The organism is Sutcliffiella cohnii (assembly GCF_002250055.1).
Classification (GTDB): Bacteria; Bacillota; Bacilli; order Bacillales; family Bacillaceae_I; genus Sutcliffiella; species Sutcliffiella cohnii.
On sequence record NZ_CP018866.1, the window covers coordinates 15,001 to 130,343 of the forward strand.

At 37.6% G+C, this 115,343-nt stretch carries 102 protein-coding genes, 2 rRNA genes, 1 pseudogene, 3 riboswitches and 1 other annotated feature (2 of these 109 only partly in view); of the genes and pseudogenes, 74 read left to right on the forward strand and 31 right to left on the reverse strand.

Going from position 1 to position 115,343, the window contains the following annotated elements:
• Together BC6307_RS00040 and rrf are read left to right on the forward strand one after the other, a co-directional pair.
• Positions 1-238 (forward strand): 23S ribosomal RNA (locus BC6307_RS00040) (it extends 2,697 nt beyond the left edge of the window).
• Between the two features lie 78 nt (positions 239-316).
• A 5S ribosomal RNA gene (rrf, locus tag BC6307_RS00045) occupies positions 317-433 on the forward strand.
• 795 nt (positions 434-1,228) lie between these two features.
• On the opposite strand, the gene BC6307_RS00050 is transcribed toward rrf, so the two are convergent.
• Both BC6307_RS00050 and BC6307_RS00055 read right to left on the reverse strand, forming a co-directional pair.
• Positions 1,229-1,717 carry a GNAT family N-acetyltransferase gene (locus BC6307_RS00050; protein ID WP_066417316.1) on the reverse strand — a complete coding sequence of 163 codons (489 nt, stop codon included), beginning with the start codon at positions 1,715-1,717 and terminating at the stop codon, positions 1,229-1,231.
• Positions 1,718-1,810: 93 nt separating this feature from the next.
• Positions 1,811-2,938 (reverse strand): alpha-hydroxy acid oxidase, encoded by a 1,128-nt coding sequence (locus BC6307_RS00055; protein WP_066417315.1) that lies wholly within the window; start codon positions 2,936-2,938, stop codon positions 1,811-1,813.
• 153 nt (positions 2,939-3,091) lie between these two features.
• Positions 3,092-3,338 (forward strand) — a binding site (T-box leader).
• A gap of 62 nt (positions 3,339-3,400) precedes the next feature.
• On the opposite strand from BC6307_RS00055, the gene BC6307_RS00060 reads away from it, so the two are divergent.
• Positions 3,401-4,645: an MFS transporter gene (locus BC6307_RS00060; RefSeq protein ID WP_066417312.1), complete on the forward strand. Its 1,245-nt coding sequence runs from the start codon at positions 3,401-3,403 to the stop codon at positions 4,643-4,645.
• Positions 4,646-4,674: 29 nt separating this feature from the next.
• On the opposite strand, the gene BC6307_RS00065 is transcribed toward BC6307_RS00060, so the two are convergent.
• The 7 genes from BC6307_RS00065 to BC6307_RS00095 form a co-directional block, all read right to left on the reverse strand.
• Positions 4,675-5,451, reverse strand: coding sequence for an ABC transporter permease (locus tag BC6307_RS00065; protein WP_066417309.1), 777 nt, complete (start codon positions 5,449-5,451; stop codon positions 4,675-4,677).
• Positions 5,448-6,338 carry an ABC transporter ATP-binding protein gene (locus BC6307_RS00070; RefSeq protein ID WP_066417302.1) on the reverse strand — a complete coding sequence of 297 codons (891 nt, stop codon included), beginning with the start codon at positions 6,336-6,338 and terminating at the stop codon, positions 5,448-5,450. Before BC6307_RS00070 ends, BC6307_RS00065 begins: the two co-directional genes overlap by 4 nt.
• Before the next feature lie 12 nt (positions 6,339-6,350).
• On the reverse strand, positions 6,351-6,551 hold the full coding sequence (locus tag BC6307_RS00075) for a PLD nuclease N-terminal domain-containing protein (RefSeq protein ID WP_066417294.1): 201 nt from the start codon (positions 6,549-6,551) through the stop codon (positions 6,351-6,353).
• A complete protein-coding gene (locus BC6307_RS00080) occupies positions 6,539-6,760 on the reverse strand; it encodes a transcriptional regulator (RefSeq protein WP_084380489.1) in 222 nt (73 codons plus the stop codon). Before BC6307_RS00080 ends, BC6307_RS00075 begins: the two co-directional genes overlap by 13 nt.
• Entirely contained in the window at positions 6,757-7,077 is a 321-nt protein-coding gene (locus BC6307_RS00085; RefSeq protein ID WP_066417285.1) for a DUF5345 family protein, read from the reverse strand. Before BC6307_RS00085 ends, BC6307_RS00080 begins: the two co-directional genes overlap by 4 nt.
• Positions 7,070-7,609 (reverse strand): RNA polymerase sigma factor SigY, encoded by a 540-nt coding sequence (gene sigY, locus BC6307_RS00090; protein ID WP_066417283.1) that lies wholly within the window; start codon positions 7,607-7,609, stop codon positions 7,070-7,072. Before sigY ends, BC6307_RS00085 begins: the two co-directional genes overlap by 8 nt.
• Before the next feature lie 121 nt (positions 7,610-7,730).
• The gene (locus BC6307_RS00095; protein ID WP_244905123.1) at positions 7,731-8,201 is read right to left on the reverse strand and encodes an Hsp20/alpha crystallin family protein; all 471 of its coding nucleotides are present in this window, start codon (positions 8,199-8,201) and stop codon (positions 7,731-7,733) included.
• A 399-nt stretch (positions 8,202-8,600) separates the two neighbouring features.
• On the opposite strand from BC6307_RS00095, the gene BC6307_RS00100 reads away from it, so the two are divergent.
• The 14 genes from BC6307_RS00100 (at position 8,601) to purD (ending at position 22,483) form a co-directional block, all read left to right on the forward strand.
• Positions 8,601-9,176 (forward strand): DUF2179 domain-containing protein, encoded by a 576-nt coding sequence (locus tag BC6307_RS00100; protein WP_066417280.1) that lies wholly within the window; start codon positions 8,601-8,603, stop codon positions 9,174-9,176.
• On the forward strand, positions 9,140-9,355 hold the full coding sequence (locus tag BC6307_RS00105) for an NETI motif-containing protein (protein ID WP_066417278.1): 216 nt from the start codon (positions 9,140-9,142) through the stop codon (positions 9,353-9,355). The genes BC6307_RS00100 and BC6307_RS00105 overlap by 37 nt, the downstream gene beginning before the upstream one ends.
• Before the next feature lie 97 nt (positions 9,356-9,452).
• Positions 9,453-9,554, forward strand: a riboswitch (purine riboswitch).
• Between the two features lie 151 nt (positions 9,555-9,705).
• Positions 9,706-10,194 (forward strand): 5-(carboxyamino)imidazole ribonucleotide mutase, encoded by a 489-nt coding sequence (gene purE / locus BC6307_RS00110; protein WP_066417275.1) that lies wholly within the window; start codon positions 9,706-9,708, stop codon positions 10,192-10,194.
• Positions 10,187-11,308, forward strand: a complete 1,122-nt coding sequence (gene purK, locus BC6307_RS00115) for a 5-(carboxyamino)imidazole ribonucleotide synthase (RefSeq protein ID WP_066417274.1) — start codon at positions 10,187-10,189, stop codon at positions 11,306-11,308. Before purE ends, purK begins: the two co-directional genes overlap by 8 nt.
• A gap of 18 nt (positions 11,309-11,326) precedes the next feature.
• On the forward strand, positions 11,327-12,619 hold the full coding sequence (gene purB, locus BC6307_RS00120; RefSeq protein ID WP_066417270.1) for an adenylosuccinate lyase: 1,293 nt from the start codon (positions 11,327-11,329) through the stop codon (positions 12,617-12,619).
• Between the two features lie 49 nt (positions 12,620-12,668).
• The gene (purC, locus tag BC6307_RS00125; protein WP_280522905.1) at positions 12,669-13,394 is read left to right on the forward strand and encodes a phosphoribosylaminoimidazolesuccinocarboxamide synthase; all 726 of its coding nucleotides are present in this window, start codon (positions 12,669-12,671) and stop codon (positions 13,392-13,394) included.
• Positions 13,387-13,641, forward strand: a complete 255-nt coding sequence (gene purS, locus BC6307_RS00130; RefSeq protein WP_066417269.1) for a phosphoribosylformylglycinamidine synthase subunit PurS — start codon at positions 13,387-13,389, stop codon at positions 13,639-13,641. Before purC ends, purS begins: the two co-directional genes overlap by 8 nt.
• Entirely contained in the window at positions 13,638-14,324 is a 687-nt protein-coding gene (gene purQ, locus BC6307_RS00135) for a phosphoribosylformylglycinamidine synthase subunit PurQ (protein ID WP_066417268.1), read from the forward strand. The genes purS and purQ overlap by 4 nt, the downstream gene beginning before the upstream one ends.
• Positions 14,308-16,533, forward strand: coding sequence for a phosphoribosylformylglycinamidine synthase subunit PurL (gene purL, locus BC6307_RS00140; RefSeq protein ID WP_066417267.1), 2,226 nt, complete (start codon positions 14,308-14,310; stop codon positions 16,531-16,533). Before purQ ends, purL begins: the two co-directional genes overlap by 17 nt.
• Entirely contained in the window at positions 16,509-17,921 is a 1,413-nt protein-coding gene (gene purF, locus BC6307_RS00145; protein ID WP_066417263.1) for an amidophosphoribosyltransferase, read from the forward strand. Before purL ends, purF begins: the two co-directional genes overlap by 25 nt.
• 115 nt (positions 17,922-18,036) lie before the next feature.
• Positions 18,037-19,077 carry a phosphoribosylformylglycinamidine cyclo-ligase gene (gene purM, locus BC6307_RS00150; protein WP_066417261.1) on the forward strand — a complete coding sequence of 347 codons (1,041 nt, stop codon included), beginning with the start codon at positions 18,037-18,039 and terminating at the stop codon, positions 19,075-19,077.
• Complete coding sequence (gene purN / locus BC6307_RS00155; RefSeq protein ID WP_066417259.1) at positions 19,074-19,661, forward strand: phosphoribosylglycinamide formyltransferase; 588 nt, start codon at positions 19,074-19,076, stop codon at positions 19,659-19,661. Before purM ends, purN begins: the two co-directional genes overlap by 4 nt.
• Positions 19,658-21,187: a bifunctional phosphoribosylaminoimidazolecarboxamide formyltransferase/IMP cyclohydrolase gene (gene purH, locus BC6307_RS00160; RefSeq protein WP_066417257.1), complete on the forward strand. Its 1,530-nt coding sequence runs from the start codon at positions 19,658-19,660 to the stop codon at positions 21,185-21,187. Before purN ends, purH begins: the two co-directional genes overlap by 4 nt.
• A gap of 33 nt (positions 21,188-21,220) precedes the next feature.
• Positions 21,221-22,483: a phosphoribosylamine--glycine ligase gene (gene purD, locus BC6307_RS00165; RefSeq protein WP_066417254.1), complete on the forward strand. Its 1,263-nt coding sequence runs from the start codon at positions 21,221-21,223 to the stop codon at positions 22,481-22,483.
• Here the strand turns inward: purD and BC6307_RS25620 are convergent.
• Both BC6307_RS25620 and BC6307_RS00170 read right to left on the reverse strand, forming a co-directional pair.
• Positions 22,461-22,562: an EYxxD motif small membrane protein gene (locus tag BC6307_RS25620; RefSeq protein ID WP_333482921.1), complete on the reverse strand. Its 102-nt coding sequence runs from the start codon at positions 22,560-22,562 to the stop codon at positions 22,461-22,463. The two genes, purD and BC6307_RS25620, sit on opposite strands and share 23 nt — an antisense overlap.
• Positions 22,563-22,622: 60 nt before the next feature.
• Positions 22,623-22,922, reverse strand: a complete 300-nt coding sequence (locus BC6307_RS00170) for a YgaP family membrane protein (protein WP_084380487.1) — start codon at positions 22,920-22,922, stop codon at positions 22,623-22,625.
• A 156-nt stretch (positions 22,923-23,078) separates the two neighbouring features.
• On the opposite strand from BC6307_RS00170, the gene BC6307_RS00175 reads away from it, so the two are divergent.
• The 3 genes from BC6307_RS00175 to BC6307_RS00185 are packed head-to-tail and all read left to right on the forward strand — an operon-like array spanning position 23,079 to position 26,208.
• On the forward strand, positions 23,079-24,824 hold the full coding sequence (locus BC6307_RS00175; protein ID WP_066417249.1) for an adenine deaminase C-terminal domain-containing protein: 1,746 nt from the start codon (positions 23,079-23,081) through the stop codon (positions 24,822-24,824).
• A gap of 40 nt (positions 24,825-24,864) precedes the next feature.
• On the forward strand, positions 24,865-25,887 hold the full coding sequence (locus BC6307_RS00180) for a DUF3048 domain-containing protein (RefSeq protein WP_066417319.1): 1,023 nt from the start codon (positions 24,865-24,867) through the stop codon (positions 25,885-25,887).
• 15 nt (positions 25,888-25,902) lie between these two features.
• Positions 25,903-26,208, forward strand: a complete 306-nt coding sequence (locus BC6307_RS00185) for a YerC/YecD family TrpR-related protein (protein ID WP_066417246.1) — start codon at positions 25,903-25,905, stop codon at positions 26,206-26,208.
• A 103-nt stretch (positions 26,209-26,311) separates the two neighbouring features.
• On the opposite strand, the gene BC6307_RS24605 is transcribed toward BC6307_RS00185, so the two are convergent.
• Positions 26,312-26,479, reverse strand: coding sequence for a hypothetical protein (locus BC6307_RS24605; protein ID WP_157076665.1), 168 nt, complete (start codon positions 26,477-26,479; stop codon positions 26,312-26,314).
• Positions 26,480-26,833: 354 nt separating this feature from the next.
• Here BC6307_RS24605 and pcrB point away from each other — a divergent pair, with 354 nt between their 5' ends.
• From pcrB to pruA, 5 genes are all read left to right on the forward strand, one after another.
• Entirely contained in the window at positions 26,834-27,520 is a 687-nt protein-coding gene (pcrB, locus tag BC6307_RS00190) for a heptaprenylglyceryl phosphate synthase (protein ID WP_066417240.1), read from the forward strand.
• A 66-nt stretch (positions 27,521-27,586) separates the two neighbouring features.
• Positions 27,587-29,839, forward strand: coding sequence for a DNA helicase PcrA (gene pcrA / locus BC6307_RS00195; RefSeq protein WP_066417239.1), 2,253 nt, complete (start codon positions 27,587-27,589; stop codon positions 29,837-29,839).
• Positions 29,840-29,857: 18 nt separating this feature from the next.
• Positions 29,858-31,861: an NAD-dependent DNA ligase LigA gene (gene ligA / locus BC6307_RS00200; RefSeq protein ID WP_066417238.1), complete on the forward strand. Its 2,004-nt coding sequence runs from the start codon at positions 29,858-29,860 to the stop codon at positions 31,859-31,861.
• Positions 31,862-31,876: 15 nt separating this feature from the next.
• Positions 31,877-33,046, forward strand: a complete 1,170-nt coding sequence (locus BC6307_RS00205; protein ID WP_066417233.1) for a CamS family sex pheromone protein — start codon at positions 31,877-31,879, stop codon at positions 33,044-33,046.
• A gap of 245 nt (positions 33,047-33,291) precedes the next feature.
• Entirely contained in the window at positions 33,292-34,839 is a 1,548-nt protein-coding gene (gene pruA / locus BC6307_RS00210; protein ID WP_066417230.1) for an L-glutamate gamma-semialdehyde dehydrogenase, read from the forward strand.
• A gap of 1,570 nt (positions 34,840-36,409) precedes the next feature.
• On the opposite strand, the gene putP (BC6307_RS00215) is transcribed toward pruA, so the two are convergent.
• Together putP (BC6307_RS00215) and putP (BC6307_RS00220) are read right to left on the reverse strand one after the other, a co-directional pair.
• The gene (putP, locus tag BC6307_RS00215; protein WP_066416090.1) at positions 36,410-37,897 is read right to left on the reverse strand and encodes a sodium/proline symporter PutP; all 1,488 of its coding nucleotides are present in this window, start codon (positions 37,895-37,897) and stop codon (positions 36,410-36,412) included.
• Positions 37,898-38,113: 216 nt separating this feature from the next.
• The gene (gene putP, locus BC6307_RS00220; RefSeq protein WP_066416092.1) at positions 38,114-39,613 is read right to left on the reverse strand and encodes a sodium/proline symporter PutP; all 1,500 of its coding nucleotides are present in this window, start codon (positions 39,611-39,613) and stop codon (positions 38,114-38,116) included.
• 517 nt (positions 39,614-40,130) lie between these two features.
• On the opposite strand from putP (BC6307_RS00220), the gene gatC reads away from it, so the two are divergent.
• The 3 genes from gatC to gatB are packed head-to-tail and all read left to right on the forward strand — an operon-like array spanning position 40,131 to position 43,339.
• Positions 40,131-40,421, forward strand: coding sequence for an Asp-tRNA(Asn)/Glu-tRNA(Gln) amidotransferase subunit GatC (gene gatC, locus BC6307_RS00225; RefSeq protein WP_066416096.1), 291 nt, complete (start codon positions 40,131-40,133; stop codon positions 40,419-40,421).
• 16 nt (positions 40,422-40,437) lie between these two features.
• Entirely contained in the window at positions 40,438-41,895 is a 1,458-nt protein-coding gene (gene gatA / locus BC6307_RS00230) for an Asp-tRNA(Asn)/Glu-tRNA(Gln) amidotransferase subunit GatA (RefSeq protein ID WP_066416100.1), read from the forward strand.
• A gap of 13 nt (positions 41,896-41,908) precedes the next feature.
• Entirely contained in the window at positions 41,909-43,339 is a 1,431-nt protein-coding gene (gatB, locus tag BC6307_RS00235; protein WP_066416103.1) for an Asp-tRNA(Asn)/Glu-tRNA(Gln) amidotransferase subunit GatB, read from the forward strand.
• Between the two features lie 40 nt (positions 43,340-43,379).
• Here the strand turns inward: gatB and ptsG are convergent, their stop codons facing one another.
• Entirely contained in the window at positions 43,380-45,437 is a 2,058-nt protein-coding gene (ptsG, locus tag BC6307_RS00240; protein WP_084380423.1) for a glucose-specific PTS transporter subunit IIBC, read from the reverse strand.
• Positions 45,438-45,641: 204 nt separating this feature from the next.
• Between ptsG and BC6307_RS00245 the strand changes: the two genes are divergently transcribed.
• From BC6307_RS00245 to rlmD (BC6307_RS00260), 5 genes are all read left to right on the forward strand, one after another.
• Entirely contained in the window at positions 45,642-46,190 is a 549-nt protein-coding gene (locus BC6307_RS00245; RefSeq protein ID WP_066416106.1) for an NfeD family membrane protein, read from the forward strand.
• Between the two features lie 16 nt (positions 46,191-46,206).
• Positions 46,207-47,739 carry a flotillin lipid rafts scaffold protein FloT gene (locus tag BC6307_RS00250; RefSeq protein WP_066416109.1) on the forward strand — a complete coding sequence of 511 codons (1,533 nt, stop codon included), beginning with the start codon at positions 46,207-46,209 and terminating at the stop codon, positions 47,737-47,739.
• 727 nt (positions 47,740-48,466) lie between these two features.
• Complete coding sequence (locus tag BC6307_RS00255) at positions 48,467-49,372, forward strand: diacylglycerol kinase (protein ID WP_066416112.1); 906 nt, start codon at positions 48,467-48,469, stop codon at positions 49,370-49,372.
• A 167-nt stretch (positions 49,373-49,539) separates the two neighbouring features.
• Positions 49,540-49,713: a PLDc N-terminal domain-containing protein gene (locus BC6307_RS24610; RefSeq protein ID WP_169714860.1), complete on the forward strand. Its 174-nt coding sequence runs from the start codon at positions 49,540-49,542 to the stop codon at positions 49,711-49,713.
• A 77-nt stretch (positions 49,714-49,790) separates the two neighbouring features.
• On the forward strand, positions 49,791-51,167 hold the full coding sequence (gene rlmD, locus BC6307_RS00260; protein ID WP_066416115.1) for a 23S rRNA (uracil(1939)-C(5))-methyltransferase RlmD: 1,377 nt from the start codon (positions 49,791-49,793) through the stop codon (positions 51,165-51,167).
• A 46-nt stretch (positions 51,168-51,213) separates the two neighbouring features.
• Here rlmD (BC6307_RS00260) and BC6307_RS00265 read toward each other — a convergent pair whose 3' ends face one another.
• From BC6307_RS00265 to BC6307_RS00280, 4 genes are all read right to left on the reverse strand, one after another.
• Positions 51,214-52,344, reverse strand: a complete 1,131-nt coding sequence (locus tag BC6307_RS00265) for an NADH-dependent flavin oxidoreductase (RefSeq protein ID WP_066416116.1) — start codon at positions 52,342-52,344, stop codon at positions 51,214-51,216.
• Between the two features lie 59 nt (positions 52,345-52,403).
• On the reverse strand, positions 52,404-52,946 hold the full coding sequence (locus tag BC6307_RS00270; protein ID WP_066416118.1) for an NADPH-dependent FMN reductase: 543 nt from the start codon (positions 52,944-52,946) through the stop codon (positions 52,404-52,406).
• Positions 52,947-53,109: 163 nt separating this feature from the next.
• A complete protein-coding gene (locus BC6307_RS00275) occupies positions 53,110-53,865 on the reverse strand; it encodes an IclR family transcriptional regulator (protein ID WP_066416120.1) in 756 nt (251 codons plus the stop codon).
• Positions 53,866-53,976: 111 nt separating this feature from the next.
• Positions 53,977-54,285, reverse strand: a complete 309-nt coding sequence (locus BC6307_RS00280; RefSeq protein WP_066416123.1) for a winged helix-turn-helix transcriptional regulator — start codon at positions 54,283-54,285, stop codon at positions 53,977-53,979.
• A gap of 228 nt (positions 54,286-54,513) precedes the next feature.
• Between BC6307_RS00280 and BC6307_RS00285 the strand changes: the two genes are divergently transcribed.
• Together BC6307_RS00285 and BC6307_RS00290 are read left to right on the forward strand one after the other, a co-directional pair.
• A complete protein-coding gene (locus tag BC6307_RS00285; protein WP_066416126.1) occupies positions 54,514-55,365 on the forward strand; it encodes a VOC family protein in 852 nt (283 codons plus the stop codon).
• 17 nt (positions 55,366-55,382) lie between these two features.
• On the forward strand, positions 55,383-56,441 hold the full coding sequence (locus BC6307_RS00290) for an LLM class flavin-dependent oxidoreductase (RefSeq protein ID WP_066416129.1): 1,059 nt from the start codon (positions 55,383-55,385) through the stop codon (positions 56,439-56,441).
• Positions 56,442-56,615: 174 nt separating this feature from the next.
• On the opposite strand, the gene BC6307_RS00295 is transcribed toward BC6307_RS00290, so the two are convergent.
• The 4 genes from BC6307_RS00295 to BC6307_RS00310 are packed head-to-tail and all read right to left on the reverse strand — an operon-like array spanning position 56,616 to position 60,936.
• Positions 56,616-58,013, reverse strand: coding sequence for an ABC transporter substrate-binding protein (locus BC6307_RS00295; RefSeq protein WP_066416132.1), 1,398 nt, complete (start codon positions 58,011-58,013; stop codon positions 56,616-56,618).
• A gap of 48 nt (positions 58,014-58,061) precedes the next feature.
• On the reverse strand, positions 58,062-58,871 hold the full coding sequence (locus tag BC6307_RS00300) for a carbohydrate ABC transporter permease (RefSeq protein ID WP_412766326.1): 810 nt from the start codon (positions 58,869-58,871) through the stop codon (positions 58,062-58,064).
• A 2-nt stretch (positions 58,872-58,873) separates the two neighbouring features.
• Positions 58,874-59,818 carry a carbohydrate ABC transporter permease gene (locus BC6307_RS00305; RefSeq protein ID WP_066416137.1) on the reverse strand — a complete coding sequence of 315 codons (945 nt, stop codon included), beginning with the start codon at positions 59,816-59,818 and terminating at the stop codon, positions 58,874-58,876.
• The gene (locus BC6307_RS00310) at positions 59,815-60,936 is read right to left on the reverse strand and encodes an ABC transporter ATP-binding protein (protein WP_066416138.1); all 1,122 of its coding nucleotides are present in this window, start codon (positions 60,934-60,936) and stop codon (positions 59,815-59,817) included. The genes BC6307_RS00305 and BC6307_RS00310 overlap by 4 nt, the downstream gene beginning before the upstream one ends.
• A gap of 389 nt (positions 60,937-61,325) precedes the next feature.
• On the opposite strand from BC6307_RS00310, the gene BC6307_RS00315 reads away from it, so the two are divergent.
• From BC6307_RS00315 to BC6307_RS00330, 4 genes are read left to right on the forward strand one after another with little or no spacing between them, the layout of a single operon-like run.
• Positions 61,326-62,465, forward strand: coding sequence for a M20 peptidase aminoacylase family protein (locus BC6307_RS00315; protein ID WP_066416144.1), 1,140 nt, complete (start codon positions 61,326-61,328; stop codon positions 62,463-62,465).
• Entirely contained in the window at positions 62,458-63,273 is an 816-nt protein-coding gene (locus BC6307_RS00320) for a GNAT family N-acetyltransferase (RefSeq protein WP_066416146.1), read from the forward strand. The genes BC6307_RS00315 and BC6307_RS00320 overlap by 8 nt, the downstream gene beginning before the upstream one ends.
• Complete coding sequence (gene menC / locus BC6307_RS00325; RefSeq protein WP_066416148.1) at positions 63,270-64,376, forward strand: o-succinylbenzoate synthase; 1,107 nt, start codon at positions 63,270-63,272, stop codon at positions 64,374-64,376. The genes BC6307_RS00320 and menC overlap by 4 nt, the downstream gene beginning before the upstream one ends.
• 14 nt (positions 64,377-64,390) lie before the next feature.
• Positions 64,391-65,455 (forward strand): YkvI family membrane protein, encoded by a 1,065-nt coding sequence (locus BC6307_RS00330; protein WP_066416150.1) that lies wholly within the window; start codon positions 64,391-64,393, stop codon positions 65,453-65,455.
• Between the two features lie 75 nt (positions 65,456-65,530).
• Here the strand turns inward: BC6307_RS00330 and katG are convergent, their stop codons facing one another.
• Complete coding sequence (katG, locus tag BC6307_RS00335) at positions 65,531-67,717, reverse strand: catalase/peroxidase HPI (RefSeq protein ID WP_066416151.1); 2,187 nt, start codon at positions 67,715-67,717, stop codon at positions 65,531-65,533.
• Positions 67,718-68,491: 774 nt separating this feature from the next.
• Here katG and rlmD (BC6307_RS00340) point away from each other — a divergent pair.
• The 5 genes from rlmD (BC6307_RS00340) to BC6307_RS00360 all read left to right on the forward strand — a co-directional run bounded on the left by rlmD (BC6307_RS00340) (position 68,492) and on the right by BC6307_RS00360 (position 73,772).
• The gene (rlmD, locus tag BC6307_RS00340; protein WP_066416154.1) at positions 68,492-69,880 is read left to right on the forward strand and encodes a 23S rRNA (uracil(1939)-C(5))-methyltransferase RlmD; all 1,389 of its coding nucleotides are present in this window, start codon (positions 68,492-68,494) and stop codon (positions 69,878-69,880) included.
• A gap of 132 nt (positions 69,881-70,012) precedes the next feature.
• Positions 70,013-70,507, forward strand: coding sequence for a YehS family protein (locus tag BC6307_RS00345; RefSeq protein ID WP_066416156.1), 495 nt, complete (start codon positions 70,013-70,015; stop codon positions 70,505-70,507).
• Positions 70,508-70,678: 171 nt separating this feature from the next.
• On the forward strand, positions 70,679-71,203 hold the full coding sequence (locus BC6307_RS00350) for a sigma-70 family RNA polymerase sigma factor (protein ID WP_066416158.1): 525 nt from the start codon (positions 70,679-70,681) through the stop codon (positions 71,201-71,203).
• On the forward strand, positions 71,196-72,572 hold the full coding sequence (locus BC6307_RS00355) for a DUF4179 domain-containing protein (protein WP_066416160.1): 1,377 nt from the start codon (positions 71,196-71,198) through the stop codon (positions 72,570-72,572). Before BC6307_RS00350 ends, BC6307_RS00355 begins: the two co-directional genes overlap by 8 nt.
• A gap of 129 nt (positions 72,573-72,701) precedes the next feature.
• Positions 72,702-73,772: a Gfo/Idh/MocA family protein gene (locus BC6307_RS00360; protein ID WP_066416162.1), complete on the forward strand. Its 1,071-nt coding sequence runs from the start codon at positions 72,702-72,704 to the stop codon at positions 73,770-73,772.
• A 35-nt stretch (positions 73,773-73,807) separates the two neighbouring features.
• Here the strand turns inward: BC6307_RS00360 and BC6307_RS00365 are convergent, their stop codons facing one another.
• Positions 73,808-75,058 carry an MFS transporter gene (locus BC6307_RS00365; RefSeq protein WP_066416164.1) on the reverse strand — a complete coding sequence of 417 codons (1,251 nt, stop codon included), beginning with the start codon at positions 75,056-75,058 and terminating at the stop codon, positions 73,808-73,810.
• Between the two features lie 262 nt (positions 75,059-75,320).
• Between BC6307_RS00365 and BC6307_RS00370 the strand changes: the two genes are divergently transcribed.
• From BC6307_RS00370 to BC6307_RS00385, 4 genes are all read left to right on the forward strand, one after another.
• A complete protein-coding gene (locus tag BC6307_RS00370; protein WP_066416166.1) occupies positions 75,321-75,875 on the forward strand; it encodes a hypothetical protein in 555 nt (184 codons plus the stop codon).
• Between the two features lie 69 nt (positions 75,876-75,944).
• Entirely contained in the window at positions 75,945-77,705 is a 1,761-nt protein-coding gene (locus BC6307_RS00375; protein ID WP_066416168.1) for a dihydroorotate dehydrogenase, read from the forward strand.
• 180 nt (positions 77,706-77,885) lie between these two features.
• The gene (locus BC6307_RS00380; RefSeq protein WP_066416170.1) at positions 77,886-79,340 is read left to right on the forward strand and encodes a protein adenylyltransferase SelO; all 1,455 of its coding nucleotides are present in this window, start codon (positions 77,886-77,888) and stop codon (positions 79,338-79,340) included.
• Positions 79,341-79,609: 269 nt separating this feature from the next.
• Complete coding sequence (locus BC6307_RS00385) at positions 79,610-79,915, forward strand: hypothetical protein (protein ID WP_066416171.1); 306 nt, start codon at positions 79,610-79,612, stop codon at positions 79,913-79,915.
• 85 nt (positions 79,916-80,000) lie between these two features.
• On the opposite strand, the gene BC6307_RS00390 is transcribed toward BC6307_RS00385, so the two are convergent.
• Positions 80,001-80,564 carry a hypothetical protein gene (locus BC6307_RS00390; RefSeq protein WP_066416180.1) on the reverse strand — a complete coding sequence of 188 codons (564 nt, stop codon included), beginning with the start codon at positions 80,562-80,564 and terminating at the stop codon, positions 80,001-80,003.
• A 65-nt stretch (positions 80,565-80,629) separates the two neighbouring features.
• Positions 80,630-81,055 carry a hypothetical protein gene (locus BC6307_RS00395; RefSeq protein ID WP_066416194.1) on the reverse strand — a complete coding sequence of 142 codons (426 nt, stop codon included), beginning with the start codon at positions 81,053-81,055 and terminating at the stop codon, positions 80,630-80,632.
• A 534-nt stretch (positions 81,056-81,589) separates the two neighbouring features.
• Here BC6307_RS00395 and BC6307_RS00400 point away from each other — a divergent pair.
• The 6 genes and pseudogenes from BC6307_RS00400 to BC6307_RS00425 all read left to right on the forward strand — a co-directional run bounded on the left by BC6307_RS00400 (position 81,590) and on the right by BC6307_RS00425 (position 86,434).
• Positions 81,590-81,772 (forward strand): hypothetical protein, encoded by a 183-nt coding sequence (locus tag BC6307_RS00400; RefSeq protein WP_066420339.1) that lies wholly within the window; start codon positions 81,590-81,592, stop codon positions 81,770-81,772.
• Between the two features lie 145 nt (positions 81,773-81,917).
• Positions 81,918-82,565: an MOSC domain-containing protein gene (locus BC6307_RS00405; protein WP_066420340.1), complete on the forward strand. Its 648-nt coding sequence runs from the start codon at positions 81,918-81,920 to the stop codon at positions 82,563-82,565.
• Between the two features lie 70 nt (positions 82,566-82,635).
• A riboswitch (M-box (ykoK) riboswitch) is annotated at positions 82,636-82,802 on the forward strand.
• Between the two features lie 243 nt (positions 82,803-83,045).
• The gene (gene mgtE / locus BC6307_RS00410) at positions 83,046-84,413 is read left to right on the forward strand and encodes a magnesium transporter (RefSeq protein WP_066420342.1); all 1,368 of its coding nucleotides are present in this window, start codon (positions 83,046-83,048) and stop codon (positions 84,411-84,413) included.
• 113 nt (positions 84,414-84,526) lie between these two features.
• A pseudogene (locus tag BC6307_RS00415) lies at positions 84,527-85,062 on the forward strand (sigma-70 family RNA polymerase sigma factor).
• A 5-nt stretch (positions 85,063-85,067) separates the two neighbouring features.
• Positions 85,068-86,039 carry a DUF4179 domain-containing protein gene (locus BC6307_RS00420; RefSeq protein ID WP_066420344.1) on the forward strand — a complete coding sequence of 324 codons (972 nt, stop codon included), beginning with the start codon at positions 85,068-85,070 and terminating at the stop codon, positions 86,037-86,039.
• Between the two features lie 95 nt (positions 86,040-86,134).
• Positions 86,135-86,434, forward strand: coding sequence for a hypothetical protein (locus BC6307_RS00425; RefSeq protein WP_066420346.1), 300 nt, complete (start codon positions 86,135-86,137; stop codon positions 86,432-86,434).
• Between the two features lie 418 nt (positions 86,435-86,852).
• Here BC6307_RS00425 and BC6307_RS00430 read toward each other — a convergent pair whose 3' ends face one another.
• Positions 86,853-87,206, reverse strand: a complete 354-nt coding sequence (locus BC6307_RS00430; protein WP_066420347.1) for a hypothetical protein — start codon at positions 87,204-87,206, stop codon at positions 86,853-86,855.
• A gap of 521 nt (positions 87,207-87,727) precedes the next feature.
• Here BC6307_RS00430 and BC6307_RS00435 point away from each other — a divergent pair.
• Positions 87,728-87,910 (forward strand): hypothetical protein, encoded by a 183-nt coding sequence (locus BC6307_RS00435; protein WP_066420348.1) that lies wholly within the window; start codon positions 87,728-87,730, stop codon positions 87,908-87,910.
• Positions 87,911-88,075: 165 nt separating this feature from the next.
• On the opposite strand, the gene BC6307_RS00440 is transcribed toward BC6307_RS00435, so the two are convergent.
• Together BC6307_RS00440 and trhA are read right to left on the reverse strand one after the other, a co-directional pair.
• Entirely contained in the window at positions 88,076-90,019 is a 1,944-nt protein-coding gene (locus tag BC6307_RS00440) for an endonuclease MutS2 (protein ID WP_066420349.1), read from the reverse strand.
• A 391-nt stretch (positions 90,020-90,410) separates the two neighbouring features.
• Positions 90,411-91,058, reverse strand: coding sequence for a PAQR family membrane homeostasis protein TrhA (gene trhA / locus BC6307_RS00445; protein ID WP_066420350.1), 648 nt, complete (start codon positions 91,056-91,058; stop codon positions 90,411-90,413).
• 144 nt (positions 91,059-91,202) lie between these two features.
• On the opposite strand from trhA, the gene BC6307_RS00450 reads away from it, so the two are divergent.
• The 8 genes from BC6307_RS00450 (at position 91,203) to BC6307_RS00485 (ending at position 99,650) form a co-directional block, all read left to right on the forward strand.
• Positions 91,203-91,757 (forward strand): DUF1836 domain-containing protein, encoded by a 555-nt coding sequence (locus BC6307_RS00450; RefSeq protein ID WP_066420352.1) that lies wholly within the window; start codon positions 91,203-91,205, stop codon positions 91,755-91,757.
• Positions 91,758-91,929: 172 nt separating this feature from the next.
• Entirely contained in the window at positions 91,930-92,727 is a 798-nt protein-coding gene (locus tag BC6307_RS00455; RefSeq protein ID WP_235858276.1) for a VOC family protein, read from the forward strand.
• A gap of 20 nt (positions 92,728-92,747) precedes the next feature.
• Complete coding sequence (locus tag BC6307_RS00460; protein WP_066420356.1) at positions 92,748-93,503, forward strand: MerR family transcriptional regulator; 756 nt, start codon at positions 92,748-92,750, stop codon at positions 93,501-93,503.
• A gap of 507 nt (positions 93,504-94,010) precedes the next feature.
• Complete coding sequence (locus BC6307_RS00465) at positions 94,011-95,354, forward strand: GH1 family beta-glucosidase (protein WP_066420357.1); 1,344 nt, start codon at positions 94,011-94,013, stop codon at positions 95,352-95,354.
• Positions 95,355-95,642: 288 nt separating this feature from the next.
• On the forward strand, positions 95,643-96,935 hold the full coding sequence (locus BC6307_RS00470) for an ABC transporter substrate-binding protein (protein WP_066420361.1): 1,293 nt from the start codon (positions 95,643-95,645) through the stop codon (positions 96,933-96,935).
• Between the two features lie 199 nt (positions 96,936-97,134).
• Positions 97,135-98,052: a carbohydrate ABC transporter permease gene (locus tag BC6307_RS00475; protein ID WP_066420365.1), complete on the forward strand. Its 918-nt coding sequence runs from the start codon at positions 97,135-97,137 to the stop codon at positions 98,050-98,052.
• Positions 98,053-98,063: 11 nt separating this feature from the next.
• Entirely contained in the window at positions 98,064-98,912 is an 849-nt protein-coding gene (locus tag BC6307_RS00480; RefSeq protein ID WP_066420371.1) for a carbohydrate ABC transporter permease, read from the forward strand.
• 135 nt (positions 98,913-99,047) lie between these two features.
• The gene (locus BC6307_RS00485) at positions 99,048-99,650 is read left to right on the forward strand and encodes a YesL family protein (RefSeq protein WP_066420372.1); all 603 of its coding nucleotides are present in this window, start codon (positions 99,048-99,050) and stop codon (positions 99,648-99,650) included.
• 273 nt (positions 99,651-99,923) lie between these two features.
• Here BC6307_RS00485 and BC6307_RS00490 read toward each other — a convergent pair whose 3' ends face one another.
• Positions 99,924-101,357, reverse strand: a complete 1,434-nt coding sequence (locus tag BC6307_RS00490; protein ID WP_094366009.1) for a DDE-type integrase/transposase/recombinase — start codon at positions 101,355-101,357, stop codon at positions 99,924-99,926.
• A gap of 164 nt (positions 101,358-101,521) precedes the next feature.
• On the opposite strand from BC6307_RS00490, the gene BC6307_RS00495 reads away from it, so the two are divergent.
• From BC6307_RS00495 to BC6307_RS00545, 11 genes are all read left to right on the forward strand, one after another.
• Positions 101,522-102,529: a LacI family DNA-binding transcriptional regulator gene (locus tag BC6307_RS00495; protein WP_066420705.1), complete on the forward strand. Its 1,008-nt coding sequence runs from the start codon at positions 101,522-101,524 to the stop codon at positions 102,527-102,529.
• A gap of 118 nt (positions 102,530-102,647) precedes the next feature.
• Positions 102,648-105,833, forward strand: a complete 3,186-nt coding sequence (locus BC6307_RS00500; RefSeq protein WP_066420707.1) for a hypothetical protein — start codon at positions 102,648-102,650, stop codon at positions 105,831-105,833.
• 11 nt (positions 105,834-105,844) lie between these two features.
• Complete coding sequence (locus BC6307_RS00505; protein WP_066420709.1) at positions 105,845-106,594, forward strand: SDR family NAD(P)-dependent oxidoreductase; 750 nt, start codon at positions 105,845-105,847, stop codon at positions 106,592-106,594.
• Positions 106,595-106,801: 207 nt separating this feature from the next.
• Complete coding sequence (locus BC6307_RS00510; RefSeq protein ID WP_333482922.1) at positions 106,802-107,353, forward strand: RNA polymerase sigma factor; 552 nt, start codon at positions 106,802-106,804, stop codon at positions 107,351-107,353.
• Positions 107,346-107,657, forward strand: coding sequence for a hypothetical protein (locus BC6307_RS00515; RefSeq protein ID WP_066420713.1), 312 nt, complete (start codon positions 107,346-107,348; stop codon positions 107,655-107,657). Before BC6307_RS00510 ends, BC6307_RS00515 begins: the two co-directional genes overlap by 8 nt.
• Positions 107,647-109,863, forward strand: a complete 2,217-nt coding sequence (locus tag BC6307_RS00520; protein ID WP_066420715.1) for a carboxypeptidase-like regulatory domain-containing protein — start codon at positions 107,647-107,649, stop codon at positions 109,861-109,863. The genes BC6307_RS00515 and BC6307_RS00520 overlap by 11 nt, the downstream gene beginning before the upstream one ends.
• A 507-nt stretch (positions 109,864-110,370) precedes the next feature.
• Positions 110,371-110,483, forward strand: a riboswitch (SAM riboswitch).
• Positions 110,484-110,680: 197 nt separating this feature from the next.
• A complete protein-coding gene (locus BC6307_RS00525) occupies positions 110,681-111,682 on the forward strand; it encodes an aliphatic sulfonate ABC transporter substrate-binding protein (RefSeq protein ID WP_066420718.1) in 1,002 nt (333 codons plus the stop codon).
• Complete coding sequence (locus BC6307_RS00530) at positions 111,682-112,527, forward strand: ABC transporter permease (protein WP_066420719.1); 846 nt, start codon at positions 111,682-111,684, stop codon at positions 112,525-112,527. The genes BC6307_RS00525 and BC6307_RS00530 overlap by 1 nt, the downstream gene beginning before the upstream one ends.
• A gap of 11 nt (positions 112,528-112,538) precedes the next feature.
• The gene (locus BC6307_RS00535) at positions 112,539-113,273 is read left to right on the forward strand and encodes an ABC transporter ATP-binding protein (RefSeq protein ID WP_066420720.1); all 735 of its coding nucleotides are present in this window, start codon (positions 112,539-112,541) and stop codon (positions 113,271-113,273) included.
• 18 nt (positions 113,274-113,291) lie between these two features.
• Positions 113,292-115,025, forward strand: a complete 1,734-nt coding sequence (acsA, locus tag BC6307_RS00540; RefSeq protein ID WP_094366011.1) for an acetate--CoA ligase — start codon at positions 113,292-113,294, stop codon at positions 115,023-115,025.
• Between the two features lie 124 nt (positions 115,026-115,149).
• A protein-coding gene (locus BC6307_RS00545) for an IS4 family transposase (RefSeq protein ID WP_094366013.1) crosses the window boundary here: on the forward strand, positions 115,150-115,343 show its 5' portion. The gene runs 1,021 nt beyond the window's last position; only the first 194 of its 1,215 coding nucleotides appear in the window; it begins with the start codon at positions 115,150-115,152; its stop codon lies off the right edge, out of view.

Here is a 115,343-nt window from a genome sequence, read left to right on the forward strand (position 1 = left end):
AGGACCGGGATGGACGCACCGCTGGTGTACCAGTTGTCTTGCCAAAGGCATAGCTGGGTAGCTACGTGCGGACGGGATAAGTGCTGAAAGCATCTAAGCATGAAGCCCCCCTCAAGATGAGATTTCCTTTAGCGCAAGCTAGTAAGATCCCTGAAAGATGATCAGGTTGATAGGTTCGAGGTGGAAGCGTGGCGACACGTGTAGCTGACGAATACTAATCGATCGAGGACTTAACCAATGTAAATGAACGATACGAACAATCTTGATGAAAATATATTATCTAGTTTTGAAAGAACAATTCTTTCAACTAAATATGTCTGGTGATGAAGGCGAAGAGGTCACACCCGTTCCCATACCGAACACGGAAGTTAAGCTCTTCAGCGCCGATGGTAGTTGGGGGCTGTCCCCCTGTGAGAGTAGGACGTCGCCAGGCATACAGAAAAGGTTCAGCGTAATTAGGCGCTGGGCTTTTTTTGTCGTTTAGGAAATTATAAAAGTGGAAAGTTGTAGATAACTACTAACTTTGTGTTGCTACTTCTAGCTCCGGCGGCTTGGCCCTCGAGACATAAGTCAGTCACTTCCGGTGGACAAAGAGCGTCCACCTGCAGCGCCTGCCTTATGCTTGTCGGGCCAGAACGAGCCGCCTCCGCTTTTGTGTCTAGCTCCGGCGGCTTGGCCCTCGAGACATAAGTCAGTCACTTCCGGTGGACAAAGAGCGTCCACCTGCAGCGCCTGCCTTATGCTTGTCGGGCCAGAACGAGCCGCCTCCGCTTTTGTGTCTAGCTCCGGCGGCTTGGCCCTCGAGACATAAGTCAGTCACTTCCGGTGGACAAAGAGCGTCCACCTGCAGCGCCTGCCTTATGCTTGTCGGGCCAGAACGAGCCGCCTCCGCTTTTGTGTCTAGCTCCGGCGCTTAGGCCCTATCAAACTTCCCTTATCCGAAGTACGATAAGTCAACATCGGCTCCTCCGTCGCCGTGTTTCCTTTATCACAACCGTAACAGTCCAGTTTGTACGGGCCTGAACGAAGCGCCTGTGCTTTTGAACTTTATATAGAATTATATTTTACGAAATCAATAAAATAAGAACTTTAAGGAGAATCCCCTTAAGGGAAGACCTGTGGACCTCAAGCGACTGTTCTATTCTATTCTTATCTGAGCAAAAAACCAATAACAATCCACATTAAAATCCCTTTACATAAAGTGTTATGCAATATTCTATAATGAATGCTAATCAGCCAAAGGAATGTACATTTTCCTACTAGCATATTCCATACCTAGCTTTCTATAAAATGCTATAGCATCTTGATTAAACTCCCATACATTCAATTCGATTGCAGAGGCTCCATGAATTTTGGACCAATTTGTACATTCTTTAAATAAGGTATCACCAATCCCTTTTCTGGAGTATTCTTTTTTTATTGCGATATTGTTAATAAACGAGATCTTTCTATATGTGTAGGTTGGAATGGGTGGTGATTCCATTATTTCAATTATAGCGAATCCAACTACATCTTCTCCTTCTTTAGCCACTAATATTTCGCACATCGGGTTTTCAATTAGTTCTTCAAAATATATTTTTGGTAATGCATTTTTAACTGTATAAAAAATATGAGGTAAAGCATTTACATGTTTTTCATGTACCTCATTCGCAATTAAAGAGATAGAGGAGTAATCTTGAGGCTGTGCCTTCTTTACTGTAATTGAAATAATAACCATCTCCCTCACCTACTATATTGCAATATAATCATATAAGCATTTTAAAGTGCATAAAAAAATGCAATTTCAGCATCGAAATTGCATTATGATAAGTTACTCTCGAACGATATGAATTTCTTTTGCTTCTTTTATGGAACAGACACCAGTAAGTATCATATTTGTTTGGAAGTCTTGAATGAAATTACTTAAAAATTGGCGAACGCCCTCTTCTCCACCGATTGCTAAACTATAAACGAATGGTCTTCCAATTAATACTGCATCGGCTCCTAAAGCAATAGCTTTTAGAGCATCATTGCCTCTACGTATCCCGCTATCAAAAAGAACAGGAATCTTACCGTCAATTGCTTTTACGATAGCTGGTAGAGCATTTATGCTAGGAATGATTCCATCTAACTGCCTTCCACCATGATTAGAAACAATTATTCCGTCAACACCGTATTGAAGTGCAAGAAGAGCATCATCAGGATGGAGTATTCCTTTTAATATGATTGGAAGGTGGGTTCGCTTTTTTAATTCAACAATGTGTTGCCATTGCAACGATGGGAAATTAATATTATCGATAATTCCTTCGATCATAGCGTTTTGACTTCCATCCCTTAAACTGGATAAAAAAGCTGTGTCGGATTCCCATATTCCTTGTCCGTATCCATTAGCAAGTGGGGAAAAGCCGTGATGTAAGTCGGACTCTCTCCAGCCAAGTGTAACGGTATCAATCGTTAATACTATCGCTTCATAACCTGCTTGCTCAGCGCGATTGACCATATTAAATGTAACGTCCAAATTTTTGGACCAGTATAATTGAAACCACTTAGGATTACTACTTGCTTGGCTAACCTCTTCTATTGAAAAACTAGAAACAGTACTTTGAATAAACGGTAGGTTGAATGTTTCGGCTGCCTTTACTACAGCAAGATCTCCCATTTCATTAACCATTTTAAGAACGCCAACAGGTGCTAAAATAAGAGGGGTTGGTAACTGTTTGCCGAATAGGTTTATGGACATATCTATTTTTGACACATCTCTAAGCAAGCGAGGAATCATATTATATTTATGAAAAGTAGAGTTGTTTTTCTGTAACGTATTTTCAGCACTAGCTCCTGAATAAATGTAACTAAATACGTTTTCGGCTAGAGTATGTTTTGCGATTCTTTCTAAATCCTCAAAGCGATATGGGAATTTAGTAGTTGTTTGGACAATATTGTCGTTAGATGTATTAAGCATAAAGATAGACTTCCTTTTATTTATTTTTAATAAGTGTATCATCAACTTATATATTTTTGAATAATTATTCCTAAAAACGTATGTATAATCAAGAGAGAAAATATTTCCTTATTTACATGAAAATCCAATAATGATAAGATGTTAAAAATAATAACAATGGCGATGAAGAGAAGAGTACATAAAAGGGTCTTTTCCAGAGAGCTCCGGTTGCTGAAAAGGAGTAAGGACAATTTTATTGAAGCAAGCCTCTGAGCAGCATATCGGAACTTTTTAGGGATGGTGTGACGGGAGCTCCCGTTAAAGAGCCAAGGTATAGGCAGTTATGAATCTGCAGTACCTTAAAAGGTGACATATTAATAAAATAGGGGTGGCACCGCGATGATACAATCTCGCCCCCAAGACAAAAAAGTCTTGGGGGTGGGATTTTTTGCTTTTGTAAAAAATCATTTGCGGGAGGTACCTATGAGGAATATTAGTAAAATATCATCGTGGAAGTATCCTGTTATTTTGTTATTCGGAATTGGAATATCCAATTTAGGCATGTGGGTTTATTTTATTGCTCTTAATGTTTTAGTGTTTAATATGACTAGTTCAGCACTTGCTGTCACTGCACTTTATCTTATCAGACCGTTAGCAACGGTATTTACAAATTTGTGGAGTGGGAGCGTAATTGACCGGACGAATAAAAAGTATTTAATGGTACTGTTAGATATAATCCAAGGGGCTCTAATACTTTGTTTAGCGTACTTTTCATCCCTGTTATGGATTATATACATTTTAGTCTTTTTCATTAATATGGCTTCTTCTATTTACGGCCCAACATCGACGAATTATATTACGAGATTAATTCCGGTTAATCAACGTCAAAAGTTTAACTCTTGGAGAAGCTTGTTAGGGTCAGGAGCATTTTTTTTAGGGCCAGCAATTACAGGGGTATTATTTTTAGTTGGAACACCTGTTTTAGCTATTTATATTAATGCAGTAGCTTTTTTCTTTTCGGCGATAATAACAATGTTCATGCCAAATTTAGAAAATGAAAAAGAAGAAAATACAGAGAAGCTTTCTTTTCATTTATTCAAAACTGACTGGAATGTAGTTTTCCAGTTTAGTAAAAATCACTTGTATGTTATGACTATTTATTTCTTATTTAGTGCATTTATCGTAATGCAAACAGCAATTGATTCATTAGAGGTAGCTTTTTCAAAAGAAGTAATCCTTTTATCAGATAGTGAGTACGGATTTCTCGTAAGTATTGCAGGAGCAGGTATTTTAATAGGAGCATTAATTAATGTTTTATTTACGAAAAAATTATCGATTCCTTTTATGATAGGGGGTGGTTCAGTTGTAGTTGCACTCGGCTATATCATTTTTTCTTTTTCAACAAGTTTTAGTGTCGCATCGATTGGGGTATTCTTGTTAGCATTTGCAAGTGCGTTTGCTAATACGGGTTTCCAAACTTTTTATCAAAATAATATTCCTGTGGAGGTAATGGGGAGAATTGGAAGTCTTTACGGATTTGTGGAAGCCTTCCTCATTATTGTAGTTACATCTGTTTTTGGGATAACTGCTCAATTTGTATCTATTAAATTTACAGTTGTGAGTGGGGCTTTTATAACGTTACTATTAACAGGTTTTCTTTTATTTCTTAATCTGACTTCGAAACAGAAATATTACCGAGCAATTTCCGGAAATGCAAAAAACGGATAGATTCATTCTATCCGTTTCTGATTAAAGCATTAAAATCGTTCTAACCTCTTAAAGCTAGTGACCGCTAATCCGAAAAAGAGGCTACAGAGTAAAATGGTAACAACTAACGTTAGCACTAGGTGGTCTTGAGCAGGTTGTTCTATTAATAGAACAGTTGCATGTTCACGCAAATTACCTGGGCTCCATTTCATAAACCGTGGGAAGAGACTAGTTAGCAAGCTTAATATTCCTAAAAAGGAGATACTAACTGCTGCAATAGCTCCATTTCCTTTTAATAGAGTGCCCATCCAAATAGAAAACGAAACGATTAACACAATCCATAGGCTATAAATGGCGAAACTGCCGAGAGCTGCTTGCCAGCTTACAGAGGAAAATAAAAGATTTGTATAATACCAAGTTAGAAAATAGCTCAGTAAGAAGGAAGTTAGTGTAATTAAAAGCTGTCCAATCCATTTACTTGCAACGTATTGTAAAGGTGTGACGGGACGCACCATAACCATCGTAATTGATCCGTTGGCTCGTTCGTTTGAGATGACACCCATTATTGCTAAAACAAATAACAATGTTCCAACTGTACCAATTTGAGAGAGGGTTCCAGCTAACACTTCACCGCCAGAGGGGGTCGGCAAAACAATAGACGCTCCTTCTGGTAAATTTCCTGCCATTTCAATAATCTGTGGCATATAGTAACTTGTAATTGGTTGTGAAATCCCTATTAAAGTGATGGCAATTGGAAGCCAAATCCATTTCCCATTTTGGCCATTTTCTATCATTTCTTTTTTCCATAGTATAAATAGATTTTTCATTGTTCCATCACCTTCATGTAGGCATCCTCTAAAGAATCCTGGACTTTTTCAAAACGATGAATCGTTAAACCATTTTCTATAAGGGTAGATAATAGTTTATTGGAGTCGAGAGCTGCATTCGGATAGAGTGTTGCACTATTTTTTGTGTTGAAATGAATGTTCTCGACATTTGCTAAATTCAATTTGCCTTCTAATGGTTCTTCGGTTTGAATTTTTACTGCGGAAGTGGCAAAGGCTTTTCTTAATTCATCTAACGTTCCATCCCATTTTATTTCCCCGTTCTTTAACATAATAACTTTATCGCATACCTGTTCAGCATCATGTAAAACGTGAGTAGAAAATAAAATCGTCATACGTTCTTTTAACTGATGGATAAGTGTTAATACATCTCGACGGCCAGCTGGGTCTAAAGCGGATACTGGTTCGTCTAATATGAGTAATTCTGGGTCATGGAGCAATGCTTGAGCTAATCCGAGACGTTGTTTCATTCCACCAGAAAATCCACCGATTCGTTTCTTTTTTACATCACTTAAAGAGACGAATTGCAATACCTCTTCAATTTTATCTTTTAATTCCTGTTTACGAATGTTTGAAAGTTCACCAGCAAACTGCAAAAATTGTACTGGTGTCATCCAGTTAAAAAAGGAAGGGTGTTGTGGAAGGAACCCAATTTTTAGACGATAATCTTTACCCTGTAATTCTGTGAATTGGATGGATCCACTAGTGGAACTTAGTAATCCGGCTAACATTTGTAATGTTGTCGTTTTGCCTGCTCCATTTGGACCAAGGAGGGCAATGCAATTTCCTTTTTCAATCGTAAACGATACTTTTTTTACCGCGGTATGTGCATTAAAGTCTTTTTGTAAGTCTTTTACTTGTACAAGCATCCTTTTTTCTCCTTAATTATTCTTTTTGCCAATAACAAAATAAAGAATCGGACCTAAGATGTTGATAAAAATAATAACTAGTACCCATAACCATTTTGGCCCGTTCGTTTCGTCTTGACGTAAGCAACTAATTAGTGCAAAAACCATTAAAATAAGCTGTAGTACGAATATAGGAGCAATAATAGCCCAGTTGATTTGCATTAACTCTTCCATTTAGATGCACCCTTTCTTTGTTGTTTATTTTGTGGTCTTATAACAAAAAACCAATATAAAATAGATGGAAGTGGAAACTGTATTAATCCCCATAAACCCCAAAACCATGCATAACTATTTCGCTTTTTTGCATCAATGAAAAGAAAAATACTTTGAATGAATAAAATGGGCGATAAGAGAATTAGGATAATTATTTTTTCTTCTGTCATCGCCATGCCTTCCTTTCCTCACGACGTAAAAGAAAAAAGTAAACAACTGGCCCGATAATTGCTGCAAGAAGCTGAATATAAAATGCGATTTGCATCCCTTTGGAAATAGTAGTAAGGAAAAGACTTAATATGAAAATGGCAATCATAATGAAAAAGGTCAATTCTTTATAAAATGCTTTTTTTCTTTTCTGTTGAAATAGTTGAACTTGTTGTTGAATGGCATAATGTGATAGGTGTTGCTCTCCAGCCAGTTCATCAATATTGTTCCAATCTTTTTGTAAAGCTTTTATTACATCTTGATCTTGATGATTACTCATTCTCTGTCCACTCCTTTCTAATTAGTTTAATTCCGTTATGAACGCGAGATTTAACTGTACCTGCTTTAATGCCTAGCATTTTGCCAATCTCTTCGTAAGAATAACCGTAATAGTGTCGTAATAAAATTGGGACGCGTATATCGGCTTCTAGCTTATTAAAGTCTAAAAAGTGATGGCTCCACTCCATCCCTTTCGTTTTAGAGGCCCACGAAAGCTGACGGGAGAGAGAGGTTTTTACTTGTTGAAGCCAATTGTTTTCTCGTCTTTTTTTTCGCAAAGAATCAATATATGCTCGAGAAGCGATGGAAATCATCCAAGATGAAAATTTACTATCTCCGTTAAAGGCATGTAAATGTTTATAACACTTCAGCATCGTATCTTGTGCCAAGTCTTTACTTAAATCTTCGTGTAACGTTAGTTTTAACAGATATTTGTATAAAAAAGGGTAGTATTGCTCATAAAGCTGGGAGAAGGCGTTGTCATCGCCGCGTTTTGCTTTCTCAACAAGTTGTATTTCTTCTTCTTTTTCCATCTACATGCCTCACCTCTCCTCATGTTATCTATTTACATAGCTTCTAAACTTTAATCTATTATAGGACGTTTATGTAAGATATTGCGTTCATTTAATTTCAATAAAAAAAATCGAACGATTATTACTCGTTCGAAGTGTTCATCGTTTTGTTTGTTTGAACACCGTTTTGGATCATAATTTTACGTTTCGTATTATTCGGTATATGCCGATGAAGATGTATAAACAATAAGCCGTTTTCGTACGTAGCTTCTACTTTATCCTCTCTAACAGGAAAAGGAAGCTCGATTTTGCGTTCAAAGTCCCCTTGAAAAATACCTTCCTCAACGAGTTCTAAATTTTCAATAGGTAAGCGTATATGACCTTTTACTTCAATATGTTGTGGGTGAATAAAAACTTCTACCTCATCGGGCTTTTCTAGTCCAGGTAAAGCCATTATACAAACAATTTCGTTTTCGTTCCGATATAGGTTTGTTTGTGTTTGCATATTTTGAATCATCGGTTCAAAGCCATTCCAAAATTCATCACCGAAAAACTGATCAAAGTTTTTGCGCCAATCACCTAACTGCTTAAAAGGGTTATTGTTCATCATCATCATTTATCCTCCCTTTATTTACATTTCTACCTATAACTTATGCAAAAAGGGAGGTCATGTGCCTATAGGGGGAGTTGTTTCTAATATAATAGGGTGTTTAAGAGGGAAATCTAGCGGCAATATTTATAAACATAATGCAAACGATTTTCGCGAAGAAAAAAACTAATAAAGCGAAAATAGTAAATTACTTACATTCCTATCTGTTACTATGGGAATAGTACCACTAAAGGATACTTAAACCGACATTGCTGATGTTATTATATACCTTAGTGAAACGATACGTTTACCAAGATACCATTTCTATATATTTATTTCTAAAATATTGCCTATCATATTTACAGCAGCCTAGTCATTCTCGTAAAATAAACATTTATACCCGTTTGAAATGGAGGGACAGCAATGTTAGAAAATAGTTTTATAATGGTAGCAATTATCATTATTATTAATGTTGTATACGTATCTTTCTTTACAATTAGAATGATTTTAACATTAAAAGGTCAAAGATATTTAGCAGCACTTATTAGTACAATTGAAGTAGTTATATATGTTGTTGGTTTAGGGTTAGTGTTGGATAATTTAAATCAAATTCAAAATTTAATAGCGTACGCACTTGGATACGGTTTGGGTGTAATAGTTGGAATGAAAATAGAAGAAAAACTTGCACTTGGTTATATTACAGTTAACGTTATTACAAAGGAATATGATAAAGACTTACCTAAGCAGTTGCGTGAAAAAGGATATGGTGTTACGAACTGGCAAGCTAACGGCTTGGAAGGAGATCGAATGGCCCTTCAAATATTAACACCTAGAAAATATGAAATTAGTTTGTATCATTTAATTAAAGAACTAGATCCGAAAGCATTTATTATAGCATACGAACCGAAAACCATTCACGGCGGATTTTGGGTGAAGGCAGTGAAAGAAAGGAAAATTAAAGAATGGCGAAAAAAACAAAAGGAAAACAAAATTTTGTAGTAATGGAAAATGAAACGATTGATCAATGTCTTGATCGGATGAAAAGTGAGGGGTATATACCGACAAGGCGGATGGAGGAACCAATTTTTCAAGAAGTCGAGAGAAATGGTAAAAAAGAAGTAGAACCATGTGGAAGAAAAATTGTTTTTGAAGGACGTTTAATGAATCCAGAAGGATAAATGCGCGAAAACACGAACATTAAATACAAAAAGTGTAGCATCGTTCGAAAATAACATTGACAGTGTTAGATAACCCCTGTTAAGATAGTGTTAGAAGTTAGAATAGTTATACGTACCTCATATAATCTTGGGAATATGGCCCATAAGTTTCTACCCGACTTCCGTAAAAAGTTGGACTATGAGGGAGAGAGCTATCTTTTTTCAGATGGCTGCTTGGCGCTATTTTTTTATTAAAATATGCTCAGGTAGACTTTCTTTCCCTTATTGTTGGAAGGAGTCTATCTGGGCTTTTATTATTTTCTCATAATTTAACAGTAAAACTTTTTTGTTTATAGAAAAGGAGCGAGAGAATGAGTGCACAAGTAGGTGTGATCATGGGGAGTACGTCAGATTGGGAAACGATGAAGCATAGTTGTGAGGTTTTAGATGAATTACAAATAGTATACGAGAAAAAAGTTGTATCAGCTCACCGAACACCAGATTTAATGTTTTCCTATGCAGAAACAGCAAGAACTCGAGGTTTAAAAGTAATCATTGCAGGTGCTGGAGGGGCAGCGCATTTACCTGGAATGGTTGCAGCGAAAACAACACTTCCTGTTATCGGAGTTCCTGTTCAATCAAAAGCTCTAAACGGACTAGATTCATTATTATCAATTGTACAAATGCCAGGTGGAGTTCCGGTTGCAACGGTTGCTATCGGGAAAGCTGGTGCTACAAATGCTGGACTACTAGCTGCTCAAATAATTGGAAGTTTTAACGATGAAGTAGCTACTCGTTTAGAAACTAGACGTGAAATGACAAAACAAAAAGTGTTAGAAAGCAGTGAAGACCTTGTATAAATCAATTTTACCCCCACAAACAATTGGTATTATCGGCGGTGGACAATTAGGTAGAATGATGGCGTTATCAGCACGAGCGATGGGCTATTCCATTGCAGTATTGGACCCTACGCCTAATTCTCCATGTGGTCAAATAGCGGATATCGAAATTACTGCCTCGTTTGATGATTTAGAAAGCATCCAAAAGTTAGCTAAAGTTTCGGACGTAATTACGTACGAGTTTGAAAATATAAACTATGAAACTCTTCTTTGGTTAGAAGAAAATGCCTATCTTCCACAAGGAAGCAACGTGTTAAAGCAAACACAGCATCGTGTACATGAAAAAAAAATGATTAAAAAAGCAGGGCTTGACGTAGCACCGTATAAACAAGTTGTCGATAAAGCTCAATTAAACGAAGCAATTGAAGAATTAGGATTACCAGCAGTATTAAAAACTTGTCGCTTTGGTTATGACGGGAAAGGTCAAGTAGTTATTAAGAGTGAAAACGATATAGAAAAGGCAACAGCGCTTTTAGCACATGGAGAATGCGTGTTAGAAAAATGGATTTCGTTCGAAAAGGAAATTTCAGTCGTCGTAACAAGAGGTACTAACGGTGAAACGGACGTGTTTCCAGTGGCGGAAAACATTCATAAGGACAATATTTTACACCAAACGATTGTACCTGCTAGAGTTTCACAACAATTAAAGAAACAAGCGATAGAAGCGGCAACCAATCTAGCCGAGCATGTTGGCCTAATTGGGACGTTAGCTGTTGAGATGTTCGTACTAAATGAAGAAACGATTTTCATTAATGAATTGGCGCCTCGACCGCATAATTCAGGGCATTTTTCAATAGATGCATGTGAAACATCCCAATTTGAACAGCACGTTCGAGCAATATGTGGCTTACCTCTTGGAAAAACAACATTATGGAATTCCGTCGTGATGGTAAACCTATTAGGAGAAAATATGGATGCAGGAATTGCTTTTTTTGAACAAAACCGCGACGGAAAGCTACATCTATATGGAAAAGAAGAGAAAAAAGAGAAGAGAAAAATGGGGCATTTAAATATCGTAAGTGATACAGTTGAAATTGCTTTGAAAAAAGCAAACGAGCTTACAGTCGAAGTATAAGAACGGAGGAAGTCAACGATGATCGAACGTTACTCAAGACCAGAAATGGCTGCTATTTGGACAGATGAAAATAAATTCAAAGCTTGGTTAGAAGTAGAAATCCTAGCATGTGAAGCATGGGCAGAATTAGGGGAAATCCCGAAAGAAGACGTGAAAATTTTGCGTGAAAAAGCGTCTTTCGATATAAATCGAATTTATGAGATTGAAGAAGAAACTCGTCATGACGTTGTTGCTTTTACGAGAGCAGTATCGGAAACGCTAGGAGACGAGAAAAAATGGGTGCATTACGGATTAACTTCAACAGACGTTGTTGATACAGCATTATCTTATTTAGTCAAACAAGCAAACACCATACTTCTTCAAGACTTGGAACGGTTTGTCGCGATATTAAAGGAAAAAGCACAAGAACATAAATATACCGTGATGATGGGAAGAACGCACGGAGTACATGCGGAGCCTACTACTTTTGGTCTTAAGTTAGCGCTTTGGTATGAAGAAATGAAGCGTAATGTTGAGCGTTTTAAGCAAGCTTCTGCCGGAATTGAATTCGGAAAGATTTCTGGAGCGGTTGGAACATACGCCAACATCGACCCTTTCGTAGAGCAATATGTGTGTGAAAAATTAGGTTTACAAGCAGCACCTATTTCAACTCAAACATTACAACGCGATCGACACGCTCACTATATGAGCACATTAGCATTAATTGCTTCTTCAATAGAAAAGTTTGCCGTTGAAATTCGCGGTTTACAAAAGAGTGAGACTCGTGAAGTAGAAGAGTTTTTCGCAAAAGGACAGAAAGGTTCCTCAGCGATGCCACATAAACGGAACCCAATTGGATCTGAGAATATGACTGGGCTAGCACGTGTCATTCGTGGGTATATGATGACTGCCTATGAAAATGTACCGTTATGGCATGAACGTGATATTTCTCATTCATCCGCAGAAAGAATCATTCTTCCGGATGCGACAATTGCTTTAAATTACATGTTAAATCGTTTCGGCAATATCGTGAAAAATTTAACGGTGTTTCCAGATAATATGAAGCGTAATATGGACCGTACGTTAGGACTAATTTATTCGCAACGTGTTCTATTAGCGCTTATCGATACTGGCATGAGCCGTGAAGAAGCATATGATACGGTTCAACCGAAAGCGATGGAAGCATGGGAAAAACAAGTAGCTTTTCGTCAACTTGTAGAAGGCGAAGGGAAAATCACATCCCGTTTAACTGCGGCTCAGATTGAAGACTGCTTTGATTACAACTACCATTTACAGCATGTGGATACGATTTTCACGAGATTAGGACTATAAAAAGGTGGGGGACTTTGCTCCCCCAAATAGAAAGATTGGGGCGATCTTCATGGACATTCAAAAATTGGATCTAATGTATGAAGGTAAGGCGAAAAAAGTATATGCAACAAATGATGATACTATCGTTTGGTTAGAATATAAAAATAGCGCGACAGCCTTTAATGGAGAAAAGAAAGCAAGTATTGAAGGGAAAGGTAGATTAAATAATCTTATTACTAGTTTCCTATTTTCCGAGCTTCAAAAAGCTGGAGTAGAAAATCACTTTGTTCAGCAGCTTTCTGAGACAGAACAACTTGTAAAAAAAGTAACGATCATCCCTTTAGAAGTTGTAGTAAGAAACGTAACAGCAGGCAGTATGGCGAAGCGTTTAGGTATAGAAGAAGGTCTACCTTTAAAGAAGCCAATCGTAGAGTTTTATTATAAGGATGATGAATTAGGTGACCCGTTAATTACAGAGGACCATATTGCCTTGCTTGAATTAGCTACTCCTGAAGAAGTAGCTGAATTAAAAGTGCTTGCAGGAAAAGTGAACTTATTTTTATCTGACTTTTTCGAACAAAAAGATATTAGATTAATAGATTTTAAGTTAGAGTTTGGAAAGACATTGGATGGGAATATCGTTCTTGCGGATGAAATTTCTCCTGATACTTGTCGACTATGGGATAAACATACGAATGAAAAGCTAGATAAAGATGTGTTTCGTCGTGATTTAGGCAATTTAACAAAAGCATATGAACAAATACTACACCGAATCGGAGGCAACGCTCATGTATAAAGTAAAAGTTTTCGTTACGTTAAGGGAAAGTGTTTTAGATCCACAAGGAACAGCAGTAAAAAGCTCACTTCATTCTCTTTCTTACAATGAAGTAGAAGATGTTCGTATTGGAAAATATTTAGAATTAACAATTGCAAAGTCAGAGCGCGACTTAGATGTACTAGTAAAAGAAATGTGTGAAAAGCTGTTAGCTAATACTGTTATTGAAGATTATCGTTATGAGGTGGAGGAGGTTGTTCCTTCATGAAATTTGCAGTAATCGTGTTTCCTGGTTCTAACTGTGATGTAGATATGTTTCATGCGATTAAAGATGAACTAGGACAAGAGGTAGAGTACGTTTGGCATGATGCTACTAATTTAGATGAATACGATGGCATCTTACTTCCTGGTGGTTTTTCTTACGGAGATTACTTACGCTCTGGAGCGATTGCAAGATTTTCAAACGTTATGAATGAAGTGGTAAAAGCTGCAGAACAAGGTAAGCCAGTATTAGGTGTTTGTAACGGATTCCAAATTTTATTAGAGTCTGGACTTTTACCAGGTGCTATGCAAAGAAATAAAGGGTTAAAGTTCATATGCAGAACGGTTCCTCTTCGCGTAGAAAACGATAAAACGATGTTTACGAGTGAGTACGAAAATGGAGAAGAAATAATGATTCCAATCGCTCATGGTGAAGGAAATTACTATTGTGATGAAGCAACGCTTGCAACGTTAAGAGAGAATAATCAAATTGTGTTTCGTTATGCAGGTGACAATCCGAACGGAAGTTTAGATTCTATTGCTGGAATTGTCAATGAAAAAGGAAATGTATTAGGTATGATGCCACATCCTGAACGTGCTGTTAGTGAGCTTTTAGGTAGTGCAGACGGATTGAAATTATTTAAATCCATTGTCCGAAACTGGAGGGAAACATATGTCGTTACTTCTTGAGCCAAATCCAATAAAAATTAAAGATGAAAAAATATATAGAGAAATGGGATTGAGTGATGAAGAGTTCTCTATGATAGAGAATATTCTTGGTCGCTTACCAAACTACACAGAAACAGGCCTATTTTCCGTCATGTGGTCAGAACATTGTAGTTATAAAAATTCAAAGCCTGTGTTACGCAAGTTCCCAACAGAAGGGCCACACGTTTTACAAGGTCCTGGTGAAGGAGCGGGAATCGTTGATATCGGTGATAACCAAGCAGTAGTTTTTAAAATTGAAAGTCATAACCATCCTTCTGCCATTGAACCGTATCAAGGTGCTGCAACTGGTGTAGGTGGAATTATTCGTGATGTATTTTCAATGGGAGCGCGTCCTATCGCTCTATTAAACTCTTTAAGATTCGGGGAGCTGACAAACCCACGAGTAAAGTATTTGTTTGAAGAAGTGGTGGCAGGTATAGCTGGCTACGGAAATTGTATCGGTATTCCAACTGTTGGGGGAGAGGTCCAATTTGATCCTTCCTATGAAGGAAATCCGTTAGTAAATGCTATGTGTGTTGGTATCATTAACCATGAAGATATAAAAAAAGGGCAAGCAAAAGGTGTCGGAAACACAGTCATGTATGTTGGAGCAAAAACAGGACGTGACGGTATTCACGGAGCGACCTTTGCATCAGAAGAACTATCAGAAGCTTCTGAAGAAAAACGACCAGCTGTTCAAGTTGGTGACCCATTCATGGAAAAATTATTATTAGAAGCATGTCTAGAAATAGTGAAATGGGACGGCCTTGTCGGAATTCAAGATATGGGAGCTGCTGGATTAACGAGCTCATCTGCAGAAATGGCTTCAAAAGCAGGCTCTGGAATTGAAATGAACTTAGATTTAGTACCTCAACGTGAAACAGGTATGACTGGCTATGAGATGATGCTTTCTGAGTCACAAGAGCGCATGTTAATTGTCGTAGAAAAAGGTCGTGAGCATGAAGCACAAAAAATTGTTGAAAAGTATGACTTAGAAGCGGTTGCGATTGGTGTTGTAACAGATGATAAACAGTTGCGTTTAATGCATAACGGGACAGTAATTGCGGATGTTCCAGTAGACGCCTTAGCAGAGGATGCCCCTGTATACAATAAGCCTTCTAGTGAACCTGCTTATTATAGAGATTTTCAAGAGATGGAAGTAGAAATTCCAACTGTTTCGAACTATGGGGAAACGTTAATGGAACTACTACAACAACCAACTATTGCTAGTAAAGAGTGGGTATATGATCAATACGATTATCAAGTAAGAACAAACACAGTTGTTTGCCCAGGATCAGATGCAGCAGTAGTACGAATTCGTGGGACAGAAAAAGCATTAGCGATGACAACAGACTGTAACTCTCGCTACTTATATTTAGATCCTGAAGTTGGTGGAAAAATTGCTGTTGCAGAAGCTGCACGTAATCTAGTATGTTCTGGTGCTCGTCCACTTGCGATTACAGATTGCTTAAACTTCGGAAATCCGGAAAAACCAGAAATTTTTTGGCAGTTAGAAAAAGCTGTAGATGGAATGAGCGATGCATGTCGTGAATTACAAACACCTGTTATTGGTGGAAACGTATCTCTATATAACGAAACGAACGGTGTAGCAGTTTATCCAACACCAGTAGTTGGTATGGTTGGTTTAATTGAAGATGTTGAATATGTGACAACACAATCTTTTAAAGAGGCTGGAGATATCATTTTTATGATTGGGGAAACGAAGCCTGAGTTTGGCGGAAGTGAGCTTCAAAAATTACAAAATGGCAAAATCTTTGGTGCACCACCTTCCATTGATCTTAACGTTGAGATGAAAAGACAAGCAGAATTGTTAGCCGCAATTCGTAGCGGTTATGTACAATCAGCTCACGATATTTCTGAAGGTGGTTTAGCAGTAGCGGTTGCTGAAAGTGTAATGGGAAATGAACATGTAGGAGCAGAGATTCGAGTTCAAGGTGATGTAACAACAGCTCTATTTAGTGAAACTCAATCACGTTACATCGTTTCTGTAAAACCAGAACATCGTGAGGCATTTTTAGCATTAGTAGATGCGACGGAAATAGGTAGCGTAACAAACGATAGTAATTTATCTATTCAAGCTGGAGAGGAAGAAGTTTTACGCCTTACTTCAAACGAAATGACAGCAGCTTGGAAAGGGGCTATCCCATGCTTACTGAAATCAGAGGCTTAAATGAAGAATGTGGAGTGTTCGGTATTTGGGGACACCCTGAAAGTGCACAAGTAACGTATTACGGATTGCATAGTCTCCAGCATCGAGGTCAAGAAGGAGCTGGAATAGTAGTTTCTGATGGAGAAAAGCTATCTTGTGTAAAAGGGGAAGGTCTCGTAAACGAAGTATTTGCTGGAGGAAAACTGCAGGAGTTACATGGTCGAGCGGCGATAGGTCATGTTCGCTATGCAACAGCAGGCGGGGGTGGCTTTGAAAATGTCCAGCCACTTCTCTTCCATTCGCAAACTGGTAGTATTGCTCTCGCACATAACGGAAATTTAGTAAATGCAAACGCGTTGAAATATCAGTTAGAAGGACAAGGAAGTATTTTACAAACTAGTTCCGATACAGAAGTGTTAGCACATTTAATTAAACGTAGCGGCTACCCACTTTTTAAAGATAAAGTGAAAAATGCCCTATCACTATTAAAAGGTGCATATGCCTTTCTTATAATGACAGAAACAGAAATGATGGTCGCGTTAGATCCAAACGGATTACGCCCACTTTCATTAGGAATGTTAGGCGATGCTTACGTTGTTGCTTCAGAAACGTGCGCGTTTGATATTATTGGTGCAACATACTTGCGTGACGTGGAGCCAGGAGAATTGCTCATTATTAATGATGAAGGCTTACACTTTGAACGTTTTTCACTTCATACTCAACGAGCTATTTGTAGTATGGAATATATTTATTTTTCTCGTCCAGATAGCAATATTAACGGAATTAATGTTCATACCGCACGAAAAAATTTAGGAAAGCAATTAGCAATGGAAGCACCAGTTGATGCAGATGTTGTTACAGGTGTTCCAGATTCCAGTATTTCTGCGGCGATAGGATATGCAGAATGGGCAGAACTACCGTACGAACTTGGATTAATTAAAAACCGTTATGTTGGACGTACATTCATCCAACCATCCCAAACTCTACGTGAACAAGGGGTGAAAATGAAACTCTCACCTGTACGTGGAGTGGTAGAAGGAAAAAGAGTGGTTATGGTGGATGACTCGATTGTCCGGGGAACGACGAGTCGACGTATCATCCAAATGTTAAAAGAGGCAGGAGCAAAAGAAGTACACGTACGAATAAGCTCGCCGCCGATGAAAAATCCGTGCTTTTACGGAATCGACACTTCCACACACGAGGAGCTTATTGCTTCTGCTCACTCTGTTGAAGAAATTCGCCAAATGATTGGTGCCGATTCGTTAGCATTTTTAAGTGAGACTGGTATGTTAGATGCCATTGGTCGCTCATACGATGGAGAAACTCGTGGACAATGTATGGCATGCTTTACTGGTAAATACCCAACTGAAATATATCCGGATACAGTACTACCACACGAAAAGTGTTAAACGACATAAAAGTTAGGAAAGCAGCGGAAACGTTGCTTTCTCAATTTCCTCTGTATAACCGTAACAATTTTAATAACAAAGTAGAATAGATTTTCAATCAATTGGAGGGACACATATGGCAAATGCATACAAACAAGCTGGAGTAGATATAGAAGCAGGCTATGAGGCAGTTACTCGTATGAAAAAACATGTTGCGAAAACAGTAAGGCCAGGTGTAATGGGTGGTCTTGGTGGTTTTGGTGGATTGTTCGATTTATCATCAATGGATGTGAAAAACCCGGTATTAGTATCAGGAACGGACGGGGTTGGAACGAAGTTAATGCTTGCTTTTATGCTAGATAAGCACGATACAATTGGAATGGATGCAGTTGCGATGTGTGTCAATGATGTTGTAGTGCAAGGGGCTGAGCCGTTATTTTTCTTAGATTATATTGCTTGTGGCAAAGCGAATCCTGAAAAACTAGAACAAATAGTGAAAGGGATTGCCTCTGGGTGTGAGCAAGCTGGTTGTGGCCTAGTTGGTGGGGAAACGGCAGAAATGCCTGGTATGTATGCTGAGCAAGAATATGATCTTGCTGGATTTACAGTCGGAGTCGTGGAAAAGGAAAGGCTTATTACGGGAGAAAAGATTCGACCTGGAAATGTATTAATAGGTCTATCTTCAAGTGGTATTCATAGTAATGGGTACTCGCTAGTAAGAAAGATAGTTTTTGAGAATAGTAATCTAGCATTAGATAAAACGTATGAAGGATTCACTAAGTCGCTAGGAGAAGAATTACTAACGCCAACACGCATTTACGTTAAGCCAATTTTAGAAGTGTTGAAAAAATACGAGGTAAATGGGATGGCACATATTACAGGTGGTGGTTTTATTGAAAATATTCCACGTATGCTACCAGAAGGGCTCCAAGCAGAAGTAGACTATGGATCATGGCCAATCCCACCTATCTTTGACTTACTTCAGCAGGCTGGAAACTTAGACAAAAAAGAGATGTTTAACATTTTTAATATGGGAGTCGGCATGGTGCTAGCGGTAGATGAGGAGATAGTAAGTGACACCATTCATATTTTAGAAGAACATGGAGAAAAGGCTTATATTATTGGACGTGTAAAAGAAGGAGAGGGCATTGTATTTGGTGGAGGAGAAGTGCGATGATAAAAATGGCAATTTTTGCCTCAGGAAGTGGTTCTAACTTTCGAGCAATTGTCGAGGCTTGTCGCAACGGTAGCCTTGAAGCTGTTCCTACCTTGCTTGTTTGTGATAAACAGGATGCTAAAGTAGTAGAGCGAGCAAACGAAGAAAACATTCCAACGTTTGTTTTTTCACCAAAAGAATATGAATCAAAGGTAGCTTTCGAGAATGCCATTTTACATGAATTACGTGCGCATAATATTGAGTGGATTGTGTTAGCGGGATATATGAGATTAATAGGGGCGACATTATTATCAGCCTACCCTAAAAAAATTGTAAACGTACATCCGTCGTTACTTCCAGACTTTCCAGGTCTTGATGCAGTAGGGCAAGCATTAAAAGAAGGAGTTGGTAAAACGGGTGTTACGATTCATTTTGTTGATGAAGGGATGGATACTGGCCCGATTATCGCTCAAGGGGAAGTAGAGATTTTACCATTTGATACGAGAGAAACGTTACAACAACGTATACAACAGTTAGAACATGAGCTTTATCCAAAAACTTTGCAAAATATTTTACACACTGAGAGGAGTTTAACGAAAAGATGAGAGCAATTGTTAGTGTTTCCAACAAAGAAGGGATCGTTCCATTTGTACAACAATTAGTCGAGCTAGGAGTAGAAGTTATATCGACAGGTGGTACAAAAAAAGTATTACAAGAAAATGGTGTAAATGTTATTAGCATTTCTGAAGTTACGGGATTCCCTGAAATATTAGATGGGCGAGTTAAAACATTACATCCGAATATACATGGCGGTTTGTTAGCGAGAAGAGCGGACGAGAACCATCAACAACAGCTTAATGAGCATAACATTACACCGATTGATATCGTAGTTGTCAACTTATATCCATTTAAAGAAACAATCGCAAAAGAAGGAACAACATTCGAGGATGCTATTGAAAACATCGATATTGGTGGTCCAACGATGCTACGCGCTTCAGCAAAAAATCATGAAAGTGTAACTGTTGTAGTAGATCCGACAGACTATGAAACAGTATTAGGTGAACTAAAAGAAAACGGCAGCGTTAACAAGGAAACGCGTCAAAGATTAGCAGCAAAAGTTTTCCGTCATACAGCAGCCTATGACGCGATGATTTCAAATTATTTAACAGAAAGTGTAAACGAAACATTTCCAGAATCCTTTACAGTAACGTATGAGAAAAAACAAGATTTACGATATGGAGAAAATCCACATCAAAAAGCAGCTTTTTATGAAGCACCATTACGTGCAGATAATTCCATTGCTTCCGCAACACAGCTTCATGGTAAAGAGCTTTCGTACAACAATATTAATGACGCTGAAGCTGCACTTCAAATTATTAAAGATTTTACGGAGCCAGCAGTAGTAGCGGTAAAGCATATGAATCCTTGTGGAGTTGGTGTAGGAGTAACTACTTATGAGGCGTTTGTAAGAGCGTATGAGGCAGACCCTGTTTCAATTTTTGGTGGAATCGTTGCGTTCAACACAGAAGTAGACGAGGAAACAGCACAACGTTTACATGAAATATTTTTAGAAATCATCATTGCGCCTTCGTTTACGGAAGAAGCGGAACAAATTTTAACGAAAAAGAAAAATATACGCTTGTTAACACTACCTATCGAAACGGAGACAGCAATTGAAACGCGATTTACTTCCGTTCGTGGTGGATTACTAGTACAAGATGAAGATACGTACACGTTAGAAGATGCAACTATTTCTATTCCGACAAAACGTCAGCCGACGGATGCAGAGTGGCAAGACTTAAAATTAGCTTGGCAAGTAGTAAAGCATGTGAAATCCAATGCAATTGTGCTAGCAAAAGATAAACGCACAGTAGGAATTGGTGCAGGGCAAATGAACCGTGTTGGTGCAGCTAATATTGCTTTACATCAAGCTGGAAAATTAGCTGAAGGTTCCGCACTAGGATCAGATGCATTCTTCCCAATGGATGATACGGTAGAGGCAGCGGCAAAGGCAGGTGTAACAGCTATTATTCAACCTGGTGGTTCGATTCGTGATGAAGATTCGATTAAAAAAGCAGACGAATACGGAATTGCGATGGTGTTAACTGGAGTACGTCATTTTAAACATTAATTATTTTAAAATACTAATTGGGGGTTGCCTGAAATGAAAGTACTTGTCATTGGTAAAGGTGGTCGTGAACACGCCATTGCATGGAAACTGTCGGAAAGTCCATCAGTAACTCGGTTATTTGTTGCCCCTGGTAACGTCGGTATGAGAGAAATAGCTACATGTGTCCCGATTGATGAAATGGACATCAACGCACTTGTTAATTTTGCCAAAGAAGAACGTATTGATCTAACAATTGTTGGTCCTGAGGCGCCACTATTAGCTGGTGTAGTAGATGCATTTCAAAAAGAGGATTTACGAGTATTCGGCCCAACTAAGGAAGCTGCTTTTATTGAAGGAAGTAAAAGCTATGCGAAATATATAATGGAAAAGTACGATATCCCGACTGCAATATCGGCAACTTTCGAAAATGCTTCAGATGCCATTAATTATATTGAAAAACATGGTGCACCAATCGTCATTAAGGCGAATGGACTTGCTGCTGGTAAAGGAGTAGTAGTGGCGATGACGAAGGAAGAGGCATTAGCGGCTGTCCATGAAATGATGGTAGAGTCAAAATTCGGGGAAGCAAGTAGTCAAGTAGTCATTGAAGAGTATTTGGAAGGTGAAGAATTTTCATTAATGGCTTTCGTTAATGGAGAGGCTGTTTACCCGATGGTTATAGCGCAAGACCATAAACGTGCTTTTGACGGAGATCAAGGACCTAACACTGGTGGAATGGGTGCATATTCGCCAGTTCCTCAAATAGCTGAAAATGTTGTAAAAGAATCAATAAAAACTGTACTATATCCTACTGCATCTGGACTCGTAAAAGAGGGAAGAAGCTTTTGTGGAATTTTATATGCAGGATTAATGTTAACGAAAGATGGTCCGAAAGTGATTGAATTTAATGCACGATTCGGTGACCCAGAAACGCAAGTTGTTTTACCTAGATTGGAAAATGATTTAGCAGAAGTTGTTGTAGAAGTGCTAGATAAAAAGGAAATGGAATTAAAATGGTCCGATAAACATGTTCTAGGGGTAGTCATGGCAGCGAAAGGCTATCCAGATGCGTACGAAAAAGGACATGAAATTAATGGGTTATCCAATGTCGAAGGATACGTCTTTCACGCTGGTACAGCAGAAATAGAGGGGAAAACAGTCACAAATGGTGGAAGAGTACTCCTCGTTGCCGCTGAAGGGGAAGAGTTAGTGAAAGCGCAGCAAAAAGCATACGAACAACTGGAAAAAGTTCAATGTGATAACCTGTTCAATCGAACTGATATCGGTAATAAAGCTATTCAACACGCTTTTTCTTAATAAAAATATATAAAAGAGCAACAATACCACCAATTGCTGTAGCTAAAACAAATGACATGTCTGTTAAATATTCAACCATAAAATCACATCCTTATTATTAATTGATTTAAGAGGAGCTTTAAAGCTCCTCTTTTCTTTACTACGAAGGATTATAAGCTTCGCCTTCGTCTGTATCATAGTCAACAGCTACATCGAAATCATCATCTTCGTAATCATATTCATAGTCATAATCGTCCTGGTAACGATCATAAAGGGCTGTTAATGGGCAGTAACGTAAAATTCCTTCTCCGATTTTCATCGCAGCTAAAAAGGCTACAACTAAATATGAATCACGGAAAGGTCTTTTTACTAATTTACTTGTTACCCATGCTAGTACAGTGAATCCGCAAGTAATACGGATTAAAGCATTAATGATTCCGATATTCGGTCGCAAAACAATCTCTCCTTTTTGTTAAAAAATTTAGAAAAATGCTTATTCTATAATGCGAAAGGCAATAGAATATGGTACGATTAGGAAAAGTGGTTATATTACAATAATTTTGTACATAACATGTACTTTACACTGTAATATACCTTTAGTAAGTGAGGGGTCAGCATGGCTAATTTTCAATATAGATGGAAAAGTAAAAAACTACGTGAACATGTTTCTGTCATAAATGGCGATATACCGCCTACAATTGTTCTTCAAAACGCTACATATTTAAATGTGCATGTTAACGCGTGGTTAAAGGCAAATATATGGGTTTATGAAGATCGAATTGTATATGTAGGTGATGAGCTTCCTTCCGAAACGAAAGGAACGGAAATAGTCGACTGTTCTTCATTTTTTATCGTTCCTGGATATATCGAACCGCATGTGCACCCATTTCAGTTATATAATCCCCATTCTTTTGCACAATATGCATCTCAATCTGGAACAACTACAATTGTAAATGATAATTTAATGCTAGCTTTACATTTGACAAAAAAGAAAGCGTTTACTTTTTTGGATGAAATGAAAAAAAGCCCTGTTACAATGTACTGGTGGTGCCGGTTTGATGCACAAACAGAAATTCGAAATGAAGAAGAGGTTTTTACAACAAGTAATATAAAAAGCTGGCTAGATCATGAAACGGTTATACAAGGTGGAGAACTAACATGTTGGCCGAAAGTAGTAGCGGGAGATGACATTATTCTTCATTGGATGCAAGAAGCGAAAAGAAGAAATAAGCCGATTGAAGGGCATTTGCCAGGTGCATCAGAAAAAACATTAGTAAAAATGAAGTTACTTGGGGTAGATAGTGACCATGAAGCGATGACCGGAAGTGATGTGAAAAAACGAATATTACAAGGGTACACAACACCGTTAAGGTACTCCTCTATTCGCCCGGATTTACCAACTATTTTAGAAGAGTTGGAGCAATCGGACTTTCATTACTACGATCAGGCGTTTTTTACGACAGATGGTTCACCGCCGAGCTTTTACCAAGGTGGAATTATTAATCGATTAATTGCAATCGCTTTAGAGCAAGGGATAGATCCTATCAATGCGTATAAAATGGCTTCGTTTAATGCGGCCAAACATTTTAAAGTGGAGCATATTCATGGAAGCGCTTCAACAGGACGCATTGCTAACTTAAATATTTTAACAGATATAAATAATCCAACTCCTATAGCAGTTTTGGCAAATGGAAAATGGGTCAAAAAAGAAGGAAAACTAGTAGAAAGTGCGTTTGCACAAGTAAATTGGGATATGTTAGGTTTATCGAAGTTGAACCTAGATTGGGACTTATGTATGGATGATTTACAATTCTCTATGGCACTTGGATTATCAATGGTAAACGATGTAATATTAAAACCGTATTCTGTTCTAGTGGACGTATCAGGAGAAGAGCTAGCAATAGACGACGATCAGTCATTTTTAATGCTGATGGACCGCCATGGCAAGTGGAGAATAAATACGATTATTCAAGGTTTTGATAGAGGTATAGGTGGGTTAGTAAGTTCTTATTCTAATACTGGTGATATTGTTATTATCGGGAAGAATAAAAACGATATGATCGTAGCATTTAGTCGAATGAAAGAACTCGGCGGCGGAATGGTGCTCGTGGAAAACGGAGAAGTAATAACAGAAATTCCTCTACCGTTAGATGGTGTAATGTCCCAAAAGAATTTAGAAGAGCTTATAGTTGAAGAGGAAAATATGAGGTCTGAACTATTTGCAAGAGGTTATTCTTTTACTGATCCAATTTATACTTTACTATTTTTATCGTCCACTCATTTACCTTATATTCGTATTACACCAAGAGGAATCTACGATGTAATGAATAAAACAGTACTTTTTCCGTCAATAATGCGTTAAAATGTTAAAGTGAGAAAAAGGAAAAGGTGTGTTCGTTGTGATAAAAAAATTATGCTTACTAGTTTCGGCTTTTCTATTCATTTTAGTTGGTTGTGAATCGAAGGAAGTAGTTCAAGAAGAACCACCAGTACAAAACATAGAAGAGCCGAAGGAAGAGATAGTGGAGGAATCTGAAACAATCGGAATTCCAGCGCCATTAACTGGAGTTGGATATGAAGAAGTAAAAAATGATCGACCGATTGCGGTTATCATTAATAATGACATTAAAGCAAGGCCACAATCTGGATTGCATAAAGCGGATATTGTATACGAAGTACTTGCCGAAGGGGATATTACTCGTCTAATAGCAATATATCAAAGTGAGATGCCCGAAGTAGTAGGCCCGGTTCGTAGTGCAAGAGATTATTTCATTGATTTAGCCAACGGGTACCAATCATTGTTCGTCTTTCACGGATGGAGTCCAGCTGCTAAAGAAAGAATTGAAGCAGGAGCAATTGATGGCATTAACGGATTATTTTATGATGGTTCATTATTCAAACGTGCTAGTTTCAGAAAAGCGCCTCATAATTCCTATATTACGTATGACAATATTAAAAAAGGTGCCGATCAATTGCATTTTAATATAGAAAAAGAGATTACACCTCTTTCCTTTACTGGAAGTGATAGTGTTACAGGTGAAGAAACAGCACAAGTGAAAATTGACTATTCTTCTAGACAAGCAACACATGTTGAATATATATTTAATACGGAAAAACAACATTACGTTAGGTATAGTGGTGGAGAAAAAACGACCGATTTAGAAACGCTCGAAGACATCGTTGCACACAACATATTTATTGTGGAGGCAAGTCATGCTGTTATTGATGATAAAGGACGAAGAGACATTGACTTATCCTCTGGCGGTAAAGCGGTTTTAGTGCAAGCGGGTGTCCGTAATGAAGTAGAATGGAAAGCGGTAGAAGGTCGTATTATTCCATTTACTAATGATCAACCAATAAGTTTCGTTCCTGGTAAAACGTGGATTAATATTGTCCCGTCGCTAGGTGCTGTTCATTTTGAATAGAAGGAGTAAATGAAAATGCAAATAAATAAATTGCGTGGTAAAGAGTTAGATCAACTATTTGAATCCATTTTGACGTTAAAAGATAAAGAGGAATGCTATCGTTTCTTTGATGATTTATGTACAGTGAACGAAATACAATCGTTAGCACAGCGTATGGAAGTAGCGAGAATGCTCCGAGAAGGGTTTACGTATCATAAAATTGAAACAGAAACAGGTGCAAGTACTGCAACTATTTCTCGTGTAAAACGTTGCTTAAACTATGGCAATGACGCTTACGAAATGGCGTTAGAGAGATTGTATGGAGATAAAGCAGAAAAGTAAATGAAAAAGAGCGTATTATCATAGGATGAATACGCTCTTTTTGTTTATATATACTTACCTGTAGGAGTCGTACCCCCCATCTTACGGACCCAATTCATTCACATTATAGAAAATGGTTCATATCTCTTTGTTGCTTTGTTTTTAAATCGTCAACATCAGTTTCTGCTCTATTATGCATCCCTTTTCGCTTTCGCTTATTGGAATAGTCAACGATTGCACCAAAAACAAGTAGTGCGAGGAAACCTATTAGAAGCCAAGCCCATACTGGCATATCTTAATCCCTCCTATTCACCGTTTTTGCTACGTATCTTTCTTTTACCCCATTCAAAAAAAACGAAACTTGGAATAGCGTTAATCCTTCATTCCTTTATTCCTTCATATTTATATGTATGGTGATAAGAAAGATGTAAACATTGAATTCCTATTTTGAAAATTGATTCAAATTCCTTATAAAAGGCTATGCGCATTCTTCTTTTGTTGAAGCTTATTGAAATCTACTTAATTTAATAGAGAGAAAAACTAATAATTTGAGCAAACTTTTTCCATCGTTCCTTTATATCTTTTTAGTAGCTACTACATTTTGCTATAATGGAAAATGGAATTAAAAATGGAGGAAAAAATAGTTATGTACAATATACGTGAATGGCGACACGTTTTTAAATTAGATCCAAATAAAGAGATAGATGATGAAGCTTTATTGCAAGTTTGTGAATCAGGGACAGATGCTATTATGATCGGCGGTACTGACGGAGTCACGTTAGATAATGTGTTAGCGCTAATGAGCCGGGTTCGTAGATATTCCGTACCGTGTGTGTTAGAAGTATCAAATATAGAATCAGTCACACCTGGCTTTGATTATTATTTTATTCCAACCGTTTTAAATAGTAACAATACAGACTGGGTCGTTGGTCTTCATAAAGAGGCGACGAAAGAATATGGTCACATTATTAATTGGGATGAAATGATTACAGAAGGGTACGTCATTTTAAATAGTGATTGTAAAGCAGCGAAACTAACAGGGGCAAATACAAACTTAAACCTAGAAGATTGTATCGCTTATGCTACGCTTGCAGAAAAGATGTTTAACCTTCCGATATTTTATTTAGAATATAGTGGAACGTATGGAGATGTACAATTGGTCAAAAACGTAAAAGAAGCTCTTGAACATACACAGCTTTTTTACGGCGGAGGCATTGATAGTGAAGAAAAATCTCGCAAAATGGCTGCATATGCAGATACAGTAGTAGTAGGAAATATAATATATCAAAATTTAAAAGAAGCACTAAAAACAGTAAAAGCAATAAAAGGTTGAGGAAAAATGACCTTTTTTATAGTATGATATTAAAAGAGAACAAACGTTTGATAGGGTGGTGGAAGTATGCAATATTTAAGTCAAAAATTGTTAGATGGATTAAATCCGATGCAGCAAGAGGCAGTAAGGAAAACAGACGGGCCTCTTTTAATTATGGCCGGAGCTGGTAGTGGTAAAACGAGAGTGTTGACTCACCGTATTGCGTATTTAATGGCAGAAAAGGAAGTTCCGCCATGGAATATACTCGCGATTACGTTTACAAATAAAGCAGCACGTGAAATGAAAGAGCGTATTTCTAAAATTGTAGGTTCAGTAGCGGATGAAATTTGGATTTCGACATTTCACTCGATGTGTGTAAGAATTTTACGCCGTGACATCGACCGCATAGGAATTAATCGAAACTTTTCTATTTTAGATACTACTGATCAACTTTCTGTCATAAAAAACGTATTAAAAGAATTAAATATTGATACGAAAAAATATGAAGCGCGTTCGATGCTTGGCGCGATTAGTTCAGCGAAAAACGAACTGATGAGTCCTGAGCAATTTGCGAAACAACCGTTAGGGCCGTATGAAGAAATAGTTAGTAAAGTGTACACAGGCTATCAAAAAAGATTAAGAAAAAACCAAGCTTTAGATTTTGATGACCTTATTATGACGACGATTCACTTATTTGAACGTGTACCAGAAGTGCTAGAATTTTATCAACGCAAGTTTCAATACGTTCATGTCGATGAGTACCAAGATACGAACCATGCACAATATAAACTAGTAAAATTAATCGGAGCACGTTTAAAAAATGTTTGTGTTGTAGGTGATTCGGATCAATCTATTTACCGTTGGCGTGGAGCGGATATTACGAACATCTTAAATTTTGAAAAAGATTACCCGAATGCAGAAATGATTTTGTTAGAACAAAACTATCGTTCTACAAAGCGAATTTTACAAGCCGCAAACCATGTTATTTCTAATAACTTTAACAGAAAACCGAAAAACTTATGGACAGAGAATAATGAAGGCCAAAAAATTGTTTACTATAAAGCTGACACAGAAAATGCAGAAGCCCAGTTCGTTGTTGGGAAAATAAAAGAAATTATGCAAAATGATCCTTCTCGCACACTTTCGGATTTTGCCATACTGTATCGTACGAACGCACAATCCCGTGTAATGGAGGAAGTGTTACTTAAATCTAATATTAACTACCAGATTGTCGGTGGCACAAAGTTCTATGACAGAAAAGAAATTAAAGATATTCTTGCCTATCTTCGTCTTATCTCTAATCCAGATGATGATATTAGTTTAACTCGAATCGTAAACGTACCAAAACGTGGAATTGGAGCGACTTCGTTAGAAAAAGTAGCAGCATATGCAACACAGCATGATATTTCTATTTATGAAGCGATACGTGATGTTGATTTAATTGGAGTAAGTGGACGAGCTACAGCATCCCTAAAAGAATTCCGTAATCTTATTGATAATTATACGCAAATGCAAGAATACTTATCAGTAACAGAATTAGTTGAGGAAATACTAACTAAATCAGGTTACCGTGATATGTTAAAGCAAGAAAAAACAATAGAAGCTCAAAGTCGCTTAGAGAACATTGACGAGTTTCTGTCTGTTACGAAAAACTTTGAAGATAAAAATGACGACAAAACATTGATTGCCTTCCTTACCGATTTAGCATTAGTTGCGGATATTGATAAATTAGATGAGGAAACAGGAGAAGAGTTAGAAACAGTCATTCTAATGACACTTCATGCAGCAAAAGGATTAGAGTTCCCAGTTGTCTTTTTAATTGGGTTAGAAGAAGGAGTATTCCCACATAGTCGCTCTCTTTTTGAAGAAGTGGAAATGGAAGAAGAGCGTCGTTTAGCGTACGTTGGAATTACAAGGGCAGAACAAGAACTCTATATGACTAGTGCCCAAATGAGAACGTTATTTGGCCGTACGAACATGAATCCCCCATCGCGATTCATTAAGGAAATTCCAGAAGAATTAGTAGATAATTTAGTAGAAGCGAACAAACAAGCAACAACACCATTTGGAGGCGGAGGTTCACCTCGACCGTTCGGTAGACAAACACCTACCCCAACACCACAGCGCAACGTAACAGCACCTTCGAGAGCATTAACGAGCACTGGTGGAGATCAACTTGGTTGGAATGTTGGCGATAAGGCAGAACATAAAAAATGGGGAATTGGAACAGTCGTTAGTGTGAAAGGTGAAGGAGAAGATAAGGAACTTGATATTGCTTTTCCTAGTCCAGTAGGAATAAAACGACTGTTAGCTAAATTTGCTCCAGTTACGAAAGTTTAGAACGAAAGGGCGTAAAGTATGAACATACAACAAGCAGAAGCGCGAGTAAAAGAGCTTCATAATATATTAAACCAATATAATTATGAATATCATGTAATAGATAAGCCGTCTGTTTCAGATGCTGAATACGATTCCCTCATAACGGAGTTAAAACAGTTAGAACAACAATATCCTGAACTCCAAAGCCCTGACTCTCCTACACAGAGAGTTGGGGGAGCGGTGTTAGACATGTTCTCCAAAGTGGAGCATCGCGTTCCGATGTTATCACTTGGAAATGCGTTTAATGAAGATGATTTACGAAGCTTTGATCGCCGTGTGAAGCAAGCCGTAGGGGAAAACGTCCGTTATGTAGTCGAAATGAAAATTGACGGATTAGCGGTTTCCCTTCGTTATGAAGATGGGGTGTTCGTCCAAGGAGCAACACGTGGAGATGGGACGACAGGTGAAGACATTACTGCTAACTTAAAAACGATTCGCTCGATACCGTTACGCTTAAAAGAAAACGTAACGTTAGAAGTACGTGGTGAAGCGTTCATGCCGAAAAAATCATTTGTAAAACTAAATGAAGACAGGCTGGAAAGAGAAGAAGAACCGTTTGCAAACCCAAGAAATGCAGCAGCAGGGTCCCTTCGCCAGTTAGATCCAAAAATTGCTGCCCAACGTAATTTAGACATTTTTGTTTACAGTCTAGTAAATCCAGAAGAACTCGGTGTTACGTCTCATAGTGAGGCCCTTCAATATTTAGAAAAGCTAGGATTTAAAACAAATAAAGAACGTAAAGTGTGCAATACGATAGAAGAAGTAGTTGAATTTGTTCTAGGATGGCATACAAAACGACCAGAGCTTTCGTATGATATAGATGGCATCGTCATTAAGGTAGATAGTTTGGACCAGCAGGAGGAATTAGGATTTACAGCGAAAAGTCCACGTTGGGCTATCGCGTATAAGTTTCCTGCAGAAGAAGTCTCGACGAAATTAATCGACATTGAGCTTAGCGTAGGAAGAACGGGTGTTATAACCCCTACCGCTATTTTAGAGCCCGTTAAAGTTGCGGGAACAACGGTACAACGTGCATCATTACATAATGAAGACTTAATTAGAGAGAAAGATATTAAGCTCGGTGATTATGTGGTCGTAAAAAAAGCGGGAGATATTATCCCCGAAGTTGTGAATGTATTGACAGACCGGCGGACAGGGGAGGAAGTGGATTTCCAAATGCCAACTCATTGTCCAGAGTGTAACAGTGAGTTAGTGCGAATAGAAGGAGAAGTCGCACTACGATGTATTAATCCGAAATGTCCTGCCCAAATTAGAGAAGGCTTAATACACTTTGTTTCAAGAAATGCGATGAATATTGATGGACTCGGTGAAAAAGTAATTGCCCAGCTTTTTTCTGAAAAATTAATTGAAGATGTGGCCGATCTTTACAAGTTAACGAAAGAACAACTTATAGCATTAGAACGAATGGGCGAGAAGTCAGCGGATAATTTAATAAAAGCGATTGAAGCGTCCAAAAATAATTCGTTAGAACGACTAGTGTTTGGCTTAGGCATCCGTCTTGTTGGTGCAAAGGCAGCGAAGACGATAGCTCAACATTTTCCTCATATAGATTCAATGATGAAAGCATCGAAAGAAGAGTTAGTGGCGATTTATGAAATAGGCGATAAAATGGCTGATTCCGTTGTTACTTATTTTGAGCAGCCAGAAGTACTAGAAGTAATTCAAGAATTAAAAGAACTTGGCGTAAATATGGAATATAAAGGTGCAATGCCAGTAAATGAAGAAGAAGTAGATTCGGTTTTTGCTGGTAAAACAGTCGTTTTAACTGGTAAACTAGAAGCATTATCAAGAAATGATGCAAAAGCAGCAATTGAGCGATTAGGTGGAAAAGTGACAGGAAGTGTAAGTAAAAAGACAGATCTAGTCGTAGCTGGAGAGGAAGCAGGCTCCAAACTAACGAAAGCTCAAGAGCTCGGTATTGAAGTATGGGATGAGGCAAGATTGGTTCAAGAAATACAATAATAAGAGGTGTTGAATGTGAGGAGATACTTACCAGTTCTCCTTGTTGTTTCTCTTCTAACTAGCGGATGTATTCCTAGCTTTGAGAAACAAGAAGAAGTAATTCAAGATCCACAACAAGAAGATACGGAACGAGCAATCGTACCAAGATATAAAATATCGGATGACTTTTATCAGACGATTCTTCCGTTTAAACCAGGGGAAACACGGGGGCAAACAGTGCCACGGTTAAGCAGTAGAATGGACGTTGATGAATTTGAACTAGGGTTAATGAGACTTTCCCAAGGTACATTTCCGTCAGCTCAATATTTATACCAAGAAGGCCAATACATTTCCCGAAGCACGATTAGTAGCTGGTTGCGTCGAGAATTAACTCCTGCTCAGATGGAAGAACAAGGAGATGAAGCAAACTTAGGTTTAAATCCTCCTTGGATCGAGGGAAAGGATACGAAAGCAACAAACGAAAATAGCCCAATCATTTTAGCCCATGTACTAGAGCAAAACTATTTAGTTCGCAAAGATGATGGGAAAGTTGAGCTAGGCGGAATTTCTATCGGGTTAGCGTTAAATTCTGTACATGAATATACGGACGAACACCAAGGAATTCCGTTAGCAAGAACATACGATATTCCCGATGCTGTTCTTGAAGAAGAAGGAAAAAGAATGGCAAATGAAATTGTTAGTAGAATTCGAAATATACAGGGGTTGGAGCAAATCCCAATTGTAGTAGGATTGTACAAACAGAGTGAGCACAATTCAATCGTACCTGGAACGTTTATTACAAAAAGTACAGTAGATCGTGGAAATAGCTCAACAGCGAGATGGGAAGCGATAAATGAGGAATATCATTTGTTCCCTTCAAGCGACGCAATGGAATTTTATCGTGACGATGCAATGAGGTTCCAAAACTTCAAAACAGATGTAGATGAATTCTTTCCGAACCATACAGGAATTGTAGGGTATGGTCACTACATGGACGGGGATATTCAAAAATTTGAAATTAATGTATTTATGGAGTTTTACGGAAAAGCAGAATTGATTGGATTTACACAATATGTAACGGGATTACTATTAGAACATTTCCCACCTCATGTTAATCTAGAACTAACAGTAGAATCAATAAACGGAGCAGAAGCATTAATTGTTAGAGATGCTGGTGCGGAGGAACCGTTTGTTCACATTTACTAAGTAGCGGCATGGCATCATGCTAGCTACTTTTTTTTATAATACGAAAGTGCATATATATAAAGAAGAGAGAAATGATTTTCCTATAAAATTAGTATTTGGCAAAACGCTTACATAATAAAAATTCAGTAAGTCGCAATTTCTATTATTTTTTTACTAGTTTAATAAATAACAACATTTGAAAGCTTTTAATTTATAGGTTAGAATGGAAAAGTGCAAGCGCTTATAATGGATAGGAGGCGAATGTAATGGTATTACCTTACAAACATGAACCATTTACAGATTTCACGCAAGAGGAAAATAAGACAGCCTACTTAGAAGGCTTAAAATTGGTGGAATCTTACTTAGGACAAGATTATGATTTAGTAATTGGCGGAGAGCGTGTTACGACAGAAGATAAAATCGTTTCCGTAAACCCTGCGAATAAAGAAGAAGTAATTGGTCGCGTTTCAAAAGCTAACCAAGAGCTGGCGGAAAAGGCAATGCAAATTGCTGATGAAACATTTAATACTTGGCGCAAAACAAAGCCAGAAATGAGAGCGGATATTTTATTCCGTGCGGCTGCTATCATTCGTCGTCGTAAACATGAATTTTCTGCACTTTTAACAAAAGAAGCAGGTAAGCCGTGGAATGAGGCAGATGCGGATACAGCAGAAGCAATCGATTTCTTAGAATATTACGCTCGTCAAATGTTAAAAATTAAAGACGGCATGCCAGTGGAAAGTCGCCCAGGCGAATATAACCGTTACGGATATATTCCTCTTGGAGTAGGAGTTATTATTTCTCCTTGGAACTTCCCATTCGCAATTATGGCTGGTACAGCAGTAGCAGCTATCGTATCTGGTAATACAGTTCTATTAAAACCAGCATCTACTACGCCAATCGTGGCAGCTAAGTTTGTAGAAGTAATGGAAGAAGCAGGACTTCCTGCAGGAGTATTAAACTTCATACCTGGTAGCGGTGCGGAAGTTGGGGACTACTTAGTAGACCACCCACGTACACGTTTCATTTCGTTCACAGGTTCTCGTGATGTAGGTTTACGTATATACGAGCGTGCTTCCAAAGTAAACCCAGGCCAAATTTGGTTAAAGCGTGTAATCGCAGAAATGGGTGGAAAAGATACAATGGTTGTCGATAAAGAAGGCGACCTAGAACTAGCAGCTCAAGCTATCGTTAAATCTGCATTCGGATTCTCTGGACAAAAATGTTCTGCATGTTCACGTGCAGTAATCGTTGAAGATGTATATGATCAAGTTTTAGCTCGTGCTGTTGAGTTAACGAAAGAATTAAAAGTTGGTAATCCTACAGACCAATCTAACTTTATGGGTCCTGTTATCGACCAAGCAGCATTTGATAAAATTATGAGCTATGTAGAAATCGGTAAAGAAGAAGGACGTTTAATGGCTGGTGGAGAAGGAGACAGCTCGACTGGATTCTTCGTACAACCAACGATCATTGCCGATGTTGATCCGAAAGCTCGTTTAATGCAAGAAGAAATCTTCGGACCAGTTGTAGCATTTGCAAAAGCAAAAGATTTCGATCATGCGCTTGAAATTGCGAACAACACAGAATACGGTTTAACGGGAGCAGTTATCACTAACAACCGTGACCATATTGAAAAGGCACGTGAAGACTTCCACGTTGGTAACCTTTACTTCAACCGTGGCTGTACTGGTGCAATCGTTGGATACCAACCATTCGGTGGCTTCAACATGTCAGGAACAGACTCTAAAGCAGGTGGCCCAGACTACCTACTTCTTCACATGCAAGCTAAAACAACTTCAGAAATGCTATAAGCTTAATACGACACCTCTCTGCTATTTGCAGGGAGGTGTTTTTGTGATGTTTGGGGGTGGAGAGGAGAGGGAGAGCAAGCCCTATCTGTTACGTATCTAGCGGTTTTTGTTCAACATCGCCGAGAATGTGTTCCAGAAGATGATTGGAAAAGTCCGTTTCATCGAATGTGATCGGTATCCGGCGGTTTCTGTTTAATTTGTCGCGGTTTCTGTTCAACATGTTGCGATTTGTGATTAACATCGCCGGGAATGTGTTTCGGAAGATGATTGGAAAAGTCCGTTTCATCGAATGTGATCGGTATCCGGCGGTTTCTGTTTAATTTGTCGCGGTTTCTGTTCAACATGTTGCGATTTGTGATCAACATCGCCGAGAATGTGTTCCAGAGGATGCTTGGAAAAGTCCGTTTCATCGAATGTGATCGGTATCCGGCGGTTTCTGTTTAATTTGTCGCGGTTTCTGTTCAACATGTTGCGATTTGTGATCAACATCGCCGAGAATGTGTTCCAGAGGATGATTGGTAAAGTCCGTTTCATCGAATGTGATCGGTATCCGGCGGTTTCTGTTTAATTTGTCGCGGTTTCTGTTCAACATGTTGCGATTTGTGATTAACATCGCCGAGAATGTGTTCCAGAAGATGATTGGAAAAGTCCGTTTCATCGAATGTGATCGGTATCCGGCGGTTTCTGTTCAACATGTTGCGATTTGTGATCAACATCGCCGAGAATGTGTTCCAGAAGATGCTTGGAAAAGTCTGTTTCATCGAATGTGATCGGTATCCGGCGGTTTCTGTTCAATTTGCCGCGGTTTCTGTTCAACATAGCCCAGAATGTGTTCAAGTAGATGCTTGGAAAAGTCCGTTTCATCGAATGTGTTCCGGAAGATGATTGGAAAAGTCAGTTTCAAAGCACTCCGAAGTTTATGTATATAAACCGCTCCTTTCTGTGGGTTATCTTTTGGATTTATGTGTCCCCAGTAGCTTGTTCAAGACTCCCACCGAAGTTTCTGTGCATTATCCATTCGTTTCTGTGGATTACCGAACAATTTATGTGGGTTAACAATCGTTTTATGTGCGACCAGTAGCTTGTTCAAGACTCCCACCGAAGTTTCTGTGCATTATCCATTCGTTTCTGTGGATTACCGAACAATTTATGTGGGTTAACAATCGTTTTATGTGCGACCAGTAGCTCGTTCAATGCTCCCACCGAAGTTTTTGTGCATTATCCATTCGTTTCTGTGGGTTACCGAACAATTTATGTGGGTTAACAATCGTTTTATGTGCGACCAGTAGCTCGTTCAATGCTCCCACCGAAGTTTCTGTGCATTATCCATTCGTTTCTGTGGGTTACCGAACAATTTCTGTGGGTTAACAATCGTTTTATGTGCGGCCAGTAGCTCGTTCAATGCTCCCTCCGAAGTTTCTGTGCATTACCCGCTCACATATGTGGGTTACCGAACAATTTATGTGGATTACACTCGTTTTATGTGCCGCCTGTAGCTTGTTCAAGGGACGCACAAAATCGTTCATACAACACAAAAAAAGAGTCAGAGCTAGCTCTGACCCGACAATCTTTATTCTAATGATTTTTTCATTTCCTCAAACTGTCCTTGAATTTTTTCGCTAGGAAGTTTAGTGAGTAAGCTAACTACAATAATAGCAATCGTACTTAATAGAAAACCAGGGATAATTTCATACATCCATTTGCTTAAAACTAAACCATTCACTTCAATAGAAGAATTAATCCAGAATAGCACCGTAATTGCCCCGGTTAACATTCCTGCTAATGCTCCCCAACGAGTCATTCGTTTCCAATATAAACTTAATAGAACAACAGGGCCAAATGCTGCACCAAAACCAGCCCATGCATTACCTACTAAATTTAAGATAGTATCATTTGGTGTATAAGATAAAAATATAGCAACGATGGCAACGATTACAACCGATAGGCGACCAGCCATTACTAATTCTTTATCAGACGCAGTACGACGTAAAAACGTTTTGTAAAAATCTTCCGTTAAAGCACTAGAAGTTACTAACAGCTGCGAAGATATAGTACTCATAATCGCGGCTAAAATAGCAGCTAATAAAAATCCACCTACAAAAGGATGAAAGAGTGTTTGTGATAATACAATAAAAATTGTTTCGGAGTTTCCAATTTGCAAGTTATTTTGTGAAACATAGGCAATTCCAACTAAGCCTGTTGCCATTGCACCAATTAACGTAATAATCATCCAGCCGATCCCGATACGGCGTGCTGGCTTTAACTCTTTGATGGATCGGATGGCCATAAAACGGACGATAATATGTGGCTGTCCGAAATATCCAAGCCCCCATGCAAGTAAAGAAATGATACCTAAGACGGTTGTTCCGGTAAATAAGTTCATTAAGTTAGGGTCAATACTTTGGATGGTATCGATCGTTGTTGCTGTTCCTCCAACACTTGTTAGTGCGACAATTGGTACTAGTATTAAAGCGATAAACATAATAGTACCTTGAACGAAGTCTGTTAAACTAACTGCTAGAAATCCCCCGATAAACGTGTAGGCTACAACTACTAGGGCTGTCACAAATAATCCAACACTGTAATCCATCTTAAAAGCCGTTTCAAATAATGTTCCACCAGCAACTAAACCGGATGAAGTATAAAGTGTAAAGAAAATAATGATAACAATTGCTGAAACGATTCTAAGAATTCTCGTTTGATCTCCGAATCGGTTTTCGAAGAAGTCTGGTATTGTAATAGAGTCATTCGCGATATAAGTATAAGAACGAAGACGTGGTGCTACAATTAAATAATTGACATACGCACCGATTGTTAAACCAATTGCAATCCACATGCTAGATATTCCGGATGCATAAAGGGCGCCAGGTAATCCCATGAGCATCCAGCCACTCATGTCAGATGCTCCAGCGGATAAAGCTGTAACACCAGGACCAAGCTTTCTTCCACCAAGCATATAGCCGGCTAAATCATTTGTTGATTTCCGGTAGGCATACACCCCGATAGCAATCATTACAATAAAATAGAGCGCTAACGAAATAATTGTACCTGTTTCCATCCTAATCACTCCAATCTTTTCGTATTTACGATTAATATCGTATACTAATGTATATGTTTATAGTGAGAAAATAAGCTTTCTATATTTATTACATTGTAGTTTGTAACTTCAACGATGGCAATGAGAATTTTTGTATTTTATGAAATATGTAAATTTTTTGAATTCTAGTAAAAAAAAGAGGATCAGAGCTAGCTCTGATCCTCTTGCTTAACTATATTACTTTGTTTCTTCATCTAATGTTTCTTTCATTTCTTCAAAGCCATCCTGCACTTTTTGGCGTGGGAAGTTAGTAATATAACTAACTAGTATAATAGCAATTGTACTTAGAATGAAACCTGGGATAATTTCATACACCCAACCACTTAACGTTTGACCATTAAATTCTACTGGGAAGTAAATCCAGAAAAGAACGGTGATTGCACCAACAAGCATCCCAGCAAGTGCTCCCCAACGGTTCATTCGTTTCCAGAATAAACTTAATAAAATTACTGGACCGAAAGCAGCACCAAATCCTGCCCAAGCGTTACCTACTAAGTTCAGTATCGTATCGTTTGGTGTAAGTGATAAAAGAATTGCTACAACTGCAACGATAAATACCGATAAACGCCCGATAAATACAAGTTCTTTTTCAGAAGCACTACGTTTTATGAATGTTTTATAAAAGTCTTCTGTTAACGCACTTGATGTGACAAGTAGCTGAGAAGAAATAGTACTCATAATTGCTGCTAAAATAGCGGCTAATAAAAACCCACCGATAATAGGATGGAATAAAACTTGTGATAGTACGATGAAAATCGTCTCACTATTTTCAATTTGAATATTGTTTTGAGAAGTATAAGCGATACCTACTAAACCAGTTACTAACGCACCGATAATTGCTACGATCATCCAACCCATTCCGATACGACGCGCAGCTTTTAAATCACTAACTGATTTAATCGCCATAAAGCGGACGATAATGTGTGGTTGACCGAAATAACCAAGCCCCCATGCTAGTAACGAAATAATACCTAAAACAGATGTACCAGCAAATAAGTTCATAAGGTTTGGATCGATACTACGGATTTCCTCGAAGGTTGGTGTTGGGCCCCCTAAACTAGTAAACGCAACAATAGGGACTAACACTAAAGCGACGAACATAATACAACCTTGGACAAAGTCCGTTAAACTAACTGCTAAGAAACCACCAAATAATGTGTAGGAAACAACTACAGCTGCAGTTACAAATAAACCTACTTTATAATCCATATTAAATGCACTTTCAAATAACGTACCACCAGATACTAATCCTGAAGAGGTGTAAAGGGTAAAGAAAATAATAATAACAATACCTGAAACTAGGCGAAGAATTCTAGTGTTATCAAAAAACCTGTTTTCTAAAAAGTCTGGAATTGTAATAGAATCATTAGCTACTTCCGTATAAGTACGTAAGCGAGGTGCAACTAAAATATAGTTTAAATATGCACCAATCGTTAAACCAATTGCAATCCATATTTCTGACATTCCGGATGCATACATCGCACCTGGTAATCCCATTAACATCCAACCACTCATATCTGATGCCCCAGCTGACAATGCTGTTACACCAGGTCCAAGCCTTCGTCCTCCAAGCATGTACCCTGATAAATCATCGGTCGACTTCTTATAAGCGTAAAGTCCGATCGCTAGCATCCCGATAAAATACAATGCTAACGCGATAATCGTTCCCGTTTCCATCAAAATCACTCCTATTTTTCTATTTTTCTAGCATTCTCCCTTTCTGAAAAAAATACAAATGCTTACGGTTACTTAACCTAACAAACTATTCCCAATAATTCAAGGCGATGAAACATATTTGTAACATAGTCAACGGCTTGTAAACCGTTGCCATTATAAGGTTAAAGCTGAATTGTATTTTTTCTAAAGTAAAACTATTCAGAAAAATCAGACATGCTAATTCGCCTTGTTTTAGTATCCTATGCATTTTTTATTTTTATATGATTATCTGTTTTTGTTTGAATTATTATATAGATGAAAGCAGAGTAGGTAAATTCAAATTTGATTAATGTGATTTAGTATGAACGTATCGACAAAATTTTCAAATAAACGTAAATTATTCATTGAGTTAACGACCTATTTCACAAATCTTTTTCTTTCTATATTATTGTAGAACAACTGTAGCTTGAAGTAGGTAGTAAAAGTTTAGTATTATAAGTATATTGTGCAAGTCCGAAATTTTACGGAGGTGAAAGAAATGTCCCGTATTTCAAAAGATCAAGTAAAGCACGTAGCTCACTTAGCGCGTCTTGCGATAACGGAAGAAGAAGCAGAATTATTCACAAATCAGTTAGATTCTATTATTACGTTTGCTGAGCAATTAAATGAACTCGATACTGAAAATGTTCAGCCAACAACACACGTTTTACATATGAAAAATGTGTTGCGTGAAGATGTTCCGGCAAAAGGTCTTCCAGTCGAGGAAGTATTGAAAAATGCACCAGACCATAAAGATGGACAAGTACGCGTTCCATCTATATTAGAATAGTAAGGAGGGAAAAAAAGTGTCTTTATTCGACAAAAAGCTATCAGAACTACATAGTCTTTTACATAAGAAAGAAATTAGCGTTTCGGACTTAGTGGATGCGTCTTATAAACAAATTCACAATGTAGACGATAAAGTTCAAGCGTTCTTAACATTAGATGAAGAAAATGCACGTGCATATGCAAAACAATTAGATGAAACAATTGGGGTAGAGAAAGAACATGGATTATTGTTCGGACTTCCAATTGGTGTAAAAGATAACATCGTAACGAAAGGTATTCGTACTACTTGTGCGAGCAAAATCCTTGGGAACTTTGATCCGATTTACGATGCAACAGTTGTACAAAAACTACAAGCTGCCCAAACAGTTACAATTGGTAAATTAAACATGGATGAGTTTGCAATGGGTTCTTCAAACGAAAACTCAGCGTTTGCAGCAACTCGTAACCCGTGGGATTTAGATAGAGTGCCAGGTGGGTCAAGTGGTGGTTCTGCTGCTGCTGTAGCGGCAGGCGAAGTATTTTTCTCCCTAGGCTCTGATACAGGTGGTTCAATTCGTCAACCAGCTGCGTTTTGTGGAGTAGTTGGATTAAAGCCTACATACGGTCGTGTATCACGTTATGGGCTAGTTGCTTTTGCATCATCACTAGATCAAATTGGTCCGATTACAAGAACAGTAGAAGATAATGCGTACCTATTACAAGCTATTTCAGGATTAGACCCAATGGATTCCACTTCAGCGAATGCAGAGGTTCCAGATTTTCTTTCTAGCTTAACTGGAGACATTCAAGGGTTAAAAATTGCCGTACCAAAAGAGTATTTAGGTGAAGGGGTTAGCGAAGAAGTTCGTCAATCCGTATTAGATGCGTTAAAAGTGTTAGAAGCGCAAGGGGCAACGTGGGATGAAGTATCACTACCTCACTCAAAATATGCGCTTGCAACGTATTATTTACTTTCTTCGTCTGAAGCTTCAGCTAACTTAGCGCGCTTCGACGGTGTTCGTTACGGTTACCGTACGGACAATGCGAAAAATTTAATCGATATGTACAAGCAAACTCGTAGTGAAGGTTTTGGACCAGAAGTAAAACGTCGTATTATGTTAGGAACGTTTGCATTAAGCTCTGGTTACTACGATGCTTACTATATTAAAGCTCAAAAAGTAAGAACATTAATTAAAGAAGACTTCGAAAAAGTGTTTGAAAACTACGATGTGATCGTTGGACCAACAACTCCAACTCCCGCATTTAAAGTAGGAGAAAAAGTGAACGATCCGTTAACAATGTACGCAAACGATATTTTAACCATTCCAGTTAACTTAGCGGGAGTACCGGCTATTTCTGTACCAGGTGGATTTGTGAACGGCTTACCGGTTGGATTACAAATTATCGGAAAACACTTTGATGAAAGTACAATTTACCGTGTTGCCCATGCATTCGAGCAAGCAACAGACCATCATAAACAAAAACCACAATTGTAAGGGGTGAGACAAGATGAACTTTGAAACGATTATTGGACTTGAAGTACACGTAGAGTTAAAAACAAAATCAAAAATATTTTCTGCAAGCCCAACGGAATTCGGTGCAGATCCAAATACACAAACAAGTGTTATTGATTTAGGTTACCCTGGTGTACTACCTGTATTAAATAAACAAGCAGTTGAGTTCGCAATGAAAGCTGCAATGGCGTTAAACTGTGAAGTCGCTACAGATACGAAATTTGACCGTAAAAACTATTTCTATCCAGACAACCCGAAAGCTTACCAAATCTCTCAATTCGATAAGCCAATTGGTGAAAATGGTTGGATTGAAATCGAAGTAAATGGTAAGAAAAAACGCATCGGAATCACTCGTCTTCATTTAGAAGAAGATGCTGGTAAATTAATGCATAGTGGAGATGGTTATTCACTTGTTGACTTTAACCGCCAAGGAACACCGTTAATTGAAATCGTATCAGAACCAGATATGCGTACGCCAGAAGAGGCTTATGCGTACTTAGAAAAATTAAAATCCATCATCCAATATACAGGTGTATCTGATTGTAAGATGGAGGAAGGTTCCCTTCGTTGTGATGCCAATATTTCATTACGTCCTGTTGGACAGGAGAAGTTTGGTACGAAAACAGAGCTGAAGAACTTAAACTCCTTCAACTTTGTTCAAAAAGGTTTAGAATTCGAAGAAAAACGTCAAGAAAAAGTATTACTGTCAGGTGGAATTATTCAGCAAGAAACTCGACGATATGACGAATCTTCTAAACAAACAATATTAATGCGTGTAAAAGAAGGCTCTGACGATTATCGTTACTTCCCAGAACCAGATTTAGTTGCATTACATATTGATGACGAATGGAAAGAAAGAGTGCGTGCTTCTATCCCAGCATTACCGGACGTACGTAAAAAGCGCTACGTAGAAGAATTAGGGCTACCAGCGTATGATGCGCACGTATTAACACTTTCGAAGGAAATGTCTGATTTCTTTGATGCGACAGTTCATACTGGTGCAGATGCGAAATTAGCATCAAACTGGTTGATGGGTGAAGTATCGGCCTACTTAAATGCTGAGCAAAAAGAATTAGAAGAAACGGCTCTAACACCAGAAGGATTAGCTGGTATGATTAAGCTTCTTCAAAATGGAACGATTTCTAGTAAAATTGCGAAGAAAGTATTCAAAGAGTTAATTGAAAAAGGCGGAGACGCAGAAAAGATTGTAAAAGATAAAGGACTCGTGCAAATTTCTGACGAAGGCACGCTTCGTAAAATCGTAACAGAAATTTTAGATGCGAACCAACAATCGATTGAAGACTACAAAAATGGTAAGGACCGTGCAGTTGGCTTCTTAGTTGGACAAATTATGAAGGCGACGAAAGGTCAAGCGAATCCACCACTTGTAAATAAATTATTGTTAGAAGAAATACAAAAACGTTAAATAAAAAAAGCACCGAACCAAAATTGGAACGGTGCTTTTTTTATCCTTTTGTTATCGATAAAATACTTTCTTCTTTCAATGAGACAGCTCCATGTTTTTTTACTTTTAAGCCTTCATTATCCTCTAAATTTGTAAAAATAATAGGTGTTAAAATAGAAGGGGCATTTTGCTTTACGAAAGAAAGGTCGAACTTTACAAGTTGTTGACCTTTTGAAACAGTGTCCCCTTGTGCAACAAATGCTTCAAACCCTTCTCCTTTTAAATTAACAGTATCAATTCCGATATGAATGAGTATTTCATGACCACTGTTCGATAAAATACCAATTGCGTGCTTCGTTGGGAATAAATTAACGATTTTACCGTCAACAGGAGAAACAACTGTACCTTCACTTGGTAAAATAGCAAACCCATCTCCCATTAACTTTTGAGAAAACACTTGATCTGGTACTTCTTCTAACGGCATTATTTCACCTGCAATCGGAGAAATAAAATCTTCTTCAGCAGAATCGGTTTGTAAAGCATCTGGATTTATTTCTTCAATTTGTTGTTCTACTTCTCTTTCTGGTACAGTTTTCGCTGGACGTGGAGTTTTTCCATCCATAATATCTTTCATTTGCGATTTTAACGTATCAGACTTAGGACCAAAAATAGCTTGAATATTGTTACCAACTTCCAGTACTCCAGCAGCGCCGAGTTTTTTTAGTCGATTTTTATCTACTTGGCCAATATCGTTGACGGATACTCTTAGCCGCGTAATACAAGCATCTAAATGGGCGATATTCTCTTTTCCACCCATCGCATCTAGCACATTATGTGGCAGTTCACCAGCTGTAGCAGGAGTGCCACCATCATCGTCTTCACTTACATCTTCTCTACCAGGTGTTGCTAAATTAAACTTCCGTATAGCAAAGCGGAACCCAAAATAGTAAATGAGTGAAAATACTAAACCAACCGGTATCACTAGCCACCAATCTGTTCTGTTTGGCACAATACCGAACAAAATGTAGTCTATCACTCCACCAGAGAATGTCATCCCAATTTTCACGTTCAAAATATGCATTACCATAAACGATAAACCAGCAAAAACGGTATGAATCGCAAATAATATTGGTGCAACGAAAAGGAAGGAGAACTCTATAGGCTCTGTTATTCCTGTTAAGAAGGACGTAAGAGCAGCAGACGCCATTATTCCACCAACAACTTTCTTCTTTTCAGGACGCGCTTCATGGTATATTGCAAGTGCTGCGGCAGGTAGACCGAACATCATGAACGGGAACTTACCTGTCATAAACGTTCCTGCTGTTAATTGAGAGCCTTCGCGTATTTGCTCAAAAAAGATACGTTGATCTCCACGAATGATATTGCCAGCTTCATTTGTATACGAACCAAATTCAAACCAAAACGGTGAATAAAAAATATGATGTAAGCCGAAAGGAATTAGGGCCCGTTCAATAACACCGAATATGAAAGCAGAAAGAGTTAAGTTAGTATGAATCATACTTTCAGATAATGTATTTAAGCCAATTTGGATTGGTGGCCATAGAAAAGTCATAAGTAATCCTAAAATTAGCGCAGAGGCAGCAGTTACAATTGGTACAAATCGTTTCCCAGCAAAAAAGCCTAAATACGATGGGAGTTCAATATTATAGAATTTATTGTACATATATGCACCGAGAATCCCGACGATAATACCTCCGAAAACGCCAGTTTGTAATGTATTAACCCCTAGTACGTTTGCATATGCGGGGTCGTCAATCATCGCATCGGTTACACCAATTACGACACCCATCGTCGCGTTCATTATTAAGTAACCGATAATGGCAGCCAAGGCAGCAACCCCTTCGCCACCAGCAAGCCCGACAGCGACTCCAACAGCGAACAGTACAGGGAGGTTATCAAAAACGACCCCTCCTGATGCATCCATTACTTCGGCAACTCGTTGAATCCAACTAGCACCGAGAAAAGGAGCTAATTCTAGAAGGTTTTCTTGCCGTAACGCATTACCTAGCGCTAAAAGAATACCTGCAGCTGGAAGGAGCGCAACAGGAAGCATTAACGCTTTCCCTACTTTTTGTAAAACACCAAAAATCCTCTTCAAAGCGATTTCCTCCTAACGTTCTAATTTCTTATTAAAATTCCCAATCATATGTTCTTTATGAAATTATTTTTTGAAAGAATGAAACTTAGTTGCAACAAAATCGTATAAAAAGTAAAAGAATATATTAAATTTTTTAACAGCTTTAGTATAATAAGGAAAGTAGGGTGTAAGGATGTAATCAAACTGATGTAGAGGAAGATGCGTATGACGTTATTTGGAGTAGATATGATGACGCTTTATTTATGGGGTTTGGTCATTTTTGGTTGCCTAACACTTCTTTATATTTTGTTAGGTGATGTATTGGATGGGATATTTGATGTGGTAGACGCAGGGCCACTGAACCCGACTGTCATTTTATCCTTTTTTACCATTTTTTCTGCAAGTGGATATATTTTAGAGAAATTTTTCGGTGTGGAAAGCGTCGTTGCACTAATTATCTCTTCTCTATTTTCACTATTAGCAGTGGCACTTTTATACTTGTTCGTTTTAGTCCCATTAAAGTCAGCAGAAACATCGCTCGGTTACTCTGATGAGGATTTAAAAGGAAAAGTAGCAAAAGTAATTATTTCGATCCCTAGAGACGGGTTCGGTGAAATTGTGTTAACGATCGGTGGTAGTACTGTTTCTCGTTCCGCGCAAAGCTATTATAATGAAGAAATTGCCTACGAGACAGAAGTGCTTATTATCGATGTAAACAAAGGAGTAGTTTTCGTTACTCCATATAATGAATTTATCGAAAAAAATCAACAGTAAACGGGGAGGTATTTTAATGTTAGGAGAAATGGCAATTATTATTGGTATTGTAGTCTTTTTAGTCTTAGCTCTTATTGGTGTATTTGTAGCACGTTACAAAACAGTAGGACCAGATGAAGCATTAATCGTAACTGGTAGCTACTTAGGTGGAAAAAATGTGCATGTCGATGAAGCTGGTAACAAAATTAAAATTGTGCGCGGTGGCGGTGCGTTTATCGTACCTGTTTTCCAACAAGCGGAGCCGTTAAGCTTACTATCTATTAAATTAGATGTAAAAACACCAGAAGTTTATACTGAACAAGGTGTTCCGGTAATGGCGGATGGAACGGCAATTATTAAAATTGGAAACTCTATCGGTGATATCGCGACAGCAGCGGAACAATTTTTAGGAAAAAGAAAAGAAGATTTAGAGAATGAAGCTCGTGAAGTATTAGAAGGTCATTTACGCTCTATTCTCGGATCCATGACAGTAGAAGAAATTTATAAAAACCGTGAGAAGTTCTCGCAAGAAGTACAACGTGTTGCATCTCAAGATTTAGCGAAAATGGGTCTTATTATCGTTTCCTTCACGATTAAAGATGTTCGTGATAATAACGGCTATTTAGAGTCACTAGGTAGACCGCGTATTGCACAAGTAAAGCGTGATGCAGACATTGCGACTGCAGAGGCGGACAAAGAAACACGTATTAAACGTGCGGAAGCGGCAAAAGATGCGCAACGTGCGGAACTAGAGCGCGCAACAGAAATTGCGGAAGCAGAAAAAGTGAATCAATTAAAAGTAGCGGAATATCGTCGTGAACAAGATATCGCAAAAGCTCGTGCTGACCAAGCGTACCATCTAGAGGAAGCGAGAGCGCGACAAGAAGTTACAGAGCATCAAATGCAAATTCAAATTATTGAGCGTCAAAAACAAATTGAGTTAGAAGAGAAAGAAATTTTACGTCGTGAGCGCCAATATGACTCCGAAGTGAAGAAAAAAGCCGATGCAGACCGTTACTCTGTTGAGCAAGCAGCAGCAGCGGAAAAAGCTCGTCAAATGGCAGAGGCAGATGCGAACAAATACCGTATCGAGGCAATGGCAAAAGCGGAAGCGGAAAAAGTTCGTATCGATGGTGTTGCAAAAGCAGATGCGGAAAGAGCACAAGGGGAAGCAGAAGCAGAAGTTATCCGTCTGAAAGGTTTAGCAGAAGCAGAAGCGAAAGAAAAGATTGCAGAAGCATTCGAGCAATTCGGTCAAGCGGCTATTTTAGACATGATTATCAAAATGCTTCCTGAATACGCGAAGCAAATCGCAAGCCCACTTAGCAACATTGATAAAATTACAGTTGTGGATACTGGCAGCAGCGGTGAAAACGGCGGAGCTAACAAAGTAACAGGTTATGCAACAAACTTAATGTCTACTTTGCAAGAATCACTAAAAGCTTCTTCCGGCATTGACGTAAAAGAACTAATTGAAAACTTCTCTGGTAAAGCAAACGTACGCGGTAGTATCGATGCGCTAACAGATGAAATTGCATCATCAAAATCAGAGTCAAGTCCACAAGAATAATAGATTTATAGACCCCTAGCTGATTTTAGCTGGGGGTTATTAATGTTTTTTTACATGGGGTTTATGTTAATGGAAAGCAGATCGTAGGAATTGATAGGGTATCAGGATGTGTACTCTATTCTATACAGAGTAAGTCGTACTATTGTGTAAAATGTATATTGGAATCAAGTACGTTATTCCAAAATTTTCTCAAATAACGATTGTTACTAGTAATAAGGTGGTACCCAATTGATTTTATATTAGAAATTAAGTACAGTCGTTTGCACGTTTTATCGAAAAATGTCACTTTTTAAATTAATTACTTATTTAAAATAATTATAAAGAGGGATTGATTTTCCTTTAATAAATGTTATCATAGAATTTATACAACTATTCTATCCTCTTTGAAAAAACCTCGAAATATACTATAAAGGAGTCCGTTATGAAACCTATCAAAACTTGCCCAATATGTAAAACAGTCATTAAGCAATTAAAGCATAGTACAATATGTGGTTGTGGAAATAAAATTACACTGAAAAAAGTAGGATAAAAGACCTTTGCAGCTGATGTGAAGGTTTTTTGTTTTATAAAAGCTAAAATGTATGAATAACTAGGTAAATAGTCTATTTCTTGCTTAAAAATTGATTCGTTATTAAGATTAAGCTAATATGTAAATGAAAAGGTAGAAAATTTTACCTTATACTTTGTGAAAAAACCTTAAACTAATTAATTAAGGATGTTGATTAATATGAAACGTGCCAGAATAATATACAATCCAACGTCTGGTAGAGAAGTTTTTAAAAAATATTTGCCTGAAGTATTAGTAATATTAGAAAAAGCAGGATATGAAACGTCATGTCATGCAACGACAGAAGCAGGGGATGCGACGAAGGCTGCTCGTCATGCAGCTGAAAGAGAGTTCGACCTAGTCGTTGCTGCAGGTGGGGATGGAACGATTAATGAGGTCGTAAATGGACTTGCAGAGCAATCGTATCGGCCAAAGCTTGGCATTATCCCAGTAGGTACGACGAATGATTTTGCTCGTGCGTTAGATATCCCAAGAGATGATATTTTAGAGGCAGCTAGAGTAATTGCCAACGGTGTACCAATGCCAATTGATATCGGAAAAGTAAACGATATGTTTTTTGTGAACATTGCCGGTGGAGGGAAGCTTACAGAATTAACATATGAAGTACCAAGTAAGTTAAAAACTGTTATAGGGCAGCTAGCATACTATTTAAAAGGAATAGAAATGCTACCTTCCATTCGTCCATCTGACGTACGTATTGAATACGACGGTAAAGTATTTGAAGGAGAGATTATGTTATTCCTCGTTAGTTTAACGAATTCGGTAGGAGGCTTTGAAAAGCTAGCGCCAGATTCATGCTTAAACGATGGAATGTTTGATTTACTTATATTAAAAAAGGTGAATATAGCAGACTTTATTAAAGTAGCCTCACTTGCTTTACGGGGTGAACATATTAAAGATCCGCACATCATTTATACGAAAGCAAATCGAGTGAAAGTAAATACGAAAGAAAAGATGCAACTTAATTTAGATGGAGAATATGGTGGTCTCCTACCAGGAGAATTCGTCAATTTATATCGCCATTTTGACATTATGGTGTCAAAAGAACGTGCAGAAAAGGAATAGGGCTTAATAAGAGCTCTATTTTTTTTACATTCAAGCAAACGTGTTTTATTGTGAGAGCATAATTGATAGTTGAATAAAAATGAAATATTTATTAGAAAGAAACTTTTATCAGAATTTTTCGTAAATATAGTAAGGGGGAATAGAATATATAACAGGAGGGGTTAAGCATGGAGATATTTTTTTTCTTATGGTGGTTAATCGGGATCGTTGCACTCATTTGGGTATATAGTGACGCAAGAGATAAAAGAGGAACAAATATTGGGTGTTTATGGGCGCTAATTGTATTTTTACTAGGACCGCTCGGATTTATTGCCTATTTATTTGTTAGAAATGCGGATTAGGATAATGGAAAACTGGTATGGAATACTAATGCTATGATACAATCGGAGAAGCAATTTAGGAAGAAGGAAGAGACTGTATGAATGCATTAAAACCGCCAGTGCAAAAGAATGAATATTATGATGTTGCCTTTGAAGATATGACTCATGATGGAGCTGGGGTAGCTAAAATTAATGGCTATCCTATCTTTGTGTCCAATGCTTTACCAGATGAAAAGGCAAAAATAAAAATAATAAAAGTAAACAAAGGATATGCTATCGGTCGTTTAATCGAATTACAAAAGGAAAGTGACTATCGAGTAGATGCTCCTTGCCCGATCTATAAACAATGTGGTGGATGTCAACTGCAGCATTTAACGTATGAAGGTCAACTGTTGGCGAAGCGAAAGCAGGTCCAAGGTGTGATGGAACGGATAGGGAAACTACAAGGGGTTCCTGTACATCCTGTGCTTGGAATGGCAGAGCCGTGGCGCTATCGAAATAAAGCACAAGTTCCGATTGGTGAACGGGAAGGTGGACTTGTTGCAGGATTTTATCAACAGCGAAGCCATGAAATTATCGATATGAAAGAATGCATGATTCAGCAAGAAACGAACGATACAGTTGTTCAAACAGTTCGAGCTATTTGTGAAAAATACGGTGTAAGAGCATACGATGAAAAGAAGCATAAAGGAACTCTACGACATGTAATGTCTCGCTACGGACTTGTAACAAACGAAACGATGGTTGTACTTATTACGAGAACGGAAGAATTACCGAATAAAAAGAAAATCGTTGAGGAGATTGTTGCTGCATTACCTGGGGTAAAATCTATTGTGCAAAACGTTAATCAAAAGAAAACGAACGTTATTTTCGGAGATAAGACAACGGTACTTTGGGGAGAAGAGTACATTTACGATTATATCGGCGACATAAAATTTGCAATTTCGGCACGTTCTTTTTATCAAGTAAATCCTGAGCAAACGAAAGTATTATATGATACAGCGTTAAACTATGCGGAATTAACTGGTGAAGAAACGGTGATGGATGCGTACTGTGGGATTGGAACAATTACGTTATTCCTAGCCCAAAAAGCAAAAAAAGTGTACGGAGTAGAAATTGTCCCAGAAGCTATTGATGATGCCCGCCGTAACGCTGAATTAAATGAGATAGACAACGCAGAGTTTGAAGTGGGAGAAGCGGAAGTTGTTATTCCAAACTGGTACAAGCAAGGTATTAAAGCTGACGTTATTGTTGTGGATCCACCGAGAAAAGGGTGTGATGAGGCGTTGCTGAATACAATAATCGATATGAAGCCTAAGAAGGTTGTATATGTATCGTGTAACCCTGCAACGTTAGCTCGTGACTTACGTGTATTAGAAGACGGTGGATATAAGACGGTAGAAATACAACCAGTAGATATGTTCCCACATACGGCGCATTGTGAAGCAGTTGCGAAGTTAGAGTTGAAAATGTAGGTATATTACTAGAAAATGTGTGGACGAGGGAATACCTCGTCCACTTTTATCGTACTACTGGGAACCAACCTTGAACTTCTAAAATGAGTTTCCATAAAGGTGTTGGGATAACTGCTTTTTGTTGGTCGTTTTCTGTTAAGTGATGAATAATTGTTTCTTCCTTGTTAGATTTAACTTTTTCAACCCAATGAGGATCAACGACTAATGCACGACCGAGTGAAACAAAGTCTGTTTTCCCTTTGTCTAATACAAGTGCGGCTTCAGCTGGTGTATGAATATTTCCAACACCAATGTATGGCACGCGTCCGTTAATGTATTCTGCAATTATTTCCGTACGGGATTTTTCACTAACAATTCCTCTACGCGGTTGAGCCCAAGCCTCTGTTGTAGCCATATGAATATAATCAATATTTGCGTTCATTAATTCATCTAGCAACTCGAACGTTTCCCTCATCGTAATCCCAGGTGTTTCTGGCTCTTCGGGTGAAAAACGATAACCAATTAAAAACGGTTTTGTTGCATGTTCACTAATCACTCGCTTCACTTCATCAATAAGTTTTATTGCAAATAAATATCTATTTTGGAACTCATCTTTTCGTTGATTCGAATGAGGTGAGACAAACTGCTGTAATAAATATCCTGTTGCACCGTGCAATTCCACTCCGTCAAATCCGGCTTCGATCGAACGGCGTGTTGCTTCACCAAACTCTTTAATAATCTCATAAACTTCTTCTGTCGTTAACGCTCTCGGTGTATGCTCAACGCTATAAAATCCACGGTCTCCAAGAGGGGTAACAGCACTTGCACTAACCGTTTCTCCATTTGGAAGTAGTCTAGGAACTGCTAAGCGGCCACCATGGTATAGTTGGACAACTACTTTTGCCCCTCCCTCGTGGATAACTTTCGCCAATTTTGAAAGTCCTTCAATAGTTCCATCATGATCAATACCCATTTGACCGTCGAAACCTTTTCCACCTTTCGAAACATATGCACAGGCAGTAATGATTGTGCCGACACCATTAGCACGTTCCTTATAGTAGTTAAGCTCATCCTCGGAAACATAGTCATTCTCATCTGCAGAAAAAGTCGTCATCGGCGCCATCATGAAACGGTTTCTAACATTAACACCACTTTTAAATGTATAGTCTTGAAATAATTTTTGATAATTTGCCTCCATATTTCTATTCTCCTCTTTTTAAAAACACCTCTTCAAAAAGCTTGAAGAGGTGCTTCACTTTATACGTACTGCTTCATCCAGTCTTGGAAGTTAGAGATAACACCATCTAAAAATGCGATAGTAGCGTTATCTGTTAAGTTTCCATCTGCATCAAACTTTTCATGTACTGCCCCTACATAAACTTCGTTTCCGCCAAGTACTGGAGAATTTAATCCACTAGCAAATAGAATGTCGCGAAGGTGCATTTGTGCTTTTACGCTTCCTAAAATCCCCATAGAAGATCCCATGATAATGGACGGTTTACCATTCATAACTTTTTCTACTCGGCTTAACCAGTCGATTGCATTACCTAATACTCCAGGAATAGAAGAGTTATATTCAGGTGTTACCCATAGAACAGCGTCTGCTTCTTTTACTTTCTTTTTAAAGTTAAGAACTTCTTGTGGAGCCTCTAATTCAATATCTTGGTTATACATTGGAAGTGGACCTAAATCTAAAATCTCCAATTCAAATTGATGCTTATAACGATTTTGGATATGTTTTGCTAGTTGTAAATTATATGAGTCTTTACGAATACTTCCTACAATTGCTACTACTTTCATTAATGTTAACCTCCAAATGTTTTTTTTTTTGAGATTTATTGTGCACTCGCTAGGAGTAACACTACTGGGTGAATCTCGTTCTTCAAAAAGTATAGATGCTTAAGTTTTTTTAATCAAAATATGATGAATGGGTTTCATTATTTGAAACCAAATTAAATTTAGATTAATGAATACTTTCGATAGTTTCTATCTCTTTCGTAATGGCTTTACTACCTGCATGGAGTTTGGTGGCAATGTGCTTAATATTAGTACGGGAGATTTGGTCTGCTGGAGATGCAACAGCTAAAGCAGCAATGACCTTTTTATTGCGAAATACAGGTAAAGCTACGCAACGAATACCAACGATTCGTTCTTCATCATCAAAAGCATAGCCATCTTCCTGAATCGCTTTTAAATGATAACGAAATAGTTGTGAATCTTGAAATGTATTTTTTGTTGCGCGTTCCAACGACATTTGACCAAGTAAAGATTCTAACGACTCTTTTTCCATATGGGCCAATATAACCTTTCCTAAAGCTGATTGATGTAACTTGGAACGGTTGCCAATTTCTTCGTCTGCTGAGTTCAGGAATGGGGAATGTATCACTTGAGTCATAACTAGGTCCGTTCCGTCTACTTTTCCTAAATACGTACTCATTTGTAAGCTTTGCGCTACTTGATAGATAGAACGTAACGAAGCCCAATCTTTACTTGAACGGTCCCCTGCTTCTCCACTAAACATTTTAGGATTGAAAAAATATTGCGTTTGAATTTTATAAATATACTTCATTTCTTCTAACGTTGTTAAAAACCGAAAGGCGGTAGACTTACTTAGGTGAAGTTCTTTCATCACTCCTGCTAAAGTAATTCCCTCATGTTTTTTTACTAGTTCTAATACGAGAAGCCCTCTTTTTAATGTGGATAATTCATTTTGTGCCATTGTTTCACCTCAATATCTGACTTAAAAAAGTAAAAGGGGGAAGGGCTTTCCCGCCAATCAATCGATTATGGAAAACAGCTTCTTTTTTCTATAAATTAACGTTATTCGGTCTTATTTCATCCAGTCTTGAGACCAATTTTCGATAGAACTCAAAATTGGTTCCATTGAAAGTCCTTTTTCGGTTAAAGAGTATTCTATAATAACTGGTGTCACAGGAATCACTTCTCGTTTCACTATATCTTGCTTTTCTAACTCCTTTAAGCGATCTGATAGTACTTTTCCGCTTATGCCAATAGATGATTGAATTTCACTAAAGCGTTGTTTACCGTGTAATAATTGATAAACTACTAAAGCTGTCCATCTTTGACTTAGTAAGGAGATGGCTTTTTCAAACTTTGGACAGATTGTTGGCTGTGTCATTTCCATTCACCTCTTTAATACATAGAATAACACAAAAGTTAATTAAATTGTAAAATGAAAACTAGTAACTTGACAATATTTAGTTTAAATTATAAACTAAGTTACATAAAGTAACTTAATTATAAACATATCATGAATGTAATTAGGGAAAGTTATTTTAGGACTGTATACGTTCTTTTTATTAATTATTTAGAAAACAATTTTAATAAAGGGTAGGAGGAGTGAAAAATGAACTTCCATCGTAAACCAACAACATTTGTTAGTCATGTCAACATAAAAGTACAAAATTTAGTAAGGTCTTTACAGTTTTATCAAGAAATAATTGGGTTTCAAATATTAGAACAAACTTCGACAACAGCAAAACTTACTACAGATGGTAGAACAAATATTTTATCATTGGAACAACCTGAACATGTCATTCCAAAACAGGGAAGAACTACAGGGTTATATCATTTTGCCCTACTATTGCCTGAGAAAAAAGATTTAGCCGATATCGTTGTTCATTTATCAGAAAAAGGTGTTCGTTTCGGTTCATCAGATCATCTTGTAAGCGAAGCGTTATATTTACATGATCCGGATGGAAATGAAATCGAAATTTATATAGACAGAGAACCTTCAGAATGGAACTGGAATGGTGAAGAAGTAGCAATGGCAGTAGATCCGCTAGATTTTGAGAGATTATTAGAAAATAGAGTGCTGGGCCAATCATGGCAAGGGTTGCCCGAACGTACGTTAATGGGACATATTCACTTACACGTAGCAGAACTAAAGAAAACAGAAGAATTTTATGTGATGGGTCTTGGATTTGATGTGGTGAATCGTTTTGGTAGTCAAGCGTTATTCCTTTCAACTGGTAAATATCATCATCATATTGGTGTAAATACATGGAATGGAGTAGGGGCACCTAAGCCGCCAGAAAATAGTGTCGGTATGGAATCATATACCATTGTTTTGCCGCATGAAGAAGCTAGAAAGGAAACAGTAGCTAAGCTACAAAGTATTGGAGTAACAGTACTAGAAGAACAAGGTAGACTTTTTACTTACGATCCATCTGGAAATCGTATTGAGTTAGCTGTTTAGTAAGGGGGGAGAAACAGTTGTCTATAATAAAACAAAATGGATTTGAAGTAGGAATATACACACTCGCAGATTTAGGACCAAACCCTCATACAGGTAATACAATAAGTGCTAAACAAAGAATGGGCGAAATAATAGAGGCAGCTAAACTTGCAGATGAAATGGGCCTTGATGTTTTCGGAGTAGGGGAACATCACCGATTGGATTATGTTGTCTCTTCTCCCGCAGTAGTTTTATCTGCGATTGCATATGCAACAAACCGTATTAAATTAACGAGTGCTACAAGTGTATTAAGTACACTTGATCCAGTTAGGCTGTACGAGGATTTCGCCACTTTAGATATAATTTCCGATGGCCGTGCCGAAATTTTAGCTGGTCGTGGTGCATTTATTGAATCTTTCCCGCTTTTTGGGTACAACACGAACGATTATAATGAGCTTTTTAGTGAGCACTTGGATTTACTACTAAAATTAAATGAAAAGAAAAAAGTATCTTGGAATGGAAAGTTTCGTTCAGCGTTAAGAGATGCGGAAATCTCGCCTCGGGCAGTACAAAAGCAGTTACCAATTTGGCTTGGAGTTGGCGGGACACCTGAAAGTGCTGCTCGTGCTGGTAGGTTGGGACTCGGTATGGCCTTAGCGATATTAGGTGGAGATCCGCTGCGGTTTAAGCCACTCGTTGATATATATCGCCAAGCAGGATTGGAGGCTGGACATACGTCGGAGCAATTAAATGTTGGTGTAACAGGTCACACATTCCTAGCGCAAACAACTGAAAAGGCAAAGGATGAGTTTTATCCGTATTACTCTAATTATTGGAACTATGTGAATCGTCAACGTGGAATGGGAACTAAAATGTCAAGAGATGACTTTGAGTATGCTGCTAGCCCACAAACAGCATTGTTTGTCGGAAGCCCTGAACAAGTGGTGGAGAAAATTGTTCGTCAACATGAACTATATGGACATACACGTTTTCTAGCCCAAGTTGATATTGGTGGAATTCCGTTTGAAAGAGTAAAAGAAAATATAGAATTGTTAGCAACTGAAGTTAAGCCAATGTTAGAGAAAGCATTAAGGTAAAAATAAACGCATTTAAGAGCAAGTTGTAACGAAGAGAAACATACTGACTTCTATGCCTTCCTTAAAAGCGACTACTAATCAGATATGAGAGAAAGAGCCCAGAGAAAACGGGCTCTTTTTATCTATATATTTAAGAAAGATAAACTATCGGACGTAAGATCCTTTTCCACATGTTTAATTTCCGCGAGCTCTGTTTGCTTGCTCAATTGCTCGATTGAATTGTGCTACCGCGTCTGTATAGGTAGCATCAATATCCCCGCCATTATAAATTGTTTCAAGCGCAGACTCCATTACTTTACGGCCTTGAGGAAGCATATCCATTAACGCTCCTTGTGTTGCAAACGATGATTTAGTTGCTTGTAATTGTTCGACCGTAACACTTAATTGTGGCTTTTCTGCCCATGCATCTTTCACTACTTCTTCATTATAAGCATCTGGATTAATGGCGAAGTAACCTGTTCCAACGTGCCATTTAGCTTGAACTTCTGGAGTTTGTAAAAACTTCATGAATTCCCACGCAGCTTTTGTTTCTTCTTCTGGTTTTTCATCAATTAACCAAAGACTAGCTCCACCAATAACAACACCTGCACGCTCTTTGTTTTCTGGATGTGGAAGGAATGCAATACCTACTTCAAATGGTGCATTGTCAATTACATTTCTAGCACTTGCAGAAGATTGTAAAAACATAGCAACATCACCAGCTAAAAATCCTGCAACCATGTTATCGCCATTCGTTCCATAATTAGCAAAGGTCTCATCTTCTACCATGCGTTTTACCCATTCAAGAATAGACTTACCTTCCTCTTCTGTCCAACCAATTTCAGTTGGAGTGTCTGATCTACCGTTATCATTATTTAAAAGAAGAGCACCTTGATTTGCTAATAGTTGTTCCCACAACCAGCCATATGCTTGAAGGGCAAAACCTTTTATGCCATCATTTGCTTCAACGATTTTTTTACTCGCTTCTTCGATTGCTTCGTAAGTTGCTGGTGGTGTTTCGGGATCTAAACCAGCAGCTTCAAAAGCGTCTTTATTGTAATACATTACTGGCGTAGAGGAGTTGAAAGGCATCGAGTAAAATTTTCCATCTAATGAGTAATAATTGATGATATTCTCCTCTAATCCACTCATCTCATAACCGTCTGCATCAATAAGGTCTTGTATCGGAACGATATTCCCACTGTTAATCATCGACATAGTCCCAATTTCAAACGTTTGAATTATTGTTGGAGCGCTATTTGTTCCTGCTACCGCATTAAACTTTGTTAAAGATTCGTCATAGGAACCTTGATATTCTGCGTTTACTTGAATTTTGTCTTGAGATTCATTAAATTCATCAACAAGGCTATCTAATGCTTCTTGCAATCCTCCACCCATCGAATGCCAAAATGTCACAGTTTGCTTTTCTTCGTTTTCACTATCATTATTATTGTCTGTGCTTGAGTTGCTTGTCCCACTGTTTGAATTAGAGTTGTTGTTATTAGTGCTATTACTAGACGTAGAATCTCCGCCCGAACAAGCTGCTAATAATAGTACAATACCTAAAGCTAGAACCATCATGATTTTTTTCATTTTCTCTCCACCTTTTTTTAAAGTTTAATAGTATAGCTACGAAGGAACTTATTTAATAGCTCCTTCTGTTAAGCCTGATTGTAATTTCTTTTGACCGAAGAAAAGTAAGATTAATGTAGGGATAATTACAATGACAGCACCTGCCATAATCACACCCCATTCATTTAACTGTTCTTGAGTTTGCAATTGTTTTAAGCCAATTTGTACCGTTCTTACCGTATCGTTTGTTGTAGCTAAAAGTGGCCATAAGTACATGTTCCAAGATGTTAAAAAGCCGTATATGCCTAAGGTGATTAAACTTGTCCTCGAAACAGGAAGGACGACCGTAAGATAAAACTTAAAATCTCCAATACCGGCAATTTGGCTAGCTTCCTTTAACTCTTTAGGAATTTGCTTGAAGTTTTGTCGTAATAAAAAGGTTCCAAAAGCTGTTGCGAAAAATGGAACAGCTAGACCAGGATACGTATCAATCCAACCTAAATCACGGATAATATGAAAATTTGGAATAACTGACGCTTCAAATGGTACCATCATCGTAGCGATAAATAGGTAGAATAAGAGGTCTCTACCTTTGAATTCTAGAAAAACAAAAGCATAAGCGGCTAGGCTTGCTAAAAGTAGTTGTCCTAGCGTAATGACGATAGAAACGACAAAACTATTAAATAAATATTGGACTAATGGAAATTGGCTAAAGGCTTTCGAGTAATTATCAAACGTTAATGTTGATGGTAGACTTCCAGTTAAAATATCTTGGTTCGTCATAAAGCTCATTCCAATTGCCATAACCGCTGGGCCTGCTATAAGAAAGGCGGAAAAGATTAGCAATACATAAAAAATGGCCTTTTTAGTAATGGACATCATCATTGATAATGCACTCTCCTCTCGCCCAATTTAAACTGTATTGCTGTCATTATTAAAATAAAGACGAATAACACAACTGCTTGGGCACTGGCGGTTCCGAACTGATAGTTAGTGAAAGCCTCACGATAAATGGAATATACAATTAAAATCGTTTCATTTGCTGGTCCACCTTGGGTTAAAATATCAATCTGACCAAACGTTTGGAACGCATTAATAATCGAAACAGTAATAACAAAAAACAAGGTCGGTGATAGCATCGGTACGGTAATTCTTCTCAGTTTGTAAAAGTAACTCGAACCTTCAATATCAGCACTCTCATACAATGAAGAGTCAATAGATTGTAGGCCGCCTAAAAGAATTAAAAATGTGAACCCGATATTCATCCAAATCGTTGTAATGGCAATCGCGGTTAACGCCCATTTCGGATCTGTAAGCCAACCGATGGAATCAGCTCCAAACACTTTTAATAGTTGATTTAAAAAGCCAATCGAAGGGTGGAACAGGTATAACCAAAATACAGAAGCAGCGGCAACGGACACTCCCATTGTGGAAGTAAAAATAGTCCGGAAAAAACCAATACCTTTTAATTTTTCGTTCGAGATTATTGCCAAGAAGAGACTAATTAAAACAGTAGCTGGAACTGTATATAGTACAAAGAGAAACGTATTTTTAATGCTTTTAAGAAAAATAGGGTCTGTAAACATATATTGATAGTTTTCCCAACCTACAAAAACTGTAGTAGCACCTTTCGCATCTGTTAAAAAAGCACTTAAATAGATGGTCTTAAACAATGGATAAAACAGAAAAATACCGAATAATAGAATGGAAGGGAGTAAAAATAAAATACCTTTTATAAAACTATTTATCCGTCTTTGTTTGTTAGCTTGTTCAAATGGAACGGTTATTGCTTCTTTTCCTTCGGCTATAGGATTGACCTTACTCATATCGCTACAACCTCTTGTCTTTTTCCAACTTGAGCTGAATGAAGTAACTTCCCACTTGCTCCATCGAAAAATAATATGTATTGTGGTGAAATTAGTACAGGAACTTTTTGGCCAAATTCAATCGTCCATTGACCAGGCCATTTAGCTGTCCATAATTCCGTCCCAACGTCAAACGCAATGGAAGTTTCATTGCCTAGTTGTTCGACATTAACCACTTCTAAATGAACACAATGTTTTTCCTCTCCTTGTGCCGGTAACAAATGCTCAGCACGAATGCCGATAACTAAGTTTTCTGTCAGGGGCAAATCTTTTGCTGTCAGAGAGTCAACGGGAACGTGAAGTTCATTTTCTATAACTAGCTGCTTTTTATCTTCTGTAAAAACAGCTTTTCCTAAGTTCATTTTTGGCGAACCAATAAAGGAGGCAACAAATAAATTTTCAGGTTCATTATATAGTGTGATAGGCTTGCCAACTTGTTGAATCTTTCCATCATTTAGAACCATAATTCTGTCACCCATCGTCATTGCTTCCACTTGATCATGCGTAACATATATCATCGTCAAGCCTAACTGTTTCTGTAATCTTCGGATTTGTACACGCATATTAGCACGCAGTTTCGCATCTAAATTAGAAAGTGGTTCGTCCATCAAGCAAAGAGGTGCATGACTAACAACGGAGCGTCCAAGTGCAACACGTTGTCTTTGACCGCCTGAAAGCTCTCTTGGCTTTCGTTTTAACAGTTCTGTAAGGCCGAGCATTTCAGCAGTTTCTTTTAACCTTTTTTGTTGTTCTTGTTTGTCTACTTTTCTCGCCTTTAGTCCAAATAAAATGTTTTGTTCAACCGTTAAGTGTGGGTACAGTGCGTAGTTTTGAAAAACCATCGATAAATCTCGTTCTTTTGGAGCGACATGATTTACGATTTTTTCGTTAATTTTTAAAATCCCTCCGGAAATGTCTTCAAGCCCAGCAATCATGCGAAGCAAAGTACTTTTTCCAGAACCAGAAGGGCCAACTAGTACAAAAAACTCACCTTCTTCTATACATAAATCGATGCCATTTAATACATCTTTTTGTTTATCATAAGATTTGGAGATGTTTCTTAACTCAACCTTACTCATAAAGAGCCCCCTTTCTTCGTTACAAACACATTTAAGCATAATTTTTTCAATTAGGGAGACGATTTACAGAATCTTGACAAACTTTTACATTTAAATAAATAAGGACATAGTAGATTGACAAAATTTACTTAATTTTTACTAGAGTATGAGGCTAATTACAGTAGAAGATTTCTTCCTTAAGACTATATACCTAAACTTGGGATGTTGATTTTCCAAAGTTTTTTCTAGTTTTCACTTTTCAGAATATTTGTTGTCTCTCTGTTAAATTTGTGTTAACTTAAAAATTAAAGTTTAAACTTTATTAACTGATAAATATGTTGTTTAAAAATCAATTTGTATAAGTTATAGTTTTATAAATAGTTTTATGCAGACAGATGGAGTTGAACAGGATGGCAAATCAAACAATACAGAATCGTTTACAAACAATTTTTGAATACCTTCATAATAATCCAGAAACAAGCTGGAACGAGGTTAATACTACCTCATATATTGCCAACATTCTTAAAGAGGAAGGTTTGCAACCAAAAACTTTCGATAATATGACAGGGTTATATGTAGACATTGGAAAAGGAACTCCGAAAGTAGGGTTTCGGACTGATATTGATGCATTATGGCAAGAAGTAGATGGAGAGTTTCGTGCTAATCATTCTTGTGGACATGATGGGCATATGACGATGGCACTTGGCACTATTTTTATGCTAAAAGAGATGGAATCAAGCTTACCTGGGGCCGTTCGAATCCTTTTTCAACCAGCTGAAGAAAAAGCACAAGGAGCAATGGCATTTGTAAAAGAAGGGATAATAGATTCATTACAGTTTTTATTCGGCACACATGTACGTCCGTTAGTCGAATTACAAGATGGCAATTACGCACCAGCGTTATACCATGGGGCTGCGAAACTTTTCATAGGGAAAATTATCGGAGTGGATGCACACGGAGCACGACCAGAACAAGGAGTGAATGCGATTGAGGTAGCGGCTTCATTAGTGGACGGTATGAAGCGCATATGGATTAGTCCTACTCAGTCTGCTTCTATTAAAATGACGCAAATTACGGCAGGTGGCAGTTCAACTAATATCATTCCAGGTAATGCAACGTTTAGTATTGATGCACGTGCTCAAAATAACGAAACGATGGAAGCATTAACTACAGGGTTTGAAAAAGTAGTAGCTGCCGTTAGTACGTTGTATGGAGTATCAATTGATTATAAGGTAGAATCACATATTGCTGCTGCTCAAGTCGATGGTGAGGCAAAAGCCATGATGAAACAAGCTATAATAGATGTGGCAGGGGAAGAAAATTGTGCACAGGATGTCGTAACTCCTGGTGGCGAGGATTTCCACTTCTACACTTATTCAAAACCGGAGCTTCAAACAACGATGCTTGGGCTTGGTTGTGGAGTTACCCCAGGTCTTCACCATCCGAAAATGACTTTCAACCGAGAACGTCTAACGACGGGTGCTGAAATAGTGACAAGAGCGCTAATGTTAGCATTACAACATGTAGAAAGAAGCGGAAAAAATGATTGAATTACGAGAACTTCAAACAATCGAAGAAATGCAACAAGTAGAAGAGCTTGAACGAAACATTTGGGGTACAGAAGTAGTTCCGACACACCAAACGTTAACAGCAGTAAAAAACGGGGGAATTATGGTAGGTGCCTATGATGGAGATGAATTAATCGGTTTTAGCTATGGGTTTGCCGGGTTCCGCAATGGCAAAAGTTATTTATGCTCTCATATGCTTGGCATCGCTGAAAAGTATCGTTCACAAGGCGTTGGCGAAAATCTAAAACGAAAACAACGTGAAATAGCAATAGAAAAAGGCTATGACATGATGAAGTGGACTTACGATCCACTTGAAACGCGAAATGGATATTTAAACTTAACAAAACTTAATGGTATTTGTGATACTTATGTGGAAAATTGCTACGGTGAAATGCAGGATAGCTTAAATAAAGGTTTACCATCTGACCGCTTTGAACTGCATTGGCATTTGACTAGTCCGCATGTAGTGGAAGGGCATATACCAAATACAGAGGGGGCCACTGCTTTAAACGCTGTTACATTTAATGAGGAAAACTTACCAGTATTTGTGGCTAGTAAAGAACAACCGTTAACACGTTTAGCCTATTCCCTAGCAGTACCAAAGGACTTTCAGGGTTTAAAATCAGCAAGCAAAGAACTTGCATTGGACTGGAGATTGCAAACACGTACACATTTTCAAAAGCTATTTCATGCAGGATATGCAGTTGTTCGTTTACAAATCAATGAGACCTATAATGAATACATTTTTGTTAAAAAAGAATCGTTAGAACTTGGAGGAGAAGCACAATGAAAATAACCGACATTACTATTCGTCATTTACAAATGAAATTAAAAGATCCCTTTACAACAAGCTTTGGGACATTTACGAATAAAGAATTTTTATTACTAGAGGCACGTGATGTTGAAGGGACAATTGGATGGGGAGAATCCGTAGCATTTAATTCACCTTGGTATAACGAGGAAACGTTAAAAACGAATTGGCATATGCTCGAAGACTTTCTAATTCCGCTCATCTTGAATAAAGAGTTGAATCATCCAGATGAGGTTAGTGAAATTTTCTCCTCCATTCGTAAAAATAATATGGCAAAGTCTACGATTGAAGGTGCGGTATGGGATATTTATGCACAACAAACGAACCAATCTCTCGCTGCTGCATTAGGTGGAAAGAAAGACAAAATTGAGGTAGGTATTAGTATTGGGATACAAAAATCAATTGAAGACTTAGTAGCTTTAGTAGACGGATTTGTGAAGGAAGGGTATAAGCGAATAAAAGTAAAAATAAAGCCGGACTGGGATATAGAAGTAATGCGCACATTACGTGAAAAATTCCCAGACACTGCGATTATGGCAGATGCAAATTCCGCTTATCGTTTAGAGGATACGGCGCTTTTAAAACAACTAGACGCATTTGATTTAATGATGATAGAACAGCCTCTAGCATCAGATGACATAATTGACCACGCTCAACTTCAAAAACAGCTTAAAACGCCGATTTGTCTAGATGAAAGTATTCACTCTCTAGAGGATGCACGGAAAGCAGTAGAACTCGGAAGTACAGGGATAATTAATATAAAAATTGGACGTGTTGGTGGACTATCAGAAGCGAAGAAAATTCATGATTACTGTGCGGCGAACAATGTTCCGGTATGGTGTGGTGGCATGTTGGAATCAGGTATAGGACGTGCACATAATGTAGCCTTAACAACCTTACCTAACTTCATTTTACCTGGAGATACTGCTGGTTCTAATCGCTATTGGGAAAAGGACATTATACTACCAGAAGTTGTAGCAACAAACGGTTACATTGATGTTCCTCAAACAGTAGGTATTGGATATGAAGTAGATCGGGAGGCAGTGGAGTCTTTTACAATCGCTAAGAAAAATTACAATTAAAAGGGGGACTCCAGATGAAGAAAAGCTTTCAGATTGGCAGTGCCTTCGTTGGGCTCATTGTTGGGGCAGGTTTTGCTTCGGGACAAGAGGTAATGCAGTATTTCACTAGCTTTGGTATTTGGGGGACTGTTGGAGGCATTATCGCAACGATTCTTTTTGCTTTTTTAGGCTATACGCTAGCACAGCTTGGCTCCCAACTCCAAACTCAGTCACATAAAGATGTAATTTATCATATCGGAGGACGTTACTTCGGCTTTATTTTTGACATCGTCATTACATTTTTCTTATTTGGCGTAGCCGTTGTAATGTTCGCGGCGTCTGGCTCCACTTTTGAGCAAATGTTCGGTATCCATCCTATGATTGGGAGCATTATAATGGTTGCTGCTACAATCCTTACATTATTATTGAACATCAAAAAGATTATTAATATCATTGCCGTTGCGACCCCGTACTTAATGATAATAGTCTTTACCATTGTCATTTATTCTATTTTCACAATGGACTTAACACTACAAGAGTCGAACGCTTTAGCACAAGAACAAACTGCAGCAGCATCTAACTGGATAGTAGGCTCAATTCTTTATGTTTCCTATAATATAGCATGTGGTGCAGCATTATTGATTGTAATGGGGGGAACGGAGAAAGACCGTAAAGTTGCTGGTATGGGTGGTTTACTTGGTGGAATAATGTTAGGTGTACTCATTATATTAATTCATATCGCGTTGTTAGTAAAAGTAGATGTTGTCGGTGGTGTCGCAATGCCAACACTTGAACTAGCTAGCCAAATTCATCCGTTTGTCGGCGTATTAATGGCGATTGCGCTACTAGGCTTAATGTATAACACTGCAGTAGGAATGTTCTATAGCTTTACCGTCCGGTTAATTAAGCCAAATCACAAAAAATTCAAATCTGCAATTGTTCTAACTGGTTTAGTTGGCTTTTTTGCAAGTTTCGTAGGGTTTACGACTCTTGTTGGAAAGGTATATTCCACGGTCGGGTATATAGGAATTGCCTTTATTGTAGCGATCATCATCGCTTGGGCACGAAAAGGGAAAAAAGAAAATGCTTATACCGCGTAAAAAGTAGTAGAGAAAGTATTCAAATAAAGAAAAGGCACGCGACTCCCCTAAGGGAAGTGTGCCTTTCATTTTATATTATTTTTTTAGATCAAAACGGTCAGCGTTCATTACTTTCACCCATGCAGAGATGAAATCACGAACGAATTTTTCTTGGTTATCTTCTTGCGCATAAACTTCTGCAATCGCACGAAGAACAGAATTAGAACCGAAAATAAGATCGAATCTAGTTGCCGTTTTAACAACTTCACCTGTGTTGCGGTCGCGACCTTCATATACGCTTCCGTCTACAGACGTCCATTCTACACCGATATCTAATAAGTTTACGAAGAAGTCATTTGTTAATGTACCAACACGGTCTGTAAATACGCCATGAGAAGTACCACCGTAGTTAGTACCTAATACACGCATACCACCGATAAGTACAGTCATTTCTGGTGCAGTTAAACCTAATAGTTGAGCTTTGTCAACAAGAAGCTCTTCTGAAGCTACTCTATATTGTTGTTTTTGATAGTTACGGAAACCATCAGCAACAGGCTCAAGTACTTCAAAGTTTTCAACATCTGTTTGGTCTTGAGTTGCATCACCACGTCCAGGAGCAAATGGTACTGTTACGTCAAAGCCAGCATCTTGTGCAGCTTTTTCGATTGCAGCAGAACCACCAAGTACTATAAGATCTGCAATACTAACTTTCTTCTCTAAATGATTTTGAATTTCTTCATATACTGCTAAAACTTTCGCTAATTGTTCTGGTTGGTTAACTTCCCACTCTTTTTGTGGAGCAAGACGAATACGTGCGCCATTCGCACCACCACGGTTATCTGAACCACGGAATGTGTATGCAGAAGCCCAAGCAGTTGTTACTAATTCACCAATTGTTAATCCAGAATCTAAAATTAATACTTTAATTTTTGCAATTTCTTCATCAGATAATTCGTAGTCCACAGTTGGAACTGGATCTTGCCAGATTAAATCTTCAGTTGGAACTTCTGGACCTAAATATCTTGAACGAGGCCCCATGTCACGGTGTAGAAGTTTGAACCATGCACGAGCAAATGCATCTGCAAATTCCTCTGGGTTTTCATGGAAACGGCGAGAAATTTTTTCATATTCTGGATCAAAGCGTAATGCCATATCAGTAGTGAACATGATTGTTGGAACTTTTTTATTAGAGTCAGCAGCATCAGGTGCTAGATGTTTCTCATCTTGATCTACTGCCATCCATTGCCATGCTCCTGCAGGACTCTTAGTAAGCCACCATTCATAACCGAATAATTGATCAAAGAAACCATTATCCCATGTAGTAGGATTAGCAGTCCAAGAACCTTCAAGACCACTAGTGATAGTATCTCCACCTTTACCGCTACCAAATGAGCTGATCCAACCTAAACCTTGTGCTTCAATAGGAGCAGCCTCAGGATCTGGACCAACATGAGCAGCATCCCCAGCACCGTGTGCCTTACCGAATGTATGTCCACCAGCGATTAATGCAACAGTTTCTTCATCGTTCATACCCATACGGGCAAAAGTTTCACGGATTTGATCCGCACTTTTTAGTGGATCTGGTTTTCCGTCTGGACCTTCTGGGTTTGCATAAATAAGACCCATTTGCACAGCAGCAAGCGGATTCTCAAGTACACCATCATCTGAGTGACGCTCGTCAGCTAACATTTCTGTTTCAGAACCCCAATATATATCTTCTTCTGGATGCCAAATGTCAGCACGTCCACCACCGAAACCGAATGTTTTACCACCCATAGATTCGATTGCAACGTTCCCAGTTAACAGTAGTAAGTCAGCCCAAGAAATTTTGTTTCCATATTTTTGCTTGATTGGCCATAAAAGACGACGTGCTTTATCAATGTTAGCATTGTCAGCCCAACTGTTTAATGGAGCGAAACGTTGGTTCCCAGTTCCGCCGCCTCCACGGCCGTCACCGATACGGTATGTACCAGCTGCGTGCCAAGCCATACGAATAAACATTGGGCCGTAATGACCGTAGTCTGCTGGCCACCAATCTTGGCTGTCTGTCATTAATTCGCGAAGATCTTGTTTAAGAGCTTCATAGTCTAGTTTTGCGAACTCTTGCGCGTAATTAAAATCTTCTCCCATTGGGTTAGATTTTTTATCGTGTTGATGTAAAATATTTAAGTTTAATTGATTTGGCCAAAAATGACGGTTTGTTGTACCACTAGTTTCTGGACTAGTAGCTCCACCGTGATAAAAAGGGCATTTTCCCGTGTTAGTAGAATCAAATGATTTCATGGATAGTTCCTCCTCTAATATAAGTTTATTTTTATATAAAACTTACAAAACAATAATGATAATCATTATTACTTTATAATTATACTAAAAAGAATTCTAGATTACAATAATTATTAATAAATTATTATTGTAATTAGTATAGGGTATACAAAAATAAAAAGCGAATGATATGTATAAAGTAGTATTCTCTAGGTGTTTTTCTTGGAGTAAATAAAAAAATGTGTTGTTGTAGTCTACTAGTTATTTACTATGGCGTATTATACGTTTTGACTAGTTAAGAAGAATCTTTGTTAAATGAGAAAAGAACTAAGGTGATGTTGCCTTATCAGTCAGTATGTAGTTGCTAATAAAGACATAGAGGATGTAACACACATTAATTTATTATGACGAAATTTATTAGCCATATAATATGAATCTATGACTGTACAAGAATATTTATTTCGCCCTTTTATTATGCAAGTGTGCTTATTTCCATCATATTGGCAAAAAACGGTATAGTCAAGAATGAAGCCTTCTTAGAATGGTATTTCTATGCTGATTTTTTGTCATTTTGTTCAAACATCGTTTCCATATATTTAGAGTGAACTATTCCCCATTTTTTGATAGAATTAACCTTCTAGGGATTGTCTTTTGGCTAAATGACATTATTGTTACGTTTGGAATTGGAGGGGGATGAAAACACCCTCTCCTTTTATGTGATAAACGATATAAATTCATGTAACGATACTAAAGTTACTAAATAATAGATAGAATGATTACCAAGGAGGAAATAAGATGAAAGAAATAGAAAGCAAAGTTTTTGTTGCTGAAATAAATGGATTAGATGAAAAAGGTTCCGGTAAAGCACAAGTTTGGCGAGAAACGGAACACGGTACGAAAAGAAAAATAAAACTTACTATCCCGCAAACACTTCCAGGTGAAAAAGTGCGTGTTTTTGTAGACAAACCAGAACGTAGAAGAAGAAGGGCAGTAGCTGAAGAAATACTAGAAACACACCCTGAGCGTATTGGTCCAGAATGTCCTCATTTTGAAAAATGTGGTGGTTGTGTATGGCAACACTGGGATTATGAAGGTCAGTTGAAGCAAAAAACTGTACATGTGAAAAAGGCAGTAGAGGGGCAAGGGTTTGACTCTGATCTTGTTCTAGATGCAATCGGAATGGACAACCCTTGGCATTACCGAAACAAAATGGAGTTTACATTTTCGCCAGCTGGTGCATTAGGCTTGCATGAGCAAGGTAACTTTAGAAAAGTTATTTCATTAGAAACATGCTTAATTGCAGGGAAAGAAATGGTGGAGGCTGCAATGACGGTTGCAGACTGGGTTAAAGACCACAATTTAAAAGGATATAATAAAGATAAGCATGAAGGATTACTTCGCCATTTAATGGTGAGACAATCTTTTATTACGGGAGAAATGATGCTCGCTATTTTCGCGACAAAAGGACCGAAAGATGAATTGCAAGCTGCAACAGACGATTTAGTAAAACGTATTGAAGCGAATTTCCCACAAGTAAAAAGCTTATTATGGATGGAAAACACAGATTGGGCAGATCGTACTCAGTCAGAAAATACGCATGTATTAGCTGGTAGAGATTTTATTTACGATGAAATTGCAGGTTATCGTTTCCGTTTATGGTTCGATACATTCTTCCAGACGAATCCAACACAAGCACAAAAACTAGTTGATATTGCATTAGAAATCGGTAAACCGAAGAAAACAGAAAAAATGATTGATTTATTCTGTGGTGTAGGTACGTTTTCTTTACCGTTTGCAAGTCGAGTAGACAAATTAGCTGGTATTGAAATTGTCGAAAGTTCGATTGAATCTGCAAAGCGTAATGCAAAGGATAACGGTCTTACAAACACATACTTCCTAGCAAAAGATGCTAGAAAAGGAATTGACGAAGTATTAGAGAGCTTCGGTAATCCAGAATTACTATTACTAGACCCTCCACGCTCTGGTGCGGGTGGGAAAGTAATGAGAAGAATCGGGCGTTCTAAACCGGAGCGTATCGTGTACGTATCATGTAACCCAGATACATTCGCGACAGATATTAAAGAATTAGAACCATTCGGTTACAAATTAAAAGTTGTCCAACCGGTGGATCTATTCCCGCATACTGTACACTGTGAAGCAGTTGCGTTGTTGGAATTGGAATAAGAGTAGGTAAAAGAAAGAAGTTGTAATGACTTCTTTCTATTTTTTTACAATCTCAATTCACAGTTTGATGTCAACGTTTAACAATGGTAAGCTATTGGGATGAGATAAGGGAATAAAAATGGAGGTACACGCATGACAAATAACGATATTTTGATTCGATTAAGATATGCACTAGATATAAAAGATATGGATATGGTACAAATATTTAAACTTGGTGGCGTTGACGTAACATTGGAAGAAGTGAAAAAGATGTTAACAAAGCCTAAGGACGACTACGATTATGAAGATATAGATGAGGATGAAGACTTTAAACGTTGTACTAACGAAACGTTAGAGAAGTTTCTTAACGGCTTAATTACGTTTAAACGAGGACCAAAGCCAGGACAAACAGGGTTTCCGCCATTAACTCGTGAACATATGAATAACCAGCTTTTAAAGAAAGTGAAAATTGCTCTAGTATTAACTAGCGAAGACATCATTGATATTATAGCGGAAGCTGGAGTTACAATTACAAAAGGTGAAGTAGGTGCTCTCTTACGAAAAGAGGGCCATAAAAATTATAAAGAATGTGGCGACAAATATGCGAGAAATTTCTTAAAAGGACTAGCGATAAAGTATAGAGGATAATCGTAAATAGAAAGAGTACTTTTCTGCAAAAAGGAAAGTGCTCTTTTTTTTTCGTGTTATTTTGGTCAAAAAGTAATTTTAACTTTAAAATTAGCAGTATATCTATCTTTTATGAAAAAAGTTGGAACGAAATGTAACCCTACTCTGTCTTGTATAGGAAAGGAGGGCGCCATGTTTACGGAAAGAGATGTTAAGAAAGCGATAAAAGGGAATAAAAAAGCGTTCGCAATGATTATGGAGGCAGAAAAAGCAAAAATATATCGACTTGCTTATTTGTACGTCAAAAATGAAAATGACGCAGTAGAGATTGTACAAGAAACGGTTTATAAGGCATTTGTATCTATTCATACGTTAAAAAATCCATCCTATCTTTATGCTTGGTTAAAAAAAATAGCCATTAATAGTGCATTAGATTTTATAGCTCGACAGAAAAAAGTTACTCCAATCCATGCGGAAATAATAGAAGCAATGGAGGCGAAAGAGGTTGCTGTTGAGAGTAGGCTTGATCTGTTTCATGCTATTGATCAGTTAGATGAGAAATATAAAACAATCATTATATTAAAATATTACGAAGACTTACCGAATCGCGATATAGCAGAAATTTTAGAGTGTCCTGAAGGTACGGTAAAGTCGAGTCTTCATCGTGCTCTTCATGTTCTTAGAAAAATACTAAGGGAGGATTGCGTGAATGAATAGTGAAAAGAAACAGTTTCAACAGAGAGTCGAACAAATCGATATTCCTGAAGAAAAATTAACAACTGCTATAAATGAAGCGATGAAAAAAGGTGAGAAAGCGAAATCGAAATTCCAAAGGGCTAAGAGATACATATATAGCTTTGCAATAGCTGTCGTACTATTGCTAGCAATAATGGGATCGGGTTTTATTTCACCAGCTATGGCAAACATGCTTACACATATTCCAATCATTGGTTCCGTTTTTGTTCATGAGGATGTTGGGCTAAAAGAAGCGTTGGAAAAGGGGCTAGTTTTTCCTGTTAATCAGACTATAGTTGATAAGGACATACCTATCACCATTACTAACGTTTATTATGATCAATCACGGCTTGTAATAGGTTACGAAATCCCTCTAGACGATGAAGGAGCAGAAGTTGGGATTCTTAACTATAATATAACGATAAATGGATTGACGCTCCTTAGTTCTCAAAGTACAGGTGCGGCAGAAGACAATAAATTTAAAGGGCTAATTCAGACTAGCAGTACACTACCTGATAGCTTTACACTTCAAGTTTCTTTTAATAAGGTTTTCAATACAATGGGTAACTGGGATTTTACGATACCAGTTTTCGTAAATGATGATTACGAATATTATCTCGTCCATAGTACGATAGAGGATGAAGGCTATGAGTTTCACATGGAGGAAATGATTTTAACACCAAGTGGTACTAAAATTACTGTGAATGTTCACACACCGTTTGCTAGAAAGGAAGAGGAACTTTCTTTTTCTATTTATGGAGAGAATGGTAAGAAATTAGAATTAATAGAAACGAAACTACAAAAAGAAAGAGATAGTAAGTCTGGAATAGAAATATGGAGTGGAACAGTCTTTTTTGCTCCGATTAAGAAGGACGATAAAATAACTATTGTCCCTGGTTACCTTTCAGCTAATAAAAAGTTGGTTGAATTAAACCGTCTATCTATGAACATTGACATCGCTGAATTGGAAAATAAAATTCTAACAAACGATATTTTAGATCTAGTCCATATTATCCCGGATATGCGAACGTATATGGAAGATAAGATAGTGGAAGAGGTAGCAGAACAATTACAAATTGAGCTTGGGGAATATTTAATCGCTGAACTTTCTGCTCTTGATACTAAGTTTTCAATCGAATATCAAAAAAAGCAAAGACTTGTGCATGGAATGGTAGAACCGATCGCACTTTTGAAGGATAGTAGTGGGATTATTATTTACAAAAAGAGTAGCGGTGAAAATGTTGTTACGGTTATAGAAAATATAAATAATGAATGGGTAATAGTAGAAGAAAAAACGTTTAAAGGGATTTCTTTTAATGATTTGGAAGAAACCTATAACAATGAATTTTAAGTAGAAGGTACGTAAAGAACTCTATATTTTATTCCTAAGTAGAAGGTTTTTTTTATGAAGAGTAGAATAAGTTAGTAGATAAATTTCGTTAGTCGAAATTTTAATTTTCTTACATAAAAGGAGCCTTATATGAAAATAAAAGTAGGTATTATCGGAGCGGGTTTTGGTGCGAAAGTACATGCACCAGTTATGCAAAGTCATCCAGGTTTTGAAGTTGTTTCGATTGCAAGTGTTGGAAGAGGAAGGCTAGAAGAAATTAAACAAGAAACAGGTGTTAACCTTGTGTACGCTAATTGGGAGGAAATGCTCGAGAAGGAAGAGCTAGACTTAGTTGCGGTAGCATCTGCACCATTGTTACATCATAATATGGTGTTGAAAGCATACGAAAAGGGATGTCACGTCTTGTGCGAAAAACCGATGGCATTTAATGTGCAGGAAGCCGGGGAGATGATTAAAGCTCAGGAAGATGCAGGAAAGTTAGGGTTCATAAATTTTGAGTATCGATTCTTACCGGCACGACAAAAGGTAAAAGAAATAGTAGCGAGCGGTAAACTTGGAAATGTGCTCCATGTTAATTTCTCATTAAACATTGCCGGATATGAGCGGTACGCCACAAGTAAAAGAGGCTGGCTAAGTCAAAAAGACCAAGCAGGAGGAATGCTAGGGGCAGTAGGTTCTCATTTAATCGATTCGTTACTATGGTGGACGGATAAAAAAGTAGAATCGGTTTCTGGTCAATTAACTACGCATGTACCCGAGTTTGTAGATGAAAATGGAGAAAAAGAAGTAAGAACAGCTGATGATGCTTTCCAAGCGTTTGGCAACTTTGTTGGTGGTGGAACATTTAACATCGGTTCTAACATTGCAGTTCGCCATGCAGATGGCTGGGCGTTAGAAATTTTTGGAGCAGAAGGCACATTAAAAATGTCCCAAGATGATAAAGTGTTGCTCGGTTTAGAAAATAGTCCGTTAGAGGAGGTAGAAATAGAAAGTGCGCTCTCCATTCCAGAGGGGATGAACGCAGTCGCGGCAGGCTATTACAATGCCTTCTATCGTTCAATTGATCAATTATATAAAGCGGTGTCAGACGGAGATATTCATCCACACTTGCCTACTTTAAAGGCAGGACAAAAAGTGCAAACTATGATGGATGCAATTAAAAAATCTCATGAAGAAAAAAGAGTAATAAGTATAGAGTAGAATGCAGAAGCCTTTCGACGTTTGAAAGGCTTCTTTTAACTTTCTACAATGCTTTCCTCATGGCGCTTTTCCACTGCGAGAAGCACACCGATTAATCCAATGCAGGAGAATATAACGGGAGTAATAAAACCGTAGTAATACCCATTAACGATGCTTCCCGAAACTGCTTGAAAATAATCTAGAATTTTACCGAAAATGCTAGGTAGTAAAACAGCACTAAGAAATCCACCAGTATTGGCAAACCCTGATACGATACCGGCTTCTCCGATAGGAAAAGTTTGTCGAGCGAGTGCAAAAGTTAAGGCGTTTGCTCCGTATGCAAGGCCGATAATAAAAAACAAAATAATTAATAGGACAAACGGCGGGCTTCCGTTAAATAGTAGAAAAATAGCCCAACTTATAATGAGGATAAGGTGTACGACAATATATGGCCTTTTAATAGCTTCTAATTTACTACTAATCCAACTACCTAGAGGTGCACCAATTAGTGCGCCAATTAATCCAATCATAATGAGTTGACTTGCATCTGCGCGAGTCATTCCGTACATGCTCATGCCATACGGTACCCCCCACGAACTAATAAATCCAACGTACGTTCCAACTATTCCGAAGTGGCAACAAAATAAAGCCCATGCTTGCCGATTGGAAAATATTCTTTTAAGAAGGGCAATTGTTTTCTCTTGTTGTATTTCTTTTTTTCTAAATAATGAATGTTTCGGTTTCTTTATAAGAACAAAATAAAGCAGCACGGCACATATGCATAACAGCAGTCCTGACGAAAAAAACGCTAGTCGCCAACCTAGTAACGTAATAAGTAAGGAGAAAGGGACCGTTGCTAAAAGAAAACCGAGACTTCCGGTCATCGCTGCTACCCCGATTAATCGTGTAAACTCTTTTGCATTAAACCATTGCCCTAAAATAAGTACCATACTAACCCATATCGTAGCGTCTCCCGTTCCGGTTAGTACTCTAGCAATAAATAAAACATATTCATGTGTACCGACACTGTAAATGATTGTACCTAAACCTGTTAGAAGGGCACCGTTTATAAGGAAAAAGTTAGGTCCGTACCGATCGACTAAAATACCCATCGGAATTTGCAAACCAGTGTAAACGAAAAATTGAATACTTGTTAATAAACCAATCGTTGTGGCAGTAATGTTAAAATCAATCATGATTTGATCGGTAATTAATCCTGGTGCGGTTCGTTGGCTCGCCATAAGCGCATAAGTGAATAGGACAGAAGCAAATACAATCCATCTAAACTTATTATTTTGTTTGTCCAATTGCATCTACTCCAGTTTGTATTTATTTCTATATATGATTCTTTTCTCATTGTATTAACAAATTTTCAAAAAGGGCACTTTCGGATGAGATTGAACAGGAAGTTATTCATAATATGACTTTGAATTATAGGTTCCTATCATGCACTCGTCAGAAGAAATTGTTTTATGTTTTGCCTCGAGTGTTAAGAAGATTAAATATTCAGAATACATTATTCCTTAATTTTACAAAATATTGTATAATTATGTAAAGGGGGTTGAGGTGATGATTAAATACTACGAAAAGAAGCATTTTTACATTGCTGGTGTGCTTGCTCTTTTTATGCTTGCACCGATTCTAATCGTCCTTATTCCAATTATTATTCATGGAATAATGTACGATGACCGTACTGTTTGGTACATAAACGTGCCTTATACTGTATATTTCTATTACGCAATAGGTTGGGGAGTTCTCGGTGTAGCACTTCTTTTGGGATACTTTTATGAACGATATGGAGTGTTCATCACTTTATCTGCTGCATGTGTTACGTTGTTATGTATATATTTAGGTAGTAACGAATATAAAATTTTAGGCGATAACGGAGTAGCGTGGAGCGGAACTAGTACGAAGCACAAGTATGAGTATCATTGGGAAGACGTGGATAAAGTGCTACTTGCTCTTCCAAAGGAAACGAACGGTAAACAAAAATTTGAGTTTTATTTTAAAGACGGAAATTATGTTGAATTTGAAAGAGATGAGCATTTTTTAGATTTTTATAATAAGTTTATCGAAGCAAAAAATAATTACGGATTTGCTTACGAATCGATAAAAAGAGACTAGAATAAAACAGCCCTTTCCTTACGTACTTCGTGCTACAATGAAGAAAAACTAGATGGAGAGGGATTTTTTATGCCAGATTGGTCCTATCACGGAATTTTTAAACCGATACTATCTGCATTACCTCCAACTTTATCGCGAGAATTTATACACAGAGGGATGAACGTAATAGCATCTCTTCCATTTGGTATGGGCTCACATGTAATCAATTTTTTAGGAAGAGAAGAAAGTTCACCTTTATTACATAAAAAACTAAACACGGTGGAATTTGTTAATCCGATTGGACTGTCTGGAAAGATAGACCCTTTATTGTCAGGAACAAAAGCCTTTTCGAATTTAGGGTTCGGTTTTTTAGAGATAGGGCCAGTTACAGTAGAGAAGACAGATAAGTTTACAGATCCAATCTTTAATAGGAAAGAAAATGAAATTATTTTTCCGACTAGGGCTGAATCGATTGGTGTAGAAGAAACGATAAAAAAGCTAAGTGCATTAAGAAAAAAACAACCGATTTTCGCTCGCTTATCTGGAAGCTTTGAAGAGCTGGAATACATGATAAGTAAGCTCGAAAAATATGTAGAAGGCTTTATTTTAGAAATAGCGGAGCCGACATTATTAAGTAAAACTAAAAAGCCGATTTATTTGGCCATTGATGGCATAAATGTAGAATTGTTAACAAAAATAGATAGTTTTTCCGGTGTTGTCATTGAAGAGGATGTAGTCGAGAATGTAAAGAAGCTTAGGGGAAAGGGTTACGAACATACAATCATAACGGTTGGTGGAGTAAGTGAGCCCCAACATGCTTTAAATATTTTAGATGCTGGTGCAGATTTAGTGATCGTTTCAGATGGTTATGTATTTAGTGGTCCTGGTTTAACGAAAAGAATCAATGAAGCGTTGCTAGATCGAATTCAATATACACCACCACCACAATCAGGATGGTTCGCATATTGGTTGTTTGGTTTGTTTATTGTCATCGGTGGCTTGCTTGCCCTCACTTTTAGTATGACAACGGTAATTTTACCGTACGATGAGTTTTTCCTAGAGATGAGTAGGCAGTCCATCTCGTCGTTTAATGAGCGAATAATGTTATTTATGGCTCATGACCGGATGACGCTTGCTGGGACGATGATTTCAGGTGGTATTTTATACATGCAGCTCGCAAAGTTCGGCGTAAAGAAAGGACTAAAGTGGGCTAAACAAGCAATTGATGCAGCGGCAATTGTCGGGTTTCTTGGTATTTTTGCATTTATCGGCTACGGATATTTTGATTGGTTGCATTTACTTTTTTGGTTAGTGTTGTTGCCCGTTTATATATATGGTTTTGTCAAAACAAAAAATATAGCAGGTACCCCAGCATCGGCCAATCGGAACAATGATGCTGTATGGAAACGGGCGATTTACGGCCAACTTGCCTTTGTTTTATTAGGTTTTGCCTTCGTCCTTGGTGGTATCGTTATTTCTTCTATTGGAGTTTCAACAATTTTCGTTTCTACAGACTTAGCTTACATTTGCATGACGCCAGAAATGATGAATGCGTTTAATGAGAATTTATTGCCCGTACTTGCACATGACCGAGCTGGTTTTGGCAGTGCTTTATTAAGTGTCGGACTATTAGTGTTAATGCTGTCCCTTTGGGGATATCACCAAGGAAACAAGTGGGTTTGGTGGACGTATTTCATTGGGGGATTACCAGCGTTTATTGCAGGAATTTACGTGCACTTTGCGATTGGATATACGACATTTATTCATCTTCTGCCAGCATATGTAGCACTACTATTATATGTATTAGGTTTAGCTTTATCTTTTACATTTTTGCATAAAAAACATAATTAGACTACGGTGAGGAAAAAAAGTTCAGTTCCTCACCATTTGTTTAAAAAGGAAAAGTTTCGCTCTATTTCGAGTAAATGACAGTACTTAAAAACATACGACCATAACCGATAAGGGTATAATACTATGTAGGAAGTCAAAAATCGGTCTATTGCAAAAGACAGACCTTATGAGGAGATTGTAATGACAAAAATAGGTTGGAACTTTGATAACAGTTACGTTCGTCTCCCTCAATCTTTTTACAAGCTTCACATTCCTAAATCTGTGTCCGCGCCAGAGTTAGTGATTTTTAATTCCTCTTTAGCAAACTTTTTAGGGTTAAATGGTGAAGGATTAAGAAGTGAGGAAGGCATTGAAGTATTTGCAGGTAATAAAATACCAGAAGGTTCGGAGCCACTCGCACAAGCATATGCAGGACACCAATTCAGTCATTTCACCATGTTAGGTGACGGGAGAGCGGTTTTGCTAGGTGAACACATTACTCCAAACGGAGACCGCTTTGACATTCAGTTAAAGGGACCTGGACGAACACCGTATTCACGAGGTGGTGATGGTCGAGCAGCACTTGGACCAATGTTGCGTGAATATATTATTAGTGAAGCGATGCATGCTCTCGGAATCCCAACTACTCGGAGTTTAGCGGTTGTCACAACTGGGGAGCCTGTCGCACGTGAATCTTACTTACCTGGTGCAATTTTAACACGAGTGGCGGAAAGTCATATTCGTGTTGGTACTTTCCAATATGCAATCAACTTTGGAGATGAGGGAGATTTACGAGCGTTAGCAGACTATACGATAAATCGCCATTATCCAGATGTAAAGGAACAAAATAATCCGTATTTAAGTTTTCTTCAAGAGGTCATTAAGAAACAGGCGGATTTAATTGCAAAATGGCAGCTTGTCGGCTTTATTCATGGTGTGATGAACACAGATAACATGACGATCTCAGGTGAAACAATTGATTACGGTCCATGTGCTTTTATGGATACGTACGACCCTGCAACAGTATTTAGCTCAATTGACACACAAGGTCGGTATGCATATGGAAATCAACCGTATATCGCAGTATGGAATTTAGCACGCTTTGCCGAGACGTTAGTACCGTTGCTTCATGAAGATCAAGATGAAGCCGTCAAGCTAGCAGAAGGGGCACTTTCGCAATTTGCAAAGCTATTTGAAAGTAATTGGCATCGAGGAATGCGGGCAAAACTTGGCCTCTTTAACGAGGAAGAACAAGATGAAACGCTTATCAAAAATTTGCTTGAATTGATGGAAAAGAATCGTGCAGATTTTACAAACACTTTCCGTGCTTTAACGTTGGATAAAATAGACGTTTCAGAGTTAGGTCAAAAGGAAGAATTTCAGTCATGGTATAAAGATTGGCAAGCGAGATTAGAAAAAGAAGGCCATTCGAAAGTGGATGTCCATGAGTTAATGAAGAAAAGTAATCCAGCTATTATTCCAAGAAACCATCGAGTGGAAGAGGCGTTAGAAGCGGCTGAAAGTGGAGATTTAACAGTATTAGGTAAATTGTTGGATGTTCTCTCCGATCCGTTTGCTTATAAAGAAGAGCAAGGGACGTATTGTAAACTACCGGAGAATCCAGATGAAAACTACCGAACATTTTGTGGAACTTAATAGGAATAAAAGGTCTGTTCATCGTTTATACGAATCTAGAACAGGCCTTTGTTTATACTCAAATAGCAATTATCAAACAAACGATTGATTGGCTAACGGTAGGAATAGGATAGCACTAGGTATTGTAGAATTATTTTATGATCTAACTTTTTAAAAAGCTTTCTTACTAAAGTTTTATCTACTTTTTAACTAACATGTGAAACTTTTTACAAAATTTTACGTATATAATAATGGACGATGAAATTTTTACATAATGGGGTGAATAAAAGGTGGGTCTTTTCAGTTCTTCGAAAAATACAAAAAAGAAGATCGTAACAGAGAAAGAATATGCTTGGAACAAAAATAAAATCGAACTAACGGATGACGGATATTTACTAAGTGATGGGATTATTAATATAAATCGAATTCCAATTCGTCATATCGAAACAATTGTGTATAGCGTTAATATTACGAAAGAAGTTGCTGTACCAGAGCTGCAAATAATCGGAAAAGGTGTTGTGCTTGGGACAATTAAAGTGGGTCATGATGAAAAGGATGAATTGCAAGATTGGTTGTTAGACCGGTTAGAACTTTAGTTAAAATAAAGGCTAAGCCCTTATACATAGTACCTTTGTTCCTATATAAAAGGGCTTTCCATAAGAAACCTTTCATCATTAACTTTTATTCCCCTTCTATTGGAAGGTAAAACCTTAAATTATTTGAAAGTGTTTCCCCTGTCGTTTCAAGTTGAAGTTTATCTTGTAAACTTGGCGGTAGAATAGTCGACATTGTTTTGGATGTTGCTATATCAATTGTCGTGGAAGTCGTCATTCCTGCGACTTCTTCACCGATCATTGCTAATTGAAATGGGAGGGAGTTATAAATTGTTTGTGCTAAAGCAATATATAACTCATTAATTTCCATGAGCCACCGATTTTTATCTACTGTTAGCGGGTAAATCACGTCGTACCTTTTTTCAAATAATTGAACCGGAATAGAAAAATCAAGCCAAGTAGCTTCTCCTTCTACTACCATAACCGAGAGCATACAAGGAAATTCCCCTAAGGAACCCTGTAAATAAACTAATTCTCCAGGAGAAAGAGGTTCGTCCAATATGGAAAGGGAAAACTCCTTTAATTGCGTTGCAGACGATAGGGAATCCTTTAACTGATGGGGCTTTGTTTCTAGTGGGAACTCTATTGATAAGTCATAATAACTTCCAGTCCAAATATCTTCTTGATTCATCGTAACACTTCCTATTTTACCTATTTATAGTCCTCTCCAAATTATAATTCTCTGTAGCTTTATAATCAATTGCAGTTAACGTTTTCTCTTTCTTTTATAATGTCTTCGATAATTTGAATATGAAACGCAGCCCACGCTTTTTCGCGAAAATGTAAAATAACACTTGTAGTCAATGTTATAAAGTAAAATAGTACAAAGTAAATCCAAAGCGTACTACCATTTTTAAAAAGAAATTGTTGTAATTGCTTGGAGAATAGAAAGAAAAACCATGGGACGGCTGTTACAAAAATAGGGATAATGCCTGACCCGTTTTTTTCTTTTATCATTCGATATTTAATCGTTTTTAAAGTAGTGCTCTTCAGCTGTTGATAAAAGTTAATAATTTCTTCCGTTTCATTTAGGTCTTTAATGGTAGAAAACGGTTTGTTTTTCTGTGATGCCCTCTTCAGTTGCAAATAAATTTTATGTGCATCGCCCCGAAATGAAAGCATAGTATACCCACCCTTCAAAGTAGTACATACGTTGTAGTCTTAACACATAAAAAGATTGTATGTGCGTTTTATAACGAGAGTAATGCTTTGCCTTCCAAGATTTAGAACCGAGAGTGGAACGTAGCGGAAGGTGTGAGACTCCTCGAAAAATGCTAGCGCATTTTCCTTCGTGCGATGTAACGCTGCCGAAGCCTTCCTTGTCCTGCGGGAAAAGAGGGAAGGCTGAGACCCCACAGGGCTAAGCCCGAGGAGGCTCAGCTCCACGAAAAGCGGAGGCGGCTCGCTCAGGTCCAATCAAACTGGAGCTTTTCCGCAGGAGATAAAGGAATCACGGCGAACTTAGTTAAGTCGATGATGACTTATCGTACGGAGGAAAAGTGAAGTTTGAGCCGGACCTAGCCGCCGGAGCTAGACATCTCCCCGCGGAAAGCGAACACCTTGTAGCGCAGTGAAGCGGACTAACTTAAAAACGTATAATAACAAAGAATAATTCTCTTTATCCACCTCATAATATAGGAGAAGGAGTGATAATAGATGGCAAAACGAAATGGCAAAACAGATCCACAACAAAAAAACAAACAAGGATTTGACTCTAGCCAAACAGATTCCGAATTTTCTCATGAATTTGGAAGTGCAGCTGCAAATCGTGCCCATAAAGAAAAAGCAAAAAAAGAAAAAGCATCGAAAAACCAAGGTGAATGGAACGGAATGCATTAATGAAGGTAGGACAATAAAGTCCTGCCTTTTCGATTTTTAAAACAGAAACTACAAGTGAAGCTCTAAAAAGGATATAAGCCACTTTTGTTGAATACTCTATATAGACTGATATTATGAAGACCATAGAAGGTAGGTACTTAAGTAAATGAAAGAGCTTATATATTTTTCAATAGGAAAACCGAAGAAAATGGAGTACGGGGACAATAAAGAAATTGAAACGGGTATATGTAAAGAAACGGTAGAGGATGCTCTGCTGACGAAGGATGGATTCATTGGAGACGGAGTCGCTAACACAAAGTTTCATGGTGGTCCAGATCGAGCTGTTTGTGTATATCCTTACGAGCACTATTCACTATGGGAAAAGGAATTTGGACAAAAGTTGCCACCTTCCGCCTTTGGTGAAAACGTAACAGTAACGAACATGCTCGAAAAGGATGTTCATGTTGGGGATGTTTTTCAACTTGGAGAAGCAGTCATTCAAATAACGCAAGGGAGAATTCCATGTAGCACCATTTCGAAACGAAACAACAATGATCCCCTACTAAAACGAATGGTCGAAACGGGATATACGGGATACTTATGCCGAGTTTTACAAGAAGGGAAAGTGCGAAAAGATTCGTCTATCACGTTGTTGGAATCGCACCCTAAACAATTGTCCGTTCTGTTTGGGAATGAGTTGTACTTTCATAGACCTAGCGATGTAGAAGGCATGAAAAGAATGCTAGAGGTTGAGGAAATGGCAGAAGTTTGGAAAGAAAAATTGAGAAATCGAATAAATGCTGCAATGTCATAAATCTATTTGTTGGTTGTTGACAAATGTGTAAAACTCCTGTAGATTTTTACAGGAAGTAAGTAACAATATAATATATCCTCGTTAGGTGAGGCTCCTGTGCTGGAGATACGCTGCTGCCCAAAAACGTCCAAAGACGCCAATGGGTCAACAGGAACCATCGACATAAGGTGGTTTTTAATGTAGCTGGATAAAGTCCTATGCCGCACAGTGCTAAAGCTCTACGAATGGAGGAATTTTGTAGATACTATGTGTGTAATCTATATGATTAAACATGTCTATTTGTCTATGCTTAAAACACCTTCATCCGTAGATGAGGGTGTTTTTTATTTTGGGAGGTGAGGAAATGGATTCCGATAGTTGTAGTTTGTATTGGTTAGAAATGATTTTTTTACAAAATAATAAAAACAAAGTAATGACGGATATCCATTTCCACTCCTGTTATGTTTGGTAATGATGGATTCCGATTTAGGGGGATTCGTTATGGTGAAGTTAGATAAACAAACATTTGAAGAGTATACAAGTCAGTTAGTTGATGCTATTACAAAGCAGGATATGCCTCTTTTTAGGGAACTGTTTTTTGAGTTGCATCCAACTGATCAAATTGATGTATTGAATACATTAACGAAGAAACAACGTAGTATTTTTTATAAATATGTAAATCCAAAAGAATTTGCAGAAATATTTCAGGGGCTCTCCCTAGAAACTCAGACTATGTATATTGGTGAGTTACAACAAAACTATGCTATTGATGTTCTAAATTATATGCATGACGACGATGTGGCGGATTTCTTAGGAGCATTACCGGAAAAAACGAAAGAATTGTATCTTAACAAAATGGATAAAGAAGATGCCCAAGATGTCATTCAATTGTTAAAGTTTGAAGAACAAACCGCTGGAGCCATTATGACAACAGAGTTTGTGTCAATTTCCTCCACAGAGACAGTTAAGCATGTGTTGGAACAGTTGCGAGAGGAAGCTCCAGATGCAGAAACAATCTATTACTTGTATGTTGTAGATAGCAATCAAAAGCTAGTTGGGGTAGTTTCTCTTAGGGACTTGATTATTGCACCATTAGATGAGCAAATTGAAGAAGTGATGCTCTCGAGAGTAAAACATGTAGAAACAAATACGGATCAGGAAGAAGTTGCTCGTATTTTTAAAAAGTATGATTTCCTCGCATTGCCAGTGACAGAATCCGAAAAACTAGTTGGGATTGTTACTGTTGATGACATTATCGATGTTCTAGAAGAAGAAACGGAAGAAGACTTTGGAGAAATCTCTGCAGTACGAGGTTCCCTTGATACAAAAGTATCTGCTTTCTCTGCTGCAAAGAAACGTTCACCGTGGATTATTATGTTAATGTTTTTAGGCTTAATAACGGCAGGAGTAATTGGTGGATTTGAAGAAACGTTGGAAGAATATATACTGTTAGCCGTTTTTATTCCTTTAATTATGGACTCCGCTGGGAATACAGGAACACAAGCGCTTGCTGTTGTAGTCCGTAATCTTGCATTAGGTAACGACCGTACTTCGATAGGAAAAATGTTGAAACGTGAGTTTGGGACAGGAATTATGCTCGGACTAATCTGCGCAATTACTTTGTTAATATTAGTTCCGTTCATTTATCCAGAGGGAGGATTATTATTAGCAGGTATTGTAGGTGTCTCACTATTCTTTACTCTTTGTTTTTCAACTATTGTTGGTGCAACAGTACCATTAATCATAAATAAACTTAAAATAGATCCTGCAGTTGCATCAGGTCCTTTTATTACAACGATAAATGATATTATGGGGTTGCTCATTTACTTCTCCATTGCAACCGCGTTATTAGATTATTTGCCAAAATAAAAGTTAGCCGATAGAAATTTTTCTATCGGTTTATTTTTTTATTTGATAGGATTTTAATATTAAATACGTATTAATAGGCAGGTACCGAGTTATAGCAAGAAGGAGCGATACGTTTGAAAATAACAGCTGAAAATGTTGTACAACAAATTAAGTTAAAGAATGAAGAAGCGTTAACCTTTCTTATAAGTTCGTACGGTGGTCTACTTAAAGCGATTGTCCGTAAATATTTGCATGGTAATCAACAGGATATCGAAGAATGCTTATCGGATGTAATCGTATCTATTTGGTATCATATTGAGTCGTACGATGCGTCTAAAAATGAATTTAAGCAATGGATCGCAGCGATTGCGAAGTACCGAGCACTTGATTATGTAAGAAAAGGTGAAAGGTCTATGAAGTATAGGAGTAATGTTGAATTTAATGAAATGGTATATCGACAACCATCTGAAGAGCAAATACAGTACGACATTTCCCATTTGTTAAATGAATTAAGTGAGACGAGCGAGCAATTTTTAAGAAATATTATGTAGATGGTGTACCCTCTAGAGAAATTGCAACACAATTTTATAAAAAAGAATCGTGGGTACATAACAAGTTATCGAGAGGTAGGAAAAAGTTAAAAACAATACTATTAAAAGGTGAGGTGTAACCCAAATGTCTATTTTCAAAGAATTAAACGATATAAAGCTAGATGTGAGTGAGTTTGAAGAGACGGCGCTATCAGAGCATGAAGAAAAAAGGTTGTTAAAGCGGGTAAATCAAAAACTTACGCCACGAAAAACTAAGAGGAAATGGCTAGGTGTTAGTATGGCGCTTGTAGCTGCTACAATACTCAGCATCTCGTTGACACTTGATAAAGGAACGATTGCGAGTATGCCATTTGTAGGTAAACCAATTGAGGAATATATAAATGAAATAAATACACCAGACTATTCTCCATACAAAACAGCTATTGGGGAAACAACAGAGAATGATTTAGGTAAATTAACGTTAAATGAAGTAATGATGGATGATCAAAAATTATTTTTAAGTGCAACGTTTGAGCCAGCTGAACATGTAGAGTTTGATTATCAAACGGTAATTACGCCTAAGGTAAAAATAAATGGGGAAGACTACACATTTACTACTGGTTCTCAATCCATCGAAATAAATAATGAAATGTTTGCGATTTATAATGATATTAAGTTTACTCAACCGATTGCAACAGAAAACGTTACAATCGAACTTAGTTACGATACATGGGATACAACTACTGCTGTAGAAGAACCGTGGACATTTCAAACAGTAGTATCTCAACAGAAATTACTTGCAGAAAAGAAAATTTATGAAATGGATAAAGAAATGACATTAAAAAATGGAGAGATTGTTACCATTGAAAAGGTTGTAGCAACACCGATATCGACTACTATTTACTTCGATTTATCTCAAAGTAGCACGGAAGAAGTTAACTTTAGAATTGAATCTGCTAATGGAATTGTTCATGAAGGTGGAACATCTTATCGGTCGAATGAGAGTGGAGAAATATCCTATACAGAATATGTTTCATTAGGAGAAGGGCATTATTTCTTAGTAGCGTACAATGCTAATGACGGTACTGTATTGAGCGAACCTATTCCTATTAACTAAGTAGAGAAAAAATGCGCTGTGATTGGACAGTGCATTTTTTTGTTTTAATCAAGTGTATTCTATGAGATATAATCAAATATAAAGGGGAGGTTGCTATGAAAAAGATTGATGAACACTTCGAAACAACGATGGAAGCTTGGGGCATGATGCAAAAGACTTCTGGTGATGAAGGGGCAGAATGGGCGGAAAGATTTGAGCGCTATTTTTATGAGTTTATTGAGGAATTAAAAAAGTGGTGGATGACTCTAGATTCAAAACCGACGACGATAGAAGAACTGGAAGAGTTACCAGAAATAAAAAAGTGGATGGACAAAATTCCTGCACCAGTACAGCTAAACTTTTTAACAGAATTAGAGGATATGTTGGAAGGTGTAGATTCAGAGCGATTTGATTAGTCCATTAAATAACATGCTCAGTACTTAACAAGTAGTTCAGTTTTGGTGTACAAAAACTAAAAATGTATTATAAAATGAGCATCAAATTGCACTATGATTTGATGTTCTTTTTTTATTGTGATACCAACGTTTACTACGGAAATGCACTTTGAAATGCGACTAAAAATGTAGACTAATTTGCAAGGATGAAATAAATATTGTAGGCTTGCAAATTCGATTGCAGATTAAAGTACAAATACGGTGTTTTAACTATTACCAAATTGATTTATAGGCAATAAAAAAAGAACTTGGCTTATATCCAAGCTGTCACTCGCTGTATTGTTCTTCTTCTACAATCGCTCCAATTATTTGAAGAAGATAAATGACATTAAACGACGATTACACCATTTACTTGAACATGGGCTTTCACACCATAAAGTTAGATTATTTTACAAATAGTTCGCGTAGTTCCCCAAAATATAAAGCGGTATACAATTGCAATAATAAAAAAAATATAAACAAATTCAAAAAGAGAGAAGGGCTCATAATCGATTGAATATGAATTAGCAAAAATTAACATTAAAGACAATAAATCAATTAAAGATTTTTTAAATCCATTTTCCTTGTACAAGTATTTAGTTTTTTTGAAATTAAATACATCTTTTAATTCCTCACTAAAAAATCCTTTGACTAATCCTAAACTTATTAAATAAATTCCCATAGCAGGTCCATAAGCCATATTCATAAGCTGTGTTACAACACAATAAATTATGGTGAACAAAAGTAAATACATTCTACTCTTCTCCTTTTTTTTATTAATACAGCTAAAAGACCTTCTCTACATTTTGCCCTTTAATGGAATAAGAAAAAATTTCATATCTATATAATACCACAAATTTCCCAATTATCTTTTAATTTACAGATGATAATACAATTACATACTCATTTTATAAGAAAATAGTGGTGCAATTTTAAATTAAAAAGTAGTCCATTTTGGACTACAATTTATAGTTTTGTACTCCAAAACTGAACTACTTAAGTACTTAATACTGGGCTTTTTTTACTAGAAAAAGTACTTTATCCACAACGCTAGATTAACCATATGTAATCCCTTTCAAACTTATCCAATAAGAAGCTAGTTTTCCCACAGCTTTATCCCCAAAAATGTAGTTGATGGCGGTTATCCACATGCGTTTTATTGAAAAAATTAAATAAGAATCGGATTTATCCACACAGATGGCTCATGCTTGATGAAACATATTTAAAAAATAATCGTATTTATTAGACAGGGATATGAAAAGGGAGGGTTTTTCTATGGAAAACGAAAAATGTCTTAAGTGTGGTAATGCTGAATTTGTAGAAGCGACAGATTATATGCCGTTAAAACCAAGCAAATTATCTGTCAGTGGTGCAAATAAAATTTTTACTTTTTGTTTACAGTGTGGAGAAGTGCAGTCTATTCGAATTGAAAATACCGAAATTTTTAAAAGAAAATAAAGTCATGCTCTACAAAGAGGAGGCTGGGACAAAACTAAAATGGTCATGATAAAAAACGAACAATTGCAGAATTTCCGGAGCGGGTTATTTGCACTCTACTATTTTTTGTTCGTTTTTAACTTTTATAAAAAAAGTTGTGTCCCAACCTCTCTTGAGTTTATAGAACTAATTCTCCTCTTCTAACGAGATGCCTTCTACATATTTCCGGTTCATGTCTTTTTTCGTTTTTCGGTATTCTTTACTTTTGAAAATGATGTCAAAATCATAGTCGGGTGGATAAAGCTCTTTTGCTGCGATTTTTAATTCGATTCGTTTGTAATTAATCGTTCTTTTTTCTCCTTTTACTTGAACGATGTAATCGCCATGATCATTTGGTCCTTTGTAAACGATCCCTGTTTCACTAGTTGCAAGTAGGATGACGTTATCGCCTTGATTATATAACGTAACCTTGGAATGTAATGCTTGCTCCTGAGGTTTTTTCTTCAAATTCGTTCGAGCATATTTATTTACAATGATTTGCTTCTGATAGTTCGGCGTTTGCAGTTTCTCATCGTCTACATTTTGATGAAAATCTTTAAATTGTTGATATGCCTTTTCATGCGCACGTTCGATTAGTGTTGGATGCATTCCTAATTTGGCTGCAATGTCAAACGCTTGACTCTGACCACTTTTGCCGAGTAATAATCGATAAGTAGGCTGTAATGTATTCAAATCAAACTCCATCGAACCGTTTAAAAAGCCTTCTTTTTCATCAGCGAACTTCTTCATTTCACTATAGTGCGTAGTGGCAAATAAAGTTGCCCCTTTATCATATAGCTGTTCTAAAATAACGATTGCGAGTGCCATTCCTTCCCGTGGATCTGTGCCGGAGCCGAGTTCATCAATTAAGACGAGAGACGCATCGTTCGTTGTTTGCAAAATATCAATAATGTTCACTAAGCGCGAGCTAAACGTACTTAAGTTTTGTTCTATACTTTGACCATCGCCAATATCGACAAAGATATGTTGGAAAATGGCAATCTCGCTCTCCTTTTTTGCAGGAATCGGAAGGCCAGCCTGCGCCATTAGCGTTAAGAGCCCTACTGTTTTTAACGTAACCGTTTTACCGCCGGTGTTCGGTCCGGTAATGACAAGAGCTCGTTCTTTATCACCAAACGGAATCGTAAGAGGGACAGCATTGCTTCCAAGCATGGGATGGCGCGCTTCTTTTAAATGTATGAGGAACTCTTCATTGATGATAGGAATTTCTGCTCTTATCGTCTGACTGTACTTCGCTTTTGCGAAAAGCACGTCATAATGATGCATTGTTTCAACGGCAATGATGATCTCTTGCTCGTGTTCAATGAAAAGTTGTGTAAGTTCGTATAGGATACGCTCTACTTCTGATTCTTCTGCAAGCTTTACTAATTCTATTTCTTCCTGAATGGCACTTAATTGTATTGGTTCCATGAAAAGGGTAGCTCCTGAAGCGGACGTATCAAGCACAGTTCCTTCTATCTTCTTCCGATATTCTTTTTTTACTGCTAGGACGTAGCGACCGTTTCGTTCGGAGACTGTTGTATCTTGCAAGTAAGGTGAAATTCTACCACTCTTTACTAATGATTGCGCCTTTTCTTTTAACTTTTCGTAATGGTTTGCTAGTTGTCTACGTAAATAAATAAGATCGCTCGAAGCATAATCGTCGACCTGCCCATTCCGTAGACAGCGACTTATTTCATTTTCTATTGTTGATAAATTTCCGATAGATGCGGCATATATACTCACATTAGGACCTGCATATTCCTTATCTTTCATAAATTGCTTCAGCTTTTGACAATGGTCTAGAAACGAAACAATTCTCGTGAGTTGATCCACTTTTAAGGCGATACCTTTTTTAGCTTGGGTCACGTAATGACCGATATCGTCTAATGAATGAATAGGGACGCTACCACTAATAGAAAGGATGTTCATCGCTTCTTTAATTTCTTGTAAAGAGTGCTCTATTTTCTTCTTATTTTGAGATGGCCTTAATAATGAAATCGTTTCTTTTCCTCTGTTCGTTCGTGCGAATTGTGATATTTCATTTAGTATTTGATAATAACCTAGTGCTTCCATTGTTTGATGGTTCAATGGTAAATCCTCCTTTAATAATAAATAATTTTCATGAGGAATTGTTCAAGGGCTTATGAAAATAAATAAGCCGCCATGAACAAAGCGCTCATGACGGCAAAAGATAAACCTTGGGCATGTAATAGTTTGCCAAGGTTTTTAAAATATAAAAAAACCATAGGCAAACATACATCACCATGGTCTATTTTTGATAGGTATGATGCGTGTTCTTAACGTTCCAAAAGAAGCCATAGTGAAATAAACATAGCCTTTGCTATATTTTTGCTTCTTCCAGTTATCCAATTATGGATTAGTCAAGAACCACCGATAACATAAACTTCTACTCCTTTTTAGAAAAGGTTTTTTCCTTACTCTTCCTTTATATCCTATTCTTGTTTTATAAGTCAAGTCACTAAATAACATAAAAATAAACACATAAAAAGTGAGCGAAACTGCCTAGCAAAATATATAGGTGGAAAATTTCATGGAAGCCCCAATTTTTAAAGGAAAGGAAACTTGGTTTTACCGCATAAATAATGCCTCCAACTGTATAAATAAGACCGCCAGTTACTAACAAAATCATTCCTTTTGTACCAAGGGCTGAAGCTAAAGGACTTGCTACCGTTATAATAATCCATCCCATTGCTATATAAATGCTAGTAGATAACCACCTTGGACAGTTAAACCAAACTAATTTAAATAACACACCACATATAGCTAGGCCAACAATAATTGTAAACATGATCCATCCAGTTGTCCCACTTAAACTTATTAAACAAAAGGGTGTGTACGTTCCAGCAATTAGGATGAAAATCATCGAATGATCAATCCGCCTTAAACTGGCAATGACTTTCGCATTACTTTGAACAAGATGATAGATAGTAGAAGCAGAATATAAAAAAATTAAACTTAATCCGAACAAAATGACCGTAAAAAGTTGAAGTGGCGACCCGTTATTACTAGCTACTTTAATGACCATTGCAAGTAATCCTATGAACGACAGAACAGCACCTACTAAGTGAGTATACGTATTAATTGGTTCTCTAACATAGATATTCAAGTTTTATCACCTCTGTATAATGGTATGTAGTTTTAATAACTACTTGTAAATATAATATATACTATATCACGTCGTCAACTATTAACCTTTTGTTTTTTTATGATAAAATGGTGACAACTACTTTTATGGCAGAGGTTAAAACAAATGGAAAATATACAAGCGTTTTTGGAAGAACTAAAGCTCGACAATAAAATTAAACTAGAAGACATCCCGACAATTGATCTTTATATGGATCAAGTTATCCAACTGTTCGATCATTCTTTTTCAAATGGAAAAGAAAAAACATTAACAAAAACGATGATCAATAACTACGCAAAAGCTAAACTTTTTTTCTCTGTACAAAATAAAAAATATACGAAAGAACATATCATTCTTATGAGCTTAATCTATCAGTTAAAAGGGACTTTATCGATCAATGATATTAAGGCTACATTAAAGGGAATAAATGAAAAAACGGTAGAAGAAGCGTTTGATCTTGAACAATTTTATTCTGCTTATTTAGGAATAGTTGACCAAAACGTCGACCGTTTTAAGGAAGACGTTTCAGAACGAGTGAAAGAAGTATCACAAGTTATTGGGGAAGATACGAAGGACTCAAAGCTTATCCATAACACTTTGCTAATTGCTTCCCTTTCACATATTAGTACGCTGTATAAAAATGCTGCGGAAAAATTAGTGAGAGAAATGGAAGAGGATTAGAATTATAAGTTTATATGTAGTTAGCGCTTGTATGATTTCAAGCGCTTTTTTTATTTTTTTCTAAAAAGTGAAAATATATTATTGACATTAAACTAGGTTTAACCTTTATCCTTAAGTTGTAAATAATTTTTAAAGGGGTGTTTGTATGTACCGTTGGGATGGAGGATTTATAATGGTGGAGCCTGAAAACTTTGACAAGGCAGTTCAATGGTATGAAGAGATGCTAGGGTGGAAGTGTTTAGATAAAGTAACTTCCTGGGTTGGAAGAAAAGCATTTATGAAATTACCACGATCTGGGGTTGTTACTATTAAGTCGTTTGAAGGAGAGTATGACCACTTTTATCCTGCGAAGGCGGAAGGAAACGTTAAGCTTGGATTTGCTACGTACAATCTGGACGAGACTTTACGGTATTTAGAGGATAAAAATGTGAAATTTACCGAAATTAAAGCGTTACCGAATGGGCAAAGGTTTTGTGATATTTTTGCCTATGAAAATACGAAACTAACCATTGCTGAGGAGTCTAGAGGAGAAGATAAAACAGAATACCCACCATCTGGCATTGTAGGGTTTGGAACAGTTAATACTATTATTTATGTAACAAATCCGGAACTATCAGCGGAGTGGTATAAAAAGCATCTAGGGTTTGACATTGTGGAGGTAGATGAGGAAAAGGGGTATGCACATCTACGAACAGAAGATGCATATGACAGAAACGTATTGGATCAATGTTTTTGGGACAATATTTGGCTACTAAAAACAAACGAAGTAGTAGAAAAACCGAATGACAATAAGGCAAGAACGTATTACGATATTCGACCAGAAGTTTTCTTTAAGGAATATAATAAATTAATTAAGAATGGTGTTAAACCTTCAGAAATTGCAGGTGATCCAATAAACGGTTGGGGCGGTTTCCATATTTACGATCCGGATCATAATCGTATTAATGTTTGGTCTTATACTGCAAATTAAAAATGGCTGGGGAGGTATATATGCATTTCACTATACAGGAATTTTCACTTCGAACAGGATTACCTCCTAGTAAGCTTCGATATTATGATAAAAAAGGGTTGTTAGAACCGTCTACTAGACTAGAAAATGGATATCGAGCGTACACACCGGACCAAGTTCATCTTGCTAAACTGATAGACTCGTTAAGGCAAGCTGATATAGCGATAAAAGACATAAAGCGATATTGTGATGCAAATGAGTTAGAAAAAAAGACAATGCTCGAACAGTGGAAAAATGACTTAGATAGAAGGATGGAAGCTATTATCGCGGCTCGTAAATATGTAGGTGGGATAAAAGCAGAAAACACCCACACGTTACTACTATCAAAGTGGGAAAAAGGGAAAAATCTTGTTTGGCAAAAGTTCGAGGCAGAACGAATACCACATCCATTCAAACAATATTTTAGTATAGCGAAAGAACGGTTTTCTGGACAAGTAGTTTCAGAGTTTGTTTATGTAAGAACAGAAGCGATTACTTCGAATAAAATAATCGGAGAAATTGGCTTTGAAGTAGACACCAACTTTTCTACAGTGGACAGTGAGAATATTCGACTTGAACGAATTCCACCTTCTTTATTTGCAGTGTTAGAAAATTGTCGAGCAGATGATGCTTTCCTATGTTTTTCTTATATTCAAGTTGTCATTCGCTATGGCTTCGAACCAGCGGATAATAAATTGGAAAGATACCGAAATATCGCAGCGGAAAGTTATGATTACTTCATTCCAATCGTAAAGTGAGGGGGACTAGGGAAACTGTACTTAAAGAAGGTTGCTAACTCTCCTAAATTCGAACATTTCCAATTTTTGTGTTGACGAGGGACCTGTCCCTTCGTCCATCTTGAAAAATTTTGACGGTTTTTATGTGGATGAACTATTAATTAATGGGACAGAGAAACCACGTCCTTTGTAATAATTACTCGAAGATGCTGTAAATGAATGGAGTCCTTTCTCTAAGGAAGGGCTTTTTTTATGTAGTTCATAATTTTTAAAAAAATAGTTGCGTTTACATTAAAATGGACTTATAATGAATTTACGAAAGCGGTTTCAGTAATATTGAAACTGAAGTAATACAATTTTAAAATGAAACTGAGTATATAATAATAAAAAGGTAATACGAATGCTTGTGTAAACTAGTAATATATTTTTTTGATAGTTACGAAAGCGGTTTAGTAAACCTTTTAATTTTTCCAAATTACGAAAGCGGTTTAGTATATTTTTTTATCTACTTATGAAAGGGGTTACATCATGGCAATTATACAATTTCCAAAAGATATGAAGTGGGGAGTTGCGACTGCTTCTTACCAAATTGAAGGTGCTGTTAAGGAAGGTGGAAGAGGACCTTCTATTTGGGATACATTCTCTAAAACGCCTGGTAAAGTGGTAAATGGTGATAATGGAGATGTCGCTTGTGGCAGCTATTATAAATACGGCGAAGACATAGAAATAATGGATGACCTTGGTGTCGATTATTATCGTTTCTCTGTTGCTTGGCCAAGAATTTTCCCTAATGGCACAGGGGAGGTAAATCAAGAAGGATTGAATTACTACCACAATCTAGTAGATAGATTACTAGAAAAGGGAATAGAGCCAATGTGTACACTATATCATTGGGACCTACCACAGGTGATACAAGATAATGGTGGTTGGGATAACCGCGAAACAATTGATGCGTTTGTAGAGTATGCGGACTTAATGTTCAAAGAGTTTGAGGGGAAAATCAAGTATTGGATTACATTTAACGAACCTTGGTGTGTATCGTTTCTATCAAACTTCATCGGTGCTCATGCTCCTGGAAACAAAGATCTTCAGTTGGCGGTGAATGTAGCACACCATTTACATGTAGCGCATGGGAAAACGGTCATTCGTTTTAGAGAATTAGGAATGGAAGGAAAGATTGGATACGCTCCAAATGTGGAGTGGAATGAACCATATAGTGATAAACAAGAAGATATTGATGCATGTAACAGAGCGAATGCATTCTTCATCGATTGGTTCTTTGATCCAGTATTTAAAGGGTCCTATCCGCAATTTATGGTTGATTGGTTTGCCACGAAGGGCGCTACATTAAATATCCAAGATGGGGATATGGAGACTATTAGCCAACCAATTGATTTCATCGGCATTAATTACTACACAGGTAGTGTTGGAAGATATAAAGAAAATGAAGGTTTGTTCGACCATGAAAGAGTGGACACAGGCTACCAAAAGACGGATATCGGCTGGAACATTTACCCTGAAGGCTTTTATAAAGTGTTAACACATATTAGTAAAACTTATGGGGATGTACCAATTTATATCACGGAGAATGGATCTTGTTATAACGACGAGCCTGAAAATGGACAAGTGAAAGACGAAAGACGTACAGAGTATTTGAGACAGCATTTAGTATCTTTACATCGTGCAATGGAGAATGGGGTAAATATTAAAGGTTACTTAACTTGGTCTCTATTAGATAACTTTGAATGGGCAGAAGGATATTCTATGCGTTTCGGGATTGTTCACGTAAACTATCGTACACTCGAACGTACGAAAAAAGATAGCTTCTATTGGTATAAACAAACGATAGCAAATAACTTCTTTGAAGTATAAATTCTGTTTTTAGTGTGTTAACTCGGAGCGCCTAATCATCATACGAAAAATTGTGGCGCTTCGAATTATAATAAGTTTTACTAAAGCGCTTTAGATGCGATAAAGCTTTTCAACTAATAGTAAGCGCTTACCATATAGGTGAGACTACAACAGGAAGTATCTTTCACACAATTTTAAGTCTTATCTATAACAGAGCCTAGTCTTTTAAGGAGGTGAAGAAATAGAGCAGTAATTAGATTTCTTGTCATAATAGTTTTTTTATAATAATTTTCCAGGGGGGAAAACAATATGAAAAAGTTTTGGAAACTTGCAGCATCATCAGTTTTAGCTGTGTCTTTATTAGCTGCTTGTAATAATAATGATGGTGGTACAAACGCAGGTGATGATACGTCTACTGAAAAAATCGGTAACGGTGATGTGGAACTAGTATTTTGGGAGTTCGGTAACACTGGATACGATAAATTAATTGAAGAATATGTAGCAGATAATCCGCATGTTTCAATCAACCTTCAAAATAGTGATATGAACGACTTACATGACAATCTATTTACATCTATTTCTGCAGGTTCAGGTGCACCAGATATTACGATGATTGAAGAAGCACAAATTGAGAGATATCGTAACGCGGAACACGCATTTGCAAACCTTTTCGACTTTGGTGCAGCTGACATCTCAGGGAACTATCTTGATTGGGTATGGCAAAATGGAGAAAATGCAGCTGGAGATTTCTTATTCGGACTACCAACGGATATCGGTCCAACAGTAATGTTTTATCGTACAGATGTTTTTGAAGAAGCAGGCTTTGACTCTTCACCAGAAGCTGTATCAGAATTGATCACTACTTGGGAAGATTTCGAAAACGTAGCAAAAGAAATTAAAGAAAAAACTGGTAAAATGATGACGGACGCTGGAGAGCTTGTTTTCAACGCGAGGCGTGACCAAGCTACTCAACAGTATTTCAATACGGATGATGAGTTAATTATGGATGAGCACAACCAAATTAAAGACGCGTTTAACTATGTAGCAGATTTATTTGACCAAGGCCTAGTTGGAGATATTCCATTATGGACTCCAGAATGGTTCGGAGGTATGGGTGAAGGTACGTATGCAACAATGTTAGCTCCAGCATGGATGCAAGGTGTAATTAAAGACAACTCCCCTGAAGAAGGTGTTTGGTCTATTACAACAATGCCAGAAGGAGCAGGTAACTGGGGTGGATCTTATCTAGCAGTTCCAGCTGAATCTGATCATGCAGAAGAAGCTTATAAATTTATTGCTTGGTTAACAGCTCCAGAACAACAATTAAAAGCATTCTTAGGATACGGTTTATTCCCATCTGCACCGGCTGTATATGATATGCCTGAGTTTATGGAATATGAAGATGCATACTTCGGCGGAATTGCAACTGCACAAGTATTCTCTGAAGCTGCACAACAAGTAGAGCCAGTTTACAAAGGTAGATTATATTACCCAGTAGATGATGAAATGAAACAAGCACTTGATAACGTTTCTGCTGGTAGCGATCGTGATGAAGAGTGGAAAGCAGCACTTGATAGAATTCAACGTATTTTAGACAGATAATATAGTTCATAGGGTGTGGCAACTTGTTGTCATACCCTATTAAAAAATTATCTTGTTGGTTCGGATTTAACAACTTGTTTCGAGAGTGACTCCTATCACGTTTAACCCTTGAGGTGTTGTGAACAGATATAGGGCATTCTCGAAAACCAACAAGAGGTTTTCAATATTTTAAATCTTATTTCCGTTAGGGGGATTAAAGGTGGCTACGACAAAAAAGTCTAAAGGTTTAACTGAGAAAAAGCGTACTGCTTTATCAGCATATTTATTTATCTCTCCATTCTTCATCTTATTTGCTATCTTTGGGTTGTTCCCGATGATATTTAGTTTCTATTTATCTTTCTTTCGCTGGGATGGCTTAAATGCGATGGAGTTTAATGGGTTTAAAAACTTTTCATTTATTTTTAATGATCCTGTGTTTTTCTCTTCTATAAAGAACACGTTCCTTATTGGAATTATGGGAACCGTTCCACAAATCGTAGCAGCATTATTAATTGCCTTTGCACTAAACTCGGCATTATTACGCTTTCGTAATACGTTCCGCACGTTAGTTTTCTTACCGTATATTACATCGATTGTATCTGTAGCTATAATATTTGGACTTATTTTTAATAATCAACCTTTCGGATTCGCTAACTATTTTTTAAGTTTCTTTGACCTTGGGCCAATTCGTTGGAACGCGGATTATTGGCCAGTTAAAATTGCCATTGCGACCATGGTATTTTGGAGATGGGTAGGATATAACACAATCATCTTCTTAGCTGGTATGCAAAGTATTCCGAGAGAGTTATATGAAGCAGCTAAAATTGACGGTGCAACAGTTGGTCAGCAAATTCGCCTTATCACATTACCAATGTTGAAGCCAATTACAATGTTTGTCGTGTTTACAGCGACAATCGGAAGTTTACAGCTATTCACGGAACCATTAATTTTCTTAGGAAGAGGCTTACGTGAAGAAGGTATTACGATGGTTGCATACCTTTGGAGAGACGCGTTTGTGTATAACTCCTTCGGAACAGCTTCTGCAGCGGCAATTGTTTTATTCTTGATCATTATTACGTTAACAGCTATTAACTTACTAATTACAAATCAACTTGGACGTTCGAAAAAAGTTAGCTAGGGGGGACTAAAATGGCAGGGAAAAGAGAAGTAGGAGAAGGGAAATTCTCACCTAAAAAAATATTTGTATATATGAGTTTAATCGTTGGTTCTTTAGTTTCCCTCTTTCCGTTTTACTATATGTTCGTAATGGCTACTCGATTAAATAGAGAGATTAACCAAGTGCCACCTCCGTTTACTCCGGGAAAACATTTGGTAGAAAACTTTCAGAAAGTATTAAACAGTATTGATTTCTTTGGAGCGATGTGGAACTCCTTCTTCGTAGCAACGACCGTAACGTTAGGGACGCTATTTTTAAGCTCACTGGCCGGGTACGCGTTCGCGAAGCTTGATTTTAAAGGGAAAAGCATATTGTTCGGGATGATTTTAGTTACAATGATGGTACCACCACAATTAGGTCTAATTCCACAGTATTATATCATTACGACGTTAGGTTGGTTGAATGATTTTAAAGCGATCATTATTCCAGGTCTAATTAACGCTTTCGGTATCTTTTGGATGAGACAATATATTAAAGATGGTGTACCGTATGAAATTATCGAAGCGGCAAAAATCGATGGCTGTTCTAACTTCCGTATTTATTGGAATATTGTAGTGCCAATGATATTGCCAGCATTCGCGACGTTAGGAATTATCGTATTCATGGCTGTATGGAACGACTTCTTATGGCCGCTAGTAGTGTTAAGAGATCCATCGATGCATACGTTACAGGTTGCGTTACGTTCATTAAATGATGCGCGATTATTGGATTATGGTATGATTATGTCTGGAACATTCTGGGCGACAGTGCCTTTATTAATCGTATTCTTACTATTCAACCGTTTGTTTATCCAAAGCTTATCTGAAGGTGCGGTTAAGTAATGGGCAAAGGATACAATAGTTAACAGAAACATTTAAATTAGAAGAGTTAATAATCTATTTACCATATAATAGGGTTGGCTATAAAGCGAGTATATAGTTTTTTAGCTGACCTTATCATTTCGAGGTGAAGCAAAGTTGGGGAAATTAATCGTTCAAATTGCCGAGTTCATTTATAAGTTTATCGCACTCAATATATTATGGGTATGTTTCTTTCTATTAGGACTAGGTGTTTTTGGTTTTATGCCTTCAACCGTAGCGCTATTTCGAGTGGTGAGAGAATGGATTAAAGGCGAAAAAGACATATTTCTATTTAAAAACTATTTTAAGTTTTATAAACAAGAGTTTTTCCGTTCTAATATTAATGGTGCAATTTTCTTACTATTATTTTATATTATTTATGTAAACTTCACGTTTGTTTCATATTTTTACGATGAATCTATACATTTCTTCATTTATTTATTGATTTTTGGAGTTTCAGCCATTGTAATAATGACGTTTGTAAATTTATTTTCTGTGATGGCTCATTTTGAGTTTAAAACATTGCAGTATTTGAAAGTAGCAGTTGGATTAGTATTTGCTAGCCCAATTAATACGATGATGCAGTTAGTTTGGTTAGTTGCTTATTTCTTAGTCGCAATTAATTTTCCTAAACTATTTATCTTAATCGGTATTAGTGTTTTTGCATATGTACTTATGAGTATCAACTATTCCGTTTTTAAAAAATATAATGCAGTATAGCTTATCAACTACGTTATGTAGAAGGGTAGTGTCAAAAGTTCTATGAAAAACTAGCACGGGTTCATACTACCTACCATTTATTAGGTGGAAATGCCACGCTATCGCTCTTGACAAACACACCAATGGTTTATTCAGAGGTCAATCAAGGGCGAAGGGAACAAAAGAAGGCATGCTAAATAAACCCTTGACTTTTTCCATTTTAAACCATTGGCAAGTTCGGTTTGTCAAGAGTTCGCTTCGCCGATAGCTGAATAGGGCTCAGCTAAACAAAAGTTAGGCTGACTGTTGTTGAATCCAGTCTTGAGCTAATCCAATAAGGGCTGTCCACCTCGCTGGCATGGTTGGTAGCTTTTCTAATTCTGGAATTGTTACGGGCACTTTACCTTCGAGTGAAGAATGTGGACGTAAGAAGTTAAAGTAAGCCACAAACAATGTCACAAAAGAAACAGATCCTTGTTCAGAACCAAAGCCGTGCGTCGATCGATAATTCCCTTTAAACGTGCGATTTAGTCTCTCGATGATTTGCTTGAGAGGTCGATACTCTCTGGAGACATCATCTTCATTTGTTAGCCCGATGACCTGTTTTACGTCAAACGATATGTGGTTTTCTGCGAAGAAATGCTGTGCCAACAAGTAAATAGGGTTACCATCTACTACAAATTGTAGGTTTTCTGGTATTTCTTTCAGTTTCACTAGTACTTCATCAATCGCTCGTATCGCTGTTGCGGTGTCGCGATTTGGCGACACTGGATACGAAAGAATGACTTTCTTGACCGCATCAAAAAAGAAAAACAGATAATGCCAACGACCGTTGACCCGGATGTACGTTTCATCCCCACAGAATTGATCCGACAGCTCATACGGAAAGTAGTCAATATAAGGCTTAAGCCATAACGCGACGCTGTTTTCGTAGTTTAGGATACTTTGATGGGAGACAGACACACCGTGAATATCCTTCATGATCGCGGCCGTTTTACGGGCCGATAATCCGTAATTGACATGGTACGTCAAGATGAGCCCAAGTGTATGCGGTGAAACATACAATCTTGATAAATCGACTTTTGGCTGCTTTGGTGATTGTTTGGATAACGGTTGATAGTCGATGTGGAACTTCCGGTAAATGTAGCGTACTTTCAGCGATTGTGGATCTTCTTTAAATTGTTTTTTCTCTTTTTTGGTCATGGCGCTCAAGTTTTTTTGATAATAGGTACACATATCATTTTTGCACTTAAACACGTGAAAATCTTTTCGTTCTTTAATTTTTTCAAGCGTTTTAAGGCAGTGAGGACACTTAAGAATGGCCTCTTTCTGATAACGACTTTTTTTATTGAAAACACACGCACACACCTTACACTGATATTGTCCTTTTCCTCCGTTGTTTGCGTACAAGTACGCAGAAGGAGCACCACACTTAGGACAACATAAGGTAGACGGTACGGGCGTAGAATTCGCTCGTCGCTGTACTGGTTTTAACGGTTTCCCTTTGGATTGAAGGTGTTCCGCTAATAAAAGCTGATAATCGAGCCTTTCTAGTTTTTCAATGATAGGTAAATCATCAATTTGAAGCTTTCGATAAGGCTGATTAACAGGAGCTTCTTTTGGTTTATCGAACATGCTTTTTCCAATCAATAGAGTAAGCAAAGTTCGAATAATTTGTTCTTGATAGTTTATAAAAGTTAATAAATAGGTTATAATTTGAGGGTACAAATTGTCACTTCCTTTTCTGGAATTGGGTGTTGTGGTAACCTCAATTATCTACAGAATTCAGGGGGTGGCAATTTTTTTGCTTATAAAGCCCTCTAACATAGGATTTAATAACCTATTTTTATATAAAGTTTTGACAATACGTGTAGAAGAGAGGGGGAGAAAAAATGGCCACGATATATGATATTGCGAAAAAGACAGGCTACTCGATCAGCACTGTTTCTAAAGTGTTAAATAATCGTTCAGATGTAGGAGAAAAAACGAAAAAAATAATAAATCAAGCAGTAGAAGAATTAGGATACTTCCCAAGTTCTAGTGCCAGAACATTATCAACAAAAAAATCATGGACGATTGGAGTCGTATTCGTCGAGGACTCCGGAATTGGCATGGAGCATCCTTTCTTTAACGCAGTGATTGAAAGCTTTAAGAAAAACGCTGAGAAAGAAGGATATGACCTTCTTTTCGCTTCCAGTAAAATTGGAAAAGAGTCAAAGCCATATTTAGATCATTTTATGTACCGAGGAGTAGATGGGGTAGTTGTCGTTTGTTCCACGTTGAATACTCCAGATATAGAAAAACTAATGGAATCGGATATTCCATCAGTCGTTATTGATTTAGATACTAGGGGAGTAAGTGTAGTATTTAGCGATAACCTCCATGGCAGTGAACTAGCAGTCGGCTATTTGTATTCATTAGGACATAGAAAAATAGCACATATTGCTGGTAGCGAGGAATTGTACGTTGGTGTTCAACGTCTGAAGGGATTTACGCAGGCGATGGAAAAGCACGGACTTTCCGTTCCTAAAGGATATGTAGTAGATGGCGGTTACTTTACGTATGATGGTGGAAAAAAAGCGATGGAAAAGCTTATAAAACAGAAGGATCGACCGACAGCTGTTTATGTAGCTGGGGACTTGATGGCAATTGCAGCGATCGATGCGATTAAGGAGAATGGTTTAAACGTTCCAGAAGATATTTCTATTATAGGTTTTGATGATATACAAATGGCTCGTTATATTACTCCCGCCCTAACAACCATTCGGCAAGATACGAAGTTGATTGGGAAAACAGCAGCAAATATGTTGATTGATCAAATGAATAATAAAAAGAAGCAGTTTATGTCCGTGAAGATTCCGGTCTCACTTGTTCAGAGAGATTCTTGTAGACCAATATAAATATATTGGTCTACGATACTTTTATTTTTTCATTGTTTACGAAAGCGGTTTCGTAACTTTTTCATAATGGAATAAATTGAGTCTAACATAGCTTTTATTTTAAAAAGAGGGTGATAAGATGTACGAGTTGACTAGTAAAGGTACGTTTGAAATGGAAAATTATCAGGAGTTAGCACCTTTTTCTAGTTTTTTACCTGGGATTGCTGGTGTTAATGGAATTCCAATGTGGGTTTTTTATGTGAACAGAGGGCAAGGGATTGCTAGTTTTGGAATCGGTGATAAAAATCATGCGATGATGGAGTTTATGCCGGCAGATAAATCATATCAGCACGTTCCACAGCAAGGCTTCCGAACATTTTTGAAGGTGATAGAGGAAGACGGAAAGGTAACATTTCTGGAGCCGTTTTCTGCACAATCATCCATCGGTTCTTCTATTCATGAAAAGATGACAATTTCTGAAAATGTCCTCGAATTAGAATATGTACACGCCGACATAGGGTTAAAGCTGAATGTTGAATATTTTATTTTACCAGAGGAAGCTTTTGCAGGACTAGTTCGTCACGTAACAGTAACGAACCTTACTGATAAAAAGAGAGAGATTGAGATACTCGATGGACTACCTGCACTATTCCCATGTGGCGTTCCGAATGGGGCTTATAAAGAGTTAGGTAATACGATAAAAAGTTGGTTTGATGTCGTATATGTAGATGAGAAAATTCCTTTTTATCGATTAAGAGGAAGCATTGAAGATTCTTCGGAGGTTAGAGAAATTCATCAAGGTAATTTTTATGTTAGTTTTTCTCGAAGCCAACAACATGGTGATCAAATGATAAAACCAATTGTTGATAGAGATATTATATTCGGAACAGATACGTCATTACGAGTACCTCGTTTGTTTTTACAGCAATCTGTACATGAACTTTTACAACAGCCTCAACAATCAACGAATAAAGTATCAGCGGGTTTTTCAGCAGGAGCGGTAAAACTAGCTCCTCGTGAAACTTTTGAATTTTATACTGTAATTGGTCATGCGAAAAATGAAGAAATTGTAAAGTCTTCTGTAAAAGATATACTATCGATCTCGATGCTAGAGGAAAAAAAAGAGCGAGCAAGAACGATTACTCATGCGATTACGAATAAAATAAAGACTCGGACAGGAATGCCATTGTTTGATGCCTATGCACAACAGAGCTTCCTGGATAATGGATTACGTGGTGGCTTCCCTCATGTATTTGAAAATGGAAAACAGAAAAAAATATATTACTTATTCTCTAGGAAGCATGGAGACCTAGAAAGGGATTATAATTTCTTTTCCATTAGTCCTACCTACTATTCACAAGGTAACGGGAACTATCGAGATATTAACCAAAATCGTCGTTGTGATGTGTTTTTTGAACCTAAAGTGGAGAATTTTAACGTTCAGCAATTTATGAATTTAATCCAATTGGACGGTTATAATCCATTGTCTGTAAAGGGTGTACGTTTTCAGTTAATGGATGCATTTTCACACGAATCGTATGTACAAGATGAAACGAGTAAAGAATTACTTTCTCATTTTTTCAAAAACAGCTTTACACCAGGTGAACTAAAGCATTTCGTAGATGAAGAAGGACTGGAGTTGACAACGTCGTTTGAACAATTTTTAACGGACGTATTGTTAGCATCATCGGAAGAGCAACAAGCAGAATTTGGAGAAGGGTATTGGATGGATCACTGGACTTATAACCTTGATTTAATAGACAGTTATTTGTCTATATACCCTGATAAGGAACAACCGTTTTTCTTGCAAAAAGAGTATAAGTTTTTCGAAAGTCCTGTACGAGTGAAGACTAGGAAAGAGAAATATGTTGAACGAAATGGGAAGGTAAGGCAGTACGATGCAGTAGAAAAGATAAAACGGAAGCTAGAAAAAGCGCGTGCTAATGATGGAGTGTTATGGATTAAAGGTCAGTACGGAGACGGAGAAACGTATTATACAAGTTTATACTCTAAACTATTTATCTTAGGATTAGTAAAGGTTTCTACGATGGCTCCGTTCGGACTTGGTATTGAGATGGATGGTGATAAGCCGGGATGGAATGATTCCTTAAACGGTCTACCAGGAATGATAGGAGCAAGCACTTCCGAACTATTTGAGTTAAAAAGGTTGTTAGATTTGTTATTTCATGTAAATGTGAGTGGAACAGAAAAAATTTCTTTACCAATAGAGGTGGATACATTTTTACGTCAAGCGATAGAAGAAGTGCAGTTAGTTGATTGTCATTCAGAGGAGAGTGAGCAACGTTACTGGAACAGCATCTCTACGTTAAGAGAAAACTATCGTGAAGCAATATATCATGGAATTAGTGGAGAAGAGGTTGTTTACTCACTAGATGAAGTAAAAGATTACGTAACAAAATTATTGGGACGTGTAGAACAAGGGATCAAACGAGTAGAGTCATATCGTGACCCGCTTATTCCAACTTATTTTTACTTTGAGCCGAAAGTAGAAATCGGAGAAGAGTTTGACCTTTCTTCAATGGAATGGAAGCCAACTGCTGTTACTCCGTTTTTAGAAGGTGTTGTGAAACAGTTAAAAACAACAGACGATCAGGCAAGGGCAAAAGAGCTGTACGATATCGTTAAAGCTTCTAACATTTATGATGAAAAGCTTCAAATGTATAAAACATCAATGAGTATAGCGGAGGAGCCTTTAGAGCTTGGACGAGCGAAGTCGTTTACTCCAGGATGGTTAGAAAACGAATCGATTTTTTTACACATGGAATATAAGTATTTATTAGCAACGTTGAAAGCTGGATTAATAGATGAATTTTTTGAAGATATGAAGACCGCGCTTATTCCGTTTTTAGACCCAGCGGTGTATGGAAGGAGTCCATTAGAAAACTCCTCCTTCATCGCAAGTAGTGCTAATCCGAATCCAGCACTACACGGTCGTGGCTTCGTTTCGCGTTTAAGTGGATCCACTATTGAGTTCATGAACATGTGGTTTGTAATGATGGTTGGAGAAAAGCCGTTTTTTGTTCAAAACGGTGAATTAGTTTGTCACTTGTCTCCAACATTACCAAACTGGTTATTTGATGAAAATGGTGAAGTAACGTTCACGTTTCTTGGTCATACCGAAGTAACATATGTAAACAAGAACAAGGGTAATACGTACGGGGGAGATGGTGTTTCACCGATATCAATGGAACTCGAGCTAATAGATGGAACGAAGAAAAAGGTAGAAGATAGCAAGGTGGTTGGAGAGCTAGCTGTTTCCATTCGTAAAGGGAAAGTACAAAAAATTGCAGTGGAATTGAAATAAGGAGTTATTATATGACGATTTTACAGGGGAAGATTGCTTTAGTTACTGGTGGTTCAAGAGGTTTAGGAAAAGGTATTTCAACTATACTAGCAGAAGCAGGAGCAACAGTTATTGTTAACTATGCACATAATACTACGGCAGCGGAAGAAACTGTTCAAATTATTATGGATGCAGGTGGAAAGGCGATTGCTATTCAAAGTGACATAACAAATGAAGAAGCTGTGAAACAACTGGTGGTAGAGGTGAAAGAAAAACTTGGGGGAACGATAGACATCCTTGTCAATAATGCTACAGGACCACAACCGGAGTTATCATTAGAGGAAATCACGTGGGAAGATTATTTGGACCAATTAAACTTTTTTGTCAAAGCACCTTTGTTTCTACTTAAAGCAGTATTACCTGGAATGAAGGAAAAAGGAGAAGGGCGTATTATTAATATAGGTAGTGAAGTAATAACGTTAGGCAATCCTAATTTTTCATCTTATGTTACTGCAAAATCTGCTCAACTTGGGATGACTCGCTCATGGGCAAGTGAGTTAGGCCCGTTTGGAATTACTGTTAACATGTTAAATCCAGGATTTGTGCCAGTCGAGCGGCATGAGGGAATAGATGCAAGTGGATATGCTAAAAATGTTCCATTAAGAAGAGTGGGACTGCCTAGTGACATTGCTTCAACCGTATTGTTTTTAGCATCCAATCAATCAAAGTTTATAACAGGTCAAACCATTACGGTCAATGGTGGGAATACGTATGGTATATAACTAGAATGCTTAAGGCATGAGAACTAAACGTTTTCATGCTTTTTTGTTTGTTATGGAGACGGAACTTCTCACATTATTTTAACTATCCCTTATTAAAGGACCTAAACTATCATTTTCGGAGTAATAAAAATATGTAAAAAAAAATGCAACTTTTCCCCTTTAGCCGTCATCTACATAGTAGAATCAAAAAGAAAGAGGAGGTGAGCCGTGTTGAATGTTGTGGATCGGTTACGAGCTGGTGAGGAATCAGCATTAGTGGAGTTAATGCAATTGTATGGAGATTATTTAACACGAACCGCGTACTTGTTAGTTAAAGACCGCCAATTATCGGAGGAACTTGTTCAAGATACATACGTTCTAGCATATAAAAGAATCGATCAGCTGCATGATAATGACAAAATAAAGAGCTGGCTCACTTCCATTATTATGAACCTGGCCAGGTCACATATGAGAAAATGGAGCTTTAAAAATGTATTATTAACTTTTGATTCTACCCCACTAATGAGTAAAGGTTCGCCAACAGACGAACTGGAACAAAAGCTACTAAATGTAATGGATAACAAGCTGATTTACAAAGAAATTCAAAACTTATCCTACAAGTATAAAGAAATAATCGTCCTATTTTATTATAACGAATTGAAAACGAACGAAATTGCCGAGTTGCTGAAAATGAAAGAAAACACGGTGAAGTCTAGGTTGAAAAGAGGCCGTGTTCTATTAAAGGAAAACTTATTAAAAGGAGGCTATGAACATGGGTAGAGAGAAAGTGTTGATGAAAAAGAAACTTGATGAAGAGCTAAACGATGTGACATTTACTAGACAAAATCAAGTTCTTTTAAAATTAGAGAAAAAAAGTTTTCGAGAGAAGATGGACCTATTTTTAAATAAAGAAATAGAAATAAACGTCATTCCAGTATCTCTTGCTATCATGCTAATCGCCCTTCCACTGAGCTACGGAATCGTTAAAAATAGTAACGTGTCAGAGAGAAAAATGATTGAAATTGCTGGAAGCTATTACTGGGAAGACGAGTTAGAAGGGAGGCTGAAAATTGATGAAGATTAAATTAAAGGTAAAGCATCTGTTAATAACAATAGTAGTATTCCTGACAGTGACGCCGTTGTTGTTTATTTTCATTAAGCCTCAAATAGAATACGTAATTACTGATTATAAAATTAGAAACGGAAAACCAGTAGAGAAAAGTCAGGTCGTTTATTTACTGGACGAAGCGGAAATTTTTAAAGGGTCAAAACTAGCGCTTATCCGAAACTATGTGATGGAATATTCTAACACAGGATATGATGTGCTCGTTGGTCCACATATGTACCAAGTTAACTACGGTTACGAAGGCGAAAAGCTGTCTGAGGAAGAAAGAATGCATTATTTACAATTTTATTTAGAGGAAGCCCCGATTGATGGATACTATACGGAAGCTGCGAAACTAGTTATTGAATACTATATTAGAGTCGGAAATGAAGAGAAGTCAGAGCAACTAATAAATGATACGCTAAACAAAGTGAGTGAAAGCTATTACCTCGATGAAGTGTATTTGGAGCAGCTTAAATGGTATGTGACGTTTCGCCCGCTTGATGAAGTGGAGCAATTCATCAAGTTGTTAGAAGGTAAAATAGAAACTAACAATTATATGTTAGGAGAGCTAGCGAAATTAGAGGCGAAGGCATATATAGCCGAAGGAAAGTATGAAGTGGCATTATCGAAACTTTCAGATCGAATTCGTCAGTCCGATGAAATGGTAGCAGAACTAGAAGAAGATATAGAGGATGGTTTTGAAGCATATAACCCTGGGGATGAGCTTCGTACATTAGAGGCTTCCCTTAAAAAAAGTTTTGATAATGGAGAGCTCGTTGTTGGCTCTATTGCGGGTAAAATAGCGCGCTCTGATGGTAGCCCTGTTGCGGGTGCCGTCGTTATATTAAGAACGGAACATAATGCAGGGTACGGAATGCGGTTCAAAGATGAACTTTATCAAGTATATACAGATAGTGATGGAAACTATCAATTTCCACAAGTTATGCCAGGGCGCTATCAACTGTTTTTAGGGTTACAACTAGAACAAGTTGATGGATGGGCAGTCGGAAATCGGAAAGAAACGTGGGTGCACGTAAAAAACGGCGAGCATACGAGTTATGATATGACCTTGAATCCGTTAATTGAAGTCCAGTCACCTATAAACGACGAGAAAATTACAACAGACGAGATAACTTTTCGTTGGGATAGAGTGGAGGGAGCTGACTATTACCAATTAAATATCGGATATTCCTTTGACGAAGGTAGTATAATGAGCGGCTCGTTAAAGGGGAATATTCAAGGGGAAACGATTACGATTTCAACAGAAGAATTATACAATCGAACAATTGGAACATATTACGAAGATCCAGATCATCCAACAGATCCGCGTTCAATCCTTGCCTTATCGAATCCAAATATTCGTATTCTCTGGTCAGTAGATGCCTTTAGAGAAGATGGGGAATTTATTACTAGAAGTAGCGGCTACAGATTAGATGAAGAAAGGATCGGAAACTTACCGTTCTTTTACTTGCAGGACCGAGAGCTAACAGAAGCAGATGAGCTATTGTTAGATTCGAAGTGGGAAGAAGCATATGAAACGTATGAAAAAAGCTATGCGAGCAACCCAGATGACCTTCATAGTTTACGGATGTTGTATAGGTTAGCGGAAGTGAAAAAGGAAGGTAAATATTTAATCGAACTAGCGGAAAAAACAAAAGATCCACATATTATTTTTGAAGTAGTTCGCCAATATCATCGCGTTGGTAATTGGGGCGAATATATGAAATGGTACGAAAAGTACGAGGCTGTTTCAAATGGCGAAGAAGATGCTTTTGAACTTTCCATTCACGGAACGGTTTTAATGACACTTGGAAAGTATGAAGAAGCTAGAAGCGTGTTTCAGGAAGCAATGAACAAGGATAACTACAATATGTACGTAGGTAACTGGATTGCACTAGAACTACTAGACAATAACCAGTTTGCAAAAGCATTAGAAGTAGCAAAAAACTATCCAGAAGAAAATATTTACGAAACGAGCACAGACTGGGAATCACTCTTAAAAGATATGCAGCAAGAAAGCAAAGGGAAGGAACAATACGTTCAAACTCTACAAGAGGTCATCCAATTTGTACTAGAAAACGACGAGAAAAGCTTAAGCGAATGGAGACAATCTACAGACTACCAAGAGATGAGAAAGTACATTTATCAATTAGGAGAATTATATATAAATAAAAAAAGGTAAAAAATAATGTGTGGACAACGGGACAGACACCGTGGACGGAGGGACAGGTCCCACGTCCACACAGAAAATGGAAAATATGGGCGGGGGAATAGGTTGGAGACGACTTTCGTAAATGCCTACAATTATCCCACGTCCACCATGTCGCGAAGCTCTTTTTCCTATAAAGGAGAAGGAGTTTTTTGCCTACAAAAAATAGTGAAATAGCATTTTTTTCTCTAAGATGACATATAGTAAGAACCATATAGGTCTAACTACTTCTGACGATTAATGTCAGATTGGTGCTCTCATAGGGAAATCAGAGGATTAAGATTGGCTCTAGCATAAGTGTTATTATCATGCTAGAATAATAAATTTCCAATATATGTGTGGACAAGGGACCTGTCCCTATGTCCATAACTTTGAAAATTTCAAATATTTTATTAATTGTTTGACAGGGTAAATTTGGCTGTGTTATATTCGTATTAACTTAATTAAACATAGCGACAACGCGTTAATTGAATAAAGTATTTCTTATCAAGAGTGGTGGAGGGACTGGCCCTATGAAACCCGGCAACCGATTTTCTTTTTTAGAGAAAACACGGTGCCAATTCCTGCAGAGTATTTACTCTGGCAGATAAGAAGAGATGGATGATATTTAAAACCCTCTTCTTATGAAGTGGGTTTTTTATTGTTTAAATAAGTCGCTATGTAAGGCAGGTTAGTAAAGAAGGTGGTGAAAGTTATAGGAAGAAAAGAAACTGACACTAGTTAGCCAGGTGACAAAAGGAAAGTCAAGTTCTTCATCCGACCAAAAAAATAAGGAAAGAGGGATTAAATAATGAAAACAAGAAAGAATGGGATATTTCCAGCTATAATACTGAGTATTTCCATCGGTTTACTTAGCGCTTGTGGTCAAACGGCAACTGGAGAGAAGAAGTTAGAGAAAATTAGGCTTGATTATGCTTTTTATTCACCAACGAGTTTAGTTTTAAAAGAATTTGGATGGTTAGAAGAGGACCTAAAAGATGAAGGCATTGAAGTGGAGTGGGTTCAAAGTCTTGGTAGCAATAAAGCGCTAGAATTTTTAAATAGTAATAGTATTGATTTTGGTTCAACGGCGGGTGCAGCTGCACTTATTGCAAAAGCAAACAATGCTCCGATTGAGTCCGTTTATATTTATTCGAAACCAGAATGGACGGCGCTCGTTACACAAGGTGAGACCGAGCTAACATCAGTCTCTGACTTAAAAGGGAAAAAGGTTGCTGCAACGTTAGGAACAGATCCACATATTTTCTTACTTCGTTCACTAGCTGACGCTGGATTAAAGCCGACAGACGTTGAGATCGTCAATTTGCAGCATGGAGACGGGGCGTCTGCGTTAGTATCTGGTCAAGTAAGTGCTTGGGCAGGGTTAGATCCACATATGGCAGTACTTGAAGTGAAGAATGGAACAAGTTATATATATCGGAATACAGAATTTAATACGTATGGAACGCTAAACGTACGTACGGATTTTGCCAAAAACTATCCAGAACATGTGGAAAAAGTAATTGAGCTTTACGAACAGGCGAGAGCTTGGACAATCGAAAATCCAGAAGAAGCGGCTAAGATTCTAGCAGAGCAAGCCCAGTTAGACGCTGCGGTTGCCAAACTACAACTATCAAGAAATGATTTTTCTAATCCAATTCCTAGTGAGGTTCAAGTGAAGGCTCTTATTGAAGCGGGAAAAGTTTTACAGACTAGTGGAATTATTGACTCGAACGTTAACGTTGAAAAATTGGCGACCGAACTCATTCAATCCACATTTGCTACAAATGTCATTAAATTGGAGGATGAATAATGGCACAACAATCAGGAAGTAATTATGTAAAGCCACTTCGTTCGACTTTTAGAGTACGGTTTCCTATTCAACGAATTCTTCAAGCTTCTAAGTCTGTTTTTATTGGTAGCGTTCTTCCTATTTCACTAGTAATCGCTTGGGAGGTATTGAGTAGAGTAGGAGTTTTTCCTCCTCATTTACTTCCAGCTCCTTCCTTAATTATTCAAAAGATAGTGTCAATGATTCAGGATGGGAGTTTATGGGGACATATTGGCATTACGTTAACAAGAGTTTTTGCGGGCTTTTTGCTTGGAGCGGTATTTGCAATTTTGCTTGGAGCGATAGTCGGCTTTTATAAACTAGCGGAGCAATTGCTCGACCCAATCCTTCAAGCATTTCGCTCCATCCCATCATTAGCCTGGGTTCCACTATTTATTTTATGGTTGAGCATAGGAGAGACTTCCAAAATTACATTAATAGCCGTTGGAGTGTTTTTTCCGGTGTATTTAAATATTGTTAGTGGGATTAAAGGGGTAGATCGTAAGTTAATTGAAGTGGGGAAAATATATGGATTTACTACTTACCAATTAATTAAAAATATAATTTTGCCTGCATCACTTCCTTCATTTTTAGTTGGTTTAAGAAGCGGATTAGGTCTAGGTTGGATGTTTGTCGTTGCGGCCGAGTTAATGGGTGCAAGTAGTGGTCTTGGCTACTTATTAGTATTTGGTCAAAATATGAGTTCTCCCGATCTTATCATTGCAAGTATTATCTTATTTGCTTTAATTGGGAAAATATCGGACGCATTGTTAAAGGGCGTGGAAAAGAAAGCGTTACATTGGCAAGATAGTTTAACGAACCAATAGGGGGTGAAGGCGTGCTTTTATCAGTCAAAAATAGTAGTAGAAAATTTGATAATGGAAATGTTGCTTTTACGGATGTAAGTTTTACGGCTAATAGTGGAGAAATTGTCGGCTTACTCGGAACGAGCGGATGTGGAAAAAGTACTCTTCTTCGTACGATATCTGGCCTTGATAAAGGGTATACAGGCAATATTTCTATTCATGAAAAAGAAGCGAGAGATAACAATGAAAATATCGGGTTTATGTTTCAAGAACCGAGACTAATGCCATGGTTAACTGTATTAGAGAACGTAGTCTTTGGTATGAAAGGGAAAAAGAATTGTAAAACAAACGAGGCGATGAATCTACTAGCGCAAGTCGGTTTAAAAGGGTTTGAGCATCACTACCCGAAGGAATTATCTGGAGGCATGGCTCAACGGGTTGCCATCGCAAGAGCCCTCATCACCTCACCGGAAATACTGTTGTTAGACGAACCGTTCAGTGCGTTAGATGCTTTTACAAAAATGCAGCTCCAAGACCTATTGTTAACAATATGGGGTAGAAAGAAAGCAACGATGTTATTAGTAACCCATGATATTGACGAAGCACTCTATCTTTGTGATCGACTGTTAGTTTTTAGAGGGCAGCCAGGTGAGTTATGTGAAGAAATCAACGTTTCAAAAGAAAGGCCTCGTTCTAGAGGAGATGAACAGTTAGCTAAACAGAAGGAAGTCATTTTATCGCTCTTAAATGTAGAAAATTCGAATTAGGAGAGGAAGGGAGTATGTATGAAACTGCGAGAAGCATCTGCGCTTAAACAAGGAGAAGGGGCTTTTAATCTTTCAAACTATGAGGAAGTTTCTAAGCAATTTTCGTGGGATACGATTCATCCTCAATTTAGCTGGCATCGTACGAATAAGGTGAATATGGCTTATGAATGTATAGATCGCCATGTGGAAGATGGATATGGGGAGAAGATTGCATTAATTTATATGAATGGTCACTTTAAAGAAACGCATACCTTTTCTAATTTGAAGAAGAAAACGGATGAGTGGGGTTATCTATTAAAATCACAAGGTGTGAAAAAAGGGGACCGTGTTTTTGTATTTTTACCAAAGCATCCAGACTGTTATATTGCGGTGTTAGCTGCAATTAAAATTGGTGCGATTGTCGGTCCGTTATTTGAAGCCTTTATGGAGGAAGCAATTTTTGATCGTATGTACGACTGTGAAGCATCCGTTTTGATTACGAACGAGGAATTGTTACAAAGAGTGCCAGTTAGCAAACTACCACATCTTCAATCTATTTACATTACAGACAATATAGAGCATCCAATTGCGAAATCGATTCCAAAATTGGTGGAAGAGGTAAGTGTTAATGGCGAAATCGTTGAATGGGTAGATTTAAATGATGGCATGATCATTCACTATACGTCTGGGTCTACAGGAAAGCCGAAAGGAGTTTTACACGCACATCGAGTGATGATTCAACAATATCAAACAGGACAATGGGTTTTGGATTTAAAAGAGGATGATGTATATTGGTGTACGGCCCATCCAGGTTGGGTAACGGGTAGTTCGTATGGGATCTTTGCCCCATGGTTAAATAGGGCAACTATTGTCGTACATGGTGGTAGGTTCGATGCGAAAGAATGGTTTGAAGTACTTGAACGAACAGGGGTAACGGTGTGGTATAGTGCTCCAACTGCCTTCCGTCTACTTATGGATAAATCCGACCTTATTCCTGACTATTCTTTTTCACTACGCCACATTTTAAGTGTTGGAGAACCGTTAAATCCTGAAGTCATTACGTGGGGAGTCGAAAAATTGAATTTGCAGATACATGATACGTGGTGGATGACCGAAACTGGAGCGCAGTTAATTGTCAATTTACCATCTGCAAAAATCAAACCAGGTTCAATGGGTAGGCCTATACCTGGAATTAAAGCAGCGATAATTGATGAAGAAGGAAATACTGTGCACCCCTATGAACTAGGACTTTTAGCGATCAAAAAGGGCTGGCCATCGATGATGAAGGAGATTTGGAAAAACGAGGAGAAATATCATTCCTACTTTGTCGGCGATTGGTACATATCCGGTGATTTAGCTTATATGGATGAGGAAGGATATATATTTTTTCAAGGTAGAAACGATGACATGATTAATTCTTCAGGAGAAAGAATTGGGCCGTTCGAAGTGGAGAGCAAACTAATAGAACATCAGGCTGTTTTGGAAGCAGCGGTAATCGGAAAGCCTGACCGAGTTCGAGGAGAAATTGTGAAAGCATTCATTGTATTGGCAGAGGGGTATGAAGAAACCGAGGAATTGAAAAAGGAAATACAGACCTTTGTCCGAAATAAACTATCTGCCCACGCAATGCCACGTGAAATCGAAATCTTAAGAGAACTACCAAAAACCCAAATCAGCGGAAAAATCCTCAGAAGAGCACTCCGCGAAGACAAAGATGTGGACAGAGGGACAGACACCGTGGACGGAGGGACAGGTCCCACTAGCGTTGCGTGACTTTTAAAAAATTCCATAAATTCAATAATATGTATTTACATTCAATAAAAAAACTCCTATTGTAGATGTGTTGGCCTTGTTTTGTTCCCTAAACAAACAAGTCATCTACAAAGGAGTTTTAACAATGAATAAGAAAAGTATAGGTCGAGAGATGCTCATTTGTCAATGTTTATCACTTCTTCCTACAGAGGATTTTGATTGTCGGTTAATGGATTATAGGAATTATAAACTTTCAACAAAGTCACTGATAAGGACTTTTGTGTCAGCTCAATTAGATCAGTGGAGTTCCTATAGTCACATGGAGGAAAAGTTACAAGC

What these genes read in the sequence shown, in the direction of transcription:
- BC6307_RS00495 (WP_066420705.1), top strand. Translation starts at nt 101,522, where the DNA reads ATGGCCACGATATATGATATTGCGAAAAAGACAGGCTACTCGATCAGC.
- katG (WP_066416151.1), bottom strand. Translation starts at nt 67,717, where the DNA reads ATGAAATCATTTGATTCTACTAACACGGGAAAATGCCCTTTTTATCAC.
- BC6307_RS00310 (WP_066416138.1), bottom strand. Translation starts at nt 60,936, where the DNA reads ATGAGTAAGGTTGAGTTAAGAAACATCTCCAAATCTTATGATAAACAA.
- BC6307_RS00425 (WP_066420346.1), top strand. Translation starts at nt 86,135, where the DNA reads ATGAAAAAGATTGATGAACACTTCGAAACAACGATGGAAGCTTGGGGC.
- rlmD (WP_066416115.1), top strand. Translation starts at nt 49,791, where the DNA reads ATGAATGCATTAAAACCGCCAGTGCAAAAGAATGAATATTATGATGTT.
- pcrA (WP_066417239.1), top strand. Translation starts at nt 27,587, where the DNA reads ATGCAATATTTAAGTCAAAAATTGTTAGATGGATTAAATCCGATGCAG.
- BC6307_RS00530 (WP_066420719.1), top strand. Translation starts at nt 111,682, where the DNA reads ATGGCACAACAATCAGGAAGTAATTATGTAAAGCCACTTCGTTCGACT.
- purD (WP_066417254.1), top strand. Translation starts at nt 21,221, where the DNA reads ATGAAAGTACTTGTCATTGGTAAAGGTGGTCGTGAACACGCCATTGCA.
- purM (WP_066417261.1), top strand. Translation starts at nt 18,037, where the DNA reads ATGGCAAATGCATACAAACAAGCTGGAGTAGATATAGAAGCAGGCTAT.
- BC6307_RS00100 (WP_066417280.1), top strand. Translation starts at nt 8,601, where the DNA reads ATGTTAGAAAATAGTTTTATAATGGTAGCAATTATCATTATTATTAAT.
- BC6307_RS24605 (WP_157076665.1), bottom strand. Translation starts at nt 26,479, where the DNA reads ATGCCAGTATGGGCTTGGCTTCTAATAGGTTTCCTCGCACTACTTGTT.
- BC6307_RS00370 (WP_066416166.1), top strand. Translation starts at nt 75,321, where the DNA reads ATGATTAAATACTACGAAAAGAAGCATTTTTACATTGCTGGTGTGCTT.
- BC6307_RS00515 (WP_066420713.1), top strand. Translation starts at nt 107,346, where the DNA reads ATGGGTAGAGAGAAAGTGTTGATGAAAAAGAAACTTGATGAAGAGCTA.
- BC6307_RS00405 (WP_066420340.1), top strand. Translation starts at nt 81,918, where the DNA reads ATGAAAGAGCTTATATATTTTTCAATAGGAAAACCGAAGAAAATGGAG.
- BC6307_RS00080 (WP_084380489.1), bottom strand. Translation starts at nt 6,760, where the DNA reads ATGACAGAAGAAAAAATAATTATCCTAATTCTCTTATCGCCCATTTTA.
- BC6307_RS00400 (WP_066420339.1), top strand. Translation starts at nt 81,590, where the DNA reads ATGGCAAAACGAAATGGCAAAACAGATCCACAACAAAAAAACAAACAA.
- BC6307_RS00070 (WP_066417302.1), bottom strand. Translation starts at nt 6,338, where the DNA reads ATGCTTGTACAAGTAAAAGACTTACAAAAAGACTTTAATGCACATACC.
- putP (WP_066416090.1), bottom strand. Translation starts at nt 37,897, where the DNA reads ATGGAAACAGGTACAATTATTTCGTTAGCGCTCTATTTTATTGTAATG.
- BC6307_RS00395 (WP_066416194.1), bottom strand. Translation starts at nt 81,055, where the DNA reads ATGCTTTCATTTCGGGGCGATGCACATAAAATTTATTTGCAACTGAAG.
- BC6307_RS00295 (WP_066416132.1), bottom strand. Translation starts at nt 58,013, where the DNA reads ATGAAAAAAATCATGATGGTTCTAGCTTTAGGTATTGTACTATTATTA.
- BC6307_RS00345 (WP_066416156.1), top strand. Translation starts at nt 70,013, where the DNA reads ATGACAAATAACGATATTTTGATTCGATTAAGATATGCACTAGATATA.
- BC6307_RS00350 (WP_066416158.1), top strand. Translation starts at nt 70,679, where the DNA reads ATGTTTACGGAAAGAGATGTTAAGAAAGCGATAAAAGGGAATAAAAAA.
- BC6307_RS00280 (WP_066416123.1), bottom strand. Translation starts at nt 54,285, where the DNA reads ATGACACAGCCAACAATCTGTCCAAAGTTTGAAAAAGCCATCTCCTTA.
- menC (WP_066416148.1), top strand. Translation starts at nt 63,270, where the DNA reads ATGAAAATAACCGACATTACTATTCGTCATTTACAAATGAAATTAAAA.
- BC6307_RS24610 (WP_169714860.1), top strand. Translation starts at nt 49,540, where the DNA reads ATGGAGATATTTTTTTTCTTATGGTGGTTAATCGGGATCGTTGCACTC.
- BC6307_RS00520 (WP_066420715.1), top strand. Translation starts at nt 107,647, where the DNA reads ATGAAGATTAAATTAAAGGTAAAGCATCTGTTAATAACAATAGTAGTA.
- BC6307_RS00465 (WP_066420357.1), top strand. Translation starts at nt 94,011, where the DNA reads ATGGCAATTATACAATTTCCAAAAGATATGAAGTGGGGAGTTGCGACT.
- BC6307_RS00175 (WP_066417249.1), top strand. Translation starts at nt 23,079, where the DNA reads ATGGCTAATTTTCAATATAGATGGAAAAGTAAAAAACTACGTGAACAT.
- gatC (WP_066416096.1), top strand. Translation starts at nt 40,131, where the DNA reads ATGTCCCGTATTTCAAAAGATCAAGTAAAGCACGTAGCTCACTTAGCG.
- acsA (WP_094366011.1), top strand. Translation starts at nt 113,292, where the DNA reads ATGAAACTGCGAGAAGCATCTGCGCTTAAACAAGGAGAAGGGGCTTTT.
- BC6307_RS00085 (WP_066417285.1), bottom strand. Translation starts at nt 7,077, where the DNA reads ATGAGTAATCATCAAGATCAAGATGTAATAAAAGCTTTACAAAAAGAT.
- BC6307_RS00285 (WP_066416126.1), top strand. Translation starts at nt 54,514, where the DNA reads ATGAACTTCCATCGTAAACCAACAACATTTGTTAGTCATGTCAACATA.
- BC6307_RS00435 (WP_066420348.1), top strand. Translation starts at nt 87,728, where the DNA reads ATGGAAAACGAAAAATGTCTTAAGTGTGGTAATGCTGAATTTGTAGAA.
- BC6307_RS00095 (WP_244905123.1), bottom strand. Translation starts at nt 8,201, where the DNA reads ATGATGATGAACAATAACCCTTTTAAGCAGTTAGGTGATTGGCGCAAA.
- purH (WP_066417257.1), top strand. Translation starts at nt 19,658, where the DNA reads ATGAGAGCAATTGTTAGTGTTTCCAACAAAGAAGGGATCGTTCCATTT.
- BC6307_RS00390 (WP_066416180.1), bottom strand. Translation starts at nt 80,564, where the DNA reads ATGAATCAAGAAGATATTTGGACTGGAAGTTATTATGACTTATCAATA.
- BC6307_RS00185 (WP_066417246.1), top strand. Translation starts at nt 25,903, where the DNA reads ATGCAAATAAATAAATTGCGTGGTAAAGAGTTAGATCAACTATTTGAA.
- purN (WP_066417259.1), top strand. Translation starts at nt 19,074, where the DNA reads ATGATAAAAATGGCAATTTTTGCCTCAGGAAGTGGTTCTAACTTTCGA.
- putP (WP_066416092.1), bottom strand. Translation starts at nt 39,613, where the DNA reads ATGGAAACGGGAACGATTATCGCGTTAGCATTGTATTTTATCGGGATG.
- purB (WP_066417270.1), top strand. Translation starts at nt 11,327, where the DNA reads ATGATCGAACGTTACTCAAGACCAGAAATGGCTGCTATTTGGACAGAT.
- purQ (WP_066417268.1), top strand. Translation starts at nt 13,638, where the DNA reads ATGAAATTTGCAGTAATCGTGTTTCCTGGTTCTAACTGTGATGTAGAT.
- purL (WP_066417267.1), top strand. Translation starts at nt 14,308, where the DNA reads ATGTCGTTACTTCTTGAGCCAAATCCAATAAAAATTAAAGATGAAAAA.
- BC6307_RS00320 (WP_066416146.1), top strand. Translation starts at nt 62,458, where the DNA reads ATGATTGAATTACGAGAACTTCAAACAATCGAAGAAATGCAACAAGTA.
- BC6307_RS00105 (WP_066417278.1), top strand. Translation starts at nt 9,140, where the DNA reads ATGGCGAAAAAAACAAAAGGAAAACAAAATTTTGTAGTAATGGAAAAT.
- BC6307_RS00265 (WP_066416116.1), bottom strand. Translation starts at nt 52,344, where the DNA reads ATGGAGGCAAATTATCAAAAATTATTTCAAGACTATACATTTAAAAGT.
- sigY (WP_066417283.1), bottom strand. Translation starts at nt 7,609, where the DNA reads ATGGAAAAAGAAGAAGAAATACAACTTGTTGAGAAAGCAAAACGCGGC.
- BC6307_RS00470 (WP_066420361.1), top strand. Translation starts at nt 95,643, where the DNA reads ATGAAAAAGTTTTGGAAACTTGCAGCATCATCAGTTTTAGCTGTGTCT.
- BC6307_RS00450 (WP_066420352.1), top strand. Translation starts at nt 91,203, where the DNA reads ATGGAAAATATACAAGCGTTTTTGGAAGAACTAAAGCTCGACAATAAA.
- BC6307_RS00460 (WP_066420356.1), top strand. Translation starts at nt 92,748, where the DNA reads ATGCATTTCACTATACAGGAATTTTCACTTCGAACAGGATTACCTCCT.
- BC6307_RS00375 (WP_066416168.1), top strand. Translation starts at nt 75,945, where the DNA reads ATGCCAGATTGGTCCTATCACGGAATTTTTAAACCGATACTATCTGCA.
- BC6307_RS00505 (WP_066420709.1), top strand. Translation starts at nt 105,845, where the DNA reads ATGACGATTTTACAGGGGAAGATTGCTTTAGTTACTGGTGGTTCAAGA.
- BC6307_RS00315 (WP_066416144.1), top strand. Translation starts at nt 61,326, where the DNA reads ATGGCAAATCAAACAATACAGAATCGTTTACAAACAATTTTTGAATAC.
- BC6307_RS00360 (WP_066416162.1), top strand. Translation starts at nt 72,702, where the DNA reads ATGAAAATAAAAGTAGGTATTATCGGAGCGGGTTTTGGTGCGAAAGTA.
- BC6307_RS00480 (WP_066420371.1), top strand. Translation starts at nt 98,064, where the DNA reads ATGGCAGGGAAAAGAGAAGTAGGAGAAGGGAAATTCTCACCTAAAAAA.
- BC6307_RS00055 (WP_066417315.1), bottom strand. Translation starts at nt 2,938, where the DNA reads ATGCTTAATACATCTAACGACAATATTGTCCAAACAACTACTAAATTC.
- BC6307_RS00500 (WP_066420707.1), top strand. Translation starts at nt 102,648, where the DNA reads ATGTACGAGTTGACTAGTAAAGGTACGTTTGAAATGGAAAATTATCAG.
- BC6307_RS00525 (WP_066420718.1), top strand. Translation starts at nt 110,681, where the DNA reads ATGAAAACAAGAAAGAATGGGATATTTCCAGCTATAATACTGAGTATT.
- BC6307_RS00275 (WP_066416120.1), bottom strand. Translation starts at nt 53,865, where the DNA reads ATGGCACAAAATGAATTATCCACATTAAAAAGAGGGCTTCTCGTATTA.
- BC6307_RS00075 (WP_066417294.1), bottom strand. Translation starts at nt 6,551, where the DNA reads ATGGAAGAGTTAATGCAAATCAACTGGGCTATTATTGCTCCTATATTC.
- BC6307_RS00250 (WP_066416109.1), top strand. Translation starts at nt 46,207, where the DNA reads ATGTTAGGAGAAATGGCAATTATTATTGGTATTGTAGTCTTTTTAGTC.
- BC6307_RS00060 (WP_066417312.1), top strand. Translation starts at nt 3,401, where the DNA reads ATGAGGAATATTAGTAAAATATCATCGTGGAAGTATCCTGTTATTTTG.
- BC6307_RS00050 (WP_066417316.1), bottom strand. Translation starts at nt 1,717, where the DNA reads ATGGTTATTATTTCAATTACAGTAAAGAAGGCACAGCCTCAAGATTAC.
- ligA (WP_066417238.1), top strand. Translation starts at nt 29,858, where the DNA reads ATGAACATACAACAAGCAGAAGCGCGAGTAAAAGAGCTTCATAATATA.
- purF (WP_066417263.1), top strand. Translation starts at nt 16,509, where the DNA reads ATGCTTACTGAAATCAGAGGCTTAAATGAAGAATGTGGAGTGTTCGGT.
- rlmD (WP_066416154.1), top strand. Translation starts at nt 68,492, where the DNA reads ATGAAAGAAATAGAAAGCAAAGTTTTTGTTGCTGAAATAAATGGATTA.
- purS (WP_066417269.1), top strand. Translation starts at nt 13,387, where the DNA reads ATGTATAAAGTAAAAGTTTTCGTTACGTTAAGGGAAAGTGTTTTAGAT.
- BC6307_RS00305 (WP_066416137.1), bottom strand. Translation starts at nt 59,818, where the DNA reads ATGAGTAAGGTCAATCCTATAGCCGAAGGAAAAGAAGCAATAACCGTT.
- gatB (WP_066416103.1), top strand. Translation starts at nt 41,909, where the DNA reads ATGAACTTTGAAACGATTATTGGACTTGAAGTACACGTAGAGTTAAAA.
- purC (WP_280522905.1), top strand. Translation starts at nt 12,669, where the DNA reads ATGGACATTCAAAAATTGGATCTAATGTATGAAGGTAAGGCGAAAAAA.
- BC6307_RS25620 (WP_333482921.1), bottom strand. Translation starts at nt 22,562, where the DNA reads ATGGTTGAATATTTAACAGACATGTCATTTGTTTTAGCTACAGCAATT.
- BC6307_RS00300 (WP_412766326.1), bottom strand. Translation starts at nt 58,871, where the DNA reads ATGTCCATTACTAAAAAGGCCATTTTTTATGTATTGCTAATCTTTTCC.
- BC6307_RS00420 (WP_066420344.1), top strand. Translation starts at nt 85,068, where the DNA reads ATGTCTATTTTCAAAGAATTAAACGATATAAAGCTAGATGTGAGTGAG.
- pruA (WP_066417230.1), top strand. Translation starts at nt 33,292, where the DNA reads ATGGTATTACCTTACAAACATGAACCATTTACAGATTTCACGCAAGAG.
- pcrB (WP_066417240.1), top strand. Translation starts at nt 26,834, where the DNA reads ATGTACAATATACGTGAATGGCGACACGTTTTTAAATTAGATCCAAAT.
- BC6307_RS00430 (WP_066420347.1), bottom strand. Translation starts at nt 87,206, where the DNA reads ATGTATTTACTTTTGTTCACCATAATTTATTGTGTTGTAACACAGCTT.
- BC6307_RS00355 (WP_066416160.1), top strand. Translation starts at nt 71,196, where the DNA reads ATGAATAGTGAAAAGAAACAGTTTCAACAGAGAGTCGAACAAATCGAT.
- BC6307_RS00380 (WP_066416170.1), top strand. Translation starts at nt 77,886, where the DNA reads ATGACAAAAATAGGTTGGAACTTTGATAACAGTTACGTTCGTCTCCCT.
- purE (WP_066417275.1), top strand. Translation starts at nt 9,706, where the DNA reads ATGAGTGCACAAGTAGGTGTGATCATGGGGAGTACGTCAGATTGGGAA.
- BC6307_RS00455 (WP_235858276.1), top strand. Translation starts at nt 91,930, where the DNA reads ATGGTGGAGCCTGAAAACTTTGACAAGGCAGTTCAATGGTATGAAGAG.
- BC6307_RS00245 (WP_066416106.1), top strand. Translation starts at nt 45,642, where the DNA reads ATGACGTTATTTGGAGTAGATATGATGACGCTTTATTTATGGGGTTTG.
- BC6307_RS00255 (WP_066416112.1), top strand. Translation starts at nt 48,467, where the DNA reads ATGAAACGTGCCAGAATAATATACAATCCAACGTCTGGTAGAGAAGTT.
- BC6307_RS00270 (WP_066416118.1), bottom strand. Translation starts at nt 52,946, where the DNA reads ATGAAAGTAGTAGCAATTGTAGGAAGTATTCGTAAAGACTCATATAAT.
- BC6307_RS00065 (WP_066417309.1), bottom strand. Translation starts at nt 5,451, where the DNA reads ATGAAAAATCTATTTATACTATGGAAAAAAGAAATGATAGAAAATGGC.
- mgtE (WP_066420342.1), top strand. Translation starts at nt 83,046, where the DNA reads ATGGTGAAGTTAGATAAACAAACATTTGAAGAGTATACAAGTCAGTTA.
- BC6307_RS00330 (WP_066416150.1), top strand. Translation starts at nt 64,391, where the DNA reads ATGAAGAAAAGCTTTCAGATTGGCAGTGCCTTCGTTGGGCTCATTGTT.